The 88,198-nt window shown below is 46.4% G+C and carries 84 protein-coding genes, 1 tRNA gene and 1 riboswitch; of the genes, 48 read left to right on the top strand and 37 right to left on the bottom strand.

The features are described from left to right. The first annotated feature begins 102 nt into the window (after positions 1 to 102). Positions 103 to 193 (top strand) — tRNA-Ser (locus OH458_RS20055). Between the two features lie 82 nt (positions 194 to 275). Here the strand turns inward: OH458_RS20055 and OH458_RS20050 are convergent. The 6 genes from OH458_RS20050 to glnA all read right to left on the bottom strand — a co-directional run bounded on the left by OH458_RS20050 (position 276) and on the right by glnA (position 8,606). Next, positions 276 to 1,085, bottom strand: coding sequence for a substrate-binding periplasmic protein (locus tag OH458_RS20050; protein ID WP_269979588.1), 810 nt, complete (start codon positions 1,083 to 1,085; stop codon positions 276 to 278). Positions 1,086 to 1,212: 127 nt separating this feature from the next. Next, positions 1,213 to 3,744 (bottom strand): bifunctional diguanylate cyclase/phosphodiesterase, encoded by a 2,532-nt coding sequence (locus OH458_RS20045; protein WP_269979587.1) that lies wholly within the window; start codon positions 3,742 to 3,744, stop codon positions 1,213 to 1,215. A gap of 156 nt (positions 3,745 to 3,900) precedes the next feature. Next, positions 3,901 to 5,304 carry a nitrogen regulation protein NR(I) gene (gene glnG / locus OH458_RS20040; RefSeq protein WP_005472508.1) on the bottom strand — a complete coding sequence of 468 codons (1,404 nt, stop codon included), beginning with the start codon at positions 5,302 to 5,304 and terminating at the stop codon, positions 3,901 to 3,903. Between the two features lie 39 nt (positions 5,305 to 5,343). Next, the gene (glnL, locus tag OH458_RS20035) at positions 5,344 to 6,408 is read right to left on the bottom strand and encodes a nitrogen regulation protein NR(II) (protein ID WP_005472605.1); all 1,065 of its coding nucleotides are present in this window, start codon (positions 6,406 to 6,408) and stop codon (positions 5,344 to 5,346) included. 91 nt (positions 6,409 to 6,499) lie between these two features. Then, the gene (locus tag OH458_RS20030) at positions 6,500 to 7,060 is read right to left on the bottom strand and encodes a DUF4124 domain-containing protein (RefSeq protein WP_269979586.1); all 561 of its coding nucleotides are present in this window, start codon (positions 7,058 to 7,060) and stop codon (positions 6,500 to 6,502) included. A gap of 136 nt (positions 7,061 to 7,196) precedes the next feature. Beyond that, positions 7,197 to 8,606 carry a glutamate--ammonia ligase gene (gene glnA / locus OH458_RS20025; protein ID WP_269979585.1) on the bottom strand — a complete coding sequence of 470 codons (1,410 nt, stop codon included), beginning with the start codon at positions 8,604 to 8,606 and terminating at the stop codon, positions 7,197 to 7,199. Between the two features lie 476 nt (positions 8,607 to 9,082). Between glnA and typA the strand changes: the two genes are divergently transcribed. Then, positions 9,083 to 10,912, top strand: coding sequence for a translational GTPase TypA (gene typA, locus OH458_RS20020; protein WP_269979584.1), 1,830 nt, complete (start codon positions 9,083 to 9,085; stop codon positions 10,910 to 10,912). Between the two features lie 74 nt (positions 10,913 to 10,986). Beyond that, positions 10,987 to 11,523: an AAA family ATPase gene (locus OH458_RS20015; RefSeq protein ID WP_269979583.1), complete on the top strand. Its 537-nt coding sequence runs from the start codon at positions 10,987 to 10,989 to the stop codon at positions 11,521 to 11,523. A gap of 30 nt (positions 11,524 to 11,553) precedes the next feature. Here the strand turns inward: OH458_RS20015 and OH458_RS20010 are convergent, their stop codons facing one another. Next, positions 11,554 to 12,195 carry a DUF2959 domain-containing protein gene (locus tag OH458_RS20010; protein WP_038140822.1) on the bottom strand — a complete coding sequence of 214 codons (642 nt, stop codon included), beginning with the start codon at positions 12,193 to 12,195 and terminating at the stop codon, positions 11,554 to 11,556. Between the two features lie 35 nt (positions 12,196 to 12,230). Here OH458_RS20010 and OH458_RS20005 point away from each other — a divergent pair, with 35 nt between their 5' ends. From OH458_RS20005 to OH458_RS19995, 3 genes are all read left to right on the top strand, one after another. Beyond that, on the top strand, positions 12,231 to 13,178 hold the full coding sequence (locus tag OH458_RS20005) for a virulence factor BrkB family protein (RefSeq protein ID WP_443088534.1): 948 nt from the start codon (positions 12,231 to 12,233) through the stop codon (positions 13,176 to 13,178). Then, positions 13,150 to 13,584 carry a D-aminoacyl-tRNA deacylase gene (dtd, locus tag OH458_RS20000; protein WP_038140824.1) on the top strand — a complete coding sequence of 145 codons (435 nt, stop codon included), beginning with the start codon at positions 13,150 to 13,152 and terminating at the stop codon, positions 13,582 to 13,584. The genes OH458_RS20005 and dtd overlap by 29 nt, the downstream gene beginning before the upstream one ends. A 66-nt stretch (positions 13,585 to 13,650) precedes the next feature. Continuing rightward, a complete protein-coding gene (locus OH458_RS19995) occupies positions 13,651 to 14,586 on the top strand; it encodes a bifunctional GNAT family N-acetyltransferase/hotdog fold thioesterase (RefSeq protein WP_269979581.1) in 936 nt (311 codons plus the stop codon). Here OH458_RS19995 and OH458_RS19990 read toward each other — a convergent pair. The 4 genes from OH458_RS19990 to hslR form a co-directional block, all read right to left on the bottom strand. Continuing rightward, a complete protein-coding gene (locus OH458_RS19990; protein WP_269979580.1) occupies positions 14,544 to 16,502 on the bottom strand; it encodes an AsmA family protein in 1,959 nt (652 codons plus the stop codon). The two genes, OH458_RS19995 and OH458_RS19990, sit on opposite strands and share 43 nt — an antisense overlap. Positions 16,503 to 16,611: 109 nt before the next feature. Further along, the gene (gene pckA, locus OH458_RS19985; protein WP_269979579.1) at positions 16,612 to 18,243 is read right to left on the bottom strand and encodes a phosphoenolpyruvate carboxykinase (ATP); all 1,632 of its coding nucleotides are present in this window, start codon (positions 18,241 to 18,243) and stop codon (positions 16,612 to 16,614) included. A 338-nt stretch (positions 18,244 to 18,581) separates the two neighbouring features. Then, positions 18,582 to 19,457: an Hsp33 family molecular chaperone HslO gene (gene hslO / locus OH458_RS19980; protein ID WP_005472509.1), complete on the bottom strand. Its 876-nt coding sequence runs from the start codon at positions 19,455 to 19,457 to the stop codon at positions 18,582 to 18,584. Between the two features lie 27 nt (positions 19,458 to 19,484). Beyond that, positions 19,485 to 19,871 carry a ribosome-associated heat shock protein Hsp15 gene (gene hslR / locus OH458_RS19975; RefSeq protein ID WP_005472530.1) on the bottom strand — a complete coding sequence of 129 codons (387 nt, stop codon included), beginning with the start codon at positions 19,869 to 19,871 and terminating at the stop codon, positions 19,485 to 19,487. Between the two features lie 224 nt (positions 19,872 to 20,095). Between hslR and gspC the strand changes: the two genes are divergently transcribed. Genes gspC through OH458_RS19915 form a run of 12 tightly spaced genes read left to right on the top strand, consistent with a single transcriptional unit; the run spans position 20,096 to position 31,330 of the window. After that, positions 20,096 to 20,986 carry a type II secretion system protein GspC gene (gspC, locus tag OH458_RS19970; RefSeq protein ID WP_269979578.1) on the top strand — a complete coding sequence of 297 codons (891 nt, stop codon included), beginning with the start codon at positions 20,096 to 20,098 and terminating at the stop codon, positions 20,984 to 20,986. 38 nt (positions 20,987 to 21,024) lie between these two features. Continuing rightward, the gene (gene gspD, locus OH458_RS19965; RefSeq protein ID WP_269979577.1) at positions 21,025 to 23,058 is read left to right on the top strand and encodes a type II secretion system secretin GspD; all 2,034 of its coding nucleotides are present in this window, start codon (positions 21,025 to 21,027) and stop codon (positions 23,056 to 23,058) included. Next, positions 23,058 to 24,548, top strand: coding sequence for a type II secretion system ATPase GspE (gspE, locus tag OH458_RS19960; protein WP_443088533.1), 1,491 nt, complete (start codon positions 23,058 to 23,060; stop codon positions 24,546 to 24,548). Before gspD ends, gspE begins: the two co-directional genes overlap by 1 nt. Next, positions 24,548 to 25,771: a type II secretion system inner membrane protein GspF gene (gene gspF, locus OH458_RS19955; RefSeq protein ID WP_038140832.1), complete on the top strand. Its 1,224-nt coding sequence runs from the start codon at positions 24,548 to 24,550 to the stop codon at positions 25,769 to 25,771. Before gspE ends, gspF begins: the two co-directional genes overlap by 1 nt. A 45-nt stretch (positions 25,772 to 25,816) precedes the next feature. After that, positions 25,817 to 26,260, top strand: coding sequence for a type II secretion system major pseudopilin GspG (gspG, locus tag OH458_RS19950; RefSeq protein ID WP_038140834.1), 444 nt, complete (start codon positions 25,817 to 25,819; stop codon positions 26,258 to 26,260). Between the two features lie 44 nt (positions 26,261 to 26,304). Then, a complete protein-coding gene (gspH, locus tag OH458_RS19945; protein ID WP_038213288.1) occupies positions 26,305 to 26,892 on the top strand; it encodes a type II secretion system minor pseudopilin GspH in 588 nt (195 codons plus the stop codon). Next, positions 26,876 to 27,232, top strand: coding sequence for a type II secretion system minor pseudopilin GspI (gene gspI, locus OH458_RS19940; RefSeq protein WP_038213286.1), 357 nt, complete (start codon positions 26,876 to 26,878; stop codon positions 27,230 to 27,232). Before gspH ends, gspI begins: the two co-directional genes overlap by 17 nt. Then, positions 27,219 to 27,875 carry a type II secretion system minor pseudopilin GspJ gene (gene gspJ, locus OH458_RS19935; RefSeq protein ID WP_269979576.1) on the top strand — a complete coding sequence of 219 codons (657 nt, stop codon included), beginning with the start codon at positions 27,219 to 27,221 and terminating at the stop codon, positions 27,873 to 27,875. Before gspI ends, gspJ begins: the two co-directional genes overlap by 14 nt. Further along, positions 27,862 to 28,881, top strand: coding sequence for a type II secretion system minor pseudopilin GspK (gspK, locus tag OH458_RS19930; protein ID WP_039627354.1), 1,020 nt, complete (start codon positions 27,862 to 27,864; stop codon positions 28,879 to 28,881). The genes gspJ and gspK overlap by 14 nt, the downstream gene beginning before the upstream one ends. After that, positions 28,847 to 30,058: a type II secretion system protein GspL gene (gene gspL / locus OH458_RS19925; RefSeq protein WP_269979575.1), complete on the top strand. Its 1,212-nt coding sequence runs from the start codon at positions 28,847 to 28,849 to the stop codon at positions 30,056 to 30,058. The genes gspK and gspL overlap by 35 nt, the downstream gene beginning before the upstream one ends. 9 nt (positions 30,059 to 30,067) lie before the next feature. After that, positions 30,068 to 30,559, top strand: a complete 492-nt coding sequence (locus OH458_RS19920; protein ID WP_269979574.1) for a type II secretion system protein M — start codon at positions 30,068 to 30,070, stop codon at positions 30,557 to 30,559. A gap of 3 nt (positions 30,560 to 30,562) precedes the next feature. After that, positions 30,563 to 31,330 carry a type II secretion system protein N gene (locus OH458_RS19915; protein ID WP_269979573.1) on the top strand — a complete coding sequence of 256 codons (768 nt, stop codon included), beginning with the start codon at positions 30,563 to 30,565 and terminating at the stop codon, positions 31,328 to 31,330. Positions 31,331 to 31,424: 94 nt separating this feature from the next. Here OH458_RS19915 and envZ read toward each other — a convergent pair whose 3' ends face one another. Further along, positions 31,425 to 32,732 carry a two-component system sensor histidine kinase EnvZ gene (envZ, locus tag OH458_RS19910; protein WP_269979572.1) on the bottom strand — a complete coding sequence of 436 codons (1,308 nt, stop codon included), beginning with the start codon at positions 32,730 to 32,732 and terminating at the stop codon, positions 31,425 to 31,427. A 68-nt stretch (positions 32,733 to 32,800) separates the two neighbouring features. Then, positions 32,801 to 33,520, bottom strand: a complete 720-nt coding sequence (ompR, locus tag OH458_RS19905) for an osmolarity response regulator transcription factor OmpR (protein ID WP_005472616.1) — start codon at positions 33,518 to 33,520, stop codon at positions 32,801 to 32,803. 171 nt (positions 33,521 to 33,691) lie between these two features. Here ompR and greB point away from each other — a divergent pair, with 171 nt between their 5' ends. Next, positions 33,692 to 34,174, top strand: a complete 483-nt coding sequence (greB, locus tag OH458_RS19900; RefSeq protein WP_005472596.1) for a transcription elongation factor GreB — start codon at positions 33,692 to 33,694, stop codon at positions 34,172 to 34,174. A gap of 55 nt (positions 34,175 to 34,229) precedes the next feature. Next, positions 34,230 to 36,560, top strand: a complete 2,331-nt coding sequence (locus OH458_RS19895) for a Tex family protein (RefSeq protein WP_269979571.1) — start codon at positions 34,230 to 34,232, stop codon at positions 36,558 to 36,560. Between the two features lie 83 nt (positions 36,561 to 36,643). On the opposite strand, the gene OH458_RS19890 is transcribed toward OH458_RS19895, so the two are convergent. Together OH458_RS19890 and bioH are read right to left on the bottom strand one after the other, a co-directional pair. Beyond that, positions 36,644 to 37,114, bottom strand: a complete 471-nt coding sequence (locus OH458_RS19890; RefSeq protein ID WP_269979570.1) for an ATP-dependent Lon protease — start codon at positions 37,112 to 37,114, stop codon at positions 36,644 to 36,646. Positions 37,115 to 37,231: 117 nt separating this feature from the next. Next, the gene (gene bioH / locus OH458_RS19885) at positions 37,232 to 38,035 is read right to left on the bottom strand and encodes a pimeloyl-ACP methyl ester esterase BioH (RefSeq protein WP_269979569.1); all 804 of its coding nucleotides are present in this window, start codon (positions 38,033 to 38,035) and stop codon (positions 37,232 to 37,234) included. A 66-nt stretch (positions 38,036 to 38,101) separates the two neighbouring features. On the opposite strand from bioH, the gene OH458_RS19880 reads away from it, so the two are divergent. The 4 genes from OH458_RS19880 to cysQ all read left to right on the top strand — a co-directional run bounded on the left by OH458_RS19880 (position 38,102) and on the right by cysQ (position 41,032). Beyond that, positions 38,102 to 38,812, top strand: a complete 711-nt coding sequence (locus OH458_RS19880; RefSeq protein ID WP_269979568.1) for a ComF family protein — start codon at positions 38,102 to 38,104, stop codon at positions 38,810 to 38,812. Positions 38,813 to 38,901: 89 nt separating this feature from the next. Beyond that, positions 38,902 to 39,489: a Fe-S biogenesis protein NfuA gene (gene nfuA / locus OH458_RS19875; RefSeq protein WP_005472515.1), complete on the top strand. Its 588-nt coding sequence runs from the start codon at positions 38,902 to 38,904 to the stop codon at positions 39,487 to 39,489. A 140-nt stretch (positions 39,490 to 39,629) separates the two neighbouring features. Then, positions 39,630 to 40,178 (top strand): ADP compounds hydrolase NudE, encoded by a 549-nt coding sequence (gene nudE / locus OH458_RS19870; protein ID WP_269979567.1) that lies wholly within the window; start codon positions 39,630 to 39,632, stop codon positions 40,176 to 40,178. Between the two features lie 26 nt (positions 40,179 to 40,204). Continuing rightward, complete coding sequence (gene cysQ, locus OH458_RS19865; protein ID WP_269979566.1) at positions 40,205 to 41,032, top strand: 3'(2'),5'-bisphosphate nucleotidase CysQ; 828 nt, start codon at positions 40,205 to 40,207, stop codon at positions 41,030 to 41,032. A gap of 81 nt (positions 41,033 to 41,113) precedes the next feature. Here cysQ and recG read toward each other — a convergent pair whose 3' ends face one another. The 5 genes from recG to gmk all read right to left on the bottom strand — a co-directional run bounded on the left by recG (position 41,114) and on the right by gmk (position 47,241). Then, a complete protein-coding gene (recG, locus tag OH458_RS19860; RefSeq protein ID WP_269979565.1) occupies positions 41,114 to 43,192 on the bottom strand; it encodes an ATP-dependent DNA helicase RecG in 2,079 nt (692 codons plus the stop codon). 80 nt (positions 43,193 to 43,272) lie between these two features. Then, positions 43,273 to 43,956, bottom strand: a complete 684-nt coding sequence (trmH, locus tag OH458_RS19855; protein WP_269979564.1) for a tRNA (guanosine(18)-2'-O)-methyltransferase TrmH — start codon at positions 43,954 to 43,956, stop codon at positions 43,273 to 43,275. Positions 43,957 to 44,030: 74 nt separating this feature from the next. Next, positions 44,031 to 46,151, bottom strand: a complete 2,121-nt coding sequence (gene spoT / locus OH458_RS19850; RefSeq protein ID WP_039484130.1) for a bifunctional GTP diphosphokinase/guanosine-3',5'-bis pyrophosphate 3'-pyrophosphohydrolase — start codon at positions 46,149 to 46,151, stop codon at positions 44,031 to 44,033. 41 nt (positions 46,152 to 46,192) lie between these two features. Then, positions 46,193 to 46,465 carry a DNA-directed RNA polymerase subunit omega gene (rpoZ, locus tag OH458_RS19845; RefSeq protein ID WP_005472463.1) on the bottom strand — a complete coding sequence of 91 codons (273 nt, stop codon included), beginning with the start codon at positions 46,463 to 46,465 and terminating at the stop codon, positions 46,193 to 46,195. Between the two features lie 152 nt (positions 46,466 to 46,617). Continuing rightward, on the bottom strand, positions 46,618 to 47,241 hold the full coding sequence (gene gmk / locus OH458_RS19840) for a guanylate kinase (protein ID WP_005472456.1): 624 nt from the start codon (positions 47,239 to 47,241) through the stop codon (positions 46,618 to 46,620). Between the two features lie 296 nt (positions 47,242 to 47,537). Further along, positions 47,538 to 47,637, top strand: a riboswitch (purine riboswitch). A gap of 66 nt (positions 47,638 to 47,703) precedes the next feature. On the opposite strand from gmk, the gene OH458_RS19835 reads away from it, so the two are divergent. The 3 genes from OH458_RS19835 to OH458_RS19825 all read left to right on the top strand — a co-directional run bounded on the left by OH458_RS19835 (position 47,704) and on the right by OH458_RS19825 (position 51,310). Beyond that, a complete protein-coding gene (locus tag OH458_RS19835) occupies positions 47,704 to 49,074 on the top strand; it encodes an NCS2 family permease (protein WP_038192382.1) in 1,371 nt (456 codons plus the stop codon). Positions 49,075 to 49,180: 106 nt separating this feature from the next. Continuing rightward, on the top strand, positions 49,181 to 49,606 hold the full coding sequence (locus OH458_RS19830; RefSeq protein WP_269979563.1) for a phosphate-starvation-inducible protein PsiE: 426 nt from the start codon (positions 49,181 to 49,183) through the stop codon (positions 49,604 to 49,606). Positions 49,607 to 49,768: 162 nt separating this feature from the next. Next, complete coding sequence (locus tag OH458_RS19825) at positions 49,769 to 51,310, top strand: hypothetical protein (protein ID WP_269979562.1); 1,542 nt, start codon at positions 49,769 to 49,771, stop codon at positions 51,308 to 51,310. A 418-nt stretch (positions 51,311 to 51,728) separates the two neighbouring features. Here OH458_RS19825 and OH458_RS19820 read toward each other — a convergent pair whose 3' ends face one another. Both OH458_RS19820 and OH458_RS19815 read right to left on the bottom strand, forming a co-directional pair. After that, complete coding sequence (locus tag OH458_RS19820) at positions 51,729 to 53,462, bottom strand: hypothetical protein (RefSeq protein WP_269979561.1); 1,734 nt, start codon at positions 53,460 to 53,462, stop codon at positions 51,729 to 51,731. An 87-nt stretch (positions 53,463 to 53,549) separates the two neighbouring features. Then, the gene (locus OH458_RS19815; protein WP_140066033.1) at positions 53,550 to 54,080 is read right to left on the bottom strand and encodes a hypothetical protein; all 531 of its coding nucleotides are present in this window, start codon (positions 54,078 to 54,080) and stop codon (positions 53,550 to 53,552) included. Positions 54,081 to 54,286: 206 nt separating this feature from the next. On the opposite strand from OH458_RS19815, the gene OH458_RS22155 reads away from it, so the two are divergent. From OH458_RS22155 to OH458_RS19805, 3 genes are all read left to right on the top strand, one after another. Then, complete coding sequence (locus tag OH458_RS22155; RefSeq protein WP_079757990.1) at positions 54,287 to 54,541, top strand: helix-turn-helix transcriptional regulator; 255 nt, start codon at positions 54,287 to 54,289, stop codon at positions 54,539 to 54,541. Between the two features lie 14 nt (positions 54,542 to 54,555). Beyond that, the gene (locus OH458_RS19810) at positions 54,556 to 55,404 is read left to right on the top strand and encodes a hypothetical protein (RefSeq protein WP_140066032.1); all 849 of its coding nucleotides are present in this window, start codon (positions 54,556 to 54,558) and stop codon (positions 55,402 to 55,404) included. A gap of 250 nt (positions 55,405 to 55,654) precedes the next feature. Further along, complete coding sequence (locus OH458_RS19805) at positions 55,655 to 56,878, top strand: flagellin N-terminal helical domain-containing protein (RefSeq protein WP_140066031.1); 1,224 nt, start codon at positions 55,655 to 55,657, stop codon at positions 56,876 to 56,878. A gap of 26 nt (positions 56,879 to 56,904) precedes the next feature. Here the strand turns inward: OH458_RS19805 and OH458_RS19800 are convergent, their stop codons facing one another. Both OH458_RS19800 and OH458_RS19795 read right to left on the bottom strand, forming a co-directional pair. Further along, positions 56,905 to 58,119: a tyrosine-type recombinase/integrase gene (locus OH458_RS19800; RefSeq protein WP_269979560.1), complete on the bottom strand. Its 1,215-nt coding sequence runs from the start codon at positions 58,117 to 58,119 to the stop codon at positions 56,905 to 56,907. Between the two features lie 227 nt (positions 58,120 to 58,346). Beyond that, on the bottom strand, positions 58,347 to 59,213 hold the full coding sequence (locus tag OH458_RS19795) for a YicC/YloC family endoribonuclease (RefSeq protein ID WP_038140860.1): 867 nt from the start codon (positions 59,211 to 59,213) through the stop codon (positions 58,347 to 58,349). Between the two features lie 142 nt (positions 59,214 to 59,355). Here OH458_RS19795 and rph point away from each other — a divergent pair, with 142 nt between their 5' ends. Together rph and pyrE are read left to right on the top strand one after the other, a co-directional pair. Further along, a complete protein-coding gene (gene rph, locus OH458_RS19790; RefSeq protein ID WP_004410877.1) occupies positions 59,356 to 60,072 on the top strand; it encodes a ribonuclease PH in 717 nt (238 codons plus the stop codon). A 216-nt stretch (positions 60,073 to 60,288) separates the two neighbouring features. Further along, on the top strand, positions 60,289 to 60,930 hold the full coding sequence (gene pyrE, locus OH458_RS19785) for an orotate phosphoribosyltransferase (RefSeq protein ID WP_005472617.1): 642 nt from the start codon (positions 60,289 to 60,291) through the stop codon (positions 60,928 to 60,930). 56 nt (positions 60,931 to 60,986) lie between these two features. Here pyrE and lpxL read toward each other — a convergent pair whose 3' ends face one another. From lpxL to coaBC, 4 genes are all read right to left on the bottom strand, one after another. Further along, positions 60,987 to 61,925, bottom strand: coding sequence for an LpxL/LpxP family Kdo(2)-lipid IV(A) lauroyl/palmitoleoyl acyltransferase (lpxL, locus tag OH458_RS19780; protein WP_269979559.1), 939 nt, complete (start codon positions 61,923 to 61,925; stop codon positions 60,987 to 60,989). Beyond that, positions 61,909 to 62,514: a YrbL family protein gene (locus OH458_RS19775; protein ID WP_269979558.1), complete on the bottom strand. Its 606-nt coding sequence runs from the start codon at positions 62,512 to 62,514 to the stop codon at positions 61,909 to 61,911. The genes lpxL and OH458_RS19775 overlap by 17 nt, the downstream gene beginning before the upstream one ends. 10 nt (positions 62,515 to 62,524) lie before the next feature. Next, complete coding sequence (gene slmA / locus OH458_RS19770; protein WP_005472598.1) at positions 62,525 to 63,115, bottom strand: nucleoid occlusion factor SlmA; 591 nt, start codon at positions 63,113 to 63,115, stop codon at positions 62,525 to 62,527. Positions 63,116 to 63,214: 99 nt separating this feature from the next. Further along, positions 63,215 to 64,414, bottom strand: a complete 1,200-nt coding sequence (gene coaBC, locus OH458_RS19765; RefSeq protein WP_269979557.1) for a bifunctional phosphopantothenoylcysteine decarboxylase/phosphopantothenate--cysteine ligase CoaBC — start codon at positions 64,412 to 64,414, stop codon at positions 63,215 to 63,217. A 225-nt stretch (positions 64,415 to 64,639) separates the two neighbouring features. On the opposite strand from coaBC, the gene radC reads away from it, so the two are divergent. From radC to OH458_RS19710, 11 genes are all read left to right on the top strand, one after another. After that, positions 64,640 to 65,308, top strand: a complete 669-nt coding sequence (radC, locus tag OH458_RS19760; protein ID WP_072016679.1) for a RadC family protein — start codon at positions 64,640 to 64,642, stop codon at positions 65,306 to 65,308. Positions 65,309 to 65,585: 277 nt separating this feature from the next. Then, positions 65,586 to 65,822, top strand: coding sequence for a 50S ribosomal protein L28 (gene rpmB / locus OH458_RS19755; RefSeq protein WP_004743834.1), 237 nt, complete (start codon positions 65,586 to 65,588; stop codon positions 65,820 to 65,822). Positions 65,823 to 65,835: 13 nt separating this feature from the next. Further along, positions 65,836 to 66,006, top strand: coding sequence for a 50S ribosomal protein L33 (gene rpmG / locus OH458_RS19750; RefSeq protein WP_004410866.1), 171 nt, complete (start codon positions 65,836 to 65,838; stop codon positions 66,004 to 66,006). Between the two features lie 172 nt (positions 66,007 to 66,178). Further along, positions 66,179 to 66,661, top strand: coding sequence for a hypothetical protein (locus tag OH458_RS19745; protein ID WP_269979556.1), 483 nt, complete (start codon positions 66,179 to 66,181; stop codon positions 66,659 to 66,661). A 23-nt stretch (positions 66,662 to 66,684) separates the two neighbouring features. Then, a complete protein-coding gene (mutM, locus tag OH458_RS19740; protein WP_269979555.1) occupies positions 66,685 to 67,494 on the top strand; it encodes a bifunctional DNA-formamidopyrimidine glycosylase/DNA-(apurinic or apyrimidinic site) lyase in 810 nt (269 codons plus the stop codon). A gap of 175 nt (positions 67,495 to 67,669) precedes the next feature. Continuing rightward, the gene (locus OH458_RS19735) at positions 67,670 to 68,701 is read left to right on the top strand and encodes a glycosyltransferase family 2 protein (protein ID WP_038140872.1); all 1,032 of its coding nucleotides are present in this window, start codon (positions 67,670 to 67,672) and stop codon (positions 68,699 to 68,701) included. Between the two features lie 8 nt (positions 68,702 to 68,709). Continuing rightward, positions 68,710 to 70,137, top strand: coding sequence for an ArnT family glycosyltransferase (locus OH458_RS19730; RefSeq protein ID WP_443088535.1), 1,428 nt, complete (start codon positions 68,710 to 68,712; stop codon positions 70,135 to 70,137). Beyond that, positions 70,124 to 70,513: a GtrA family protein gene (locus OH458_RS19725; RefSeq protein WP_269979553.1), complete on the top strand. Its 390-nt coding sequence runs from the start codon at positions 70,124 to 70,126 to the stop codon at positions 70,511 to 70,513. The genes OH458_RS19730 and OH458_RS19725 overlap by 14 nt, the downstream gene beginning before the upstream one ends. 42 nt (positions 70,514 to 70,555) lie before the next feature. Beyond that, positions 70,556 to 72,535, top strand: coding sequence for an LTA synthase family protein (locus OH458_RS19720; RefSeq protein ID WP_269979589.1), 1,980 nt, complete (start codon positions 70,556 to 70,558; stop codon positions 72,533 to 72,535). Then, a complete protein-coding gene (locus OH458_RS19715; protein WP_269979552.1) occupies positions 72,536 to 73,087 on the top strand; it encodes a YrbL family protein in 552 nt (183 codons plus the stop codon). After that, positions 73,077 to 73,832 (top strand): acyltransferase, encoded by a 756-nt coding sequence (locus tag OH458_RS19710; protein WP_269979551.1) that lies wholly within the window; start codon positions 73,077 to 73,079, stop codon positions 73,830 to 73,832. Before OH458_RS19715 ends, OH458_RS19710 begins: the two co-directional genes overlap by 11 nt. Positions 73,833 to 73,871: 39 nt before the next feature. Here the strand turns inward: OH458_RS19710 and coaD are convergent, their stop codons facing one another. Then, a complete protein-coding gene (gene coaD / locus OH458_RS19705) occupies positions 73,872 to 74,345 on the bottom strand; it encodes a pantetheine-phosphate adenylyltransferase (RefSeq protein WP_038192359.1) in 474 nt (157 codons plus the stop codon). Between the two features lie 46 nt (positions 74,346 to 74,391). On the opposite strand from coaD, the gene OH458_RS19700 reads away from it, so the two are divergent. Next, on the top strand, positions 74,392 to 75,417 hold the full coding sequence (locus OH458_RS19700; RefSeq protein ID WP_269979550.1) for a glycosyltransferase family 4 protein: 1,026 nt from the start codon (positions 74,392 to 74,394) through the stop codon (positions 75,415 to 75,417). A 1-nt stretch (position 75,418) separates the two neighbouring features. Here the strand turns inward: OH458_RS19700 and OH458_RS19695 are convergent, their stop codons facing one another. Beyond that, a complete protein-coding gene (locus OH458_RS19695; RefSeq protein WP_269979549.1) occupies positions 75,419 to 76,201 on the bottom strand; it encodes a glycosyltransferase family 2 protein in 783 nt (260 codons plus the stop codon). Positions 76,202 to 76,214: 13 nt separating this feature from the next. Further along, positions 76,215 to 77,258, bottom strand: coding sequence for a glycosyltransferase family 9 protein (locus OH458_RS19690; RefSeq protein WP_269979548.1), 1,044 nt, complete (start codon positions 77,256 to 77,258; stop codon positions 76,215 to 76,217). A 93-nt stretch (positions 77,259 to 77,351) separates the two neighbouring features. Here OH458_RS19690 and OH458_RS19685 point away from each other — a divergent pair, with 93 nt between their 5' ends. Genes OH458_RS19685 through OH458_RS19675 form a run of 3 tightly spaced genes read left to right on the top strand, consistent with a single transcriptional unit; the run spans position 77,352 to position 80,386 of the window. Beyond that, positions 77,352 to 77,741 (top strand): diacylglycerol kinase, encoded by a 390-nt coding sequence (locus OH458_RS19685; protein WP_005471021.1) that lies wholly within the window; start codon positions 77,352 to 77,354, stop codon positions 77,739 to 77,741. A 48-nt stretch (positions 77,742 to 77,789) separates the two neighbouring features. After that, entirely contained in the window at positions 77,790 to 78,500 is a 711-nt protein-coding gene (locus tag OH458_RS19680) for a 3-deoxy-D-manno-octulosonic acid kinase (protein ID WP_269979547.1), read from the top strand. 53 nt (positions 78,501 to 78,553) lie between these two features. Next, entirely contained in the window at positions 78,554 to 80,386 is a 1,833-nt protein-coding gene (locus OH458_RS19675) for a DUF3413 domain-containing protein (protein ID WP_269979546.1), read from the top strand. Between the two features lie 34 nt (positions 80,387 to 80,420). On the opposite strand, the gene waaA is transcribed toward OH458_RS19675, so the two are convergent. The 6 genes from waaA to rfaD are packed head-to-tail and all read right to left on the bottom strand — an operon-like array spanning position 80,421 to position 87,147. Further along, positions 80,421 to 81,671 (bottom strand): lipid IV(A) 3-deoxy-D-manno-octulosonic acid transferase, encoded by a 1,251-nt coding sequence (waaA, locus tag OH458_RS19670; RefSeq protein ID WP_269979545.1) that lies wholly within the window; start codon positions 81,669 to 81,671, stop codon positions 80,421 to 80,423. Continuing rightward, entirely contained in the window at positions 81,668 to 82,846 is a 1,179-nt protein-coding gene (locus OH458_RS19665) for a glycosyltransferase (RefSeq protein ID WP_269979544.1), read from the bottom strand. Before OH458_RS19665 ends, waaA begins: the two co-directional genes overlap by 4 nt. 1 nt (position 82,847) lies before the next feature. After that, positions 82,848 to 84,161, bottom strand: a complete 1,314-nt coding sequence (locus tag OH458_RS19660; RefSeq protein ID WP_269979543.1) for an O-antigen ligase family protein — start codon at positions 84,159 to 84,161, stop codon at positions 82,848 to 82,850. Positions 84,162 to 84,171: 10 nt separating this feature from the next. After that, on the bottom strand, positions 84,172 to 85,209 hold the full coding sequence (waaF, locus tag OH458_RS19655; protein WP_269979542.1) for a lipopolysaccharide heptosyltransferase II: 1,038 nt from the start codon (positions 85,207 to 85,209) through the stop codon (positions 84,172 to 84,174). 18 nt (positions 85,210 to 85,227) lie between these two features. Beyond that, positions 85,228 to 86,193, bottom strand: a complete 966-nt coding sequence (gene lpxM / locus OH458_RS19650; protein WP_269979541.1) for a lauroyl-Kdo(2)-lipid IV(A) myristoyltransferase — start codon at positions 86,191 to 86,193, stop codon at positions 85,228 to 85,230. Positions 86,194 to 86,205: 12 nt separating this feature from the next. Further along, positions 86,206 to 87,147, bottom strand: coding sequence for an ADP-glyceromanno-heptose 6-epimerase (gene rfaD, locus OH458_RS19645; RefSeq protein ID WP_269979540.1), 942 nt, complete (start codon positions 87,145 to 87,147; stop codon positions 86,206 to 86,208). A gap of 188 nt (positions 87,148 to 87,335) precedes the next feature. Here rfaD and OH458_RS19640 point away from each other — a divergent pair. Further along, the coding region (locus OH458_RS19640) for an oligosaccharide flippase family protein (RefSeq protein WP_269979539.1) at positions 87,336 to 88,198 on the top strand (863 nt) is incomplete at its 3' end.

Here is an 88,198-nt window from a genome sequence, read left to right as displayed (position 1 = left end):
CCAATTTATTTTCACTTTTAAAAAGTGAAGACAAAAAGGTATCGTTACCCGTAATACGTGTAACAACATCCTCAGTGTACTAATCTGACGATGACAATTTGTGGAGAGATGGCTGAGTGGTTGAAAGCACCGGTCTTGAAAACCGGCATACGTTAATAGCGTATCTAGGGTTCAAATCCCTATCTCTCCGCCACATTGAAAAGCCTCGCTAGAAATAGCGAGGCTTTTTTCATTTCATCTCTGTATAAATTAGCCTTTCTGTCATCAGTGAGTGCTCAGTAGTATTGCTTGTAGATGGCGTCTGTTTCTCTACTCTCTTTCATTTCCTTTAATATCTTTTCAATCTGGAATACTTTGGAATCTGTACTGAGCGTTACGGGAAAGTTAGTGGGACTCAACTCTTGGCTAGGATCAAAGTGGGGATTTGGGGCTTCCGAATAGTGCTCAGATTGACGAGAAAAGCCAAGGTAGATAGGCTCCACACCACCGCAGCAGTTAGGGTGGATCTTGATATCGCTACTCTTATTCGTCCTCAGATAGTAGAGCAGTGAAGCGCGGTTATAGATATAAAAGTCGCCTCGTTTTTTCCTCAATAGATTGACTGCTTTGTCGATAGTCATTTCCGGGACAGCATAGATGCGAATGTTCTCGAGATCTCGGACAAAGTCTGGAGAGCCAAGAGATTGCAGGATTGTTGCGCCTTCTAACTCTTCCAAATGATTTATATCAGCAAAGTCAGAGCGTGATATGCCTATTTCCCCTCCGGGAAATCCGTTTTCAATGTAGTAGGTGTACAGGGCTCTGTACTCGTTGTAATTAAAGCCTGGATAAAAGTCTATTTCACCATCTTCGAGCTGTTTCAGGATACGTTTCTTGGGTCCACGAATAATTTTTAATTCACAACCTAGATGATCCGCCATAGCTTGATAGAAGTGTTGATAAAGACCACTGTTGTCAGGGGAAGCGGAAATCAGTGGGAGCCTTTCGTTCGTGCGATAACCCATTTTTAAGATGCAGGTGTCGGCAGACCATGAACTGCTAGCGTACATGAGTAATGACCACCATATCCAAGCCTTCCACTGCATGCTGTACTCCTTCAAAATTATGTTGAGGGAACACATACAGTTTAGCCAACGTTGAAGGATATGGATCGTGAGAGGTGGATTGCAACTGTAGTTCTAGTTTGAAAACTGGGAGGGGGACTGGCCCCAGTTAACCCAAGTTAGATGGCCACTCTTGGAAAGGAACAGGGCGACTATAAAGGAACCCTTGTGCTTGATGGCAGTTTAACTGTGCAAGCATTTTAGCCTGTTCTGTTGTCTCGACCCCTTCAGCGACAATGTCGACTTTCATTCCGCGCGTCATGTTGATGACAGCGGCAACAATTGAAGTATCGAGATCGTTGGGAGTTAACTTGTTGATGAAAGTTCTATCTATTTTGAGGCAATCAAAGGGTAATTTATGCAGGTAGGCAAGAGAACTGTAGCCTGTACCGAAGTCATCTATCGCGATTTGCACGCCTAGCTCTCTAATTGCCTGCATGTTTTGAATCGTCACTGGATCGTTGTCGACGATGCGAGACTCGGTGATTTCTAAGGTTAAGTTGTTCGGATTTAAATCTGAGATAGTCAGCACTTTTTGCAATGTCTCGATGAAGTCCGGTTGTGACAGTTGGTTCACCGAAAGGTTAACGTGTAGGTGGAACTCCGTATCCCACTTGCCTTCTCCTATGCCTTTTACGGCATCGTTACACGCCTGCATGAGAATTTGCTCACCTATTTGACCGATTAACCCGCTTTCTTCCGCGATTGGAATGAAGTCGAGTGGGGAAACGAGGCCTGAGCTCGGAGACTGCCAGCGAGCGAGTGCTTCTGCGCCTAGTACTTTGCCACTGCGGATATCAACAATTGGCTGGTAGAAAGGAATAAACTCTTTGTTCTCAATAGCCTCTCTAATTTTTGATAGCATCAGAGTTCGTTTACGTGACACATCGGCCATTTCTGGGCTGTAGTAACTGATTCGAGTGAGCTCTTGTTTCGCATTGCTCAGAGCAATACTGCCGTTTCTTAGCCATAGAGTCATATTTTGGTCTGGACCTTGAGTAACGATCCCTACTGAGATGCTGACCAAAATACTCTCGTACTCCATAACAAACGGAGAAGCAAAAGCCTGCAATACTCGATTCGCCGTTAAGCTATTTTGTTCTTTGTCTTGAGGACCAGGGATGTAGATCGCGAACTCATCACCGCCAATTCGAGATAAATAGCACTCATTGGAGAATACAGACCTCAGACGCTCAGAGATGATGACGAGAAGTTGATCCCCTTTGTAGTGGCCTAAGCTGTCATTGATGTCTCTAAACTTATTTATCCCAATAAGCATGAGTGTGCCATCGAGCTTATCAAGGGTGTCACAAGTATCGATCAAGCCTTCACGACTGTAGAGTTTTGTCAGTGAGTCGTAGAGCAATTGCGTGCGTAGGGCTCTAAAAGAGGCTTTGAGGTTGTTGGCCATTTCATTGAAAGCAAACACCAACATACTGGTTTCGTAGATGCTTCCAGGTTTTGGCATGTGACTATCCCAGTCCCCCTTCGCTAGATGTTTGGCTGCATCAGCGGTAGAGGTTATGGGGGCGACGATGCGATTGAAGGCGATTAAGCCAATGAAGATACCAATTAAGCTGGCCACAATCCCCAAAATCCAACTGTGTCGTTGGCTCTCGGGAAGTTTACCGAGCAGGTCTGACTCAGAGATCGCCATGCCTATTTGCCAGTTCAGACCGTACTGATCAACATAAGGGGTGAGATGATTGAAGTAACGTTCACCATTAATATCGACAGTAAAGTGCTGGGTTTCTTGTTTCTCATACAGGCCCAATGACTCAGCATACTCTGCGCTTGAATTGACGACAGGGTTCGCACTCTCTATTGCTAATAAGCGGTCACCTTTTTTGCTAGAGGGGGTACCCCAAGAGACAACACTGCCACCTGTGGAGTGAGCGACCAAGCGCTTCTTATCATCGACAATAAAAACGACGGCATTGGTGTTTTGTTGAAGTCGGTTTAAGAAAGTATTGAAGGTATCAATTTTTACGTCCGTGACGACGACTCCTTGAAACTCATCGCCATGAAATACAGGAGTGAGCGCGGAGAGCGTAATTTCTTGACGCTCATCAGCGTTGGCATAAATCGACGACCACATGGGCACTTGGCGCTCCGCTACAGGAGCGTACCAAGGACGCACTCTAGGGTCATAGCCATGAATGACCGAACGCACATCTTCACTGATTACCTGACCGCGATATATCACCAGCTTTTGCTCTGTACGGTCATCCTGAATCATTAGGGTGTAGCCTTTGTTCGCCTCCCTGCGAAAGCCAGTATATTCGGCATTCTCGCCACCGAACCCAATCACATCGAGGTGAGGGATCGATTGATACAGATCTCTAAAGCTTGAAAGAAGAAATTGTTCAATCTGGGTCGTATTTCCGGGAGTGTAGAGTTGGTTGTAGCCAATACTATGACTGAGGGCGAGGCTCGCTTCGAAAGGTTTGGTTAAGAACTTATTGAGCTCTAGTGTCACATTGTCAGTTAACGAAGAGAGCTGCTTATCACTGATGTCAACCACCATCTCTTCATAGCTCTTTTTCTGAACAGCGATAATCACCCCAATTGTAATAATAAAAATCATTACGAATGGGAGGACAACGGCAGTTCGGAGCGTAATCTGTGTGGTCGTTGACATACTATTAATTCTATTAATGCAATATACTGGATTCTATATTCTTTAAATACAACGAGCGAGCCATTTTTGGTGAAAAAGAGACCACTGTGTTTTTAGAAGCGATAACTTACGAGCGCTTTTTACGCCTCTTTTTTGCATTACTGAGTATATCTTTCTTTAGTAAAGCTCTTTGAGTTTCCTAGTGAGTGTGTTGCGTCCCCACCCCAAAACTTTTGCGGCATCTTGCTTATGACCGTTCGTATGTTCGAGTGCTACTTCCAAAAGTATACGTTCAAATTCAGGAAGTGCGTAAGAAAGTAACTCGGTATCTCCTTGGGTGAGCGACTTTTTTGCCCACGTCGCGAGCTGTTTTTGCCAAGTCGTGTCGCTATCAAAACCTAAATGAGGTTTCTCTTCAATCAATTCTGCAGGTAAGTCATTTGGTAAGACTTCACTGCCACTTGCCATAACGGTTAGCCAACGGCAGATGTTTTCTAGCTGGCGTACGTTGCCTGGCCACTCGAGGTTATTGAGGCGCTCTACCGTTGAAGGATGAAGTGTTTTTACATCGACGCCCAATTCTTCCGCGGCAAGAGCCAGAAAGTGTAAAGTGAGTTTTTCGATGTCTTGTCTGCGCTCTCGTAGGGCTGGGATTTGAATTCGAATGACGTTCAAACGGTGAAAAAGGTCTTCACGAAAATCCCCTTGATGAACCAGTTTTTCCAAGTTTTGGTGAGTCGCTGCCACAATTCTCACGTCGACTTTGATGGGAGAGTGCCCCCCCACTCGATAAAACTGACCATCAGCGAGCACACGCAGCAATCGGGTTTGAATATCGAGTGGCATATCGCCAATTTCATCGAGAAACAGTGTTCCGCCATTGGCTTGTTCAAATCGCCCTTGTCTCACGGTATTCGCACCAGTGAACGCGCCTTTCTCATGGCCAAATAACTCCGACTCGATCAAATCTTTGGGAATTGCGGCCATATTGAGTGCAATAAATGGTTTAGCCGCTCTTGGACTATGTCTATGTAGTGCATGGGCGACCAGCTCCTTACCTGTCCCTGATTCGCCATTGATTAAAACAGAAATTGAAGAGCGAGAGAGGCGTCCAATCGCGCGGAATACCTCCTGCATGGCCGGTGCTTCACCTATGATTTCTGGCGCACTGTAATCGCCTGTGTCGGCATTGGCTTGTTCTCGGCGTTGTTCATGGCTGTGTGTAATCGCTCGTTCAACCAGGGTCAATGTTTCATCAACATCGAATGGCTTTGGTAGATATTCAAATGCCCCTTTTTGATAGGCATTCACAGCTGCATCCAAATCAGAGTGAGCAGTCATAATGATGACCGGTAAATCGGGTGATCGCTCATGCACTTGGCGTAATAACTCTATACCATCGATGCCAGGCATACGGATATCCGATACCAAAACATCGGGACTTTCACGCTCTAATGCGAGCAGAACGCTTTCGGCATCGGAAAAAGTGTCGCATTTAATGCCTGCTGAAGAGAGGGTTTTCTCCATTACCCAGCGGATGGAACTGTCATCGTCGACCACCCAAACGTATCCTTTACTCATATTCTGGTTTCCTCACAGCAATGCAAATAGTGTGTAATATTAAATTGGCAGGTAAATTGTAAATATGGTTCTGCCTGGCCAGCTTTCGACATCAATCTTGCCTTGATGCTGATCGATCAGGTTTTGAGAAATCGATAGCCCTAAGCCTGTCCCGCCTTCTCTACCGCTGACCATCGGGTAGAAAAGGGTGTCTTGTAAATCGGCTGGAATGCCGGGGCCGTTATCCATGATCTCTATTCGAGCGGCGAGCTTGCAGCGCTGACCATGGATGTTGGCTTGATGCACTGTTCTGGTGCGTATGACGATCTTACCGTTTTCTTGGCCTTGTAGGATTTGCCCAGCGTTGCTAACGATATTGAGTAGTGCTTGCTCTATTTGATCGGCATCCATTAAGAACTCCGGTAGGCTCGGGTCGTAGTCGCGTTCGATGACGATCGATTGACCAATCTCAAGCTCGACCAGTTGGCGAACTTTCTCCAAGATTAAATGCAGATTTTCGTGCTGCTTTTTCCCTGGCTTTTGTGGCCCAAGTAGTCGGTCGACCAAATTTCTAAGGCGATCGGCTTGCTCAATAATGATTTGAGTGTATTCGGTTAATGATTGATCGGGCAGCATACGCTCTAGCAGCTGAGCCGCCCCTCTCAGACCACCAAGCGGATTTTTGATTTCATGGGCTAAGCCTCTGACCAGCAGTTTGGCCGCTTGTTGCTGCGCATGTTGGTTGAGCTCTTGAGATAGACGTCGTTGTTGGCCGATTTTGCGCATTTCCACTAGCAACATAAGTTCTCTATGCCAGGAAATTGGGCTCACCGTGACCTCAAGCATTAAGGGTTTGCCATCGACCACAAAAGTGACGTCGCTATCGGTGATACTTTGTCCGCTTTGTAGTGGCTGAGAAAGTAACGCGAGGTCCATCGAGGCGTGCTGGATGAGCTTGGACAAAGGTTGTTCAACAATGCGTTTTGCACTTTGTGAAAACAATTGCTCCGCTGAAGGATTGGCATATTTGACTTGCAGTGTTTCATTCATCACTAAAATCGCGGTGACTTGGTGATTTAAAACAATCGTATCGAGCTCGCTACTCACAAAAAACCTCTCATCCATGAACTTAAAATGTGCATTGCACCATTGTGGTGCGACGTTTCTTTCAAGTATGGCGCATGATTAGGCGTAGCAGAAGAAAAAAGTCACCAATTTACTGAGCTTTGACTGGAGATACTGCTTTTTGCTGGCTACTGCGTAGTAGATGCACCGTTATAGGACTTGATGATGCAATAAGCTTGCCGTCTCTATAGGCTTGAATGGTAAAGGTATGAGTTCCACGATCGATGTTTCTCAATTCCCACAGAGGACGAGTCGTCGGAGCGTGATAATTGGCATTATCCATCTGGAGTTGGAGGGTCTCATCAACAGAGAGTTTACGATTAAGTTCGGCTCGTATGGTGATCATACCGGCATTGCTACGTAAGGCCTGATCGTGCTCAGGGGAGGTTATCGTGATTTCAAGGGGGGACAAGGCTGTTGGTTGGTTATCTTTTTTGTCTGACTTAGGGTCAACTTTTGTTTCAGCTTCAAAAGCAGGCGGTGGGGACGGCTGATGATAGTCTGGCATTTGGATTGCTTTGACGTTCTTACCACTCGGAGTGTCACTGAAATGAATCACGCCATTGTTGTCTGTCCACGTATAGACAGTTTGAGCGAAAGCTAAGCTGGATATGGTGAGCAGTATGCTTAGAAGAGTGATCACTTTGTGCATCTTGTTCTCCGGATGGATTATCGTGGACAGCATGATACTAAAGGGTCTCGGTCAGGTGACAAATATGAAAAAGGCCCGCCTGCGAGGCGAGCCTTGAATTTGTGCAACAAAGCGTTTTGTTGCTTACGTAACCTGATTAAACAGAGTAGTAAAGTTCGAACTCTAGTGGGTGAGTTGTCATGTTCACTTTCTCTACATCTTGAGACTTAAGGTCGATGTAAGAGTCGATGAAGTCGTCAGAGAAAACACCACCAGCTGTTAGGAACTCACGGTCAGCGTCTAGACACTCTAGCGCTTCTTTTAGTGAGTAAGCCACTGTTGGGATTTCTGCTGCTTCTTCTGCAGGTAGGTCGTAAAGGTCTTTATCCATCGCTTCGCCTGGGTGGATCTTGTTCTTAATACCGTCAAGACCGGCCATTAGCATTGCTGCGAAACATAGGTATGGGTTCGCTGATGGGTCACCGAAACGTAGCTCGATACGACGTGCTTTAGGGCTTGGTACCACAGGGATACGGATAGAAGCAGAACGGTTACGTGCAGAGTAAGCAAGCATAACTGGCGCTTCGAAGCCTGGTACAAGACGCTTGTACGAGTTAGTTGATGCGTTAGCAAATGCGTTGATTGCTTTAGCGTGCTTGATAACACCACCGATGTAGTAAAGCGCCATTTCAGATAGGCCGCCGTACTTGTCACCAGCGAACAGGTTAACACCGTCTTTCGCTAGAGATTGGTGAACGTGCATACCTGAACCGTTGTCACCAACGAGTGGCTTAGGCATGAATGTCGCTGTTTTACCAAATGCGTGAGCAACGTTGTGTACAACGTACTTGTAAACTTGGATTTCATCAGCTTTAGAAGTTAGCGTGTTGAAGCGAGTTGCGATTTCGTTCTGACCCGCAGTTGCTACTTCGTGGTGGTGCGCTTCTACAACTTGGCCCATCTCTTCTAGGATTAGACACATTGCAGAACGGATATCTTGAGAAGAATCTACTGGAGCTACTGGGAAGTAACCACCTTTAACGCCTGGGCGGTGACCTTTGTTACCACCTTCGTAGTCAGAACCTGTGTTCCAAGCTGCTTCTACGTCGTCAATTTTGAAGAAAGAACCTGACATGTCAGTTGCGAACTTAACATCGTCAAATAGGAAGAACTCTGGCTCTGGACCAACAAGAACAGTATCAGCGATGCCAGTTGCACGTAGGTAGTCTTCAGCACGTTTAGCAATAGAACGTGGGTCACGATCGTAGCCTTGCATTGTTGCAGGCTCAAGAATGTCACAACGGATGTTTAGCGTTGCGTCTTCTGTGAATGGGTCAAGAACAGCAGATGCTGCGTCAGGCATCATTACCATGTCAGATTCGTTGATACCTTTCCAGCCAGCAACTGAAGAACCATCGAACATTTTACCTTCTTCAAAGAAGTCTGCGTCCACTTGGTGAGCAGGGATAGATACGTGCTGCTCTTTACCTTTTGTATCTGTAAAACGTAGGTCAACAAACTTAACTTCGTTTTCTTGGATCAGCGATAGAACGTTTTCTACTGACATCTTGGATAACCTCCAGTGTTATTAAAGCGGTTTAGCTCGATTGGTTTCATAATCCAGCATTGATTAACTTCGTTTCAATCGTATTAATCGATGCTGAATTTAATAAAGCCAAAACCGTGCCAAAAAAATTAATCCATTAATTTCAATAAATTAGCGGGCTTGATTAACCTTGGTGCAGAAAAGTTGCACCAAAATGATCTTGTTTTGCACTAAAGTGGTGCGTTTGTATCTGTGTTGCACCAAGAGTAAACAAAATCGTACTCCATTCAGCCTAGTTTTACCCCTTATGTCAATGAGGTTTTCGCTTATCGGACAAGGAACTTGGGTGTGGTCATCAAATATCTGCTGAAAAGAAGCGGAACAGATCACATATTTCTGGGTTTTTCGCTAAAATCTGGTACATTATGGCCGTTTTTTTAATCAAATAAGTTCGCGGAGATTCTCGGCGAGCTTCTTATATCGAGTGAATCAAATCCATGGCTACTCCACAGATTGATAAATTAAGAAATATCGCGATCATCGCGCACGTTGACCACGGTAAAACTACACTGGTTGATAAACTACTACAGCAATCAGGTACTTTAGAGTCTCGCGGCGAAGCAGAAGAGCGCGTCATGGACTCGAATGACATCGAAAAAGAGCGTGGCATTACCATTCTTGCTAAAAACACAGCAATCAACTGGAATGACTACCGTATCAACATCGTAGATACTCCGGGACACGCGGACTTCGGTGGTGAAGTAGAACGTATCATGTCGATGGTAGATTCAGTACTACTTATCGTTGACGCAGTAGATGGCCCAATGCCACAAACGCGTTTCGTAACACAGAAAGCTTTTGCTCACGGTCTTAAGCCTATCGTTGTTATCAACAAGATTGACCGCCCAGGCGCGCGTCCTGATTGGGTTATGGATCAAGTTTTCGACCTATTCGATAACTTAGGTGCAACTGACGACCAGCTAGACTTTAAAGTGGTTTATGCTTCTGCACTAAACGGTTGGGCTTCTCTAGAAGAAGGCGAAACTGGCGAGAACATGGAACCTCTATTCCAAACTATCGTTGACGTTGTTGATGCGCCAAATGTTGACCTTGAAGGTCCACTGCAGATGCAAGTTTCTCAGCTAGACTACAGTTCTTACGTTGGTGTTATCGGTGTTGCGCGTGTAACTCGTGGCTCTGTTAAGCCAAACCAACAAGTAACAGTTATCGGTGCAGACGGTAAGACTCGCAACGGTAAAGTAGGTACAGTAATGGGTTACCTTGGCCTAGAGCGTCACGAAGTTGAGCAAGCAAACGCGGGTGACATCATCGCAATCACTGGTCTTGGTGAGCTGAAAATCTCTGACACTATCTGTGCACAAAACGCAGTAGAAGCGCTTCCTGCACTGTCTGTAGATGAGCCAACAGTAACCATGACGTTCCAAGTAAACACGTCTCCATTCGCGGGTAAAGAAGGTAAGTTCGTGACTTCACGTAACATCCTTGAGCGTCTTGAGAAGGAACTGGTACACAACGTTGCACTACGTGTAGAGCAAACTGACGATCCAGACAAATTCCGCGTATCAGGCCGTGGTGAACTTCACCTATCTATCCTGATCGAAAACATGCGTCGTGAAGGTTTCGAGCTAGCAGTATCTCGTCCAGAAGTTATCATCAAAGAAGAAGATGGCCAGCTAATGGAACCGTTTGAAACGGTAACTATCGACGTGATCGAAGAGCACCAAGGTGGCATCATGGAGAACATCGGCCTACGTAAAGGTGAGCTGACTGACATGTCTCCAGATGGTAAAGGCCGTGTACGTATGGACTTCATCATGCCATCTCGTGGTCTGATTGGTTTCCAAACGGAATTCATGACGCTAACGTCAGGTTCTGGTCTTCTTTACCATACATTTGATCACTACGGCCCACACAAAGGCGGCGAGATCGGCCAGCGTATCAACGGTGTACTTATCTCTAACGGTATGGGTAAGGCGCTAACTAACGCACTATTCAACCTACAAGAGCGTGGCCGTATGTTCATTGGTCACGGTGTTGAAGTATACGAAGGCATGGTTGTTGGTATCCACAGCCGTGACAACGACCTAACTGTAAACGTACTGAAAGGTAAGCAGCTAACCAACGTTCGTGCTTCTGGTACGGATGACGCACAGGTTCTTACTCCGCCAATCGTGATGACGCTTGAGCAAGCTCTAGAGTTCATCGATGACGACGAACTAGTAGAAGTAACGCCGGAAAGCATTCGTATCCGTAAGAAGTTCCTAACGGAAAGCGATCGTAAGCGTGCGTCTCGCGCTGCTAAATAATCTGCGTTAACAGATTAGAATCATTAAAGCCCCGAGCATTGCTTGGGGTTTTTTGTATTTGAAGGAACAACATTATGAAGCCAATTGTCATCACTGGTGGTCCAGGAGCAGGCAAAACCACCTTGCTCAATGCGCTTGGAGAGCTAGGCTACGCCACATTTGCCGAAGGTTCACGTACCTTGATTGAACAGCAGTGCCAACTTGATGAGGGGATTCTGCCTTGGACGAACTTGCCTGAGTTCGCCAACTTGTGCCTTGAGTTAATGGGAAATCAGAAGCGAGAAGCAGAGAACCACAAGGTCGCGTTTGTTGACCGCGCAATCCCAGATATTGTGGCGTATCTTCAGGTGGGTGGCTGTAAGGTCGAGCCAAGGTTTATCACTGAGAGTAGGGGATACCACCCTAAGGTACTTGCTTGTCGACCAGAAGCCTCTATCTATGTGCAAGATGAAGTGCGCCCACACAGTTTCGAAGAAGCGCTGCAAATTCATCAAACCCCAGTCGAGACTTATGCAGAGCTTGGCTATCACGTGGTGGAAGTACCTTGGGGAAGTGTGGCGGAGCGAGTGGACTTTGTTCGAATAACGTTGGGGCTTGAGAGGGAAAGCTAAAACCTCCCCACAAGGAGGAGGTGAGTCTGTTTACTTTTGGTTGAGTTTTTGCAAGAACTTATCCGATTCCGCTATCGCGGCATTCATTTGTTTGATTGCGAACTGAATGTCTTGCTCGAGATTCGAAAACTCGCCTTGTAGGGAGCCAATCGCACTCGCATTGAGGTTATGTTTCAAATAGAGCGTATTGTCGCGCAGAGTATTTAGGACTGGCGTCATTTTCTGCTCAGCACGCTTCATCGCTTTCAGCATGGTGGCGTATGACGATTTGGTGTCACGTAGCTTCTGTTCGCTCGCACGACGCAGTTTTGAGCTGGTGTAGAGTTCTAACTCATCTTGCCACTCGGCAAAGAGAGCGTCGGACACATCTTCAATCGCCGCAATACGTGAACGTACATCTTCTGCTGCTTTTTCGCTGTCTTGGTATTTGTCGTTAATCTGGTTATAGACGCTTTCTAACTCGCCACCATCAAAGTTGGTGAGTGCTGAGAGCGCGTCCAGTGCACTCGTGAACTCTTGCTGTGCTTCTTGTTGCGATGTTTTGGCTTCTTCAACGCGATCCACCATAATGTCACGTTTGTGGTAGCCTACTTGTTCCATGGCTGAGTAGTAGGCGGACTGGCAGCCTGTTAGAGTAAAAATGGATAATACCAAAGCCAGTATGTACGGCATGATTGTGTCCTTTCTTTTAGAATTACGATGTTAGGATGGCTGAGACGGTCAGGAGATACAAGTTGAAATTAGAGCAAACTATTAAGCAAAGTCTGATTTTTGGGCAATATTTAATCGCCCGAATGGCGCATGATCGCGTCAACGTCAATGCGGGCTACCTTGCGTATATTACTTTATTGTCGATCGTACCCATGTTGACGGTGTTGTTGTCTGTTCTGTCATCATTCTCCATTTTCGAAAACGCGGGTGACGCGATTCAAGACTTTGTGATTACCCATTTCGTCCCTGCTGCGGGTGATGCAGTGAAAGGAGCGTTGCTCGAGTTTGTCTCAAATACCGGCAAGATGAGTGCGGTCGGTGGTGGCTTTCTGTTTGTGGCTGCGTTGATGTTGATCTCTAACATTGATAAGAATTTGAATTACATTTGGCGAGTCAGACGCAAGCGCAGAGCGGTGTTCTCGTTCTCGATGTATTGGATGGTTCTGACTTTGGGGCCGATTCTGGTTGGAGCCAGTATTGCCGCGACCTCTTACGTGACTTCGCTGAAAATTATAGAAAGTGAAGCGGTATCGGGTGTGTATAACTTATTGTTGCGCTGGTTACCGTTTTTGCTCTCCCTGTTTGCCTTTGTTGGCCTGTATCTTTTGGTCCCCAACAAAAAAGTACACATTTCTCATGCTTTAATTGGTGCTGTTGTTGCGGCCGTTTTGTTTGAAGCCAGTAAGAAAGGATTTGCGGCTTACATTACCCAGTTCCCTTCGTATCAATTGATTTATGGCGCGTTAGCCGCTATCCCAATCTTGTTTGTTTGGGTCTATTTGTGCTGGCTGATTGTGCTTGTTGGCGCCGAAGTGACGGCGGCGCTCGGGGAGAAAGAGCACTGGAGCAAGCCGCAAGAAATGGTACACTCGCCTGAAAACTTAACGCAATCAACATCTAAGAAAGGAAACCACAGTGATAGCCCTGATCCAGAGAGTGAGTGAAGCTGCCGTTCGTGTGGACGGTGAAGTCGTTGGCGAAATTGAGCACGGCCTTTTGGTGCTATTGGGCGTTGAAAAAGATGACGACGAAGCAAAAGCGAAGCGTCTCATGGAGCGGGTCACCACCTACCGTGTGTTTGGTGATGACGAAGGCAAAATGAACCTCAATGTCAAACAAGTTGAGGGCAAGGTATTAGTGGTGTCGCAGTTTACATTGCCCGCTGATACCAAGAAGGGAACACGCGCAGGGTTTTCTCGTGGTGCTCACCCTGCAGACGCTGAGCGCTTGTACGAATATTTTGCCGATCGCTGTGCAGAGGTACTACCCACAGAGCGAGGCCAGTTTGCCGCAGATATGAAAGTGTCGCTGGTGAATGACGGACCCGTGACATTCTGGCTACAAGTTTAGCCACACTATAATGAAAGACAAAGGCTAGAAGGGAAGAGCGGTGCTCTTTCATAAAAAAGGACTTTTATGTTTAAGCTGATTACGCCAAAAACGGAAAACCAACTGAATAAGTACTATCACTTTCGTTGGCAAATGCTGCGTGAGCCTTGGCGCATGCCGCTTGGTTCAGAGCGAGATGAGTACGATCCAATGAGTCACCACCGCATGATTGTCGATGGCCGTGGTCGACCTATGGCGATTGGGCGCTTATACATCACCCCTGATAGCGAAGGTCAGATTCGCTATATGGCGGTAAAAGGAGCTCGCCGAAGCAAAGGGATGGGGTCGCTCGTGCTTGTTGCTCTTGAATCCTTGGCTCGCCAAGAAGGGGCAAAGCGCTTGGTGTGTAGTGCTCGTGAAGATGCGATCGCCTTCTATGAGAAAAACGGCTTTGAGAGGCGAGGTGAGTTGACGGATGAGCGTGGCCCTGTTCGCCACCTACAGATGGTTAAACCCCTTGACCCAATGGCCAATGTCCTTCGCAAGCCGGAGTGGTGCACGGAGCTGCAAGAGCGTTGGGAAAATCAAATTCCCATCAGTGACAAAATGGGCATCAAGATTAACCAATACACGGGTTATCAGTTTGAGTGTAGTGCCCAGTTAAACCCTAACCTAAACCCACACAATACGATGTTTGCTGGCTCGGCCTTTACGCTGGCTACCTTAACGGGATGGGGCATGACATGGTTATTGATGAAAGAGCGTAATCTTACCGGAGATATCGTACTGGCAGACAGCCAGATCCGCTATCGTCATCCAGTGACCCAGAATCCAGTTGCGTCGACATCTCTTGACGGCATCAGCGGAGATTTAGACCGACTTGCGTCTGGCCGCAAAGCGCGGATTGTCATTCATGTGACTATCTACAGCGGTGATGACGCCGCGGTTGAGTTCATTGGCACCTACATGCTGCTACCCAACTACAAGGCGATTTTGCCGGAAGAGTCAGACGCCTCTTCTTGATGTTGCGCGCCATCGGCATGGGCTGGTGGCGCGGCCTCGGCTTCTTGGCAGGTTTGTTCAATCACATTGGTTAAACTGAAAATATCCGACCACAGCCTCTGACATGGGGTTTGAGTGCGAAAGATCAGCGTCGCAAATTCCGGCTTTAACATATCAATATGCCCTTTCAGTTCGGCTTCTTCTCCTTCGGAAGAAAGGCTCAGCCGCCCTCGGTCGGCCTGAATCGAAATCGTCTCTAATGGCCACTCCTGTTCAAAACTGGTTTCGCCATCGGCGCTCTTTGCTTTGAGCGTGGTTTGATGCAGTTGCAGTTTGGCATCGCCGGACAGGCTATGTGCAAACATGGCGTAATCACCAGATAAACCGGATAGCTCAAGCTCAACTTCCACCATCCCTTGCAGATGAAATGGCAGCTGTGCATCAAACAGTGGTAAGTCGGCAGGTACGCCATCGGCATACAGGGTTAGCCTCCAAGGAGCGCTGATGCTGCTACGATCCCACTGGCCATTGGCTTCGATGTAGCCAGCCTGAAGCGGGAAGAAAGCGCGCTCCAGATTCAGTTTCCCTTGCTCAGCTTGCATCTCCATAACCAACTGAGTGCTCAATAGGTTATCTAGGCTGGCGTTGCTGGCGCTTAGCTCAATCTTGCCGTTCAGTAATCCCGTTTGCTGGGGATTGATGAACTCAAGGTCACGCCCTTCGATGCTCAGTCCTGACACCTGCCAATAGGGACGTTTTTCCACTTGAATAAACTGACTGTTGCGCACATCGAGCTCTTTGATGGTCAGAGAGTTAAGCGATGAAGTCAGTGTCTTTAAATCGCTGTCCATCTGTGGAAGGTCTTCAAGCCACTTCACGCCAGAGACCCTTAGTTCATCAAGCGCAATGCGTTCTTCGGATAGCTTGCCTTTAAGTTGCAGCCAGCCTTGCTTGAAGTCGGCGTTAAACAGCTCAACGTTAATGTCATTTTGCCCAAATCCAAGCTCGGCCGTTGGGTTAATAAACCTTAACTCTTGGTAAGTAAGCAGCTCGGCATCAAATGAAAAGTAGCCATTATTCTGCTGCCAAAGCGACTGATTGAGATAAAGATTCTCGATTGAGGCATCCAACTGTTCAAAATGCCAACCTTGATAGTTAACGTTGCTGCGCAGTATATCAAGGCTGTTGATGTGGTAGACCGGAAACTCTAGAGAGCTCAATGTGTTGATCAGTTTTGTTGCTGGGGCAACGCTGTCGAGATTGAGATCAAAAACTGTCACATTGATGAGTGACCAGCCTTGTTGAAATTGCTCTGCTTGACCAGAGAACTCAGCGCCATGCCATTTGAATGATGCGCCATAGAGAGTGCTGTTCTGAGGTCTGTATTGAGCATCAACTAAGACGTCGTTCAGCGCTTCGCCACGAACATAAAGCTGTTTTGCTGAAAACTGAATATCACCAAAGGGCAGGGCCTGATTGTCTTGCTTCCATTCAGGATTCTCGACCTGTAAATTGACCTCTCTCGCTGACCATTGGCCCGAAGTAAGATCGACATGCTGCAGCGCCACTTGGCGAAGGGTAATGCCGTCCAGCATCGAAGCGTAATTGTGTCTAAGGTCGAGTGTTGCGCCTTCAATGAGCAATGAATCAAAAGCGAGCTTGCCATTCTGCCAGAACGACTGACTGAGCCATACGGTCAGCTTTGGAATGCGTGCTTGTTGTTGTTCTCGTTCGACAACTACGTCTTGTAGAGAAAGCTGGAATGGTGGTGTGTAGGTAACTTGCTGGGCATTTACTTGGTAGGGGGTGAGTTGCTCAAACAAATAGCTAACCACTTGCGGCGCGTGGCGTGTCTGCAGCATGGCAAACAACGATAGCAACGAAAGGCAAATTAGGCTTATCAGGATGATGGTGGTCAGTATCAGCGGTTTCTTCACAGCACGTATTCCCTCGCTTTAGTGCTGTTAGCTTGAAACATTTTTGACCATCAGGCAACAAAAAGCCCCTCAAAAGAGGGGCTTAGATTACGATTTGATGTCGATATCACTAATCAAGCTGAGGACCAGCTGCGACTAATGATTTACCTTCATCGTTATCGGTGTACTTATCAAAGTTATTGATAAAGCGGCTCGCAAGATCTTTTGCCTTACTTTCCCATTGAAGTGGGTCAGTGTAAGTATCGCGAGGATCGAGAATGGTTGGATCCACATCGTGTAGCGCGGTTGGCACTTCTAGATTGAAGATCGGGATGTGCTTCGTTTCCGCTTCTTCGATAGAGCCATCTAGGATTGCATCAATGATGCCGCGCGTATCTTGGATAGAGATACGTTTACCGCTGCCGTTCCAGCCCGTGTTGACAAGGTACGCTTCTGCGCCGGCTGCTTCCATACGCTTAACCAATACTTCAGCGTATTTGGTTGGGTGCAGTGTCAAGAATGCCGCGCCAAAACACGCTGAGAAGGTTGGTGTTGGCTCTGTAATACCACGCTCAGTGCCCGCCAGTTTTGCGGTAAAGCCTGATAGGAAGTGGTACTTAGTTTGTTCCGGAGTCAATTTTGATACCGGTGGAAGTACACCAAACGCATCTGCCGATAGGAAGATAACCTTGTTGGCATGGCCTGCTTTAGACACCGGCTTCACAATGTTCTCAATGTGCTCGATTGGGTAAGAGACACGCGTGTTCTCTGTTTTAGAACCGTCATCAAAGTCAATAGAACCATCATTACGTACGGTGACGTTTTCTAGCAGCGCATCACGGCGAATCGCGTTGTAGATGTCCGGCTCAGCTTCTTTAGAGAGCTTGATTGTCTTCGCGTAACAACCGCCTTCGAAGTTGAAGATACCGTCGTCGTCCCAGCCGTGCTCATCGTCGCCGATTAACTCACGTTTAGGGTCTGTAGATAGGGTTGTTTTACCCGTACCAGAAAGACCAAAGAAGATCGCCACATCGCCGTTTTCTTTGCACTTGTTCGCACTACAGTGCATAGAAGCGATGTCTTTCAAAGGAAGGAAGTAGTTCATCATGGCGAACATACCTTTCTTCATCTCGCCGCCATACCAAGTACCGCCGATTAACTGCATGCGCTCAGTTAAGTTAAACACTGTGAAGTTTTCAGAGTTCAGACCGTGCTCTTTCCACTTTTGGTTGGTGCATTTTGCACCATTCATGACCACGAAGTCAGGTTCAAACGTTGCAAGCTCTTCCTCTGAAGGACGGATGAACATGTTTTTCACGAAGTGCGCTTGCCATGCCACCTCGGTGATAACACGAATGCTCAAACGAGTATCAGGGTTTGCACCACAGTAACCGTCAATGACAAACACGCGCTTACCAGAAAGCTGGTTGGTCACGAGCTCTTTAAGATCATTCCATACCGCTTGATCGATTGGCTTGTTGTCATTCTTAACGGCGTCAGAGGTCCACCACATATGTTCTTCTGTGGTTGCGTCTTTGACGATGTACTTATCTTTCGGTGAGCGGCCAGTAAAAATACCGGTATCAACTGCAACAGCGCCTAATTCGGTGACTACACCTTTTTCGTAGCCTTCCAGATCAGCACGAGTCTCTTCTTCGAACAACATTTCGTAGCTTGGGTTACGAACAACCTCTTTTACGTTTTGCAGCCCATGTTTAGTAAGATCAATTGTTGCAGCCTTTGTATGTTCCATAACGGTCATAGGTGCTCCTTATCGGAATATTTGTAGGGATTTTGTAAGAATTTTTGTAATTTTTATCTGCTCACCATGCTAGCAATGGGCTTGCGAGAAAACAGGGATATAGCTCAAAAAATATCCATGATTTTCGTGGGGTTTTAAGCGACTCATCACATATTGGTTGGTATAGTTTATCGTGTGCGCAAAGCTTTGCGCTAGGGCAAAAGAATTAATAATTGATTAAAATTAACCAGTTGTTTTATTACAGTTCAGGCTAGGTGTAGCGGGCTTTTGATCACAAAAAGGCCTGCGTGGTGCAGGCCTTTTGATAGGAAAATTACGTGCTTGATAAGCTATGAAAATTAATGCAGGGTTTTATTGCCCGAATTTGCTTCAATAAATAGCTCAGAGACCTCTGCTTCGTCATACGTATATGTCGTGCCGCAGTAATCACAATGTAAAGAAATTGAACCAAGCTCGGCTAAAATGTCGTTCACTTCTGCTCGATCGATCGTCACGATCGCGGCACCGCTGCGTTCACGTGAACAGCCACAGTGGAATTCAACAGGTTGCGGTTCAAATAGACGAACTTTCTCCTGGTTGTATAAACGATATAGCAGCTCATTGGCTTCAAGCGTGAACAACTCTTCGTTTTTGACGGTGTCCGTCAACTGCTCGAGGTGCTCAAAATCCTCTGGTGAACCTGTACCGTCTGGCATTACCTGAATAAGCATACCTGCAGCGTGCTTCTTGCCATCGATCTCGCCATTGCGGATCCAAATGCGCGTTTTAAGCTGCTCAGAGTTGGCGAAGTAACCTTCTAGGATTTCTGCCAGATTGTCGCCTTCTAGCGCAACAATACCTTGGTATCGCTCACCTTTTTTCGGCTCAATCGTAATGACAAGATAACCTTTACCCATCATGTCATGGATTGACGCGTCTTCAGCGATGTCACCTTCCCAGCGTGCAACGCCACGGATCTTTTGGTCGTGATCACCGTTGATAACCGCCAGTGATACCGGTCCATCACCTTGAAGCTGCATGGTAATGGAACCTTCGAACTTTAGTGTTGCCGTAAGAAGGGTCGTTGAAACGAGTAGCTCACCAAGCAGCTTTTGCAGTGCAGCTGGGTATTCCTTGCTAGAAATAATACGTTGGTATGCTTCATCCAATTGTACCAACTCACCACGTACAGAGAGATCTTCGAAAAGGTAGCGGTTTAATACGTTGTTTGACATGGAGTGGTTTCCTCGTACGTATGGTACTTACTGATGTTTAAACTTGATGATGTCGCGACGCTGTTTCTTATCGGGGCGACGATCAGGGCTAGGGTTGTGAGCATGAAGTTTGCGCTGCATGGCGTTTTCTTCACGCTTATTTACGCTTTCGGCGGTTTCACTGTATAGGGTTTGAGCTTCTGGGGCGCCACGGCGTTGATCAGAAATCTTTTCTATTACAACGGTTTTCTCTTCGTGACCTTGACGAAGGGTAATGATGGCACCGAGTTCAACAGCCTTACTCGGCTTGCTTCGTTGGCCATTATAGTGAACTTTGCCGCCATCGACCATATTTCGAGCAATGGAGCGAGTCTTATAAAAGCGCGCGGCCCAAAGCCATTTATCGAGTCTGACTGCTTCTGTTTGGGAACCCATTGGGAATAGTGACCTCTAAGGATGGTGGATGTGGATGCCAATATGTTGAAGTAACAATGGTGACATGCCGCCCATTTTTCAAGCGAGAGTTGCAAAAATGTCTTTTGCAAGGCTGTACAAATAGAGTAAACGGTTTAGCTTGTTTCATATTTTGGTACAATGATTGGCTGCCCTTTTGATTATCGGGCGCCATTTTTACTCAGCGCAAACGAGAAGGATATTCAGTGAAGCAACAAGGCGTAAGCGCACTTTATAAGTTGGGCGAGTCAGTAAAAGAAGTTCAAGTGCAGCAGCGTATTAGCTTTACCTTAATGACGTTGTTGCTCGCGTTGAGTGCGTGGATTTTAGGACAACTGATTTGGCAACCTTTAGTGTCTGATAGCGTGACGAAATGGCAACCTGTCCTCGCCTCGTCTGGGAAGCCTACCGCCTCACAAACCGTCAACTTGTCAGAGCTGCAGAATAGTCACTTATTTGGTGAATATCAGGAGCAACGTCAAGTTGTTACACAACCAAAAGTCGAAGATGCTCCGAAAAGCCGTTTGAATGTGGTATTGGTGGGCATAGTTCAGAGTACAAACTCTAATAAAAGTCTTGCGGTGATCGCCAATCGAGGCAAGCAAGCTACCTATGGGATTGGCGAAGTTATAGAAGGCACGCGAGCGAAATTATACCAAGTACAGGTTGATCGTGTGATTATCGACAATGCTGGTCGTAACGAGACGGTCATGTTGGAAGGCTTGAAGTACACCAAGCCCCAGCCGACACCAGACACTTCACCTATTCGCCAACCTGCTCAAGTCTCAGAGCAAAAACTCGAGCAGATTCGTCAAGAAATCCAACAGGACGCGAAGCAAATCTTCCAGTATGTCCGAATGTCACAGGTGAAGCGAGATGGCAACGTCTTGGGTTATCGACTGACACCGGGTAAAGATAAAGCGCTGTTTGACTCTGTCGGTTTAAAACCGGGCGATGTCGCGACACAAATAAATGGATTGGATTTAAAAGACTCAGCGGCGATGGGAGAGATTTTCCGGACTATCTCTGACATGACTGAGTTGACTCTCACGGTTGAGCGAGATGGCCAACCCTACGAGATATACATTGAATTATAAAATAGCGTTGGCTTTGTTCATCGCATGAGGAGTAACGAGTGAACCATTGGCTCAAGAAAAGCGCATGGCTTTTAGCAGGAAGCTTACTGACCGCACCTAGCTTAGTCACGGCGAACGAAAATACGTTCAGTGCCAGCTTTAAAGGCACAGACATTCAAGAATTCATCAATATTGTTGGCCGCAACCTAGATAAAACCATCATTGTTGACCCTTCCGTTCGTGGCAAAGTGGACGTGCGTAGTTACGATATGTTGACGGAAGAGCAATACTACAGCTTCTTCCTCAATGTATTGGAAGTGTATGGTTATGCCGTGGTTGAAATGGACAACGGCGTCGTTAAGGTCGTTAAGGCGAAAGACGCCAAGACTTCTGCGATTCCGGTGGTGGGTGATGGCTCGGTAAAAGGCGATGAAGTCGTGACGCGAGTGGTCGCGGTGCGCAACGTTTCTGTTCGTGAGCTTTCTCCTCTGTTACGCCAATTAAACGACAATGCCGGTGCGGGTAACGTCGTGCATTACGATCCGGCCAACATCATCTTGATTACAGGCCGTGCTGCGGTTGTGAACCGTTTGGCTGACATCATCAAGCGTGTCGACCAAGCGGGTGACAAAGAGATCGAAGTGGTTGATCTCGATAACGCATCAGCCGCTGAAATGGTGCGAATCGTTGAAGCGCTCAATAAAACCAATAACAGTAAAAACACCCCTGCTTTTCTACAGCCCAAACTTGTGGCTGACGACCGTACAAACTCAATCCTTATCTCTGGTGACCCTCAAGTGCGCCAGCGTTTACGTAAGTTGATCAAACAGCTTGATGTAGAAATGGCGTCAAAAGGCAACAATCGCGTTGTGTATCTAAAATATGCCAAAGCAGAAGAGTTAGTTGATGTGCTTAAAGGCGTGTCAGACAACCTTCAAGCTGAAAAGTCCGCGGGAAGCAAGAGCAGTCCAAGTGCCAAGCGTGGAGAAGTGATGATCGCAGCGCACCCAGATACCAATGCGCTGGTACTGACTGCTCCGCCAGATATCATGAACGCGATCCAAGATGTGATTTCTCAGCTAGATATTCGCCGAGCTCAGGTATTGATTGAGGCACTTATTGTTGAGATGGCAGAAGGTGACGGTATTAATCTGGGCGTGCAATGGGGCAACCTGGAAACCGGTGCGATGATCCAATATGGCAACACCGGTGCATCCATTGGTGGTGTGATGGTTGGTCTAGAAGAAGCGAAGGATACTACAACTACGGAAAGCTACTGGAACTCAAGTGAGAATAAATGGGAGTCTCGCGAAACAACGGAGAAAGGCGATTACTCGACATTAGCTGCTGCTTTGGCTGGCGTAAACGGTGCGGCGGTGAGCCTAGTGATGGGTGACTGGACGGCGTTGATCAGTGCGGTGTCGACCGATTCAAACTCAAACATCCTGTCCTCTCCAAGCATTACTGTTATGGATAATGGTGAAGCGTCGTTCATTGTCGGTGAAGAAGTGCCAGTTATCACGGGTTCTACTGCAGGCTCAAATAACGATAACCCATTCCAAACCGTTGATCGTAAAGAAGTGGGCATCAAGCTCAAAGTGGTTCCTCAAATTAACGAAGGTAACTCTGTTCAACTTAACATCGAGCAAGAAGTTTCTAACGTCTTGGGTGCAAATGGCGCTGTGGACGTACGTTTTGCTAAGCGTCAATTGAACACGTCGGTGATGGTGAATGACGGCCAAATGATTGTGCTGGGTGGATTGATTGACGAGCGAGCGTTAGAAAGTGAATCAAAAGTACCGTTGCTTGGCGATATCCCTGTGCTCGGGCATTTGTTCAAGTCGACCAGCACTCAGGTTGAAAAGAAGAACCTCATGGTATTTATCAAGCCAACCATCATTCGCGATGGCATGACGGCCGATGGTATTACCCAGCGTAAGTACAACTTCATCCGAGCGGAACAGCTCTATAAAGCCGACCAAGGTTTGAAGTTGATGGATGATAGCAACATTCCAGTTCTGCCGAAATATGGGGATGACATTCGTCACCCTGCCGAAATCCAAGCGTTCGTTGACCAAATGGAAACCAACTAATGACTATGGAAGCGGTAACCACGGTGCGTCGTTTGCCTTTCAGCTTCGCCAATCGTTTTAAATTGGTTCTAGAGCCAAGCGAGCGTGGGGCAGTACTCTATTACATTGCTCCTCTCGCAGTGCCGGCGCTGCTTGAAGTGCAGCGCGTGGCAGGGCAAAACATCACCCTAGAAGAGCTTACTAAAGAAGCGTTCGAACACAAGCTCACGCAGGCGTATCAACGAGACTCGTCGGAAGCTCGACAGTTAATGGAAGACATCGGCGCCGACAATGACGATTTCTTCTCGCTCGCAGAAGATCTTCCCCAAGACGAAGACTTGCTCGAGTCCGAAGACGATGCGCCAATCATCAAGTTGATCAACGCGATGTTGGGTGAGGCCATCAAAGAAGGCGCCTCTGATATTCATATCGAGACGTTTGAAAAGAGCCTAGCGATTCGATTCCGAGTTGATGGCGTGCTTCGTGATGTCTTGTCTCCAAGCCGTAAGTTGTCACCTTTGTTGGTCTCTCGTGTGAAGGTGATGGCCAAACTGGATATCGCAGAAAAGCGCGTGCCACAAGATGGTCGTATTTCGCTGCGTATCGGTGGTCGAGCGGTGGATGTGCGTGTTTCGACCATGCCGTCATCCCATGGTGAACGCGTGGTAATGCGTCTGCTAGATAAAAACGCGACCCGCTTAGATTTACACAGCTTGGGTATGACTGAGCGTAACCATGATCACTTCCGGACCATGATTGCGCGACCGCACGGCATCATTTTAGTGACCGGTCCAACCGGCTCGGGTAAGTCGACAACCTTGTACGCAGGTTTACAAGAGCTCAATAGCAACGAGCGAAATATCCTGACCGTCGAAGATCCGATTGAATTTGACATCGATGGAATTGGTCAAACGCAGGTCAACCCGAAGGTCGATATGACGTTTGCTCGCGGTTTGCGTGCCATTTTGCGTCAAGACCCAGATGTGGTGATGGTCGGTGAGATCCGTGACTTGGAAACGGCGCAGATCGCAGTTCAAGCCTCGTTGACAGGTCACTTAGTGATGTCGACGCTGCACACCAATACCGCGGTAGGTGCCATTACACGTCTTCGTGATATGGGCATTGAACCCTTCCTAATTTCCTCTTCACTGCTTGGTGTACTGGCTCAGCGACTAGTCAGAACGCTGTGCTCGGACTGTAAAGAGCCTTATGAAGCAGACAAAGAGACCAAAAAGCTGTTTGGTCTGAAGAAGAAAGAGGACCTTACCCTCTATCGAGCGTGTGGCTGTGAGGCGTGTAATTTTAAAGGTTATCGCGGACGTACCGGTATCCATGAACTCTTGGTAGTGAATGAGCAAGTCCAAGAGTTGATTCATGGTGAAGCGGGTGAACAAGCGATTGAAAAAGCGATTCGAGAGTACGTGCCGAGTATTCGTGAAGACGGTTTATCCAAAGTACGCAATGGGATCACTTCTCTTGAAGAAGTGATGCGAGTGACTAAGGAAGGGTAATGGCAGCATTTGAGTATAAGGCTCTCAATGCCAAAGGTAAGACTCAGAAAGGCGTGATCGAAGGCGATAACGCCCGTCAGGTCCGCGCTCGTCTTAAAGAGCAAGGGCTGGTGCCGGTTGAGGTGAACGAAACTCGCCAAAAAGCCAAGAAGCAAAGTAGCCAACCGAGCCTGAGTTTTAAGCGCGGTATCAGTACGCCGGATTTAGCGCTGATCACTCGTCAACTTGCGACCCTGGTTCAATCCGGTATGCCGCTGGAAGAGTGCTTAAAGGCGGTTTCTGAGCAATCCGAGAAGCCACGTATTCGCACCATGTTGCTCGCGGTACGCTCAAAAGTGGTGGAAGGTTATACCTTAGCCGACAGTTTAGCGGACTACCCGCACATCTTTGACGAGCTGTTTCGTTCGATGGTGCAGGCGGGCGAGAAATCAGGCCACCTTGATGGCGTACTGGAGCGTCTAGCTGACTATGCGGAAAATCGTCAGAAGCTGCGCTCAAAGTTGCAGCAAGCGATGATCTATCCGGTAGTGCTGGTGGTGTTCGCCGTTGGTATCGTGGCGTTCTTGCTTGCGGCAGTGGTGCCAAAAATCGTCGGTCAGTTTGTGCAAATGGGCCAAGAGTTGCCTCAATCAACGCAGTTTTTGTTGGCGTCCAGTGACTTTATTCAGCATTGGGGGCTGCAACTGCTGCTTGCCATTATCGTCTTGGTTTACGCGATCAAAATGATGCTGCGCTCGCCAAACGTGCGATTGAATTGGGATCGCCGTGTCGTCCGCTTACCGCTAATTGGTAAAATATCACGCGGGCTCAACACCTCTCGATTTGCGCGAACGCTCTCTATTTGTACCTCGAGCGCAATCCCGATTCTGGATGGAATGAAAGTAGCGGTGGATGTTATGTCCAACCATTTTGTTAAACAGCAAGTGATGTTGGCGCGAGATAATGTCCGTGAAGGGGCAAGTTTGCGCAAAGCTCTCGATCAGACCAAGTTGTTCCCACCGATGATGCTGCATATGATTGCCAGTGGTGAGCAAAGTGGTGAACTGGAAGGGATGCTGACCCGTGCCGCGGACAACCAAGACGCTAACTTTGAGTCGACCATCAATATTGCTTTAGGAATTTTCACCCCTGCGTTGATTGCTTTGATGGCGGGGTTAGTACTGTTCATTGTGATGGCGACCTTGATGCCAATCCTAGAAATGAACAACTTAATGAGTGGATAACGTAGAGGACACTCGTGTACCTCAGATTTTGGTTTGGAGAAAATAATGAAAAATAGAACTAAGAAACAGTCTGGCTTTACCTTACTGGAAGTCATGGTTGTTGTTGTTATCTTAGGCATTCTGGCGAGCTTTGTTGTGCCTAACTTGCTGGGCAACAAAGAGAAAGCCGATCAGCAAAAAGCGATCACTGATATCGTGGCATTGGAAAATGCGCTAGACATGTACAAGCTTGATAACAGCGTGTACCCGAACACGGACCAAGGGTTGGATGCACTTGTTACCAAACCATCTAGCCCAGAGCCACGCAACTATCGCGATGGTGGTTATATCAAGCGTCTGCCGACAGACCCTTGGGGTAACGACTACCAATACCTAAGCCCGGGCGACAAAGGGTCAGTGGACATCTTCACGCTAGGTGCTGATGGTCAAGAAGGTGGTGAAGGTGCCAATGCCGATATTGGTAACTGGAACATTCAAGACTTCCAGTAACCGCTAATCTTTGCAAAGGGGGCAGGCAGCTGCTCCCGATTCTTATGCTCAGCCGTAAAGGGTTTACCCTCATTGAGATCTTATTAGTACTTGTGCTGCTTTCAGTTGCATCGGTTGCTGTCATCTCAACATTACCGCAGAAAAGCTCAGACGAAGCGAAAAGTCAGGCGCTCTCTCTCTATCATCGCTTACAACTCCTCAACGAGGAGGCGATTTTGAGTGGCCGAGATTACGGTGTGCGCTTTGACGAAAAACGCTCGAGTTACCTTTTAATGGCACTTGAGAGCGAAGGTTGGAAAAAACTCGACGATGAACAGATTCCGGAACAAGCACAACTACCAGATTCACTGGCGATGCTCCTGGAGTTAGGTGGAAATAGTTGGAAAGACGAAGATCGACTTTTCAAGCCAGGTAGTCTGTTTGATGAGGAGATGTTTGCCGATGTTGAAGAAGAGAAAAAGCTTAAGCCGCCGCAAGTATTTATTATGTCTAGCGGAGAGGTGACCCCATTTTCTATTGCCATTTATCCTCAAGAGCGAAGTGTCGAAAAGGATGCATGGCGCGTAGTGGCAAAAGAAAATGGTCAAATCATTGTTCTAGCCCCGGGAGAGAGCGATGAAGAAGATCAATAAAGGTTTCACCTTATTAGAGGTGTTGGTTGCACTGGCGATTTTCGCCACTGCTGCCATCGCTACGATTCGTTCAGTGAGTCAGCACATTAATACGCTCAGCTACCTAGAGGAAAAGACGTTTGCTTCAATGGTGGTGGACAATCAAATGGCGAAAGTGATCTTGTCGGGCCGCAAACCCACCAAGAAACAAGGAAGCGAAGAGTTGGCCGGTCGAGAGTGGTTCTGGACAATCGAGCCTGTTTCGACAACTGGTGATTTACTGCAGGCTTTTGACGTCAGTGTGTCAGACAAAAAAGGTGGCGCCTCCATCGTGACGGTAAGAAGCTATGTCGCCAAATAAGCGTTCCCAGCGCCGCCAGCAAGGCTTCACCCTTATTGAGGTTTTAGTTGCGATAGCTATTTTCGCCAGCTTGAGTGTCGGTGCGTATCAAGTGCTAAACCAAGTTCAGCGTAGTAATGAGCTCTCTTTGGAGCGCAGTGAGCGGCTAAAAACCTTGCAGCGCGCCTTGGTCTTTATGAACAATGACTTTCGCCAAATGGCTCTCAGACAAACACGCACCCAAGGTGAGGTGCCGTCGTCACAGCTTGTTCATTGGCAAGATTATCTGCTCGACTCAGACTCCAAAGGGGTGATGTTTGCTCGTAGTGGCTGGCATAACCCACAGCAGCAGTTTCCTCGCGGTGAGGTAACCAAGGTAGGTTATCGAATCAAAGATGAACAACTTGAGCGTGTGTGGTGGCGATACCCTGACACACCAGCAGGGCAAGCGCCTGTGGTGATGCCACTGATTGATAAGGTCGAGAGTTTTGATTTGCGCTTTTTTGATGGTCAAAACTGGCAACAAACGTGGGAAAAGAAAAACGCTCTGCCTCAAGCAATCACAGTCATTTTGGAGCTTAAGGATTACGGGCGCATTGAGCGAATTTATCTCACCAATGGTGGAGAGTTGACGCTGACCGGAGGTACTGATGAGTCGAGTTAAGCCTCAGCGCGGTGTTGCTTTGATCGTGGTATTACTCCTTCTGGCGGTTATGGTCAGTATTGCCGCGAGTATGGCCGATCGCCTATTTGGTCAGTTTAAGCGAGCCACCAATCAAATTAATTACCAGCAAGCCTACTGGTACAGCATTGGCGTCGAAGCCTTGGCTAAGGTCGGTATTGAGCAGAGCTACAAAGATGCGGACACCATTAACCTGTCACAGCCTTGGGCGCTTGAAGAGCAGACTTACCCACTTGATTACGGCACCCTAAAAGGCCGATTGGTGGATCAGCAGGCTTGTTTTAATCTCAACGCCTTAGTGGATGCGAAGCAAGATGCTGGCTCAGATAAAGTGCCGTATCTTGTCGAGAGCCTACAGAACCTGATGGAACAGTTAGACGTTGAGAATTACCAGGCAGAAGCGGTTGCCCAGTCCGTATGGGAATTTGTTGACCGAAATACCACGGTTAACTCCGTTTCTGGCGTGGAAGACAGCTACTACGAGTCAATGACGCCTGCCTACTTAGCGGCTAACGGCTTACTGGCAGACAGTTCTGAACTGCGCGCAATCCACCAAGTCTCTGGCGAGGTGATGAATACCTTAGCGCCTTACGTTTGCGCCATACCCACGACGGAGTTTCGATTGAACGTCAATACCGTTCGCCCAGAGCAAGCAGAACTCCTGAGTGCGTTATTCCAGCCCCACATCAGTGTCGACCAAGCCAAGCAGGTATTGGAAGACCGACCGTTTGACGGCTGGGCAAGCGTCGAAGACTTTTTGAATGAAGGTGCGTTTGCAAGTATCAAACAAGAAACATTGAAACCCATCAAAGGTTACCTATCGGTTGATAGTAAATATTTTGAAATGGATGCAGAAATACTAGTAGGGGATTCGCGAGTGCGGATTCGTAGCCTGCTATTTAGTGATAATCGAGAAACTGCCACGGTAATTAGCCGTCGCTTTGGAGGTATCGGTGAGCGAGTTTCTGATCGTTCGACTGAGCAATAATACCAACGCCGCCATTCAATGGTTGGTTTGGTCTGAGCAGCAAAAGGAAGTGATCGCGAGCGGAGAGCTGGCGAGTTGGGAGCATCTCTCTGATCTGACCGATTATGCTGACAACCGTCGCACCATAGTGCTGCTATCGACGGCGAGCATTGTTTTGACTGAGGTTGAAATTCCCGCGGGTGGCAGCCGCCAATTTGAAGCCATGCTGCCATTTATTGTTGAAGATGAATTGGCTCAAGATGTAGAGCAGCTTCACTTTACCATTTTGGGGAAACTGGCTGGCCACGCTCAAGTGTGTGCGGTTGAAAAAAGTTGGTTGAAACAGATTCTTCATGGGTTGGCTGAGGCAGGCTGCCAAGTCCAAAAGGTGATGCCTGACGTGCTGGCGCTACCAACGCAAGAGGGCATCAACGCGGTTGAGTTAGATGACATGTGGCTACTGAAAAAAGGGCCGCATCAAGGCCTTGCTATTCACTCAGAGTGGCTAGGCATGGTGGCGCAATCGGACTGGGTTAAACAGCAAGATGACTACTTGCCTTTAACCGCGTACTCAACGTTGCCTGAGCTTACCTTAGCTGACGGGCAAGAGTGGCACAATGGTGAGCCAACGCTCGTGATGCAGATGCTGGCGCAAGAAGCGGTTGGCAGCAAAATTACGTTGCTGACAGGTGAGTTTAAGGCAAAATCGTCGCTAGTCCGTTATTGGAAGGTGTGGCAAAAGGTGGCGGTCGCGGCTGTGGTTCTTATGGCGGTGGTGATGGTCGACAACCTGCTGCAGATTCAACGCTATGAAGCGCAAGCTGCCGCTTATCGCGCCGAGAGTGAACGCATTTTTCGCCAGTCTTTACCGGGGAAAAACAAGATTCCAACGGTGAGTTATCTCAAACGAGAAATGGATCGCGAAGCCAAGCGATTGTCTGGCGGGAGTGTCGATGAATCCATCTTAACTTGGATGACGGGTTTCCCGGCATTACTAAAACAAGTCCCTGGTTTGACGTTAACGAGCTTTAAGTTTGATGGTGCTCGTAAAGAAGTTCGAATTCAAGCACAAAGCAAAGACTTCCAAACGTTTGAAAAAGCGCGCGAGTTATTTGCTGGTAAATATCAGGTGGAGCAAGGTCAGTTGAATCGTTCAGGTACATTGGTGAACGGCTCTTACGTACTGAAGCCATTATAAGGAGCGCACATGAACGCATTATTAGCCCCGCTCCAAACTTGGTGGAGCAAAATAACCCCACGCGAGCAGCGTTTAGTGATGATCTGCTCGGCGTTTATCGCATTGGGTAGCCTTTATTGGGGCGTGATTCAGCCCGTGTCTGAACGCGCAGAGGCTGTGCAAATGCGTATCCAAAGTGAAAAGCAGTTGCTGTCTTGGGTAAAAGATAAAGCAGATGAGATCAGCCAGTTGCGCAGCCAAACGGGTAAAGTCGTTTCTGGTCAGCCTCTCAACCAAGCCGTTTCTTCGTCCGCTCGTCGCTACAAGGTGGAACTGGTTCGAGTCCAGCCTCGTGGTGAACAGTTGCAAGTGTGGATTGCGCCGATGCCTTTTAACCAGTTTGTTGAATGGATTACGGCCTTGCAGGAAGATCACGGTATTTTGGTCAGCTTCCTTGATATCGACAAAGGCGATCGCGAAGGGATGGTTGAAGTGAAGCGTTTACAGTTGACCAAGGGGTAATGTGTGAAAAAAGTAATCTTACTCACTTTGTTGCTGGTTGTGATTTTTGTTACCAGTGCGGTTGTACACCTTCCAGCGCAGTTGGTTGTGAAGTACGCGCCACTCCCGGGCGCTTTGCAGTTAAGTGGCGTTGAAGGAACGCTATGGAATGGCCGCGCGCAGAGCGTGAGCTGGCAACGAGATAACTTTGGTCAAGTTCAGTGGCAGTTCCAACCAAGCAAGTTATTCTCAGGGAAAGCGGAAGCACAAATCCGTTTTGGTCGTGGCAGCGATATGCAGCTGACGGGTAGAGGTGTTGTTGGTTACCGTTTGTCGGGCGCCTATGCAGAGAACCTCATTGCCTCTTTGCCTGTTGAGCAGGTGCTGGCATTCGCACCTCGTTTGCCGATTCCGCTCGAGTTAACTGGGCAAGTTGAGCTTAGTGTGAAACACCTGACTTACGCAGCGCCGTATTGCCAAACAGCAGAAGGCAGTGTGGTGTGGAACACGGACACAATTGGCACGCCAGTGGAAGATCTGCAAGTCGGCCCGATTGTGGCGAATTTCACCTGCAGTGATAGCACCATTACCATCAAAGGGGACCAACGCAGTTCTCAAGTTGAAAGTGCCGCCGAAGTGGTTGTTCAACCAAATCAAAATTACCAAAGCACCGCTTGGTTTAAGCCGGGAGAAGAGTTCCCAGCGGCGTTTCGTGAGCAGTTAAGTTGGTTACCTACGCCCGACGGGCAGGGGCGATATCGCTTCAACTATAATGGACGCTTAAGATTCTAAATCTCATCAACAACAAAGGCCGCTTGAACAGCGGCCTTTTCTTATGTCCACGAAAAGCGTATCAGGTCAGAACATGACATAAGCACCTGAGAGCCTATTTCATAACAGGAAAGCTGATTTGTACCTTTAACCCACCGCCGCTGCGGTTGTTTACAATGACGGAGCCGTTGTGCTGGCTAACGATGCGCTTCACTATCGCTAAACCTAAGCCTGTACCTTCACTTCCGCGTGCCGTGTCGCCTCGAGTAAAGGGTTCAAAGAGCTTGCCGATTTGGCTTTGTTCAATACCGGGTCCGTTATCTTCTACGCAGACCCAAACCAGTTTGTTGTCTGCGGTAATACCTGTGCTCACCTTGACCCATCCGTTGCCATAACGCAGAGCGTTCACCACCAAGTTGCTCACCGCGCGCTTAATAGCAATCGGGCTCCCTAGGGTTTCTTTCATCGGCTGGTAGAGCTGCGTTTCTATTTGCACTTCATAACCGCCTTCCGATGAGGCGACATCATCTGCAATGTCGTTCAAATCGACCTCAATAAACGATTGTTTGTTTACAGGTTTGAGGTAGTCCATAAATTGACTGATGATTTCATTACATTCTTCGGTATCGCCAATGATGCCCTCGGCCAGATAACTGTCTTCTGGCGACATCATTTCTGTTGCAAGGCGAATGCGAGTTAGCGGCGTTCGAAGGTCATGGCTGATCCCCGCCATCAGCAGTGCGCGATCTTCTTCGAGCGCTTGAATGCCTTTCGACATTTGGTTAAAGGCTCGAGTCACCGAACGAATTTCTGATGCGCCTTTTTCAGGAATCGGAGGGGGTATTTCTCCTCGGCCGACGCCTTTCGCTGCCCGTTCAAGCGCGATAAGAGGGCGATTTTGCAATCGGATAAACAGCCAGCCTCCGGCAATGATCAGCAATGCCATAATTAAGCTATTGCGAAACAGCGGCGTAAAGTCTTCCTCTTGCAGTTCTGATAAAGGAATGCGCAGCAAGGAGCCGGGAAGAGAGTCTATTTTCATCCACAAAACGTAGCTTTCCGAGCCCAGCATCATGCGCACATCGGTAGGAGAACCAAGTTCGTTGCTCATCTCTTCGCTCATCAGGTCGATGCTTACCGCGTGATAGAACTCATCGGCAATTGGGCTATCCTCGGCGTGGATGGTTACGCCTAGTAGTTCTAGTACTCGACGACGCAGTGGGGCATCCAGCGCCAGTTCATCCTCAAGATTGGCAGGGTCATCAAGCATTAAGTTGATTTCGTGGCTGAGGATTTTATTGAACTGCTGCAAGCTCGGCATGAGGGCGTAGTTAAACACCGCATAGTAGGAATAAATTTGGCTAGCGATCAGCAGTGTAAGGAAAATGACGATAGATTGAGTAAATGAGCTGCGAATACGCATATCAACAACCTTGCTAGTAGGAAAACAAAAAGTGCGAGACAATGTCTCGCACTTTAGCAGAATTCAAATTAAGCTTCTTTGCCATCGGGGACAAAAACGTAACCTAGCCCCCAAACGGTTTGAATATAACGCGGTTTGCTTGGGTCGACCTCAAGCATACGACGTAGGCGCGAGATCTGGACGTCGATGGAGCGCTCCATTGCCGAGTATTCTCGGCCGCGCGCCATGTTCATCAGTTTATCTCGAGACATTGGCTCACGTGCATTGGTGACCAGTGCTTTGAGTACTGCAAACTCACCGGAAGTCAGTGGCATCGCTTCTTCACCGCGGAACATTTCACGTGTCCCTAGGTTTAAGCGGAAATCTCCAAACTCGACCACCGACTCTTCACTACTAGGTGCACCCGGCAGTTCTGTCGTTTGGCGACGCAAAACCGCTTTAATGCGCGCCAGCAACTCGCGAGGGTTAAATGGTTTTGGCAGATAATCATCCGCGCCTACTTCTAGACCGACGATACGATCCACTTCGTCCCCTTTGGCTGTAAGCATCAGGATTGGCAGCATGTTATTTGCATTGCGCAGGCGGCGACAAATCGATAAGCCATCTTCACCCGGCAGCATCAAATCGAGCACCATCAGGTGAAAGTTTTCACGGGTCAGTAGTCGGTCCATCTGCTCGCTATTGGCAACGCTGCGTACCTGGAATCCCTGCTCAGACAAGTAACGCTCTAGCAGTGCACGCAGGCGTGCATCGTCATCAACGACTAAAATCTTGTAATTTTCTTGCATGTAGTGATTCCACCTATCAAATACGCTTAGCGCTCAGGACCGGGCTCAGTTGCCCTTTTTTAACCGTCAAAATGTAACACTGTTCTGACTAAAGTGGCGCAAAGAATTGTTAACGTTTATTTCCTTTTTAGCTAATGTATACGTCATATTCAATTCAATATCGTCAGAAACATGAAAACAAACCTAATTACGCGTGAAGGCTTTGATCGACTTAAGAAAGAACTCGATTTTCTGTGGAAAGAAGAACGCCCAGAGGTGACGAAGAAAGTGACGTGGGCGGCCAGCCTAGGCGATCGCAGTGAGAATGCTGATTACCAATACAACAAGAAGCGTCTGCGCGAAATCGACCGTCGTGTTCGATATTTACGTAAGCGTCTGGAACAAGTCAAAGTGGTGGATTATTCGCCGCAGCAAGAAGGTAAAGTCTTCTTTGGCGCGTGGGTGGAGATTGAAAACGAAGATGGCGATGTGAAGTCGTTTCGAATCGTTGGCCCTGATGAAATCTATGGCGATGCGAAAGGCTATATTTCTATCGACTCGCCAATGGCGCGTGCGTTGCTTAAAAAAGAAGTAGACGACGAGTTTAGCGTTAAAACGCCAGACGGCTTCAAAGATTGGTTTGTCAATCGTATCGACTACAAGGCGTCACTTTAGATTTTGCCTGCCTGCCCCCATATAGACCCGAAACATAAAGAAAGAGATTCAACGGATGAGCCAAGCTATCTGTCATATGATTGCTCAAGAACTGAATGTTCGTACTGAGCAAGTTACTGCTGCTGTTAACTTGATTGATGATGGCAACACAGTCCCATTTATTGCGCGTTACCGTAAAGAGGTGACGGGCGGGTTGGATGATACCCAACTGCGTAATCTTGATAGCCGTTTATCTTACCTGCGTGAACTGGATGACCGTCGTCAGACGATTCTCAAGTCGATTCAAGAGCAGGGTAAATTGAGTGCGGAACTTGAAGCGGAAATCAATCAAGCGGACAGCAAAACTCGCCTTGAAGATTTATACCTGCCTTACAAGCCTAAACGCCGTACAAAAGGCCAAATCGCGATTGAAGCGGGTCTAGAGCCTTTGGCAGACAAGCTATGGAATGAGCCGCAAACCGACCCAGATAGTGAAGCTGAGCGTTACATCTGTGCTGACAAAGGCGTGGCAGACGCCAAAGCGGCGCTTGACGGTGCCCGCGCGATCATCATGGAGCGCATTGCAGAAGACGCCAACCTGCTAGAAAAGATTCGTCACCACCTTAACCGCAATGCCGAGCTGGTGGCTCGTGTGGTTGAAGGCAAGGAGCGTGAAGGCGAGAAGTTTAAAGACTATTTTGAGCACAACGAAGCCTTGAGCAAAGTCCCTTCGCACCGCGCTTTAGCTATGCTACGCGGCCGTAACGAAGGCTTCCTTACTTTGTCGATGAATGCGGATCCTGAGCAAGAAGAGGGCGTTCGCCAATCGTACTGCGAAACCATCATCGCGGATCATTACGGCATTTCATTGAGCAGTGCGCCGGCGGATGGCTGGCGTAAACAGGTCATTAGTTGGGCGTGGCGCATCAAGGTTTCAATGCATATGGAAACCGAGTTGATGGGCGCCATGAAAGAACGTGCTGAAATTGAAGCGATCGAAGTGTTTGCTACCAACTTAAAAGACTTGTTGATGGCTGCGCCTGCTGGCCCGCGTGCTACTCTGGGTCTTGACCCTGGTTTGCGCACTGGGTCGAAGATTGCGGTGGTGGACTCGACAGGTAAAGTTCTTGCCACTGAAACCATCTACCCACATCCACCGCAAAATCAGTATGACAAATCTGCCCAAGTTGTCGCTGCTATGGTTAAGCAATTTAATGTTGATCTGATTGCGATTGGTAATGGTACCGCTTCGCGTGAAACAGACAGCTTTGTGGCTGATCTCATTAAGCGCAATAATCTCAAAGTGCAGAAGATCATGGTCAGCGAAGCGGGGGCATCGGTTTACTCTGCGTCTGAGCTTGCTGCGAAAGAGTTCCCGAATCTAGACGTGTCATTGCGCGGCGCAGTATCGATTGCTCGTCGTCTCCAAGATCCTCTAGCAGAGCTGGTTAAAATTGACCCGAAATCAATCGGTGTCGGCCAATACCAACATGATGTCAGCCAATCAATGTTGGCAAAACGTCTTGATGCGGTGGTTGAAGATTGTGTAAACGCGGTGGGTGTGGATGTAAATACCGCCTCTCCTGCTTTGCTGACACGCGTAGCGGGGCTCTCCAGCACTATCGCGCAAAACATCGTGGATTACCGCGATGAACATGGCCGTTTTGAAGCACGCACCACATTGAAGAAAGTCGCTCGTCTTGGGCCTAAAGCGTTTGAGCAGTGTGCGGGCTTTTTACGAATTATGGATGGTAAGAATCCGCTTGATGCCTCTTCGGTTCACCCAGAAGCGTACCCTGTGGTGAAAGCGATCGCAGAGAAAAACAGTAAAGATGTGAAATCTCTGATTGGCGATACTCAATTCTTACGCGGTTTGCATGCGGTTGATTACACAGACGACAGCTTCGGTCTACCAACGGTAACGGACATCATCAAAGAGCTCGACAAGCCAGGTCGAGATCCGCGTCCTGAGTTTAAAACTGCGACCTTTGCTGAAGGGGTGAACTCTGTGTCCGATTTGGAGCCGGGCATGGTGCTGGAAGGGGTGGTGTCCAATGTGGCGAATTTCGGTGCATTTGTGGATATCGGCGTTCATCAAGATGGCTTAGTGCATATTTCGGCACTGACCGACAAGTACGTTGCTGACCCTCGTGAAGTGGTCAAAGCGGGCGATATTGTCAAAGTGAAAGTGATGGAAGTGGACGTGCAGCGTAAGCGCATTGGTCTTTCGATGCGTTTAACGGATGAGCCGGGGCAAGACAATCGAGCGCAACGTTCATCGGCGCCTCGTGGTCAGCAGCGCCAAACGCACAACAAGTCTGGCGGTCAACGTCGCCGTGATGAGTCAAGTGGCAACAGCGCAATGGGTGGCGCGTTTGCAGCGGCCTTTGCTAAGGCGAAGCGTTAATCCTTGAGCTAAGATTGAAAAACAAATCCCCGTCCTTTTCAGGAGCGGGGATTTTTTTCGGTATTTCCTAACTGATGTAGGTACTACAACACCGCTATGACATCAGAAGGCGTATTGGGAGCAACGGCGTGACCATAGTGAAATTTAATCACGGTTCGTCGTTTTTCCATTTTGCCCTCTGTTATCGCCGCATCGATGATGCGTTTGGGTAACCGAAAGCGCATTGCGTAGCCTTTGCCTTGAGTTTCACTGTAGCTATTCAGGGCAAGCAGTTGAAAGATTCGCTCGAGTGTATCTTGCGGGGCTTCCTGAATCGCAACACCCACCTCATCTTGCTCTCCCGCATCGTAGTCTGGATGCTCCGCAGGATCCCAAGAAGATTGTTTGCGCCGCTTATCGTCTGCTTTGACTTGTCGCTCTGCATTACTCTTAGCCAATGCAATCGTCGCTGGGACAGGTTCGCGCACTTTATTGTCGCGTGCTGTCTGCTCCGTTTGAACATTCACCGATGGGGCGATTAGCGGCACACTTACGTTAGTAGGTGATACGAGCATCGCTTTACCTCCTCACGCCCAGCCCGTACTGATAACGCGTCGTGGCGCTATTTTCTTGGCTTGCTTATTTATCGACCAACGGAGTCAAAAATTTAGCGTATCGAGTGTAATAAATTGTTATTTCTCGGCGATGAAGCGACTAACTTGCTGACAAAACTCATTAAGTTCTGTCATGAAGGGGGCGTGAGATGACGCGCCAAACATATAACTCTCACTCAGAGGCATGATTTTATCGACATCGCTCGCCACTTTAGCAGGTACCAGGCCATCCAATCGTCCGTACAGACGTAAGGTCGGGATTTCGATACTAGAGAGCAGATCGCGATAATCGATGTCTGCCAGCAAGTTTAAGCCCGCGAGCAATGACTTAGGGTTGGGCGTTGGCCGTGATAATACCGCTTTTTTTAGGGCTTTCACGTCTTGACGTGCCGAGGGGCTCCCCATCGCTTGAAGTGCCATAAACCGCTCAATCGTCAGTTGAAAATCTTCGACCAATTGCTCTGTGAATGCTGACAATACGTTGGGTTGAATGCCTCGCCACGGACGTTCTGCGGCAAATTTTGGAGAGCTAGCAACGGTAATCAGCTTGGTAACTCGCTCTGGGTGATGCGCGGTGATGTGTGTTGCGAGCAAGCCACCCAGTGACCAGCCCAACCAAACGGCTTGCTGTGGGGCGTCGGCAAGGACCAGTTCAGCCATCTGCTCAATGGAATCAAAATGGTGCTGGTGCTGGTGGCTGTGGCCAAAACCAGGCAGGTCGACGACATGGACGCGATAGCACTGGCTGAGCTCTTCCACGGCCTGATGCCAAACTGCGCCGTTCATCCCCCAACCGTGGAGTAACACCAAATCTTGGCCTTCGCCAGAACTTTGCCAATGCAGAGACGTTGTTGTGCTCTCAGTCTGTACCACTTTTCTCATCCTTTTGCTGTGCTCAATCGGGCCACAATAGCACGACGTATTGCCGACAAATCGTGCAGAAAGGCTATGTTATCGCATTGGAGAAAGAAGTACATAACAGACCTGTTGCCTGTGCAATGTGAGGTGTGTGGCCTCAGGGTTGTCGGTGAGCAAAAGCTCTCTTGGTTGTGTGAGCATTGTTTGGCGTACTTTGCGCCTCAACCTCGGTGTCAGCGGTGCGGGTTGCCAACGGTGTCTGACGTTCTTGAGTGTGGTCGCTGTTTAACATCACCGCCACTTTGGTCAAAACTGTACTGTGTGGGTGATTATCAAGCGCCCTTGTCTCGCTATGTTCATCAACTAAAATACGAACGTCAGTTTTGGGTGGCGGAAAAACTAGCAGAGCTGTTCGTTCCAACAGTGAGTGATCCTGCACCTCTTATCACGTCGGTGCCCTTGCATTGGCGGCGTCACGCTTATCGTGGTTTCAATCAAAGTGAGTTATTGGCGATGGCCATTGCTCGTCAACTGAAGGTGATGCATTCCCCTCTCTTTAAGCGAATCCGCGCGACATCCCCTCAGAAGGGGAAAAATCGTCAGCAGCGCATGGCGAACTTGCATCAAGTTTTTACACTCAAAGGTGGGGTTGCAGCAAAACGTGTTGCGATTGTTGATGATGTTCTCACCACAGGCAGTACGGTGCATCATTTATGCAAATTACTGCTTGATGCGGGCGTCGAAAGCGTTGATATTTACACGATATGCCGTACTCCTGAACCAGCAGATAAGAACGACTAGACGAGTTTTCGTCGTCAAGGGCTAGATCTTGGCAAAATCAGGAGTAGAATGGTGACCAAATATCCTACAAATTTACTCAGGTATTCGTCGTGTCAAATCCTATTACAATTACAGAAAATGCACAGTCGCATTTTGCTAATCTTCTGAGCCAACAGCCAGAAGGTACTAACATTCGTGTATTCGTTGTGAACCCAGGAACTCAAAACGCAGAGTGTGGCGTTTCTTACTGCCCGCCGGAAGCGGTTGAGTCAACGGATACTGAGCTGGCATACGAGCACTTTTCTGCGTTCGTTGATGAACTTAGCCTTCCGTTTCTTGAAGACGCTGAAATCGACTTTGTGACAGACAAAATGGGCTCTCAGCTGACGTTGAAAGCACCGAATGCCAAGATGCGTAAAGTGTCTGACGACGCACCTTTGGTAGAGCGCGTTGAGTATGTGATTCAAACTCAAGTGAACCCTCAGCTTGCCGGTCACGGTGGCCACGTTAACTTGGTGGAAATCACTGAAGAAGGCATTGCAATCGTCGCGTTTGGTGGTGGTTGTAACGGCTGTTCAATGGTTGATGTGACACTAAAAGAAGGCATCGAAAAAGAGCTACTTCAACAGTTTGAAGGTGAGCTAACGGCTGTCCGTGATGCAACAGAGCACGATCGTGGTGAGCACTCTTACTACTAATCTCGTGTGGCGCATGAGCGTTCATGTTTAACCATATGCAATACAAAGGGTTGACGGAAAAGTCAGCCCTTTTTTTTGATTTCAAACGAGAGCAATTTCTCATATATTAATAGCTTCATCTTATGCTAAGGAGCGCGTTCATGGCGAAACGGAACCCACCAGAAATTCTGGCTAAACAAGCCGTTGCACAATCACGATTGTTTACCATTGAGGCGATGGATTTGCGTTTTAGTAACGGTGAAGAACGCACTTATGAACGTATGAAGCCCAGTGGTCGCAATGCCGTCATGATGGTACCTGTGACAGAGCAGGGTGATTTACTCTTGGTGCGAGAGTATGCTGCGGGAACCGAGCGCTACGAGCTGGGGTTCCCTAAAGGTCTTATTGACCCAGGAGAAACGCCGTTTGACGCGGCCGATCGAGAACTTAAAGAAGAGATCGGTTTTGGCGCACGTAAGCTGACGCCACTGAAAGATGTGGTCTTAGCACCGTCTTATTTCTCCAGCAAAATGACCCTGTTTATTGCAGAGGATCTATACTCAGAACAGTTAGAGGGTGATGAGCCAGAGCCGCTAGAGATCATTCGTTGGCCTCTTGCACAAGCCGAAGATCTCCTCACTCATCTCGATTTTTGCGAAGCGCGCAGTATTACCGCGTTGCTACTCGCTCTGCGTACCTTAAAACCATAAATAAAGCAGAGTGATAAGGATGGATTATGCCAATGACAGAAGACCTTTCCCATCATTTGCCTGCAGTGATTGAAGTCGCCCGTTCAGCCGGGCAGCTTATTCTCGATATCTATGAGAAAAAAGAGTATCAAGAGTACACCAAAAGTGATGAGACCCCCGTTACCAGTGCTGACATTGCGGCACACAAACTGATTGTTGAGAAGCTGTCAGAACTGACGCCTGATATTCCTGTGTTATCGGAAGAGGCGGCGGATATTAGTTTGGAGCAGCGCTCACAATGGAATCGCTATTGGTTGGTGGACCCGCTGGATGGCACTCAAGAGTTCATTGCACGCAGTGGGGATTTTGCGACCATTATTGCCTTAGTGGAAGATAACAAGCCTGTGATGGGTGTGGTGTACGGCCCCGTTTCTGGGGTCACGTATTATGCCTATCAAGGAAAAGGGGCTTGGAAAATCCCTGACATGAGTGAGAGCGTGAGCATCAATACGCATCAGCATGATGGACAGGCGAACCCTATTGCCATTGCGATTAGCCGTCGTCAGGACATTAATCGCATTACAAACCGTATGAGCAGTGCGTGGAATTACGATCTGGTACCTTTGGGCTCGGCGGCGCTAAAAGCGTGTTTAGTTGCGGAAGGAGCGGTGGATTGTTACCTTCGTTTGGGCCCCACTGGGGAGTGGGACACCGCGGCGACGCAGTGCATTGTGGAAGAAGCCGGAGGTCGAATCCTCAGTACACAACTTGCGCCACTCTCCTACAACGAGCGTGAGTCACTGGAAAACCCAAACTTTATCGTATTGGGTGATGAAACCTTACCTTGGGACGAGATTCTTAAGGTCAAAGATTAGCGGCTAGCGCGAAATCAAAAGGAGACACTTGTTAAGAGTGGCTCCTTTTTTTGTTTCTTCGTATCTGGAATTGTTTTCTTGCTACGCTTTGGAGTACACGTCCCTATCACCTAACCAGCGGTCAATAATCGCTGCAGCGTTGTCGGGGTAATGGTCGTGTATATGGCGAGCGATACGTTGCACTTCCGGAATTAAACGCTGATCGCGCACTAGGTCTGCAATCTTAAAATCCGCCATGCCCGTTTGTTTGGTGCCTAATAACTCACCTGGGCCTCGAATTTCTAGATCACGCTGCGCAATCACAAAGCCATCGTTGCTCTCACGCAGCACGGCTAGGCGCTTTTGCGCGGTTTTCGATAGGGGGGAATGGTAGAGCAGCACACAATGGCTGGCAACGCTGCCTCGACCTACACGACCACGCAGCTGGTGCAACTGCGCCAAACCCAAGCGCTCGGGGTTTTCGATGATCATTAAGCTAGAGTTAGGTACATCAACGCCAACTTCAATAACCGTTGTGGCAACCAGCAGGTGCAGTTTGTTGTCTTTGAAATCCTGCATCACAGCTTGTTTCTCTGCCGGCTTCATGCGGCCGTGGACCAAGCCAATCTTCACGTCTGGCAATTTACGTTGTAGCTCCTCGGCGGTATCAGCGGCAGCTTGAGCTTCTAACACCTCAGATTCATCAATTAATGTACACACCCAATACGCTTGCTTACCCTCGTTGAGGCAGGCATTTCTGACTCGCTCAACAATATCGTCTCGTTTTGTATCGGGAATGGCGACGGTTTGAATTGGCGTCCTACCCGGTGGGAGCTCGTCAATGACCGATGTCTCGAGATCTGCATAAGCGGTCATCGCCAAGGTGCGCGGGATCGGTGTCGCTGTCATGATCAACTGGTGTGGGTAGGTCCCTTGTTTTTCGCCTTTTTCACGCAGTTCAAGGCGTTGATGAACGCCAAATCGGTGTTGTTCATCAATGATGACTAACGCGAGATGATCAAAAGCAACATGTTCTTGAAAGAGCGCGTGAGTACCGACCACCATTTGCGCTTCGCCGCTGGCAATGCGAGCTAACTCGGCCTCTTTGGCTTTGCCTTTTAGTTTGCCCGCCAACCAGCCAACCTTGATGCCCATGGGTTCAAACCAGTTAGCAAAGTTGATTGCGTGTTGCTCAGCGAGAAGCTCAGTTGGCGCCATAAGGGCGACTTGATAGCCGTGCTCAAGAGCGCGCACCGCAGCTAAAGCAGCGACTAAGGTTTTCCCTGAGCCAACATCGCCTTGCACCAAGCGCATCATCGGGTGGGGCTTAGCCAAATCTTGTTCTATCTCGCCCACGACCCGCGCTTGAGCATTGGTTGGCGTGAACGGCAATTGCTTGAGCAGTTGCTGTTTGAGTTTATGTGACTCACCCAGAGGTAGCGCTGCGTCTTGCTGGCCCTTACTGCGAACCGACAGCATCGAGAGATTTTGTGCCAGTAACTCTTCCATGATCAGGCGCATTTGCGCTGGATTCTTCCCTTCATCAAATTGGTCTAAATCCATGTTGGGCGGTGGGCGATGAATGGTATGTAGCGCCTGCCCGAGTGTGATTTGGTGATCGTATAACCCTGCTGGAAGTAGCTCTTGCACGGCTGATTTATCCAGTAGTGCCAAAGCTTGCTCTGTCAGATTACGCAGAGTGATCTGGCGTAATCCTTCTGTGGTTGGGTAGACCGGCGTCAGTGTTTCCTCAACGTCGGTTTTCTGATTTGGAGCGTAAAATTTGTAGTCTGGATGGACAATCTCTAAACCATAGCCACCGCGTTTGACTTCTCCATAAGCATGAACAGTTTTGCCTTCTGCAAAATTGTTCTTCATTGCAGCGGTAAAGTTGAAAAAGCGCAGCGTAATCGTACCGTTGCCATCGCTCAGTTTAACTGTCAGCATTTTTCGCTTACCAAACAGCGTATCGACGGCCATTACTTTGCCTTGGACCGCCGCCCATAGGCCCGCATGCAGTTTGGCGATTGGGTAGATTCGAGTCCGGTCTTCGTAGCGCAGTGGAAGATGGAAAAGCAAGTCTTGGACGGAGTGAAGCCCAACTTTTGCCAGTTTCTCAGCCACTTTTGCTCCCACACCGGTGAGAGAAGTTAATGGAATCGCAGATAGCAGTTGGGACATAGCAAGGCTCGGTAAGTCATTCAATCTAATCTAGATAGTTAACCACCGAGCTGTGTTTTTGTACAGGGATTTTTGGCTGGTTACTTCTTCTGCATCTCAGCCCACCAAGACTCATCGGCGACGATTTGGCCTTGGTCATCGAGCGGTGGGTAGGCAAGGCCTTTGCGTTTGGCGACTTTCGCCAGAACAGGGTGGCCGCGCTCAAATAGGGTTCGATGGATGACTTCTTCAGGAATAGCGCTGACTTCGTTGTCGTACATACCTGCGGCTTCACGTTGGCGCTGCGCTTCATACAGGATCACCGCGCTCGCCACAGAGACGTTGAGTGACTGAACCATGCCAATCATAGGGATGATGATATCTTGGTCGGCCAGTTGTTTCGCTTGCTCGGATGCGCCCGTCTTTTCGCTGCCTAAAATGATGGCGGTTGGTTTGGTGAAGTCAATCTCGCGAAAATCGACGGCGGTTTCAGACAAGTTGGTCACAAGGACTTGCATGCCTTGTGATTTCAGCTCATTGATGGCGTCCTCGATAGAGTCATGGGTTTCAACATCGACCCAATTGCGCGCGCCTGCTGAAGTATGGCTTAGTGTGCGCATTTCATTTGGCCAGACCGCATGGACTTTATGAACCCCCGTCGCGTCAGCGGTGCGAATAACGGCAGAAACATTGTTTGGCTTGTGCACTTCTTCCAAGCAGAGTGTGAGGTCTGCTTGGCGAGCTTTAAGGACTTCTTGGATTCGGTTGTAGCGTTCTAAATTCATAACAATAACTTACTTACAAAAATGTCCCTGAAACCAGTGGCTTCAAGGACATTTAGATTCAACGAGTGAGTTGATTAATTCTTACGACGGCGAACCTTGAGCGTCTGCGGCATAGCTTTAATTTTGCGCATGATGCCAGCAAGGTGAACACGATCTTTAGTAGTCAGCAGTACCGTCACGGTGTAGAGTCGGCCGTCTCGCTCTTCGGTCGACAAACCATGAATGTTGGACCCTGTCTTGGAGATAACATTGGTTAGCTCTGCCAGTGCACCTTGACGATTTTGCACATCGACTCTTAATTCAGTAATGAACTCTTGGTCGTATTCGGCAGACCATTCTACCGCCATGTACTTGTCAGGCTCTTTTTGGTAGCCACGCACGTTAGGACATGTTTCACGGTGAACCACTAAGCCGCGACCTGGAGACACATGGGCAATGATGTGGTCATCTGGGATTGGGTGACAACAGTTAGCGAAAGTGAGGAGTAAACCTTCTGCTCCACGGATCGGCAGTTTTTTCTTCGAGTTGTCATCGGGCCCTGCGACCTCGGTGAGCTCATCTGCATCACCCAACAGGCGGCGCGCAATGACAATACTCATCAGCTCGCCTAAGCCAATATCGGCCAGCAAATCATCAATCGATGCGACTTTCAGATCGCTGAGGACGTGAGCGATGTTCTCTTCGCTAATGTCTGAAAGCGACAATTCACCCAGTGCATGGTTGAGCAGACGACGACCCAGTGTGATGGACTCTTCGCGGCGCATGGTTTTCAGCACTTGACGAATTTTGGTACGAGCACGAGATGTCACGACATAGTTGAGCCATGCTGCGTTCGGACGAGCGCCCGGCGCGCTAATGATCTCGATGGTCTGACCGTTTTTCAGTGCTTTGCTCAATGGGTAAGGGTTACGGTCAACACGCGCGCCCACACAAGTGTTACCCACATCGGTATGCACGGCGTAAGCAAAATCAACCGCAGTTGCACCGACAGGCAGTTCTACAATTCGACCTTTTGGCGTGAAGACGTAAATCTCATCAGGGAAGAGATCAGATTTTACATTTTCGATGAACTCAAAGGAGTTGCCTGCACTTTGTTGAAGCTCGAGTAGGCTCTGCATCCAACGCTGCGCTTTAACCTGAGCCGTTGTACCAGAGCGATCGCCGTTGCCTTTGTATGACCAGTGCGCAGCGACACCTTTGTCCGCCATTTGGTCCATGTCTTCAGTACGGATTTGTACTTCAACAGGCACGCCATGAGGGCCAACCATTGAGGTGTGCAGTGATTGGTAGCCATTAGCCTTAGGCACGGCAATGTAATCTTTCATGCGACCTGGACGCGGCTTGTACAAACTGTGTACTTGACCTAACACTCGGTAACAGGTGTCTGCGCTTTCTACGACGACACGAAACGCGTAAATATCCATAATGGTATGGAAGCGTTGCTCTTTGGTCTTCATCTTGTTGTAGATGGAGAACAAGTTCTTTTCGCGACCAAACACGCGAGCCTTGAGACCAACTTCTTCTAGTCGACCTTCAATCTCAGTGTGAATGCGCTGAATCATCTCTTTTCGGTTACCACGAGCCGCCTTAACCACCTCTTTGAGGACGCGATAGCGATTAGGGTAGAGGGCTTCAAAGCCAAGCTCTTCTAGCTCAGTTTTGATGTTGTGGATACCGAGGCGGTGAGCCAAAGGAGAGTAAATTTCGAGAGTTTCGCGGGCGATTCGACGCTTTTTGTCTGGACGAAGTGCACCTAACGTACGCATGTTGTGTGTACGGTCTGCAAGCTTAATGAGGATAACGCGGATGTCTTGCACCATGGCAAGGACCATCTTGCGAAAGTTCTCGGCTTGAGCCTCTTTGCGATCACGAAATTTAAGCTTATCCAGCTTAGATACACCATCCACTAGTTCAGCAACGGTATTGCCAAATTGCGCTTCCAACTCTTCTTTGGTGACTTCGGTGTCTTCAATCACATCGTGGAGAAGTGCCGCTTGGAGAGTCTCAATATCAAGGCGCATTTCAGCCAAAATACGAGCAACAGCAACGGGGTGGATAATGTACGGTTCACCGCTAGAGCGGGTTTGCCCTTCATGGGCGTCTTTCGCTACCACATAAGATTGACGCAGAGCCTCAATTTGAGGCTCTGTTAGGTATTCTTGGGCAACGTCTTTGAGGCTATCGAATAGATACAAACTTTAGGCCCGAAAAGATAGTTGTAGTGAAGAGAGTCAGATTAGCGGTTGTGAGCGATGCTGCTTACTGCTGCTAATTCTGCTGCTTCTTGCTCTTGCTGTTCCTGACGCTCACGAGCATCTAGGATCTCTTTAGTGATAAGGCTTTCTTCGATTTCGCGTAGGGCGATAACCGTTGGCTTATCGTTCTCTTCTGGCACTAGTGAATCTTTACCGCCAGTTTGCATTTGACGAGCGCGGCGAGCCGCAATGAGAACTAGGTCGAAACGGTTGCCAACTTTTTCAACAGCGTCTTGAACAGTTACGCGTGCCATGAGGACTCCAAATAGTTAACTAAAATTTTGTATGACGAGAAATTATACAGGCTGACAGTTCCTAGTGTCTAGACTTATGTATCTAGCCAAGTTAGGAAAGATCATCAAAAGATCCTCAGATCGTTTGTCGATTCAGCCTGCAAAAATAGAAATTACTCTGCTAACAGAGCGTCAAGCATGCCTTTATATTTAGCAGCTTGCTTGTCTTGCTTCAATCTTTCTGCACGGATGATGGCTTTGAAGTCCATAAGGGCATTGTCAAAATCATCATTAACGATCACGTAGTCGTACTCGTTGTAGTGTGAAATTTCTGACTTGGCTTCAGCCATGCGTTTGGCAATGACGGCTTCGCTATCTTGGCCTCGAGCATTCAAACGACGCTCAAGTTCACCATTTGATGGTGGCAAAATAAATAGGCTTTTCGCTTGTGGCATTTGCTCACGGATTTGGCGTGCGCCTTGCCAGTCGATGTCTAGGAATACGTCGATGCCTTTATCTAGGTTCTCTTCAATCCAAATACGTGATGTACCGTAGTAGTTACCGAATACTTCGGCATACTCAAGGAAGGCGCCTTGCTCAATCAGCTCTTCAAAGTGTTCTTTCTGCACGAAATGGTAATGAACACCATCTTGCTCCCCAGGGCGCATGCCGCGAGTCGTATGCGATACAGACACCTTCATTGCGTAAGTAGGGTTGGTTTCTAGCATTGCTGAAATCAAGCTCGATTTTCCCGCGCCGCTTGGTGCAGATACGATATAAAGAGTGCCTTTGCCCATAGGTACAATTCCACGTTTGGTTTGATGTTATCGATGAGAAAGTATCGACGTATTTTAAAGATAGCACTGACCGTACTTGATCGCCGAGATGGTGAAAATTAGGTCAGAAAAATGGAGGCGAAGAGTAGCACAAATCGTCAATTTAGAACAACTACAACCCATCTTAGTGTGAACATCAGAATGAGGCTTGTGCTTCGGTGAGTGATTTACGGGAATTATTGATCGATAGCAAACGTTTGCTTGGTTTTGTGATTTCTATCAGAAAGGCGTTGAGTTTTTACTCGGGATTCGTACAATTCGCGCAAACGATTAAATGCTGTATATGTCTAGTGAATTGGATTAGACGTTTCTACCACCGAGCCTATCTTGGTGACTACAGTTTTTGTCTTGATGGTGGCAAGTCTATCCGCTCATTCAGCATTTGATTCCGACAACGTCTATTCAATCATTTAAGGTTTCCTTGTGAGTCTCGATACTGCCATCAAAGCCCAAAACAATCCGGGTATTCTTGAGTCCATCTTTAAGATTTCAGCGCGTAAAACCACGGTCAGCACCGAGCTGTATGCGGGTTTTATTACTTTCCTCGCCATGAGCTACATTCTGGCCGTGAACCCAGCGATTCTAGGTGGGATTCCAGGCATGGATAAAGGCGCAGTTTTTACGGCGACAGCATTAGCCGCTGCTGCTGCGACACTCATTATGGGTATTTGGGGTAACTACCCAGTGATGCTTGCGCCAGGCATGAGCATGAATGGCTTTTTCAAAGGCATGCTGCTTAGTGGCTCTGTGGCTTTGGTATGGAATGAAGCCCTATTTGGTATCTTTTTGTCAGGCGTGCTGTATTTGCTGCTTTCTCTGACCAATATTCGTAAGTCGTTGATTGAATCCATTCCTGAAGATTTGAAAAACGCGATTACGGTGTCGTTGGGGCTCTTTATTGCTTTCTTGGGTTTAAAAAACGCTGGCATCATCGTTGACAACAAATTTGTTCTGGTGGGGATGGGCGATATTGCTAACCCTCAAGTAATCATTGCTTATATCAGTATATTTATCGCCCTTGGCTGCATGATCCGCGATATTAAGTTGGCGACCTTTATCTCTTTCGTGTCTGCAATTGTGCTGACGGTGATCGCGGATATGGTGATGGGCACGAATAATGCGCCACTGCCTGAGCAAATCATTACCGCGCCACCAAGTATGTCTGGCAGCTTTGGTGCGATTTTCGACCTATCTGGGTTAACAGCAGAGAAGATGTTTGATTTACTGTTTATTGTGGTGATCTTCCTGATTGTCGACTTCTTTGATGGTATGAGTACCATCGTTGGTGTTGGCCGAGATGCGGGCATCATCGACAAAGATGGTAAGGTGCCAAACGCACGTTCGGCATTGGTCGCCGATGCAGGCGGTACAGTGATTGGTTCAGTATTGGGTACGACATCCATTACCGCTTTCTCTGAGTCAGGCATCGCCTCTTCCCAAGGCGCCAAAACAGGCCTGGCTGCGGTAGTGGTTGCGGGCTTGTTCCTCGTATCGCTATTCCTCTATCCGCTGTTCTCTATCTTCTCAGCAGCGATGGTAGCACCGGCAATGGTGGTGGTCGGTATCTACATGATTGGCCGCCTTGGTCAAATTCAATGGGATAAGAAGGAGTCACGCATTGCGGCCTTCTTTACCATTATGTTTACCGTGTTGAGCTTTTCACCAGCGAACGGCATGGCGATGGGCTTTATTAGCTACGCGTTCTCAATGGTTGTTGCCGGTAAAGGCAAAGAAGTACACCCTGTCATCTATGTTTTAGGTGCTGTGTTCTTAAGTTATCTGATTCTGCTTTAATCGCAGTTCGACTTATTGCTAATGGCTCTACACCGGTAGGGCCATTTTTTATTTCTTACGCCGTGTTACACTGAGACCACTATCATATGGCAATGGAATCAAGGATATGCCATCTCACTTACCTAAGGGTTTTAGCCGCCCATTTCTTAAGATTTTTCATACGTTAGAAGCGTTGCTCTTGGTCGCCATCACGTTAGCCACCCTGTTTGCTATGGTTGAAGAGTTCATCCATGTTTTTGAACAGAAGAGGGTGCTGCTGACGGATATTCTGCTGATGTTTATCTACTTGGAAGTACTTGCCATGGTGCAGCAGTTTGTGATGAACGGAAAAATCCCCGTGCGTTACCCCATCTACATCGCGATGATGGCCATTGCTCGCTACATCACCCTAGGAATGAAAGAGATGGATGCGATGTTGGTGGTTTGGCTGTCAGTAGCGGCATTTATTCTTGCCGCAGCCACCTTGCTGATTCGTGTTGGTCACCATTACTGGCCGTATGTTGATAGAAATACGCTGGAAAAAGACGAATAGCGGGTTGAAAGGCAGGCCAAGAAAAAGGGGGAGGTAAATTCTCACTCCTTCTTCGCGTTACTGTGACCCGTCCTATTCGCGTTACGCACTTTCAAACCGCTTATAATAATCACGGGCACTCACGCAGAAACTGGGTTCCGCCTAATGTGAGTTAAAGAAAAAATGAAACGAAGAGTATTGTGTTTTTGGGCCACGCTCTGTGTGGTGATAGGCTTCCCTGCCGTGAGCCAGGATTTTCTGCCTGTTAGGCAGGCTTGTGATGAACGCTACACCAATGATTTAGACGACCTGAAAACGACCGAGCCATCGAACTATGATTATTATCATTATATAGCGAGTGGTGGTTGTCCCGGCGTTGAGCTAAGAGAGGGGCGTTTTGAGCGTATTAATCAGCATTTTGCCAGGCTTGGTAATTTTAAAGCTCAGTGGGAGCTGACACCGGATTATACGACACTGGTTGAAAAAGCAGCCGCTGGCTCTATTCCCGCCAGAGCAAAAATTGTTTCTGCTAATGCCGTTCCGCAAACAGCGCATTATAGCCGTGATAAAGGCCTTGATGATTTGCAGCTGTCTGATGAGATAAAGCAGCGTTATATCTCACAGATATTAGAGCTTGCGGAAAAAGGGGATATCAGAGTGCTTCAAACGGCGCTGGCGTATTACCTATGGACACCAATCTCTTTATCTGGTGATGATGACGCTTTGATAGCAGCAGAAAGGCTTAAGAAAGCGCATCGTCTGATGGAGTTGTACGGTGATGACTACTTATGGTTGGAGGTGTTATATAATAACTGGTTGCTTGAAGCCAAAAATATCAGTTGGTGCGCCGAAAATATCAATGGAAGGCAGTACTCATCAGAGTTTGAAAAATGGCTCTATAGTTTCAGTAGGCCACTTTTTTGTAGTAGCGTTTTTAATAAAAAACTATTTAATAAAATAGAGCAGATGAGTGACGTCAGACGTCTGCGTTTCTTTGAAGAGCAGATAGCCTCACTGGAGTTCGATTTTTCCGGTAGCCACCAGGCCAGATTAGATCAGCTGAAAAAGTGGGACCGCACGCTTAACAAGTTGGCACTGTTGGCTTATTTTGATGTGCCATTAGTCGATGAAACTTTAGCTTTTTCTCTGATGTCACTGCCTTACGAGCCTAAGCGTGATCTTGCCGGTTTTTACTGGCTGGATACGGAACATCACCCCTCTCCTCTGATGCGTTTGATAAGTAGTGCGAAGGGTAAAAACGGTTATGACGTCGGGAAGAGTATGAATGAACAGATTATCCCCGAGATTTTGGCTAGCGAGAGACACTTTGGGATAGGTTATCTCCTTCAAGAGCGATTTGATGAATATTACGAATTTACATTGCATAACGTAGTATCAAAAGGTGACCTTCCATCGTTATACAGTTTTTATCTGATGTATAAATATGAGGATAACCCCCGTGCCTGGGCGATGATAAAAGCACTGGAGCAGTATGACCCTGATATTGCCCTTCAAGTGAAAGAAGACTTTGCTGTAAGTGGGCTTAAAGAACCCGATAAGAAAGCGGTAGAAAAAGTGATGGAAGAAATCCGACCATATCTTCCGGAAAAAAGTCAGGCGCATTATTCGCAGATATATTGGCAGAGAGATATACAACCCTACCTGTTAAGGCAACTATCGTTACTTATTGAGCAAGAGGAAAATAAGTCCAGCCTGAAGGACTGATTATATATTTGGAGCTGCCCTGACAAGATTGGCTCCAATTGAGTTCTTATAACAAAGTAAGGGCTCGTATAGCAGAACAGATAGCTGGGGGCTCATCATTAGCAGATGAGGCAGGTCGCTGTCTAATCCACGGGGCAAAGTGAGTAAATAGCGTGAAAAAGCCCCTATTTTACAGGGGCCTGGTAAGGTTAAGTCAGCTCAAAGAGACTCAAAAACCCTTATTCAATATTTTGGATCTTAATGTTGATACCTTTGTTTAACTTATTGTTGTTTATTGGTATTTTTTATATTTATTGTTGTCTATGTATCATTTTCTACCCAATGTACTACCCAAATGAACAGTCTGTCGCTTTGTTTGTATATGATGTTTTAGCTGCTCATTTAGATTTTTGTACAAGTAGCGTACTAAATTGAAATACTATGCATTAATGTGGCTTTCGCCAGCGATTCTAGAACCTCGAAATGACTGAAGTTTGTTGAGTTTGTCGATGACAACTATACCTCTTAGCAAGTAGGTTTTTCTTCCTGATTTGATGTAACATTCTGAAATGTAAGCTGACTTTTTGTCATTGGAGATTAGTGATTGCAAACAATCTTCCAATTTCCGGTATTTACCAGTATTAGAATGATCACCAAAGAACTCGGCTTTTAAGAGATGAGTTAACTCTTTATTAACGTGGTAGGTATGCTGTTTTCTTGAAAATACGAAATTAAAGATCCCCGTTTCGTTCTTCACAAAGTCAAATGTATGCTCATCAACTTGAATAATATTAGCCTTGTTTAAAGCAACATCACGCTTAAATGAATCTATTCGGCAAGCTTGCTTTAACGCATGATAAGGGACGCACAGTAGTTCAAGAAAGCTGTTGTCAGAAATACCTAAGTCTTTATATATTAGATACATAGTAAGCATCTTGACTTTGTTCAGATGCGTATAGACTTCCTGAGCAGATAAGGTTTCCACCTCACCGTGTGCTGCTCTATCTCGAATCTCTTTGATCTGATAAAAGTCTTTGTCATTGATGAATACGTCGGACACTGTCTTGCCGATATAGCGCAAGAAGGTTTTAGCTTTCTTATTCAGCGTGGCTGTACTGCGGTTTGGTATCAATCTTTTGAGGGTTTCTTCATCTGTGATGTTAGCTACAGATCCTTCATTAATGGTAGCCATAATCAGTGGATCGCTTTTAACAAGAGATGTCACTCTGGAAATGAACTTGGCGTGATCATTTTCGAGCATTACGTTGTCCAATCCAAGCTGATCTACTTTATAGCTAAAATACTTATCCAGAATTGAAGCATATAGCATTAACTCATACTCAAGGACATTCTTTATGCTGAACAACGGAATTGTTTTCGACCATATCTGGTCAAAAATAAATGTATTATCAACAAAGTAGCTTTGACAGATCGCTTGAAAGGAGTCTCTTAGTTGATCTGAAAGCATGAATGGGTAAGGTTGAGAAACCTTATCGGTATCTTCAACTTTGTGGCTTGGGACATATAAGTATCCCTTGTTTGAATCTGTATCGAAAAGGTCGATTCTTGTTGCATAACATGGGGTTCCAAACAACCAAGTAAACAGGTTAGTCACTTTGAACATAAGCCGAGAAATTTCTTCCATGGATATGGGGGACTCGAAAGTGAAATTGATATCGAGAGTACTAGTGAATACGAAACCATCTCCATTGGCGTTGTCCTTCAAGTTCTTCGACTGAAAGATATCAACGTTCTTAATGCTATTGCTATTTACTAATTCTGCATTTAGTGACTGTATGTTAGTTTGGGCAGAGATGTCCCCACCTTCTTCAAATCTCCTTTTTATCTCATGGTTAAAATAAACAGAGAGCTGAGGCATGAGAAATGATACTTGTGTTATTTTGTCTCTATTTGCAGAACCAGTGTATACGTGATCAAACAGCTCACTATCATATGAAAAGCCGTGTCGACCAGATAAGTAATACGATGATTCCCCACCACTGATATAGTCATGAACAAGGATTTCATCTACATCATGAGGTAAAATAGGTTCATACCTATTGGTACATTTTAGTGTGGGAAATCTGCCCCTTTCTAACGAGAGCAGTCCGTAAGTACCATCTTCGAGTTTGACATTAAGCTGTCTTTCACAATCAAGAGTTAGTTCTGTCATAGCACATTAGTATAAAACCAGTTTCACTCATTCTACGATTTGATAAACGAAACTCAAATCAATAGAGGAATCAGAGTACGGTCAACCTCAATTTATTAGAACATCGATTGCTGACTTTACCTTTTCTTCATCGGCTAATGCCTTTATAACATCGTCTGACCAATCAAAATCTAGGTCTGTTGCTTCTCTTCCGAGTAGAAGCTCAATTGTTTTTTCTTGCAGTGTGTAACTGTACTCTCCAAGTAGTTCAGATATTTCGTACTCATCCATGGCAAAAATCAAACCATCTTCATACTGACAATGCTTCACCGTAAGATGCAACCGCTTAAGCATGGCTGTTTCATAATCCACAGCGTTAAACGAGCTCTTATCCCACAAGAGATCTGCTAGTAGTGTAACTAAGCAAGATAGTTCATCGTAACCAAGCTCACTATCAGATGTGTTAAAACCGTGCATTTCAGCAAGTGCTTTTAAGTCATTCAGAGTTTCTTGATGAAGATGAACTCTCTTCGTCTTTAGTCCAGATTGTTTGCGAATACGGTCTGCTTTCTTCCTACGCTCGTTGGCTGCTTTTTTCTGTTCTTCTTTCTTTTCTTCTTCTGTTTTTTCAGTATCCATTTGCTTCATTTCGTGAGGCTCACAAGAGTTATACACAATCACACTATGCCGTGAGACTCACGAAAACTCAATGAATAATTTCATTCTTGTGAGTCTCGCGCTGAAGTTGTGATTTTAATTCCTTGATAGCTATATGTTTTTTATTGTGAGCCTCACGATTCTTGGTGTTTGAGAATGGTTTTTGTGAGTCTCACAAGATTTGAGTTATGTTCGAAGAGGGTATTTTTGAAAACTGTAAATCGAGTTGTGACATCAAAAATAAGGAGAATGTCATGACAGATTTAGGTTTAATTCGACGTGAAATGATTTTGGATCAGCTACGCATCTCTAACTCAACATTGTACTTGTGGATCTCTCAAGGGAAGTTTCCAGAACACACGAAGAAGTGTGGTCGTATAGTTTTTTGGCGAATCTCGGATGTTCAAAAATGGATTGATTCGTGTGATTCATCGAGAAAATGAGAGGATAGTAGAAAATGGAACTTCATGATTTTTTATGCGATCTGAAGCTTGAAAGTTGGGAATGGATATACGATGAACACCAAGCTTACGAGGAAGACACTTTTAGGATCGACACATTGAGATCTAGGGCAAATGGTCTATTTCAAGTTGGTGGAAGAAGGTACACGAATGCGGATATGCATAACCTAGCGGATATGCTTGAAAACTGTATCGACGGAGAAGCATGTAGAAGCCCAGCTTGCAAACGCTGTACACGTCAGCATCAAATTGAGCATGTGACATCGATATTAGAAACCATGTTAACTGAGCTAAATATGGGAACTAGTATACGCTACTGTGCTTTACATTTGGTTCAGTACTCTAGAAACATCGAGGCATACGAGTTTCTCAGTTATGACGTTCAAGCAGATAAAGACCGTTTACGTAAATTGCTTTCTAGCAGCGGCATTGATGGTCCGGTATTAGGATCTTTAGAGATGGATTTTCATAAGTCACCGCAAAAATGGCTGAGTCACTACCATCTTTTGACCAAGCTAACAGGAAATGAACAAGCCTTAGGACGTCTTTCTGACAAAATAAAACGTCTTCACCCCGAGCATATTAAGAGTGGAGTTACTGCTCGTCCTTTCATGGTTCAAAAGATAGGTAATCCAGTAAAACAACTAAGTTACTTATGCAAATTAGGTTTTAACGAAGTTCGAGACTATAAAACGAATGGTTTTAGACGTTGTACTAAGAAGTACAGATTAGATACTTTACTATTTTGTGACTACTTATGTTGGATGAATGAACTAGGTAGAAGAAAATTCTTGTTTCAATATCGTGCAAGAGAATGGACGAAGATAAAACGCTCCGAGTTTTGATTTCATCATTATCGCATAGAACCAAATATGGTTATATTTTAAGTACTTAAACCTAACTTCTACGAAAATAGCTTAACAACACTACATTTTATTTAGCTTTAACCTAGAGTTTTAGGAGAAAAGACAACGAGCTGGATTAGCTTTGACACTGTTAATCTAGCTTTCTAAGCACTAATTGCTAAACAAAATGCATATGCAGCCGATAGATTAATTGTTCAGTTATTTCGTAGTTAATGAGGCTCATCTAGTTATGCTAAGCGTTAATACAAACATAGTTGCGATGAAGGGTTCACAAGGTTTACACCGAGTGATGAATAGTCACTCTGTTTCGATGGAACGCTTGTCGTCAGGTATGAAGATTAATAACGCAAAAGACGATGCTGCTGGTCTTCAGATCTCTAATAGATTGCATGCACAGAGCCGTGGAATGGATGTTGCTATTCGAAATGCAAACGATGGTATATCCATGCTACAAACCGCTGAAAGTGCGATGAATGAATATACTGAAAGTTTAATGCGTATGAGAGACCTAGCACTTCGGTATGCTAATGGCTCACTATCCTCAGAAGATAGAACTGCAATTCAAGAGGAGTATATTGCATTAACTGATGAGCTTCACAGGTTAGCTGACACTACCAGCTTTGGTGGAGAACGACTTCTTAATGGAACTAATAGCCACAAATCATTTCAGGTTGGCTCTAATGGTGGAGAGACTGTTAGTATTGAGTTGCCCAATTTAGGCACAAAAGAACAACAGTCAACGGTTGTAGAAGATCGTTTTGTAAGATATACCGAGTACAATCAAGGTTGGATATCTAAAGATGGTGATCGTATCGGAGTTCAAAGGATTTCTTATGATGAAGATCGTCCCCATCAAACAGAAGATTTTGTTTATGTTGATATAGAAGCAGGCTCTTCAGTAGAAAGTATTGCTCGACAAGTTAATGATGAATTAGGTAATTCTGTTCATATGCTAACGGAAGAATACACACGTAATGATGGAACAAAATCACAGCGTTTAGTGTACTATTCACAATTCGAAAATGAGTACGTAGCTGTTAGGCATTACCATAACTCCTACCCACATAATCAAAATTCCCCTTTTACTACTGGGAAAGGTATTTATCACAGCCCGTCAGCTGAAGTCACAAAAGTAAATGTGATAAGCTCGATTCCTTACTTAGATAACCCAAAGTTAGCTGGAACAGTGGCAGAGGAGCTGGATGAATTACTACGCTCTGTTGATTCTTATAGAGCGAATATTGGAGCAACGCAAAACCGCTTGCATCATGCTATAAATAATTTGAACCAATCATCAGAGAATGTTGCTGCTAGCAACCGCCAGATCAGAGATACTGACTTTGCAAAAGAAACCAGCGAGTTAACAAAGCAGTCGATTCTAAAAGAAGTAAACACCTCCATGCTGGCTCAAGCTAGCAAAACTCCGCAAGGTGCACTTGGCTTGCTGAGCTGATTGCTCAACTATTTAGCAGGGTTACTTTACTGTATATAGTCGGATAGCATTTTTGATAGCTTACCTAACGCTTCCTTCCTCTCATCAAGATAGTCATGGATATCATAAGTGTCATTCAGCTTACCCAGCTTATGGTTCAAGCATCGTTCTGCGATATGCGGAGCAACGCCACACTTCGAGAGTAAAGTTCGGAAGGTTCTCCTCAGATCGTGAACAGTGAACATCTCCATTTCTCCCATTTTATTCGGTGGTTGCACTTTGCGCCCGGGCTCTCGACCGAAGAGCTTCGAGATAGCTCTGTTTAATGTGTCTTTCCCCATATGAGGCTGCTTGCTAGTTCTTCTGGCTGGAAACAGATACTCCGAACCACATGCTCTCGTATAGAGTTCTTCAAGCCATGCGAGCACTTGTTCGGTCAGTGGTATCGTTATCCCATCTCCTTTCTTCACTCTTTCACCCGGTAAGTGCCATAGTGCATTTTTCAGATCGAACTCAGACCATTTAGCTTCCGTCAGCTCTGTTTTGCGAACACCAAGAGAAAGAAGCAGTGCGCAAGCTAAGTAATTTTCACGCCCAAAACTTGGCAAGTTCTGTTGGAAAACGTCAAAGGTTTTTTTAATCTCATCAAGGGTAAGCTTACGATCACGGCTTCCTTCAACTCCCCCAGCATCATTTACAGAAAATGCTGATGCTGGGTTATTGTCATTTAAACCTAGTTTAATTCCATGGTTAAACAGTTGTTTGCAGTACATTAACGTGTCGTTGGCAACTGTAGGTCGTCCACTGTTTGCAACATTTCTGATGATTGTTCGGATATCAAGGGGAGTTACGGACTTGATTTTCTTTCTGCCAATAATTGGACCGATATCTCGTTCGTAGACTCTCTTCGGAATGTTGGGATGCTTCAATCTTGCAGCTAAGTCGGCGTACCAGTCTTCATATAGTTGTTCAACTAGTTTAATCGTTATGGCTTGGTGTTGCTTACGCTCTACTAAGGGATCTTCTTCATTACTAACTTTCTTCTTTAGTTCCATTGCTTTGTATCTAGCATCAGCTAAAGAGAGGTGCGCGACCTTATCTATGGTCATCTCGCGACGTTTACCCATAATCGTGTATCTGAGCATCCAGTAAGCTCGACCAGATTTAGGAATCATAAGGTACAAGCCATCACCATCACTATGACGACCCACTTTATGGTTACTAACCAGAGACTTAACTTGATTTACTTTTAGCTTTCCCACACCGCTACCCTTAGTAAAAGAAGATAAACCAATAGTAGCTCTAAAACTAGTGGGTAGTAAAGTGTAGAAGTTGCCGTTTGTGAGGGGGTTTTGAGAGGGTTATACCCAACTTACTCCCCGAAAGTTTTGGGTAGTAATAGGATTTACTAGGACTCAGTAGGAAAGATTTTGCCCATAACTATTTGTTTTTAAAATTAGTTATGGGCATATTAAGAAGCTATAGGATATTACTCTATATTCTGGATCTGCTCACGCATTTGCTCAATCAGAACTTTCAGTTCAACACCAGATGCGGTGATGTCTGTGCTGATTGACTTAGAAGCCAGTGTGTTTGACTCGCGGTTAAACTCTTGCATCATAAAGTCTAAACGGCGACCGACCGCGCCGCCTTTCTTCAAGATATTAGTGGTTTCTTTGACATGAGAGTCTAGGCGATCAAGCTCTTCAGCAACGTCTGATTTTTGTGCTAGTAGAATCAGTTCTTGTTCAACGCGTGAAGAGTCTAATTCAACTTTTGCGTCTTCAAACTTAGTGAACAGACGCTCACGTTGCCATTCTAGAATCTCAGGCATGCGCGCACGCACTTTCACCACTTCTTCTGTGATGGCATCTAAGCGCTGCACAATCAGCGCTTTCATGTTTTCGCCTTCTCGGCCACGCGCTTCGATAAACTCGCCTAGCGCAGCATCAAAAGCGGCCAGCAAATCTTTATTGACGGCGTCCATATCTTGCTCTGGTGTTTCCATCACACCTGGCCAGTTCATGATTTGGAATGGGTTAAGACGGCTATCATCACCAGACAATGCCATTACCTGATTTGCCGCGCTGATGACTTGTTTCGCCAAGTCTTCGTTAATGGTCAATTCGCCTTTTGCTGCTGGGTTGGCTTCAAAACGGAGCGCACATTCAACCTTACCGCGAGCAAGGCGCTTGCGAAAACGCTCACGCAATACTGGCTCTAGGCCGCGGAATTGCTCTGGCAAGCGGAAGTAGGTTTCCAGGTAGCGTTGGTTAACACTACGAATTTCCCATACGGCGCTGCCCCAATCGCCTTTTGCTTCTTTACGAGCATAAGCCGTCATACTGTAGATCATCGAATTTTCCTGTTTAATCATCTTTGAAAATAACGCGAGGCAATAGTAGCACAGATCTGAGACGGATAGCTTTGAAGAGCAAACTTCGCTATAATCCTGCTCCAACCAAAAACGTCTCCCCCTTCATATAAGGTAGATGCCAATGCGTCCAAACGATCGCAAGGCGGATCAAGTTCGCCCAATCAAAATTACTCGTAACTACACAGCTTATGCAGAAGGTTCTGTATTGGTAGAATTCGGCAATACAAAAGTACTTTGTAATGCGACCGTTGAAGAGAACGTTCCGCGCTGGCTAAAAGGTCAGGGTAAGGGCTGGGTAACCGCTGAATACGGCATGCTTCCACGCTCTACACATTCGCGTATGCGTCGTGAAGCGGCAAGCGGCAAGCAAGGTGGTCGTACGATGGAAATCCAACGTCTGATTGCTCGTAGCTTACGCGCTGTAGTTGACCTAGAAGCGATGGGCGAAATCATGGTGACAGTAGACTGTGATGTAATCCAAGCGGATGGCGGTACGCGTACTGCGTCTATCTCTGGTGCGAGCGTTGCGATGGCTGATGCATTCCAACACTTAGTAGAGAAAGGCAAGCTAAAAGCGAACCCAATGAAAGGCCATGTCGCTGCGGTTTCTGTGGGCATTCTGGGCGAAGACATTCTTTGTGACCTTGAATACACAGAGGATTCAGCCGCTGATACGGATATGAACGTAGTGATGACGGAAGATGGTCGCATGATTGAAGTTCAAGGCACGGCAGAGGGCGAACCGTTCACCCACGCTGAGCTGATGAAGTTGCTGGAGTCGGCGACCAAAGGTATTACCGAGATCGTCGCGGCGCAGAAGGCGGCGTTAGAAAATTGATTTAGATAGCTCCCAATTGGGGGCTATTTTTTTATTTTCGTCATAGATAGCATTGCAGCGTTGTTAACTGCACTCTTTCCCCCTAATCACATAGGTTCCCTATGCTCTTAGGGCTGAAAGTGCTTGTTGCCTAGCTGCCTAGCCATCTATTTAGAAAATGTTTCTTTATGTTATGAACCGTCTAGAGAACTAGACCTTTTATTTAGAGAGAAAGTAATGAAAGCATACCAGCGTGAATTTATTGAGTTTGCACTAGAGAAAGAAGTCCTAAAATTTGGCGAGTTTACTTTAAAGTCTGGCCGTAAGAGCCCGTACTTCTTTAACGCTGGTCTTTTCAATACGGGTCGTGACTTAGCACGTCTAGGTCGCTTCTACGCAGCTGCGCTAGCGGATTCTGGCATTGAGTTCGACGTTCTGTTTGGCCCTGCGTACAAAGGTATCCCAATCGCGACAACTACAGCAGTTGCACTAGCAGATCACCACGATGTGGATACGCCATACTGCTTCAACCGTAAAGAAGCGAAAGATCATGGTGAAGGTGGCAACCTAGTTGGTAGCGCACTGGAAGGCCGTATCATGCTGGTGGATGACGTTATTACTGCGGGTACGGCAATTCGTGAGTCGATGGAAATCATCCAAGCAAATGGTGCAGACCTAGCGGGTGTTTTGGTTGCGATTGACCGCCAAGAGAAAGGCAAAGGTGAGTTGTCTGCAATCCAAGAAGTTGAGCGCGACTTTGGCTGTGCCATTATCTCAATTGTTAGCCTGACTGACCTAGTGACCTTCCTAGAAGAGAAAGGTACTGACGCTGAGCACCTAGAGGCAGTCAAAGCCTACCGCGCGGAGTACGGCATTTAAGTTGTTGAATCACTCGTAAGACTAAAAAGGCATCCCGTTGGATGCCTTTTTTGATGTTATTTATAGCGTGAACCTTTGCCCATGGCTCTGTCGACCATTGTTTTGTAGCGCTTATGCACCCACATCCACTGATCGAGTCCGCGCAGGATCACCTTTTCAATCGCTCGGTTCATCACCCTTGCTGCGCCTTCTGCGTCTTTACGAGGGAAATCTGCGCTAAATTCATCATCCACTTGCAAGGTGTAGGTCGAGCCTTCTCGAAAGCTTGATGCGGTAACCACTGCACATTTACTCGCATCAATCAGAACGCCAGTCCCCGCTGTGGTACATGCATCTTCAATTGCGAAAAACGGCACGAAAACAGCATTTTTACGTCCATAGTCATGATCTGGTAGGTACCATAGTCGACCGCCGCGGCGCAGAATCTTGAGCATACCTTTAACGTCTTTGCGATCGACCATTTGGTTGCCAAAACGAGTACGTCCCCAAGTTTGGATGAAGTCGTACACCGGATTGTCATGCGGGCGATATACGCCATAACCCGGAGCGAAGGTGGCAAATGCACGAGCGGTAATTTCTAAGTTGAGCGCATGGGTGCAGACAACTAGCACGCCCTTCTTTTGTGTGTCGAGTTCAACAATCTGTTCAATATTCTTAAATTGAATTAAGCGTTTAAAGCGCCACTCTGGCCAAAACCAAGCTATGCCTGTTTCAATGAGGGCTAAGCCAGTATTTTTGAGGTTTTCTTTAACAATTTTTTCTCGCTCAGCGGTACCCATATCAGGGAAGGCGAGTTCTAAATTGCGACGGACAATGTGAGCGCGACTTTTAAGTGCGACTGCGGTCAATGACCCGATGCCTCGACCAAGTTTAAGCAGCACCGCATAAGGCAGGACGGTCACCACTAAGCCCAGTAGTCCAAAGCCAAGCCAGATTCCCCAATTCTTTGGGTGTACTTTCTGAGTAAAGGTCAGTTCGTTATTTAGTGTGTTCATGGTTTAGCATCATTGAAATGAGTTTTTGCCAAAGCGCTTTCGTCTTACGGCGCGCAAAGAAATGGACATGGGTGAGTAGGTACAGTTTCCAATCATTATATCGGCTGCCTACGCCATCGATGACCTGAGGTATGAGCTCTGTCCCTTGCTTTTTCATGAGGATATGGCCGGGGCTGACATCACAAATGCTGATCGAGTGCTCAAGCAGGTAGTGCTCTATGCGGGTGAGTATTTGCAGAGCTTCTTGTTGAGAAACCGAGCCATCCGCGAGCATCTCTTTTAATGGTCTTCCTGATGTTCCGTCATCGTTAACAACACGATCGAAGACCAAACCAGGGCCTAAGTTTGTTTCTACCCAGCCATAACATTTAGGGATGAAATGAAAAGGGACACCACGCTTTTCGAGTTGACCAAAGTAGTACGACTCCATTTCATTCTGTTGTCGTACAACTTTCGTATGCTTCATGATCTCTTCCATCGGGTGATAAACCTTGATGCACAAACTTGGATTATCCGGGTGCTCAAAGCATATCCTTTCATTCCCAGTGCCAATCCTTTTGGTCTGAGATAAGTCTAGAACAGAAGACATGAAGTTCCTCTTATTGAATCTGCGCGCTTAGGAGTGCCCAGTACTCATCAAAATTTGCAGTAGGCTGATATTTAAAGTCTGAGCGAACAAAGCGATTTAGGCTACCTTCTACTTGACCTAAAAGCTGAGCGGCTAAGATTTTCTCATCGACAGGGAAGGATTTTCCTTCACGCAGCTTACGTTCACGTAAAATTTGGCGCAATGATGTCTCGATACGTTCATACAGTTGGTTGATGCGCTCACGAAGACGTTCATTTTCAAACATCAACGCATGACCAGAGAGAATTCGGCTCAGGCCTGGGTTACGCTCAGAGAAAGCCAGAATCAACTGCAGAACAAGGCGAATGCGCGTTAGTGTGTCTTTTTCTTCATCGAGAATGCGGTTAATGCGTGACATTAAAGACTCTTCGATAAACTCAATCAGGCCTTCAAACATGCGCGCTTTACTAGGAAAGTGGCGATAAAGAGCGGCTTCTGACACGCCTACTTGCTTGGCAAGCTTTGCGGTCGTGATACGCGACGCGCCTTCATTGGATTCCAGCATCTCAGCGAGCGCCTGTAAAATTTCTTCTCGGCGGTTGGTTTTTCTTGTGCCTGCCATGAATACTTTCCTTTTTTACCCATTCTGAATAACGACTCAAGGCCCGCCTAAACGAGCCTGAAGTCCAACAACCATTATTTATTGCTTTGTATTATTGCTTTATAGCTTGCCAGCGATGGTCGCCATGATTTGACGCGCAATCAACTGTTTACTGGCAAGGGTAAGTGATTGCTCACCCTCTTTCCAGTATACGGTGATCGCGTTGTCGTTGCTATTAAAGCCTTGGCCTTCAACCGAGACATCGTTAGCACAAATCATATCCAGCTTCTTCTTTGCAAGTTTGGTGCGCGCGTAGTGGGCGACATCTTGAGTTTCAGCGGCGAAGCCAACGGTAAAGGGACGAGATTTCTCGAGGGCCGCGACAGACGCAATAATGTCGGGGTTTTTCACCATAGTGACAGTCATCGTGTCACTGTCGTCGGTTTTTTTGATTTTTTGATCAGCAACCGTCTCTGGTCGATAGTCTGCCACCGCCGCACAACCGATGAACACGTCGTGTTGGGTTGCTTGCTCTAAGGCTGCTGAGAGCATGCTTAGCGCGCTGTTGACATTGATACGCTGTACGCCTGAAGGTGTCGGTAGAGAGACGGGCCCCGCGATAAGGGTCACCTGAGCGCCCAGATGCTGAGCGGCTTCTGCAAGAGCAAAGCCCATTTTGCCTGAGCTGTGGTTAGAGATGTAACGAACAGGGTCAATCGCTTCGCGGGTTGGACCTGCGGTTATCACCACGGATTTTCCCTCTAAAGGTTTGTCAGAGAAAAACTGTTCGCAATGCTCCACCAACTGCATTGGCTCTAGCATGCGTCCAGGGCCAACGTCGCCACACGCTTGCTCACCGGCGGCAGGCCCCCAAATCGCCATCCCACGACGCTGTAAGGTGGCGATGTTTTCTTGAGTTGCCGCATTTAAGTACATTTGTTGATTCATCGCAGGCGATACCGCGACAGGTGCGTCGGTCGCAAGTACTAAGGTTGTCAGCAAGTCGTTGCCCATGCCAGCAGACATACGAGCGATGAGATCCGCCGTTGCAGGTGCCAGCAAGACTAAGTCAGCCCATTTGGCGAGCTCAATGTGCCCCATCGATGCTTCAGCCGCAGGGTCGAGTAAGCTGTCTGAGACGGGACGCCCAGAGACCGCCTGCATGGTCAGCGGAGTAATAAACTCTTTGGCTGCCTTGGTCATAACGACTTGTACTTCGGCTCCGCGCTCGATAAGACGACGAGTGAGCTCTGCACATTTATACGCCGCGATTCCGCCGCTGATGCCCAGTAGGATCTTTTTTCCCGCTAATGTTTGCATGAGGATCTCCGTAAATTTTGCTGCGCGATAAGATAACACGCCTCATGTTTATGTGCCTAGTGAGTGATTGGTGCACAATGTGGTACTGGTCACCAATACTACGACTTAGTGAGTAGTGACCGAAGGTGGGGAGTTTATATTGCCTCGCATTGACGATTATTGATCAGGATCTGTGGATGGTTTTACGAAACTCTGTAGCTCTGTTTTGTTATTGCCGAGCCAGTTATGCGATCCCTACCTTCTGAATCTATGCCGCGAGAGAAGTTGATTTCTCATGGCCCCCACGCTTTGACCGATGCGGAGTTACTCGCCATTTTTCTGCGAACAGGCACCAAAGGAATGAATGTTATTGAGCTATCGGACTTTTTGCTCAAAGATTTTGGCTCGCTACGTAAGTTGTTTGGCGCAAGCAAAGAGGAGTTTTGCCAACACAAGGGATTGGGTACGGCGAAGTACGTTCAGTTACAGGCGGTGTTAGAGTTAACGCAGCGCTATCTGTCTGAAACTTTGCAGAGAGGCGATGCATTAACCAGCCCAGAGCAAACCAAACTTTACTTATCAGGGCTGCTTAGAGATAAGCAAAGGGAAGAGTTTTATGTTCTCTATTTAGACAATCAGCATCGCGTTATTGTTGGAGAGTCGCTATTTCAAGGGACAATCGACGCAGCATCAGTTTATCCTAGAGAGGTGGTCAAACGCGCATTGGAGCACAATGCCGCAGCTTTGATTCTAGCCCACAATCACCCGTCAGGCGTTGCGGAGCCTAGCCAGAGCGACCGACGTATTACCCGCCGAATCAGTGACGCTTTGGCGCTGGTGGACGTTCGAATCCTGGACCATTTTGTAGTTGGTGATGGGGAGATTGTTTCCTTCGCAGAACGTGGTTGGATTTAAATCACATTTTTAGTTGTGAGTTCGCTGAATTCTGCTACAATCGCCCGACATTTTTTAGCACATAAATCAGCTCTGCCTAAAAAAGATCACGAAAACCTGTAAAAAGGATCTGTTCGGGTCTTGAGCAATGCTACTCAAGTTAGTATAATGCGCGACCTTTGATAGCCTTGTATGGGTTTCCATAGCGGTATAAGACCTCGACATTCTTCTTAGAGAACTAGAGAGGTTCGGCCACCAAGGTTGATATCGAGCTGAAACGATTTTGGAGAAGACATTCATGTCACGAGTATGCCAAGTAACTGGTAAGCGTCCAGTAACGGGTAACAACCGTTCACACGCACGCAATGCTACTAAGCGTCGTTTTCTGCCGAACCTACAAACTCATCGTTTCTGGGTAGAGAGCGAAAAACGTTTTGTTAAACTACGTCTATCTGCTAAAGGTATGCGTATCATCGACAAGAAAGGCATCGATGCTGTTCTTGTTGATATCCGTGCAAACGGCGTAAACGTTTAAGAGGAAATAGACAATGGCAAAGAAAGGCGTACGTGAGAAAATCCGTCTAGTATCTTCTGCAGGTACTGGTCACTTCTACACGACTGATAAGAACAAGCGTAACATGCCAGGCAAATTTGAGATCAAAAAGTTTGATCCAGTAGTTCGCCAGCACGTTATGTACAAAGAAGCGAAAATCAAGTAATTGATGCTTTTTTGAACTTCCCTCGGGAAGCGTGAATAGAAACCCAACCATAGCAATGTGGTTGGGTTTTTTATTATCTGCTGTTTGCTGATGGTAAGGAAAGCCGGCACCTCGCCTGATTCCGTCTTTTCTGCTATTTTTGAGTCAATTAACAGCAGAGAGCAAAAATAAAATGCGAGTTTCCCCTTCACGGCGCAGACGCTGGAACAATATTCTTATTCTGGGCATCATTGCATTTATTGGTTTGCTCAACTTACCTACGTTGATTAAAACCTACCTTATCGATGAACCAGCGGTCGTAAGTTCACACCCTTATTTACTTAACCCTTCAGCAGACTTACAAGCCTTACACTTTTCCACTTGGTCACTAGAGAAAAGCCAAGGTGAATGGAGAAGCTCTGTAGTTAGTGCTATCCCCCCGCAGGAACTAGCGCAGCGTTGGCAAGGGTTGATTGGCACAGAAATTAGCCAAGATAACTTCGACAGTTTGAAGCCTCAGTTGAGTCAACCTCAATCCATTGAAGTGTGGTATGTCGATCAGGAAGAACCACAAAGGATCACGTATTATCAGACACCACAGTTTTGGCTGCTCAAAAGCTGGCAAGATAAGTGGATAGCCATTTCCGTTGATACTCGTTACCTTATGCCTGAGTAAAAGAGAACCCACTAGGAACTACAATGCCTGAATTACCAGAAGTCGAAGTGAGCCGAATGGGGATATCCCCACATCTTGTTGGAGAGACAATAGCAAAGCTGACTTTTCGCACACCTAAGCTTCGTTGGGACATCCCTCAAGAGTTGAAACAGCTGGAAGGTCAGCAGATCCGTAGCATTACCCGTCGAGCGAAATACCTTCTTATTGAAACGAATGTAGGAGCAGCGATCGTTCACTTGGGCATGTCTGGCTCACTGCGAGTGCTGGATGCAGAGATCACGCCGGGTAAACATGATCATGTGGATCTAAAGCTCACCAATGGAAAGGTACTGCGTTATAACGATCCAAGACGTTTTGGTGCATGGCTTTGGACGGAAGACGGTCATCACACTGTTCTTGAAAATGCAGGGCCTGAGCCGTTAACCGATGATTTTAACGCAGACTACATTGCATCAAAGGCGGTTAATAAGAAAGTGTCGGTAAAACAGTTCATTATGGACAATAAAGTGGTGGTTGGCGTGGGTAACATCTATGCCAATGAATCACTATTTAGTGCCAGAATCCATCCCATCAAGCCTGCTGGCAAGTTAACGAATAAGCAGTGGGCTTTGCTTGTGGTGGAGATAAAACAGGTTCTGGATACTGCCATTAAGCAGGGCGGGACCACGCTGAAGGATTTTGCTCAAGCGGATGGTAAGCCCGGTTACTTTGCCCAAGAACTGCAAGTCTATGGTAAGAAAGGGGAACCTTGCCCGGTTTGTGGTGGTCCAATCGAAGAGCTTAAAATTGGTCAACGAAACACCTTCTTTTGCAATACGTGCCAAAAAAAATAGCATTGAATACGTTGCTTTTCGTAACGTTTTTCACGCCATTCAGACAAGGTTCATTTACTTTCGCCTATCCTAGGCTTGGGCGAATAGTGTAGAATATAGCCCCTTTTTGTGGTGAGTTGTGAGCAGTCACTGACACAACTCATCTATAGTGAAATTCGTACATAAGGTACCCTCCATGACAGAGCTTTCATCTGCGGTAACTTGCCCACATTGTGGACCATCAACAGAGAGTCAATCTGATGTCTTACTCTCTGTCCTTGTTCCTTATTTTAATGAAGAGGAAGTATTACCGGCTTTTCATGAAAGGCTAATGCCCGTATTGGATAGCATCGATGGATTGTGTGAAGTCATCTACATTGATGATGGCAGTAGTGACAAGAGTCAGAGTATTGTGGCTGGTTTTGAAAGCGAGAACAGCAACATCATCAGCCTGAATCTGAGTCGCAACTTTGGTAAAGAAGCCGCCATGAGTGCGGGTCTAGAGTATAGCCGTGGTCAGGTTGTCACTATCTTGGACGCGGATTTGCAAGATCCACCAGAATTGTTGCCAGAAATGCTTGAGAAATGGCGCGAAGGCTATGATGTTGTGAACATGCAGCGTAAAGAGCGTCATGGCGAGACTTGGTTTAAGCAAAAATCGGCGGCATGGTTCTATCGCGTCATGAATTCAGTATCGCAGATGGATGTGCCTGAGAATGTTGGTGATTTCCGTTTGCTAAGCCGTCGTGTTGTGGAACACATTAACCAGCTGCCAGAGCGTAATCGCTATATGAAAGGGCTGTTTTCATGGCCTGGCTTTAACACCATTACATTACAATTTGAGCGAGACCCTCGCCTGGTGGGGGAAACCAAGTGGAATTACCTTAAGCTGATTGGTTTGGCGATTGACGGGATTTCATCTTTCTCTATTCGCCCATTGCGCCTTGCAACGCTGCTTGGTGCATTGATGGCGGTCGTGGCCTTCTTATACGGCTTTATCATTATTTGTAAAACCATTTTCTTGGGCGAACCCGTTGTTGGTTACCCATCAATGATGGTTGTTCAGCTTGGTTTGGGCGGTATTCAATTACTCTGTATTGGTCTAATGGGTGAGTACATTGGGCGAATTTTCATTGAAACCAAACGCCGACCACTTTACATCGTTCAATCGAACATTGAGAAAAAAGCGCAAGCATCACTGCAGAAAGATCAACCTGAGGAAAAATAACAGTGAATATTAAGATCACCGCCAAGCACCTATGGGGCTTATTGGCTGTCGCGTTACTTTTACGTCTGATTTCTTTGGGGCTTTATCCACTAATGGATACAACCGAAGCGCGTTATGGCGAAATGGCGCGACTTATGGTGGAAACAGGTAACTGGCTGACACCTCAGTTTGATTATGGTGTCCCTTTCTGGGGCAAACCGCCACTGTTCACTTGGATGAGTGCGACTGGCGTTGAGTTATTCGGCTTAAGTGAGTTCTCTTTGCGCGCACCACACTGGCTTGCCGCTGTTTTTGTTATCGCTTTAATCGGTTACATGGCTAAGCGTGAAGGCTTTAACTGGCTAGTTGCGTCTATTGTACTTGCGACGTGTGGTATTTTCTCAATTGCTGCTGGCGCGGTCATGACTGATATGGCACTGACTCTTGGTATGACGATGGCAATGGTCGGTTTTTACTACTGCTGGTTAGAAAAAGAGAAAGGTGGCATTAAAGATCGTTGGGCATATTTTGCCTTTGCTGGTCTTGCGGTTGGCTTGTTGGCTAAAGGCCCTGTCGTGATTGTGATTATGGGCTTAGCAGTATTCCCTTGGTTGGTTCTACAACATGGTCTAATCGGCGCATTTGTTCAGCTTTGGCAGCGTTTCCCTATCGTTAAGGGCGTGTTATTGATGCTCGCGATCGCGATGCCTTGGTACATTTTGGCTGAGCGTGCAACACCTGGTTTCATTGATTATTTCATTGTGGGTGAGCACTTTAAGCGCTTTGTTGTCAGTGGTTGGGAGGGTGACCTGTACGGTAGCGCCCATGATGAGCCACGAGGCATGATTTGGTTATTCTGGCTGCAAAGTGCGGCGCCTTGGTCAATCGCGCTGCCGATTCTGGCGTGGTTCCGTCGTGCTCGCATTAACGAGACCAATCAATCGAACAAAGGGCTGTTTTCGTTCGCGATTTTTTGGCTAATCTCGCCACTGCTGATGTTCACAATGTCAGGTAACATCCTTCCTGCTTATGTGCTTCCTGGTATCCCTGCATTGGGGCTTCTTGCTGCGATCATGGTGATGGAAAAAGATTGGAAGTGGTTCAGTGTGGTATCTCTGATTCTGCCTATCGTGCTATTCATTGCACTTATCCTGTTAAACACAGGGATGGAAAATAACAAGAGCGATCGTGTGTTCTTTGAGTCTCAAACGGAGCAGCTAGAAACTTACTACGCTCGTAGCCGTCCATTCTCTGGCCAGTACTACAGCTTAGGTCAGGCGATTAAGGTAACGACTCCAGCTGAGATTAAAGCGGATGAGTTCTACCTCATTGGTCGTGAGCGACACATGGAAGGCTTCTTAAACAGTGACAAACTGGAATGTAAGCTGCTGCTTGAGCCAGAAAACTCTAGACGCGCGATGTACCGCTGCTCAACAGTGACTCATGAAGCTTCTTAAGTTTGCATTTGTTGGAGGTATCGGCTTTGTGGTCGATACCTCCATTTTCACCCTTTGCCTCCACGTTTTTGACTGGCCGTTAATGACGTCGCGTGTTATCGCTTTTTTCTGCGCCGCGACCTCGACTTGGCTCGGCAACCGTTACCTCACTTTCTCTGCAACTTCGCAGCATGGTTCCAAACGTAAACAGTGGCTGAAGTTTATGACCTCGGCATGTATATCTGCGATTCCAAACTTCGTGACCTTTAAACTGTCGTTAGAGTTTCTCGGCAGCGAAGGAGTATGGGCTTACGTTGCTTTAGTGCTGGGTATTTTGGTGGGAATGGTCAGCAACTATTTGCTCAGCGATAAGTGGGTATTTAAAGCCAAATCTTAATTGAGCCAGCTTACTGCTGGCTCCAACACTCATTGGGACATTATGGTTTCTTTTCAGCATAACTACCGAGCTCTCATCCGAATTGTACTTTGGGTCAATTTTGCCGCGATTATCTTTCTCTTTCTGTCCCGAGGAGTGTTCTTTTCTTTAGCTGTTGAGCCTGAAAAGTTAACTGGTCTCAGTGCGGATATTGTGCGAGCGTTTTGGGTTGGCGCCCGCTTTGACGCAAAAATTGTCTTTATCGGTTTTGCCCCCGTTTTACTGGCGGGTTTGATTCTGGCCAAAACACGCTTCTTTACTTGGTGGAACAAAGCGACACCTTGGTACGCAGGGGTTATTTTCTTTCTGCTGTGCGGCTTTTCGATCGGTAACTATTACTACTACGTCACCTACGGTAGCTATATCGATGTTTTTGTCTTTGGTCTGTTTGATGACGACACCAAAGCGGTGCTCGACAATGCATGGCAAGATTACCCCATTGTGCGCTCTTTCTTGGTCTCTGTGTTGGTTGCGGCATTAGGCTTTATTTTTACCAATAAACTGATTGAGCGTTCATATTCTTGGCATTGGCCAAAGCGTCATTGGGCGCTGACGACAGTGTCGGTGTTACTCACGATAGTGGTGTATGTCATAGTGGCTCGCGGCTCTATCGGCAGCCTGCCTCTCAAGCGTTATCACGCTAATGTATCTCAGTACAAACCGCTGAATATCATTACCCCCAACCCATTTATGGCACTGAGTTGGGCCAATGGCGACTACAAAAAACAGGCGAAGTTTGACCCAGTGTCCGAGCAAGCGCTGACTGAGCAGATGATGAAAATGCTCGGTCAACCGACACCAGAATACCGTACCGACAAGAATGACTATTTAGCCGATAATCCTCCTCATGTAGTGATGGCATTGATGGAAGGATTAGGAACGAATGTCCTGATTGAAGATGACCCGATGCGAAACGATTTGCTTGGCAGCCTTCGCAAAGCCTTTGATGAAGACTTTATCTTTGAGCGCTTTGTGGCAGGTACGACAGCGACCATCGACAGTATTGTTATGATGTTGTTCCACAGTGATGTGCCGACCATCAGCCACTCTGGCGCGCAGAAAGTGTCTCTGCCTAGCTCTGCCGTATTGCCTTATAAACGAGCCGGTTATGCGGTCGTTTTTATCTACGGTGGCAACAGCATGTGGCGTAACTTAGCGAACTATTTGCCGCTGCAAGGCTTTGATACCGTTTATGATGAGAACAGTATTAAAGCGGCGTTTCCAGAGGCCAAGGAACATGCAGATACTTGGGGTGTCGCGGATGAGTTCACGTTCAAGTTTGCTCGTAAGCTATTGGACGAGGCGAAGAAGCCGACCCTGATTTACATCATGACTGTGACCAATCACTCGCCATATCGCCCACCAAGCGACTATCAGCCGAAGGTAACCCAAGCAAGTGACCGTCTCAAAGATGTGATTGGCAGTATCGCAGGGCAAGAGACGGAGATGCTTGAAGCCTACCAATATGCAAATGATGCGTTGGGGAACTTCATTCAGGAAGTGAAAGACTCTAATTTGGGACAGAAAACCTTGATTGCGGCTTCGGGCGATCACCGTGTTCGTTCAATATCGACCAAGAATTTGGATGAATTTGCGGTGAGCTATGCTGTGCCATTCTATCTGTATGTTCCCGATCCTATTTTGTCGCACAGTCAGTACCGCTATCAGCCAGAAAGAATTGGCTCACATCGAGACATTTTCCCTACCTTGTACCAATTTAGTTTGTCCGGTCAGAGCTACATTAGCTTGGGCGGTGAGAACATGTTGTCTGTTGATGGGGTGAGTAATCGCGGCTACAACAAAGTGCGCAGTATCAATCGGTGGGGAGCGTATGAAAATGGCAACCCGACAAAACTTTATGCTTGGGATGAAGGGGTCATGACGCAAACGACGCCTACTGACAATCCAGAATCTGATTGGGCACAAGAATACCATAAGCTACAAAACTATTACTTGCGTTCGCAGGTTGCTGGAGCGAACTAGGTGACGAGTTTGATTGATTTAACGGACGCGATAGTGATTGGCAAAGGTTCTGAGAGAATCTGCTATCAACATCCCAATGACCCCAACTTGTGTATTAAGGTGCGCTATCGAGTGAAGCGCTCTCGTGATGAAAGCGAGCGCGAGTTTGACTATGCCCAAAGCCTAAAGCGCCCTGATTTAGCACCTTATGCGTTGCCAATTGAGTGGGTGGAGACCTCGGAAGGCAAGGGGCTTATTTTTCCTTTAATCCGAGACGGTGACGGTAGCTTGTCGATGGCACTCGGAAAATTGAATGATAAGTCAAAGCTAACTGAGCTGTTTGATGATTTTGCTGAGTCTATTTTAGCTAATCATCTGTCGGTGACGGATCTGCGTTTGCAAAATCTCGTGCTACAGAAAAACGATGATGGTGAGCGCATTTTTATGATCGATGGTTATGGTTTCACCAATGACTTTTTGAAGAATGTCTTTAAAGTCACAAGCGTCATCACCTATATTCAAACCAAGCGCCGGCTTGAGAAATTTAGAAGGAACTTTATTGATGCTCGATAATAAACAGGTTCGGCAGTACATCGCCAAATTTCCTGACTCTTTTCAGCATGGTATGAGTCAGTTTGCTTTGCTGATTAAAATGGTCAGCGGTTTGTTTCGCAACCAAGTGTTGTTCGTTAAAGGTGCGAAAGGGAACCAGGTTTCAATTGGTAAAACCAAGCATCGCTCCCGTATCGTGATCAAGTTTGACAAGCGAGCGAAAGGAAATCGTGTCGTCATTGGCAACAACTTTAATGGCAATGTGAATATTCTCATTAAGGGAAGCAATAGTACGCTTTACATTGGCGACGATGCGGTGATCAAGAAAAGTAAGTTTTCTTTACTTCGTGACAATGCGCTATTTGCGGTTGGGGAACATGTCGGCATTCGTTCAGGTGCGAATATCAAGTCTTATGGCCAACTGGTTTTGGGGGATGACGCGATGTTATCAGCCAATATCTTGATTCAAGAGTACGATGGTCACCCAATTTTTGACGAACAAGGCAATGTGTTGAATCACCGTATTTCCGGGGTTTACGTGGGCCCGCATGTTTGGTTGTGCAGAGATGTAAAAATCATCAAAGGTGTAACAATCGGCAAAGGCTCGATCATTGGCGCCTTTAGTACTCTCACTAAGAGTGTCCCGAGCGATGCTATCGCCGTTGGCATTCCCGCAAAAGTGGTAAAAGAAGGGGGGATCTATTGGGCGCGAAATCACTCAGAAAAAGAGCTCTCCAAAGCAAAAGCATTTTACGCAATGGACTAAACAACAAAGGCTGTCATCAGACAGCCTTTGTTGTATTTATTACTTGTTTTGTAGTTGCTTAGCGACATACGGATGCACGAAATCCGCTACATCTCCACCGTGAAGGGCAACCTCACGAACAATGGTCGAAGACAAAAAGGCGTACTTTTCATTCGGCGGCAAAAAGAGGCTCTCTATCTCTGGCATTAGCTTTTGGTACATTGTTGATAGTCCAAGCTCATACTCAAAGTCGATTGTGGTACGTAAACCACGGATAAGAATGTTGGCATTCTCCGCTTTGGCGAAATCAACCAGCAAGCCAGAAAATCCTTTGACTACGATGTTTGAATGGCCTTTGAACACTTCTTGCACCATGTCGATACGTTCACTGAGTGTGAAAAGAGTATTCTTGCGTGGGCTTTCTGCAACAGCAACGGTAACCGTGTGAAACATTTTCGAAGCGCGCTGAATGATGTCGACGTGCCCGTTAGTAATAGGGTCAAAGGTCCCTGGATAGATAACGTTCGTGTTCATTTTATTGTATAGTTCGGCGTAATAGAGAGATTCAGCTGGTTATTATATGACAGATAAAACCCTTATACACATAAACTTAGCGTCCGGTTTTGGCGGAGGGGAAGTCCAAACTCTCAACCTGATAGCAAACTTGTCTGGATACCGTCAGCTGATCTTGGGTAAACAAGATAAACCATTTTTAGCCAAGGCAAGAGAGCGCTTTGCTGACTCAAATGACGTTAGTATCGTTGGCTTTTGGCGTGCTGTGTATTGCGCCTTGATGTCTAAAGATGTGGTGATTCATGCTCATGATGGTCGCGGTGCGCATCTAGCAAGGCTTATAGGTTGGTTGGTCATCAAGCCCTATGTCATTTCTCGTAGAGTAGATAAGGCGTTGAAAGGTAAGGTCTCTCAAAAAACATATCGAAAAGCAGCACACCTTATCGCGGTCAGCCAGAAAGTCGCGAACAACATCGAGCAGTACAATTCGAATCTTACCGTTATCCACGACAGCTACTCTAATCTCCCTGATAGCTCTGACGTTGAAGTGAAGCTTAGAGCACTGAAAGATCGATTTGTCGTTACGCAACTGGGAAGCTTGCTCGACATTAAAAACATCCCTTTTACCATCGAATTGGCCAAGCAGCTTGCAGAGACTCATCCGGGCATTCACTTTTTGATTGTGGGTCAAGGAAAAGAAGAGGCGGCGTTAAGAGAGCAAGCGAAAGCGTTGTCGAATGTCACCTTCTTTGGCTTTACGCCTTTTGTCGGTTCGGTGCTAACGCGCACGGATGTATTGATCATGCCGTCAAAAAGTGAAGGACTTGGCTCTGCTGTGTTGGAAGCTTATCAACATGATACGCCGGTCATTACTTCCAAAGCTGGAGGGCTGCCGGAGATCGTCGAGCATGGAGTGACGGGGTATTTAGTCGATACAGATAGTGTTGACCAAGCAAAACATCACTTATTGGATTTGGTTGCGAGTAAAGACTTGTATCAGCAGATTCAGCAACACATCCAAAAGAAAAAACAGCAATATAGCCCCGAGACTATGGCTGAGCGCTATATTGCTTGTTATGACAAAGTGTGGTGAGTTACCACACCTTGTTGAAGTCTTCTTTCTCTAGGACTTTAGGATCACGTTGGAACTCGAGCAGGCGTGCATACTTCAAGTAGCTGCTCAGGGAGGCGCTAATTGAGACAGTGAGACCGTCCGCACCACCCATAAAGCCTTTCTTGATAATGTAAGATTTAATGAAGGCGTTCAGACCATGCAGAAACGGACTCATAGCATTTACGCGTTTGCCCTTTTGATACATGATTTTAGCCGCGCGACCGCTGAAGTCGCGTCCAGGTTTCGCGAACAGTTGACCAAGATTCTCGAATGAAAAGTGAATAATGTCGGCGCTGATTCGCTCTGGTTTTTTGGCTTGTACAGCGGCGTGCTGCTTCACTTCGGCAAAGCGAGTCTGCGTTTTGTCGTAAAGGCGAATGCAGAAATCCGGATACCAACCACACTGCTTTATCCAACGGCTTCCGATGTAGTTACGACGACGGAAGGCAAAGGCATCATGCTTTGTCGAGGTAAGATCTAGATTCTTGATCGCAGCAACCATTTCATCGGTTAATCGCTCATCAGCGTCGAGGCTCAAAATCCAGTGGTTGTCAGTATGGTCTAGGCCGACATTCTTTTGAAAACCATCGCCCAAATAGCTTTGTATGACGACCTTTGCGCCAGCTTGCTCTGCGAGTTCTCGGGTGTCATCAACACTGTTCGAATCGACTACCACCACCTCCGAGCAGACTTGCTGTAGAGACTGAATGCACTCAACAATATTTTTCGACTCGTTGAGAGTAATAACAACGCCAGTAATCATAGGTTTGCCTTCATTAGTGTTGATTTAAAAGTGGCTTGAGTTTCGATTGTACCATGTCTAACGTGATTGACTGCATCACATGATCGCCTTTCACGCGCGTGCTCCAAGCAAGTTGATCCGCGGGTTTGCCTTGTTGTTCTTGAATGTAATGTTCGTACACGCTAACGACGGAGTCTAAGTCATTATAGGGGCCAGTTCGCTTTGGATTGCTGTGCCCGTAAAGACCAATCACTGGCGTACCTTGTGTCGTCGCGATATGGGCTGGTCCAGAATCAGGCGCAATAACGACTTGGGCTTGTGCCAAAATGGCAGTCAGTTGCTTTAAACTTGTTTGACCGATGAGGTTGAGAGGTGTGTGGTTCATTTGCCCAGAGATCGCCTGGCCAAGTTTGATTTCGCGCTCAGAGGGAGAACCGCAGAGTGCTACTTGGTACCCTTGGTCAATAATCCAATCGGCTAGCTCGGCGTATCGAGAGGTGAGCCAATTGCGCTCATCTTTACTCGCAGCAGGGCTGATTACCACAGTTGGCTTGCCTGCCAGTATTTGCGTAGCAAAGTTAATATCGCTCTCTGCGATAGGTAACTGCCAATGGGGCTTTGTTTTAGGGACGCCAAGATATTCAGTGAAAGAGAAGAAGCTATCTAAGACATGAGCTGATGAGGTGTCGGAAATTTTTTGGTTGGTGAAAAGCCATTGTGCTTCTTTCGCGCGTTTAAAGTTAAAGCCAACTTTGTACTTAGCTTTAATTCCGAGGGTTAACAGACTGGCTCTAAGAGCCAGTTGCATATGGATAAGTGCATCAAACTCACGACCTTTAAGCTGTTGCCATACTGCTTGCATGCCTTTTAGTCCGGCTTTTTTATCAAATATAACCAGCTCGACGTTTTCTAAACCGTCGAGTAGCTGTGCCTCGATTTTCCCTATCACCCATGTTACTTGAGTGTTAGGCCAGTGCTTCTGCAAGGCTTGAATAGCGGCAACGGCGTGGCAGGTATCACCAATGGCAGATAATCGCAGGAAGCAGACTGACTTAGGGGCCGTGTTAAACAAAGGCATGGTAAGGGCTCGAAGATTTAAGTTGGCTAGAATTATGCAGATAAGCTCAAGAAATGTAAAATAGCCGCAATTATCTTATCCAAAAGGTTAGCTATGAATCCGGAACAGAGTGGCAAGCCAGGCGCAACGGGAATTACCCGTATTCTTAATGCGACTGGGTACTCGATCCAAGGTCTAAAAGCCGCGTTTCGCCATGAAGCGGCGGTGCGACAAGAAATGGGTCTGCTGGTGGTCGCCATATTGGCTTTGCTGTGGTTATCATTGCCTGTCGTCGAGACGGTTTTGATGCTAGCGACAGTCGTTTTAGTGTTGGTGGTTGAGTTAATCAACTCGGCGATTGAAGCTGTGGTGGATCGCGTTGGCACCGAGCGTCACGAATTGAGCGGTCGAGCGAAAGATATTGGCTCGGCAGCGGTGCTTGTCGCCCTCACGCTAGCAGCCTTTACATGGGGTTACATCCTTTACCATCACTTTTGGGCCTAGGTTAGTTACAATCTTCGGCCAGCTAAGCATTCAACCACGAGGTCATCCGTGTTAAAGAAATATGAGCAATCTCATCAGGTCATTTGGTATGACGATGAGTATCTATTAGAAGACCCGGCAAAGGCTTTTGATGTGGCTTACTGGCAGAAAGAAGGGCGAGTGGTTGGCAGCGCGCAAGGTAGGGGCACGACTTGGTTCGTGCAGACGAAAACCTTAACTGCGGCATTGCGTCACTACCGACGAGGTGGCTTGTTCGGCAAATTGGTTTCGGACAGCTACTGGTTTAAAGGGTGGCAGAGTACCCGAAGTTATGCGGAATTTATGCTTTTGAAGCAGCTAGCAGAGGCGGGTGTCAATGTCCCTAAGCCGATCGCGGCTCGTGCCACTAAGTTTGGCTTATCTTACAAAGCAGACTTGTTGAGTGAAAAAGTTGCCGATGCTTCTGATCTCGTCGATGTGTTACAAGAAAGACGATTGTCCGCTCAGGAGTATCAAGTGGTTGGCCGAGAGATTGGAAAAATGCACAGGGCGGGAGTGAATCACACCGACCTAAACATTCACAATCTGTTACTCGACTGTCATGGTAAGGCTTGGATTATCGACTTTGATAAATGTTACCAACAGTCGGGAACAAATTGGCAGCAAGGCAATCTAGATAGATTGCTCCGCTCTTTTCGCAAGGAGCTCAATAAACGCGCCATTCAATGGACAGAGGAAGACTTTAATCATTTATTAGATGGTTATAAGCAGGAAGGCTAAGCCGCTCTTAAGTCACCGAAAGAGCAAAATTTTAATCGTTAATTGGATCTACAATGTCTTTTAAACAGAAACTGCACGCTCATGGCTGGTTTATTCTTATAAACGCGCTCTTAGCGATTGCGTTGGCGAGTCGTTACTTCGCTTTTTTACCAGAGTTTCCATCTGATACGCTAGGCATCGCCTTCATATTTGCGGGCACATTAGGCCAGATGACGCTGTTGGCAGCCATCATTGGACTTGTGAGTTTACCTGCACTATTCCTGCCGAAGGGAGGGCGAAATGCGACTCAAGCGCTGATCGCTTCTCTTGGTTTGGCGGTGTTGTTCATCGATACCATCGTTTACGCTCAGTATCGTTTCCACATTAATGCGGTTGTTCTTGAGCTGGTGATGTCTGGTCAAGTTGTGAGTTTCCCATTGATCACTTGGGTCACAGTATTAGGCTCTATTGCTGCGTTGATTGGTGGTCAATGGTGGTTAATTCGCTGGTTAGAGAATGATGCGCCAGTACGTCAATGGAAGTTGGGGCGAAAGTTTACTTACGTGACTATTATTGCGTTGCTCTTAACCAACGGTATCCACATCTGGGCTGCAGCGCATGCGTATCAGCCTGTTACTATGGTGAAGCGTTACTTGCCATTATTCTATCCAGCAACGGCCAACAAATTCATGGAAAGACGCGGTTGGCTAGATAAAGAAGCGATTGCTCGCCAAAAAGCGATGCGAGTGCCGCCAAAGAGTGACTTGAACTATCCGCTAAAGCCTGTTGAATTTAAGTCAGTCAAACCAGTAAACATCATGTTGATTACAGTGGATTCATGGCGCGCTGATACCTTTAATGCGGACAATACGCCTTATATGTGGGAGTACGCGAAAAACGGCGCTATTTTCCAAGATCACATTGCTACAGGTAACGCCACTCGTACGGGTATCTTTGGCTTATTTTACGGTCTGCCGGGTACTTATTGGCACGGTTTTGTTGCCAACCAGCAATCTCCGGTATTGGTTGATCGCCTCCAAGCGTTGGATTATCAACTGGGCTTATTTGCGGCTGCGCGCTTAACGAATCCAGAGTTCCACCAAACGGTTTTTGTTAATGTGCCTAATTTACGCGTTGGTTCTGACGGTTTCACACCATCTCAACGTGATAGGCATTTAACCGATGATTGGATTGAGTGGTATAAGAATCGAGATACCTCTAAGCCAGTATTTTCATTCCTATTCTATGACGCGCCACATGGTTACGATTTTCCGAAGAACTTTGAGCCTAAGTATGAGCCAATGATCCCGCGTGTGGATTATCTAAAACTGGATAACAACAGTGATCAAGAGAAGTTCTTTAATCGTTATAAGACTTCTGTCCGCTACGTTGATACTCAGGTTAAGCGTGCTCTGGATACATTGAAAGAATCGGGTGACTTAGAGAATACACTGGTGATCATTACTGGTGACCACAGCCAAGAAATGAATGATAACAAACAGAACTTCTGGGGACACAACGGCAACTTTACCCGTGCTCAAACCCAAGTACCGTTTGTGATGTTTGGTCCAGGCGTTGATAAAGATAAGTTAGCAGAAACCGTTACCTATACCACTTCCCATGAAGACTTTGCGCCGACATTGATGAACAACTATTTAGGCTCACTGAATGACGTTCGCGATTACTCGACAGGAGAAGATCTGTATGGTGATAGCGTAAAACGTAATTGGATAATGACTTCCAGCTACAGCGCCTACGGCATTATTTACGACGATACCATTATTGAAGTAAATGGTGCGGGACAGTCACAGATTCTTGATAGTACTTATCGTCCGAAGAAAGATGAGGCGATGAACTATCAGTATGTTCAAGAAGCGTTAGATAACATTAGTCGTTTTAGGAAGTAAGAGAGGAAAATGGCCGGGATATCCGGCCATTTCTTTAAATGAGCTTTAAGGTCTTATCAATACACCCTTGATGGCGAACCATAAATTCATTCATTCTCTCCTGGAGGCCATCTAGAGCGGTGTTATCCCAGATTTTTAGTACACCGTTAGCTATCTCTAACTCAGAACTGCATACAGTCATGAGGCCTTCTGCTAACAACTGCTCACTGATTTCTTGGAAGTTAAAGTAACTCGGACCTGTGATAACTGGTACTCCGAGAGCGATGGGTTCTAGCATATTATGCCCACCAACTTTATCGCCGAGTAAACTCCCCCCCATAAAGCAGATGTCTGTAGCGCCAAGCAGAGTGAGCATCTCTCCCATAGTATCACCAAGGTAAATTTGGCTTTGGATACTTACGTCGCCTTGGGTTCTACGAGATACCGTAAAATTAGCCTGCTGACATAGGTCATGAACAGAGTCAAAGCGTTCAGGATGCCTAGGAACTAAGATAAGTAGAGAGTCAGGATGTTGTTTAACGAGCTCTTTATGCACTGCGAGGATTCTCTCATCTTCACCTTTGTGGGTGCTGGCCGCGATCCAAACTGGACGGCTTTTACCAATTTGGCTGCGCAATTGCATCCCTGCCTGTTTCGTTTCTTCGGGCACTGAAATGTCAAACTTAACTGAGCCAGTTACAGAAACCTTACTTTTATCTACACCAAGTTTCTCAAAGCGGTCTGCATCATCTTGATATTGACAACATATATGAGAAAGGTTGTTTGCAAGCATATCGAACAGAGGGTGGACTTTTTGATAGTTGCGATAAGACTTCTCAGATAAACGTGCATTCAGAACGGTAATTGTGATGCCATTGCGTGCCACAGTATGGAGTGTATTTGGCCAGAGTTCAGTCTCCATAATCAGCATCTTACTTGGGTTGATACTTCTTAAAAAACCGCGCACAGCGAAAGAAAAGTCAATCGGCATGTAGCGATGCTCAACTAAATCTGCGAGCTTTTCTACTTGTTCTGCCCCTGTGCTGGTGGTTGTGGTCACCACAATAGGTTTTTCTGGATTTTGGAGCTTTAATGCTTTGATGATGGGAGTAACAGCAATCACTTCACCTACAGAGACGGCGTGAATCCAGATGGGAGAAGTTTGGCTCTTTAACTTTGGAGTTATACCAAAATGCTCTTTCCATCTTGGACCAAAAGAGGGTTTACCAGGTTTACGTTTGTAAAGTCCAAAGAGCAGGATTGGCGACACTAAGAAGAGAAGGATTGTATAAAGAACACGAATCATTGTTTCTCCGCGAATTCGTCAATATAAGCTTCGACGATTTTCTTACCATCAAACTTATCGAGAGTCTCTTGGACATAGTCATTAAATGATGTATCCCATTCATGTTTGAGAGCAAAATAGATGGCTTCACCCAAAGACTCAGGAGTTTCTTTTGCTAAAAATGGTTCCAATGCACCATTCATGATTTGGCGAACACCACCTCGGCTATCCGTGCTAACGACAGGGGTTCCGCAAGCTAGTGACTCAATTAGCACCATGCCTAATCCTTCATGCTTAGAACTGAGAACATAGAGATCGGCGGCTTTGTACCATGGAAATGGATTGGTTTGTTGGCCTTTAAAGTGAACTCGCTCTGTGAGGTTAAGTCGCTTCACTTCAGCTTCAATATTATCTCTATTGTTTCCTGCACCCACAATCACTAAGTCTTGCTGTAAGTTATATGTATTCGTAGCGTAGTGATACGCTTGTACTAACAGCGAGAAATTTTTTTGAGGAACCAGTCTTCCAAGACCCAAAATGTATGGCTTGTCGTGCAATGTTTCTTGAATACACTCTGCCTGCTGCCGGATGTTGATAAAGTCATTAGGATTGTTGACCACGATTGCTTTCTTTGGCGTAATTTGGTGCGTTTCGACCATATCTTGAAAGCTACCTAGTGCGCCTTGGGATACACAGGTAACGTTTCTATTTTGGAAAAGCTTGGTGAAAACCCAGCGGGACAGTCGGCCGTACATGTGCTTCTTTTGTACGTTTTCACACACATAAACAAAGCGTTTGTCTTGAATTGGCCAAAGTTGCTCAAAGGTTCCTTGGCCACGAAATATAATTAAGTCAAAAGGTTGCCCATTTTGCGCTTCGAGCTTTCTTAGCTGATTTCTAAAAACTATAGACTCAGCGTATGCAAACCAAAGCGGAAAGGTTTTGCTGAATACAAGATTCAAAACTTTGCAAACAACGAACCAAAGTGCACCAAGCCCAGTAGAAAACACTGACTTTTTTAGGTTGAACAGGTGTACTGGAAGATCGTTGTTTTTAGGCTCAATTTCTTTCTTGCGGTTCTTCAGGTAAATTAAATCTGTCTGGTGTCCAGCATCATGAAAAGCATCCGCAAGGTTGACAGCAACTCGTTCCATTCCGCCGATTTTTAAGCAATTAACAACGACCGCCACCCTCATGTTAGTTCTCCTGCTTATTTAGCGAGTGAGTTAAATAGAAAGTGTAAAAGCCCGCAAACATAATATTGTGGACATAAACGCCCATGCTGCGACTATTGAAAGTTTCAAAACTGTTGACTATGAACCAGTAAGTTGTGAAAACTAAGCAAAAGAAAAATATTGGTTTTAGGTTATGATTTGACTTTGTCATTGAATACATAGACAGAATTAACCAAGCATACATTATATATATTGCTGATAGACCCAAAAAACCATAAGCAACCAGAACCTCAATATGATAGCTGTGTAGGTGACTAAATAAGTCTTTCACTTTTTGCGGAAAGTTATCTGATTGTTGGATAACTTGTCCAATAGCTGCATTGTCGTGGCCAATAATTGGGCTTCTGATAATCCAGTCAATTGCTTCTATCCAAGAGTTTACACGGATCCCTATGCTTGTCATAGGGATGCTATGAAAGTCTCCGTTAACAATCGCAATAAGAGTTGCGTTTTCCCGTAAAAGTCGCTCTTGAATTATTGGTATTTGTACAATTATTAAGCCTAAAACAATTAATGCTGAATAGAAGTATAATATTTTACGTTTGCTTTTTACTGAGTTTACATATGAATAATAAATTGGAAGTGATAACATTATTACAACAATGGCTAGCCAAGATTGTCTTGCTTGTGTTGTTATAATGACGAAAACAGAAAATAATGAAATGAATGATAGTACTATAGTTGAATATTTTAATGGTTCTCTATTTTTGATTAGTTTACTTATACTAAAATTAGAGGTTTGTGATATTAAAAATATTGAAACAAATAGAGAGATACTAGCTAGCATTGAAGCATACTGTTCGTTTTTTAAGCCGTAGTCGATTCTTTCTCCATTTAGCCCTAGGAGTGTTGTATTGATAAAATCTGATTGGCTTATACATCCAAGAAAGAAGCCAATTGGTATACATGACCATAGTAAAAATACATTTCTGATCTTACCTTTTAACCAGTACGCAATAAAGAAAAAGCTAAAAAGTTTTGCTAAGCGATCAATTTTGGGGCCGCTATTAGCTATCTCTGGTAAGGAGTATAAAGAGTATGCCCAACTTATTACTTGTACTGCAATTACTAGGCCAAGTATTTTTACCATACGGTCCCTAAATATCTTATTTCGATAGAAGATAAATATAGGAAGGCTTCCCATGATTAATAAAAATTGAAATAACCTACTTGCTGAATCACTGGATAGGAAGGTTATACAGTAGCCAAATGAAAGGAATAGCATGAAATAAGAATACTTTTCATGGTGAAAATAAGTACTTGCTTTAGTAAACACTATTTGGTTCCTATTTATATCTATTTAGTACTTTGACAACTGTTGTCGGAGATAGCAATGTTAAGCACTTTAAATGCCCCAACGGGCATTCACGCTTAAAACACGGACGGCACTCAATGTCTGTGCTGACAATATCCACTCTTTGTGCAAGAGGTGGAGTATACTTCGGTGACGTAGAGCCATAAACCCCTACCACATGACAGCCAACCGCTGCAGCGACATGCATTAAGCCCGAATCATTACTGACAACGCTTTGGCAAGCTGCCAACAGGTCTACCGCTTCAATTAACGATGTCTTTCCTGCTAAGTCAAAGCAAGCAGTTTGCTGCTGTGGGGTTAACTGCTGCTTTATTGACGATGTGGTTTGTTGATCTTTTGCTGATCCAAACAACCAGACTTGATGGCCTCGATTAATCATTTCAGCGGCAACAGCAGCGTAGTGCTCAACTGGCCATTGCTTTGCTGGTCCAAACTCTGCGCCAGGACATAGACCAATAACCGATTTATCTTGTGTCAGATTAAATTTCGCTAATGTGGAGGCTTGTATCGACTTATCTATTGATAAGCTGGGCTTAGGTTGAACATCAATGCCTCCCAGGGACTGTGAGTTGATCATCTTGTCTCTTGGGTTGGCTAAAGCGACGTACCGCTCGACCATGTACTGAAAGGCTTTTTTGTTTGGTCTTAGGTCATTGAGTAGACCATAGCGCATTTCGCCTTTCCACCCTGTTCTTACCGGTATTTTGGCAAACCAAGGAATGAGTGCGGATTTGGCTGAATTAGGTAGGACAAAAGCGTGAGTATAATGCTCATCAATCAGTGAGCGGCCAAGGCTCTTTCTCCCTGACCAGTTGAACTCGCCATGACCAAATGGCATTTCAATGGCTCTGTTGACCTCGGGCATTCTCTCTAAGATGGGCTTACACCAACCCGGCGCAATGACATCAATGATGGCGTCAGGAGATTGCTGCTTCAGCGTAATGTAGAGTGACTGTGACATCACCATATCGCCCACCCAAGATGGGCCAATGACCAATATTTTTTTCACGGTGCCTCGTTGTTATTTCTATAGTTTACCGCGCATTTCTCGGTAGAGGTTGCGACCATCTTGTTGGGTTCTGAGCAAGCGGAGAATCCACATATACTGATTAGGTGCTTTGGCGACAAAGTATTCAATTGCTTTATTCATCCCACGAGCATCGTCAGGATCACTGTTTTGCAGTTCTATTGGCGGCATAAATTCAATCGAATATTTGCCTGTACCAGGATCGATAGATGCGAACGTTGGGATTATTTTGGACTTAGACAATTTCGCTAGCTTAGTTAACCCAGGCAAGGTCGCTTTCGTGGTAGCGAAAAAGTCGACAAACTCACTAAGTTCGGCGCCATGATCTTGATCTGGAAGGTAGTAACCTAAGTAACCCTCTTTAATCGATTTGATAAAGGGTTTTATACCGCCAGAACGCTCATACACACGGCCGCCGTACTGGACACGCTGGCGATGCATCAACCAGTCACTCACTGGGTTTTTCTGCTTCTTGGCCATGGCAGAAACGGGTAACCCTTTTGAAGCAAGCAAGACTGCGGGGATATCAATTGCCCAAGAATGAGGCACCAAAAGGATGACGTTTTCATTTTGCTCTGTGCAATCGGTTAAGTGGTGTTCGTTAACTAAGGTACACTGACTTTGAAGCCATCTCGGGGAGCGTAAAGTGAGTAAACCGAAGCGCATCATAAACACACCCGCGGTTAGAAGTGTTTCATACACTAATTTTTCCCTCTCTTGCTCCGTTTTATCTGGGAAACAAAGAGAAAGGTTAACTCGAATGTTATGCACTGCGCCTTTGCGTTTATTGACTAAACGAGAGGCGACTTGGTGCGCGATCCATTTGTGTACTTTAACTGGCAGTAGGGATATTGGCAGAGAAACTAACACGCCTAGCCAAGTCCCCCAATATTTAGGCGCAAGATAACCCCACTCAAAAGCGGGGTTGTATGCTTTCGGATCGAAATCGTTACGTGGTTTACTCACAATGCGTCGCTTTTATTTGTTGATGATTGCCATGTACTCTGCAACACCCTGAGCAACAGATTTGAAGTTATGGTCACAGCCTGCCGCTCGAAGTTTCGTCAAGTCAGCTTGAGTGTATTCTTGGTATGCGCCTTTTAGGTGTTCGGGGAATGGAATAGTCTCAACTTCACCTTTCCCATGATAGGCGATAACCGCCTTTGCGACTTCCTCAAAAGACTCAGCGTTGCCTGTTCCTAGATTGAAAATACCAGAAACGCCGTGCTGCAAGAACCATAGGTTTACATCAGCCACATCGCCTACGTAAACAAAATCGCGTTTGAACTGTTCGCTACCCTCAAATAACTTAGGATTCTCACCGGCATTCATTTGGTTATTTAGGTGGAAGGCTACTGAAGCCATCGACCCTTTGTGCTGCTCACGAGGGCCATAAACATTGAAGTAACGAAAACCAGTGACCTGAGATAGTGTTTCGCCATGTGCCTCGGCATCTTCCCAAATACGACGAACGTAGTTGTCAAACTGTTGTTTTGAGTAACCGTATACGTTTAACGCACCTTCATACTCTTTTTCCTCGATGAAGGAATCTGGTTCGCCATAGGTTGCAGCGGAAGAGGCATAAAGGAAAGGGATCTCTCGTTCTAAACAATAGTGCAACAGTTCCTTCGAGTACTCATAGTTATTGAGCATCATGTATTTACCGTCCCACTCTGTTGTCGCAGAGCAAGCGCCTTCATGGAAAATAGCCTCAATTGGGCCAAAATTTTCACCAGACATGATCTGAACCAAGAAGTCATCGCGATCCATATAATCGGAGATGTCAAGATCAACCAAGTTCTTAAACTTCTTGCCATTTTTCAGGTGATCGACAACCAATATGTCGTTGATGCCTTGTTCATTCAATGCTTTTACGATGTTGCTGCCAATCATGCCAGCACCGCCAGTTACGATGATCATGGTTTATACTCAGATTAATACGGATTAATAGCAGCAACTATAACATGGTGGACGTTGTAGAGCCATGAACATGCGCCATGATTGACTTCAATCTCTATCGCTAATTGATAGCTACTAGGTTAAACTAATGCATCTAGTTTTTAAGCTGATACCCCAGCGTATTGGCTCATTTGAGGTTTCAAGAGCAAGTGCCGCCATTCCTGAAAAAAGTTCTTTTTAATACGTCTTGGCAGATGTATGAGAAAATCATAACAATGCTTGCAAATCTTACAGTAAGCGTATTCTTAGGTAGGCATTTAGGGCCTGAACTGTTTGGAGAGTTCAGTTATATAATTGCAATTGGAGTTATAATTAGTCCTCTTGCTGCTCTGGGTTTAAATGCAATTGTAACTCGTGAGCTTATAAATTCCCCCCATGACACTAGTAAAGTAATGAGCACTGCATTGTGTTTACGAATGATTGGAGCGCTTGGTGGAAGTGTATTTTGTGCAACTTTAGTTTTGGCAGATATAGGGATCTCTAGTCGAGAAGGACTCTATGCTCTCCTTTTTGTAGCGTTTGGCAACTTATTTACATCGTTTACTGTTATTGAATTTTGGTTTCAGTCTAAAGTTAAAGCTAAAATAGTAGCTAAAATGAGAAGCATGATAATTATCATGTTCTCTTCGTTAAAACTTGGGGTGCTTTATTTTACGAGAGATATATCGGTTATTGCTTTTGTATTTGCTTTAGAAACTGTCTTCATTGGAGTTGGCTTCTTTTATATAGCTAAGAAAGAAAGTATAAATATATCCCTTGGGTTTGTTAACTTCGAGTATGGGAAATCTCTTCTTAAGCAGTCTATATGGTTATTTTTTTCAAGCTTAGCTGCAATTGTTTATTTGAAGATTGACCAGATTATGCTTGCAAATATGGTCGGGTTGTCTGAAGTTGGCGTTTACTCTGTTGCTTCTAGAATATCAGAAGTTTGGTATTTTTTTTCAAACGCACTGGTGATCTCTATTTTCCCCTCATTGTTGCTATTAAAAAATAATGGTGACAAGGAAAAATA

Origin of the sequence: Vibrio sp. MarTm2, assembly GCF_027587055.1 — a bacterium.
GTDB classification, from domain to species: domain Bacteria; phylum Pseudomonadota; class Gammaproteobacteria; order Enterobacterales; family Vibrionaceae; genus Vibrio; species Vibrio sinaloensis_D.
The sequence above is the reverse complement of the archived record's forward strand: the minus strand, read 5'-3'. Positions and strand labels throughout refer to the sequence as shown.

Coding starts and splice junctions, on each gene's coding strand:
- OH458_RS20050 (WP_269979588.1), bottom strand. CDS start 1,085: ATGCAGTGGAAGGCTTGGATATGGTGGTCATTACTCATGTACGCTAGC.
- OH458_RS20045 (WP_269979587.1), bottom strand. CDS start 3,744: ATGTCAACGACCACACAGATTACGCTCCGAACTGCCGTTGTCCTCCCA.
- glnG (WP_005472508.1), bottom strand. CDS start 5,304: ATGAGTAAAGGATACGTTTGGGTGGTCGACGATGACAGTTCCATCCGC.
- glnL (WP_005472605.1), bottom strand. CDS start 6,408: ATGGATGAGAGGTTTTTTGTGAGTAGCGAGCTCGATACGATTGTTTTA.
- OH458_RS20030 (WP_269979586.1), bottom strand. CDS start 7,060: ATGCACAAAGTGATCACTCTTCTAAGCATACTGCTCACCATATCCAGC.
- glnA (WP_269979585.1), bottom strand. CDS start 8,606: ATGTCAGTAGAAAACGTTCTATCGCTGATCCAAGAAAACGAAGTTAAG.
- typA (WP_269979584.1), top strand. CDS start 9,083: ATGGCTACTCCACAGATTGATAAATTAAGAAATATCGCGATCATCGCG.
- OH458_RS20015 (WP_269979583.1), top strand. CDS start 10,987: ATGAAGCCAATTGTCATCACTGGTGGTCCAGGAGCAGGCAAAACCACC.
- OH458_RS20010 (WP_038140822.1), bottom strand. CDS start 12,195: ATGCCGTACATACTGGCTTTGGTATTATCCATTTTTACTCTAACAGGC.
- OH458_RS20005 (WP_443088534.1), top strand. CDS start 12,231: ATGGCTGAGACGGTCAGGAGATACAAGTTGAAATTAGAGCAAACTATT.
- OH458_RS19995 (WP_269979581.1), top strand. CDS start 13,651: ATGTTTAAGCTGATTACGCCAAAAACGGAAAACCAACTGAATAAGTAC.
- pckA (WP_269979579.1), bottom strand. CDS start 18,243: ATGACCGTTATGGAACATACAAAGGCTGCAACAATTGATCTTACTAAA.
- hslO (WP_005472509.1), bottom strand. CDS start 19,457: ATGTCAAACAACGTATTAAACCGCTACCTTTTCGAAGATCTCTCTGTA.
- hslR (WP_005472530.1), bottom strand. CDS start 19,871: ATGGGTTCCCAAACAGAAGCAGTCAGACTCGATAAATGGCTTTGGGCC.
- gspE (WP_443088533.1), top strand. CDS start 23,058: ATGACTATGGAAGCGGTAACCACGGTGCGTCGTTTGCCTTTCAGCTTC.
- gspF (WP_038140832.1), top strand. CDS start 24,548: ATGGCAGCATTTGAGTATAAGGCTCTCAATGCCAAAGGTAAGACTCAG.
- gspG (WP_038140834.1), top strand. CDS start 25,817: ATGAAAAATAGAACTAAGAAACAGTCTGGCTTTACCTTACTGGAAGTC.
- gspH (WP_038213288.1), top strand. CDS start 26,305: ATGCTCAGCCGTAAAGGGTTTACCCTCATTGAGATCTTATTAGTACTT.
- gspI (WP_038213286.1), top strand. CDS start 26,876: ATGAAGAAGATCAATAAAGGTTTCACCTTATTAGAGGTGTTGGTTGCA.
- gspJ (WP_269979576.1), top strand. CDS start 27,219: ATGTCGCCAAATAAGCGTTCCCAGCGCCGCCAGCAAGGCTTCACCCTT.
- gspK (WP_039627354.1), top strand. CDS start 27,862: ATGAGTCGAGTTAAGCCTCAGCGCGGTGTTGCTTTGATCGTGGTATTA.
- OH458_RS19920 (WP_269979574.1), top strand. CDS start 30,068: ATGAACGCATTATTAGCCCCGCTCCAAACTTGGTGGAGCAAAATAACC.
- envZ (WP_269979572.1), bottom strand. CDS start 32,732: ATGCGTATTCGCAGCTCATTTACTCAATCTATCGTCATTTTCCTTACA.
- ompR (WP_005472616.1), bottom strand. CDS start 33,520: ATGCAAGAAAATTACAAGATTTTAGTCGTTGATGACGATGCACGCCTG.
- greB (WP_005472596.1), top strand. CDS start 33,692: ATGAAAACAAACCTAATTACGCGTGAAGGCTTTGATCGACTTAAGAAA.
- OH458_RS19895 (WP_269979571.1), top strand. CDS start 34,230: ATGAGCCAAGCTATCTGTCATATGATTGCTCAAGAACTGAATGTTCGT.
- OH458_RS19890 (WP_269979570.1), bottom strand. CDS start 37,114: ATGCTCGTATCACCTACTAACGTAAGTGTGCCGCTAATCGCCCCATCG.
- bioH (WP_269979569.1), bottom strand. CDS start 38,035: ATGAGAAAAGTGGTACAGACTGAGAGCACAACAACGTCTCTGCATTGG.
- OH458_RS19880 (WP_269979568.1), top strand. CDS start 38,102: ATGTTATCGCATTGGAGAAAGAAGTACATAACAGACCTGTTGCCTGTG.
- nudE (WP_269979567.1), top strand. CDS start 39,630: ATGGCGAAACGGAACCCACCAGAAATTCTGGCTAAACAAGCCGTTGCA.
- cysQ (WP_269979566.1), top strand. CDS start 40,205: ATGCCAATGACAGAAGACCTTTCCCATCATTTGCCTGCAGTGATTGAA.
- recG (WP_269979565.1), bottom strand. CDS start 43,192: ATGTCCCAACTGCTATCTGCGATTCCATTAACTTCTCTCACCGGTGTG.
- trmH (WP_269979564.1), bottom strand. CDS start 43,956: ATGAATTTAGAACGCTACAACCGAATCCAAGAAGTCCTTAAAGCTCGC.
- rpoZ (WP_005472463.1), bottom strand. CDS start 46,465: ATGGCACGCGTAACTGTTCAAGACGCTGTTGAAAAAGTTGGCAACCGT.
- gmk (WP_005472456.1), bottom strand. CDS start 47,241: ATGGGCAAAGGCACTCTTTATATCGTATCTGCACCAAGCGGCGCGGGA.
- OH458_RS19830 (WP_269979563.1), top strand. CDS start 49,181: ATGCCATCTCACTTACCTAAGGGTTTTAGCCGCCCATTTCTTAAGATT.
- OH458_RS19825 (WP_269979562.1), top strand. CDS start 49,769: ATGAAACGAAGAGTATTGTGTTTTTGGGCCACGCTCTGTGTGGTGATA.
- OH458_RS19820 (WP_269979561.1), bottom strand. CDS start 53,462: ATGACAGAACTAACTCTTGATTGTGAAAGACAGCTTAATGTCAAACTC.
- OH458_RS19815 (WP_140066033.1), bottom strand. CDS start 54,080: ATGGATACTGAAAAAACAGAAGAAGAAAAGAAAGAAGAACAGAAAAAA.
- OH458_RS22155 (WP_079757990.1), top strand. CDS start 54,287: ATGTTCGAAGAGGGTATTTTTGAAAACTGTAAATCGAGTTGTGACATC.
- OH458_RS19810 (WP_140066032.1), top strand. CDS start 54,556: ATGGAACTTCATGATTTTTTATGCGATCTGAAGCTTGAAAGTTGGGAA.
- OH458_RS19805 (WP_140066031.1), top strand. CDS start 55,655: ATGCTAAGCGTTAATACAAACATAGTTGCGATGAAGGGTTCACAAGGT.
- OH458_RS19795 (WP_038140860.1), bottom strand. CDS start 59,213: ATGATCTACAGTATGACGGCTTATGCTCGTAAAGAAGCAAAAGGCGAT.
- rph (WP_004410877.1), top strand. CDS start 59,356: ATGCGTCCAAACGATCGCAAGGCGGATCAAGTTCGCCCAATCAAAATT.
- pyrE (WP_005472617.1), top strand. CDS start 60,289: ATGAAAGCATACCAGCGTGAATTTATTGAGTTTGCACTAGAGAAAGAA.
- lpxL (WP_269979559.1), bottom strand. CDS start 61,925: ATGAACACACTAAATAACGAACTGACCTTTACTCAGAAAGTACACCCA.
- OH458_RS19775 (WP_269979558.1), bottom strand. CDS start 62,514: ATGTCTTCTGTTCTAGACTTATCTCAGACCAAAAGGATTGGCACTGGG.
- slmA (WP_005472598.1), bottom strand. CDS start 63,115: ATGGCAGGCACAAGAAAAACCAACCGCCGAGAAGAAATTTTACAGGCG.
- coaBC (WP_269979557.1), bottom strand. CDS start 64,414: ATGCAAACATTAGCGGGAAAAAAGATCCTACTGGGCATCAGCGGCGGA.
- radC (WP_072016679.1), top strand. CDS start 64,640: ATGCGATCCCTACCTTCTGAATCTATGCCGCGAGAGAAGTTGATTTCT.
- rpmB (WP_004743834.1), top strand. CDS start 65,586: ATGTCACGAGTATGCCAAGTAACTGGTAAGCGTCCAGTAACGGGTAAC.
- rpmG (WP_004410866.1), top strand. CDS start 65,836: ATGGCAAAGAAAGGCGTACGTGAGAAAATCCGTCTAGTATCTTCTGCA.
- OH458_RS19745 (WP_269979556.1), top strand. CDS start 66,179: ATGCGAGTTTCCCCTTCACGGCGCAGACGCTGGAACAATATTCTTATT.
- mutM (WP_269979555.1), top strand. CDS start 66,685: ATGCCTGAATTACCAGAAGTCGAAGTGAGCCGAATGGGGATATCCCCA.
- OH458_RS19735 (WP_038140872.1), top strand. CDS start 67,670: ATGACAGAGCTTTCATCTGCGGTAACTTGCCCACATTGTGGACCATCA.
- OH458_RS19725 (WP_269979553.1), top strand. CDS start 70,124: ATGAAGCTTCTTAAGTTTGCATTTGTTGGAGGTATCGGCTTTGTGGTC.
- OH458_RS19720 (WP_269979589.1), top strand. CDS start 70,556: ATGGTTTCTTTTCAGCATAACTACCGAGCTCTCATCCGAATTGTACTT.
- OH458_RS19710 (WP_269979551.1), top strand. CDS start 73,077: ATGCTCGATAATAAACAGGTTCGGCAGTACATCGCCAAATTTCCTGAC.
- coaD (WP_038192359.1), bottom strand. CDS start 74,345: ATGAACACGAACGTTATCTATCCAGGGACCTTTGACCCTATTACTAAC.
- OH458_RS19700 (WP_269979550.1), top strand. CDS start 74,392: ATGACAGATAAAACCCTTATACACATAAACTTAGCGTCCGGTTTTGGC.
- OH458_RS19695 (WP_269979549.1), bottom strand. CDS start 76,201: ATGATTACTGGCGTTGTTATTACTCTCAACGAGTCGAAAAATATTGTT.
- OH458_RS19690 (WP_269979548.1), bottom strand. CDS start 77,258: ATGCCTTTGTTTAACACGGCCCCTAAGTCAGTCTGCTTCCTGCGATTA.
- OH458_RS19685 (WP_005471021.1), top strand. CDS start 77,352: ATGAATCCGGAACAGAGTGGCAAGCCAGGCGCAACGGGAATTACCCGT.
- OH458_RS19675 (WP_269979546.1), top strand. CDS start 78,554: ATGTCTTTTAAACAGAAACTGCACGCTCATGGCTGGTTTATTCTTATA.
- waaA (WP_269979545.1), bottom strand. CDS start 81,671: ATGATTCGTGTTCTTTATACAATCCTTCTCTTCTTAGTGTCGCCAATC.
- OH458_RS19665 (WP_269979544.1), bottom strand. CDS start 82,846: ATGAGGGTGGCGGTCGTTGTTAATTGCTTAAAAATCGGCGGAATGGAA.
- rfaD (WP_269979540.1), bottom strand. CDS start 87,147: ATGATCATCGTAACTGGCGGTGCTGGCATGATTGGCAGCAACATCGTA.